This is a genomic window from Aeromonas sp. R9-2 (assembly GCF_040908025.1).
In the GTDB taxonomy this organism is placed as follows: Bacteria; Pseudomonadota; Gammaproteobacteria; order Enterobacterales; family Aeromonadaceae; genus Aeromonas; species Aeromonas veronii.
Genome location: NZ_JBFOCX010000023.1, coordinates 1 through 95,121, shown reverse-complemented (window position 1 = coordinate 95,121; position 95,121 = coordinate 1). Strand labels below are relative to the sequence as shown.

At 59.3% G+C, this 95,121-nt stretch carries 88 protein-coding genes and 3 tRNA genes; 53 read left to right on the top strand and 38 right to left on the bottom strand.

Annotated features, from left to right (window positions below; all coding sequences use genetic code 11):
* The coding region (locus tag AB5Y71_RS09135; RefSeq protein ID WP_368170954.1) for an IS5 family transposase at positions 1 to 628 on the top strand (628 nt) is incomplete at its 5' end.
* A 20-nt stretch (positions 629 to 648) separates the two neighbouring features.
* Here the strand turns inward: AB5Y71_RS09135 and AB5Y71_RS09130 are convergent.
* The gene (locus AB5Y71_RS09130) at positions 649 to 1,833 is read right to left on the bottom strand and encodes a retropepsin-like aspartic protease (RefSeq protein WP_368171435.1); all 1,185 of its coding nucleotides are present in this window, start codon (positions 1,831 to 1,833) and stop codon (positions 649 to 651) included.
* Between the two features lie 483 nt (positions 1,834 to 2,316).
* Here AB5Y71_RS09130 and AB5Y71_RS09125 point away from each other — a divergent pair, with 483 nt between their 5' ends.
* The 3 genes from AB5Y71_RS09125 (at position 2,317) to AB5Y71_RS09115 (ending at position 4,827) form a co-directional block, all read left to right on the top strand.
* Complete coding sequence (locus AB5Y71_RS09125; RefSeq protein ID WP_108612123.1) at positions 2,317 to 2,745, top strand: VOC family protein; 429 nt, start codon at positions 2,317 to 2,319, stop codon at positions 2,743 to 2,745.
* A 295-nt stretch (positions 2,746 to 3,040) separates the two neighbouring features.
* Positions 3,041 to 4,114, top strand: a complete 1,074-nt coding sequence (locus AB5Y71_RS09120) for a DUF6602 domain-containing protein (protein ID WP_158112817.1) — start codon at positions 3,041 to 3,043, stop codon at positions 4,112 to 4,114.
* A gap of 227 nt (positions 4,115 to 4,341) precedes the next feature.
* The gene (locus AB5Y71_RS09115) at positions 4,342 to 4,827 is read left to right on the top strand and encodes a GNAT family N-acetyltransferase (RefSeq protein ID WP_368171434.1); all 486 of its coding nucleotides are present in this window, start codon (positions 4,342 to 4,344) and stop codon (positions 4,825 to 4,827) included.
* 112 nt (positions 4,828 to 4,939) lie between these two features.
* On the opposite strand, the gene eno is transcribed toward AB5Y71_RS09115, so the two are convergent.
* The 5 genes from eno to rlmD all read right to left on the bottom strand — a co-directional run bounded on the left by eno (position 4,940) and on the right by rlmD (position 12,748).
* Positions 4,940 to 6,241, bottom strand: coding sequence for a phosphopyruvate hydratase (gene eno / locus AB5Y71_RS09110; protein ID WP_005335583.1), 1,302 nt, complete (start codon positions 6,239 to 6,241; stop codon positions 4,940 to 4,942).
* A gap of 89 nt (positions 6,242 to 6,330) precedes the next feature.
* Complete coding sequence (gene pyrG, locus AB5Y71_RS09105) at positions 6,331 to 7,968, bottom strand: glutamine hydrolyzing CTP synthase (RefSeq protein ID WP_368171433.1); 1,638 nt, start codon at positions 7,966 to 7,968, stop codon at positions 6,331 to 6,333.
* 141 nt (positions 7,969 to 8,109) lie between these two features.
* Positions 8,110 to 8,907, bottom strand: coding sequence for a nucleoside triphosphate pyrophosphohydrolase (mazG, locus tag AB5Y71_RS09100; protein WP_202005806.1), 798 nt, complete (start codon positions 8,905 to 8,907; stop codon positions 8,110 to 8,112).
* 73 nt (positions 8,908 to 8,980) lie between these two features.
* A complete protein-coding gene (relA, locus tag AB5Y71_RS09095) occupies positions 8,981 to 11,194 on the bottom strand; it encodes a GTP diphosphokinase (protein WP_005335588.1) in 2,214 nt (737 codons plus the stop codon).
* 231 nt (positions 11,195 to 11,425) lie between these two features.
* On the bottom strand, positions 11,426 to 12,748 hold the full coding sequence (rlmD, locus tag AB5Y71_RS09090) for a 23S rRNA (uracil(1939)-C(5))-methyltransferase RlmD (RefSeq protein ID WP_368171432.1): 1,323 nt from the start codon (positions 12,746 to 12,748) through the stop codon (positions 11,426 to 11,428).
* Between the two features lie 153 nt (positions 12,749 to 12,901).
* On the opposite strand from rlmD, the gene barA reads away from it, so the two are divergent.
* From barA to galE, 7 genes are all read left to right on the top strand, one after another.
* Positions 12,902 to 15,619, top strand: a complete 2,718-nt coding sequence (barA, locus tag AB5Y71_RS09085) for a two-component sensor histidine kinase BarA (RefSeq protein ID WP_368171431.1) — start codon at positions 12,902 to 12,904, stop codon at positions 15,617 to 15,619.
* A gap of 89 nt (positions 15,620 to 15,708) precedes the next feature.
* Complete coding sequence (locus AB5Y71_RS09080; RefSeq protein WP_005343323.1) at positions 15,709 to 16,188, top strand: DUF1456 family protein; 480 nt, start codon at positions 15,709 to 15,711, stop codon at positions 16,186 to 16,188.
* 34 nt (positions 16,189 to 16,222) lie between these two features.
* The gene (locus tag AB5Y71_RS09075; protein ID WP_368171430.1) at positions 16,223 to 17,110 is read left to right on the top strand and encodes an N-acetylmuramoyl-L-alanine amidase; all 888 of its coding nucleotides are present in this window, start codon (positions 16,223 to 16,225) and stop codon (positions 17,108 to 17,110) included.
* A gap of 155 nt (positions 17,111 to 17,265) precedes the next feature.
* On the top strand, positions 17,266 to 17,733 hold the full coding sequence (locus tag AB5Y71_RS09070) for a Dps family protein (RefSeq protein ID WP_005343312.1): 468 nt from the start codon (positions 17,266 to 17,268) through the stop codon (positions 17,731 to 17,733).
* 289 nt (positions 17,734 to 18,022) lie between these two features.
* Positions 18,023 to 19,672 (top strand): hydroxylamine reductase, encoded by a 1,650-nt coding sequence (gene hcp, locus AB5Y71_RS09065; RefSeq protein WP_368171437.1) that lies wholly within the window; start codon positions 18,023 to 18,025, stop codon positions 19,670 to 19,672.
* A gap of 111 nt (positions 19,673 to 19,783) precedes the next feature.
* Positions 19,784 to 20,770, top strand: a complete 987-nt coding sequence (locus AB5Y71_RS09060) for an FAD-binding oxidoreductase (RefSeq protein WP_368171429.1) — start codon at positions 19,784 to 19,786, stop codon at positions 20,768 to 20,770.
* A gap of 94 nt (positions 20,771 to 20,864) precedes the next feature.
* A complete protein-coding gene (gene galE, locus AB5Y71_RS09055) occupies positions 20,865 to 21,878 on the top strand; it encodes a UDP-glucose 4-epimerase GalE (protein WP_236303169.1) in 1,014 nt (337 codons plus the stop codon).
* A 69-nt stretch (positions 21,879 to 21,947) separates the two neighbouring features.
* Here the strand turns inward: galE and AB5Y71_RS09050 are convergent, their stop codons facing one another.
* A complete protein-coding gene (locus AB5Y71_RS09050) occupies positions 21,948 to 22,649 on the bottom strand; it encodes a phosphatase PAP2 family protein (RefSeq protein WP_274160862.1) in 702 nt (233 codons plus the stop codon).
* Between the two features lie 258 nt (positions 22,650 to 22,907).
* On the opposite strand from AB5Y71_RS09050, the gene mpl reads away from it, so the two are divergent.
* Both mpl and AB5Y71_RS09040 read left to right on the top strand, forming a co-directional pair.
* Positions 22,908 to 24,278 carry a UDP-N-acetylmuramate:L-alanyl-gamma-D-glutamyl-meso-diaminopimelate ligase gene (gene mpl, locus AB5Y71_RS09045; protein ID WP_231719834.1) on the top strand — a complete coding sequence of 457 codons (1,371 nt, stop codon included), beginning with the start codon at positions 22,908 to 22,910 and terminating at the stop codon, positions 24,276 to 24,278.
* On the top strand, positions 24,275 to 24,886 hold the full coding sequence (locus AB5Y71_RS09040) for a flavin prenyltransferase UbiX (RefSeq protein ID WP_231719835.1): 612 nt from the start codon (positions 24,275 to 24,277) through the stop codon (positions 24,884 to 24,886). Before mpl ends, AB5Y71_RS09040 begins: the two co-directional genes overlap by 4 nt.
* A 72-nt stretch (positions 24,887 to 24,958) precedes the next feature.
* Here AB5Y71_RS09040 and AB5Y71_RS09035 read toward each other — a convergent pair whose 3' ends face one another.
* Positions 24,959 to 25,573 (bottom strand): TetR/AcrR family transcriptional regulator, encoded by a 615-nt coding sequence (locus AB5Y71_RS09035; protein WP_042079938.1) that lies wholly within the window; start codon positions 25,571 to 25,573, stop codon positions 24,959 to 24,961.
* Between the two features lie 201 nt (positions 25,574 to 25,774).
* Here AB5Y71_RS09035 and hpt point away from each other — a divergent pair, with 201 nt between their 5' ends.
* From hpt to AB5Y71_RS08995, 8 genes are all read left to right on the top strand, one after another.
* Positions 25,775 to 26,305 (top strand): hypoxanthine phosphoribosyltransferase, encoded by a 531-nt coding sequence (gene hpt / locus AB5Y71_RS09030; protein ID WP_005335618.1) that lies wholly within the window; start codon positions 25,775 to 25,777, stop codon positions 26,303 to 26,305.
* 111 nt (positions 26,306 to 26,416) lie between these two features.
* The gene (locus AB5Y71_RS09025; RefSeq protein ID WP_368171428.1) at positions 26,417 to 27,334 is read left to right on the top strand and encodes an ABC transporter ATP-binding protein; all 918 of its coding nucleotides are present in this window, start codon (positions 26,417 to 26,419) and stop codon (positions 27,332 to 27,334) included.
* Complete coding sequence (locus tag AB5Y71_RS09020; protein WP_005335622.1) at positions 27,331 to 28,104, top strand: ABC transporter permease; 774 nt, start codon at positions 27,331 to 27,333, stop codon at positions 28,102 to 28,104. The genes AB5Y71_RS09025 and AB5Y71_RS09020 overlap by 4 nt, the downstream gene beginning before the upstream one ends.
* Before the next feature lie 218 nt (positions 28,105 to 28,322).
* The gene (locus AB5Y71_RS09015) at positions 28,323 to 29,474 is read left to right on the top strand and encodes a double-cubane-cluster-containing anaerobic reductase (protein WP_368171427.1); all 1,152 of its coding nucleotides are present in this window, start codon (positions 28,323 to 28,325) and stop codon (positions 29,472 to 29,474) included.
* A 9-nt stretch (positions 29,475 to 29,483) separates the two neighbouring features.
* The gene (locus tag AB5Y71_RS09010; protein ID WP_139495597.1) at positions 29,484 to 30,266 is read left to right on the top strand and encodes an acyl-CoA dehydratase activase; all 783 of its coding nucleotides are present in this window, start codon (positions 29,484 to 29,486) and stop codon (positions 30,264 to 30,266) included.
* The gene (locus AB5Y71_RS09005; protein WP_368171426.1) at positions 30,263 to 30,571 is read left to right on the top strand and encodes a DUF3343 domain-containing protein; all 309 of its coding nucleotides are present in this window, start codon (positions 30,263 to 30,265) and stop codon (positions 30,569 to 30,571) included. Before AB5Y71_RS09010 ends, AB5Y71_RS09005 begins: the two co-directional genes overlap by 4 nt.
* Positions 30,572 to 30,585: 14 nt before the next feature.
* Positions 30,586 to 31,005 carry a MauE/DoxX family redox-associated membrane protein gene (locus tag AB5Y71_RS09000; RefSeq protein ID WP_368171425.1) on the top strand — a complete coding sequence of 140 codons (420 nt, stop codon included), beginning with the start codon at positions 30,586 to 30,588 and terminating at the stop codon, positions 31,003 to 31,005.
* A gap of 4 nt (positions 31,006 to 31,009) precedes the next feature.
* On the top strand, positions 31,010 to 31,537 hold the full coding sequence (locus tag AB5Y71_RS08995; RefSeq protein WP_042063117.1) for a rhodanese-like domain-containing protein: 528 nt from the start codon (positions 31,010 to 31,012) through the stop codon (positions 31,535 to 31,537).
* 83 nt (positions 31,538 to 31,620) lie between these two features.
* Here AB5Y71_RS08995 and AB5Y71_RS08990 read toward each other — a convergent pair whose 3' ends face one another.
* The 10 genes from AB5Y71_RS08990 to thpR form a co-directional block, all read right to left on the bottom strand.
* The gene (locus AB5Y71_RS08990; protein WP_368171436.1) at positions 31,621 to 32,985 is read right to left on the bottom strand and encodes a cation:dicarboxylase symporter family transporter; all 1,365 of its coding nucleotides are present in this window, start codon (positions 32,983 to 32,985) and stop codon (positions 31,621 to 31,623) included.
* A 152-nt stretch (positions 32,986 to 33,137) separates the two neighbouring features.
* The gene (locus tag AB5Y71_RS08985; protein ID WP_047437807.1) at positions 33,138 to 33,488 is read right to left on the bottom strand and encodes a putative quinol monooxygenase; all 351 of its coding nucleotides are present in this window, start codon (positions 33,486 to 33,488) and stop codon (positions 33,138 to 33,140) included.
* A 24-nt stretch (positions 33,489 to 33,512) separates the two neighbouring features.
* Positions 33,513 to 34,370: a pantoate--beta-alanine ligase gene (panC, locus tag AB5Y71_RS08980; RefSeq protein ID WP_368171424.1), complete on the bottom strand. Its 858-nt coding sequence runs from the start codon at positions 34,368 to 34,370 to the stop codon at positions 33,513 to 33,515.
* Between the two features lie 201 nt (positions 34,371 to 34,571).
* Positions 34,572 to 35,366: a 3-methyl-2-oxobutanoate hydroxymethyltransferase gene (gene panB, locus AB5Y71_RS08975; RefSeq protein ID WP_368171423.1), complete on the bottom strand. Its 795-nt coding sequence runs from the start codon at positions 35,364 to 35,366 to the stop codon at positions 34,572 to 34,574.
* A complete protein-coding gene (gene folK / locus AB5Y71_RS08970; RefSeq protein ID WP_005354659.1) occupies positions 35,363 to 35,872 on the bottom strand; it encodes a 2-amino-4-hydroxy-6-hydroxymethyldihydropteridine diphosphokinase in 510 nt (169 codons plus the stop codon). Before folK ends, panB begins: the two co-directional genes overlap by 4 nt.
* An 11-nt stretch (positions 35,873 to 35,883) precedes the next feature.
* Positions 35,884 to 37,350, bottom strand: a complete 1,467-nt coding sequence (gene pcnB, locus AB5Y71_RS08965) for a polynucleotide adenylyltransferase PcnB (protein ID WP_139440709.1) — start codon at positions 37,348 to 37,350, stop codon at positions 35,884 to 35,886.
* Positions 37,351 to 37,516: 166 nt separating this feature from the next.
* Positions 37,517 to 38,425, bottom strand: coding sequence for a tRNA glutamyl-Q(34) synthetase GluQRS (gluQRS, locus tag AB5Y71_RS08960; protein WP_368171422.1), 909 nt, complete (start codon positions 38,423 to 38,425; stop codon positions 37,517 to 37,519).
* 111 nt (positions 38,426 to 38,536) lie between these two features.
* A complete protein-coding gene (dksA, locus tag AB5Y71_RS08955; protein ID WP_005335644.1) occupies positions 38,537 to 38,986 on the bottom strand; it encodes an RNA polymerase-binding protein DksA in 450 nt (149 codons plus the stop codon).
* Positions 38,987 to 39,105: 119 nt separating this feature from the next.
* On the bottom strand, positions 39,106 to 39,849 hold the full coding sequence (gene sfsA / locus AB5Y71_RS08950; protein ID WP_368171421.1) for a DNA/RNA nuclease SfsA: 744 nt from the start codon (positions 39,847 to 39,849) through the stop codon (positions 39,106 to 39,108).
* Positions 39,846 to 40,388, bottom strand: a complete 543-nt coding sequence (gene thpR, locus AB5Y71_RS08945; protein ID WP_368171420.1) for an RNA 2',3'-cyclic phosphodiesterase — start codon at positions 40,386 to 40,388, stop codon at positions 39,846 to 39,848. Before thpR ends, sfsA begins: the two co-directional genes overlap by 4 nt.
* A 178-nt stretch (positions 40,389 to 40,566) precedes the next feature.
* Here thpR and hrpB point away from each other — a divergent pair, with 178 nt between their 5' ends.
* From hrpB to AB5Y71_RS08930, 3 genes are all read left to right on the top strand, one after another.
* Positions 40,567 to 43,014 carry an ATP-dependent helicase HrpB gene (gene hrpB, locus AB5Y71_RS08940; RefSeq protein ID WP_368171419.1) on the top strand — a complete coding sequence of 816 codons (2,448 nt, stop codon included), beginning with the start codon at positions 40,567 to 40,569 and terminating at the stop codon, positions 43,012 to 43,014.
* 73 nt (positions 43,015 to 43,087) lie between these two features.
* Complete coding sequence (gene mrcB, locus AB5Y71_RS08935) at positions 43,088 to 45,406, top strand: penicillin-binding protein 1B (protein WP_042052390.1); 2,319 nt, start codon at positions 43,088 to 43,090, stop codon at positions 45,404 to 45,406.
* 58 nt (positions 45,407 to 45,464) lie between these two features.
* Positions 45,465 to 45,866, top strand: coding sequence for a VOC family protein (locus tag AB5Y71_RS08930; protein ID WP_236294726.1), 402 nt, complete (start codon positions 45,465 to 45,467; stop codon positions 45,864 to 45,866).
* Between the two features lie 78 nt (positions 45,867 to 45,944).
* On the opposite strand, the gene AB5Y71_RS08925 is transcribed toward AB5Y71_RS08930, so the two are convergent.
* Both AB5Y71_RS08925 and AB5Y71_RS08920 read right to left on the bottom strand, forming a co-directional pair.
* On the bottom strand, positions 45,945 to 46,265 hold the full coding sequence (locus tag AB5Y71_RS08925; RefSeq protein WP_005335659.1) for an SMR family transporter: 321 nt from the start codon (positions 46,263 to 46,265) through the stop codon (positions 45,945 to 45,947).
* The gene (locus AB5Y71_RS08920; protein ID WP_005335660.1) at positions 46,262 to 46,648 is read right to left on the bottom strand and encodes a multidrug efflux SMR transporter; all 387 of its coding nucleotides are present in this window, start codon (positions 46,646 to 46,648) and stop codon (positions 46,262 to 46,264) included. Before AB5Y71_RS08920 ends, AB5Y71_RS08925 begins: the two co-directional genes overlap by 4 nt.
* A 158-nt stretch (positions 46,649 to 46,806) precedes the next feature.
* Between AB5Y71_RS08920 and AB5Y71_RS08915 the strand changes: the two genes are divergently transcribed.
* From AB5Y71_RS08915 to ppa, 3 genes are all read left to right on the top strand, one after another.
* On the top strand, positions 46,807 to 47,688 hold the full coding sequence (locus AB5Y71_RS08915) for a LysR family transcriptional regulator (RefSeq protein ID WP_100645134.1): 882 nt from the start codon (positions 46,807 to 46,809) through the stop codon (positions 47,686 to 47,688).
* A gap of 109 nt (positions 47,689 to 47,797) precedes the next feature.
* On the top strand, positions 47,798 to 49,378 hold the full coding sequence (locus AB5Y71_RS08910; RefSeq protein ID WP_101529634.1) for a DUF3369 domain-containing protein: 1,581 nt from the start codon (positions 47,798 to 47,800) through the stop codon (positions 49,376 to 49,378).
* 216 nt (positions 49,379 to 49,594) lie between these two features.
* Entirely contained in the window at positions 49,595 to 50,125 is a 531-nt protein-coding gene (gene ppa, locus AB5Y71_RS08905; RefSeq protein ID WP_005335667.1) for an inorganic diphosphatase, read from the top strand.
* A gap of 28 nt (positions 50,126 to 50,153) precedes the next feature.
* On the opposite strand, the gene AB5Y71_RS08900 is transcribed toward ppa, so the two are convergent.
* Positions 50,154 to 50,501, bottom strand: coding sequence for a hypothetical protein (locus AB5Y71_RS08900; RefSeq protein WP_005335669.1), 348 nt, complete (start codon positions 50,499 to 50,501; stop codon positions 50,154 to 50,156).
* 139 nt (positions 50,502 to 50,640) lie between these two features.
* Between AB5Y71_RS08900 and AB5Y71_RS08895 the strand changes: the two genes are divergently transcribed.
* The 12 genes from AB5Y71_RS08895 (at position 50,641) to AB5Y71_RS08840 (ending at position 61,311) form a co-directional block, all read left to right on the top strand.
* Positions 50,641 to 51,531, top strand: a complete 891-nt coding sequence (locus AB5Y71_RS08895; RefSeq protein WP_005335678.1) for a hypothetical protein — start codon at positions 50,641 to 50,643, stop codon at positions 51,529 to 51,531.
* A gap of 220 nt (positions 51,532 to 51,751) precedes the next feature.
* Positions 51,752 to 52,294 carry a YtfJ family protein gene (locus AB5Y71_RS08890; protein ID WP_005335681.1) on the top strand — a complete coding sequence of 181 codons (543 nt, stop codon included), beginning with the start codon at positions 51,752 to 51,754 and terminating at the stop codon, positions 52,292 to 52,294.
* 44 nt (positions 52,295 to 52,338) lie between these two features.
* On the top strand, positions 52,339 to 52,638 hold the full coding sequence (locus AB5Y71_RS08885) for a hypothetical protein (protein ID WP_257701034.1): 300 nt from the start codon (positions 52,339 to 52,341) through the stop codon (positions 52,636 to 52,638).
* Positions 52,639 to 52,669: 31 nt separating this feature from the next.
* On the top strand, positions 52,670 to 53,296 hold the full coding sequence (locus AB5Y71_RS08880) for a DUF2796 domain-containing protein (RefSeq protein ID WP_368171418.1): 627 nt from the start codon (positions 52,670 to 52,672) through the stop codon (positions 53,294 to 53,296).
* 4 nt (positions 53,297 to 53,300) lie between these two features.
* Positions 53,301 to 53,990: an ABC transporter ATP-binding protein gene (locus AB5Y71_RS08875; RefSeq protein ID WP_368171417.1), complete on the top strand. Its 690-nt coding sequence runs from the start codon at positions 53,301 to 53,303 to the stop codon at positions 53,988 to 53,990.
* Positions 53,984 to 55,231 (top strand): ABC transporter permease, encoded by a 1,248-nt coding sequence (locus tag AB5Y71_RS08870; protein ID WP_368171416.1) that lies wholly within the window; start codon positions 53,984 to 53,986, stop codon positions 55,229 to 55,231. Before AB5Y71_RS08875 ends, AB5Y71_RS08870 begins: the two co-directional genes overlap by 7 nt.
* A 32-nt stretch (positions 55,232 to 55,263) precedes the next feature.
* Positions 55,264 to 55,737: a DUF3299 domain-containing protein gene (locus AB5Y71_RS08865; RefSeq protein WP_368171415.1), complete on the top strand. Its 474-nt coding sequence runs from the start codon at positions 55,264 to 55,266 to the stop codon at positions 55,735 to 55,737.
* Positions 55,738 to 55,841: 104 nt separating this feature from the next.
* The gene (locus tag AB5Y71_RS08860; RefSeq protein WP_019444767.1) at positions 55,842 to 56,702 is read left to right on the top strand and encodes a TIGR03899 family protein; all 861 of its coding nucleotides are present in this window, start codon (positions 55,842 to 55,844) and stop codon (positions 56,700 to 56,702) included.
* Between the two features lie 276 nt (positions 56,703 to 56,978).
* On the top strand, positions 56,979 to 58,607 hold the full coding sequence (locus AB5Y71_RS08855; protein WP_368171414.1) for a PAS domain-containing methyl-accepting chemotaxis protein: 1,629 nt from the start codon (positions 56,979 to 56,981) through the stop codon (positions 58,605 to 58,607).
* 413 nt (positions 58,608 to 59,020) lie between these two features.
* Positions 59,021 to 59,380 carry a hypothetical protein gene (locus AB5Y71_RS08850; RefSeq protein ID WP_201944902.1) on the top strand — a complete coding sequence of 120 codons (360 nt, stop codon included), beginning with the start codon at positions 59,021 to 59,023 and terminating at the stop codon, positions 59,378 to 59,380.
* Between the two features lie 216 nt (positions 59,381 to 59,596).
* On the top strand, positions 59,597 to 60,559 hold the full coding sequence (locus tag AB5Y71_RS08845) for a hypothetical protein (protein ID WP_141108773.1): 963 nt from the start codon (positions 59,597 to 59,599) through the stop codon (positions 60,557 to 60,559).
* Between the two features lie 119 nt (positions 60,560 to 60,678).
* Complete coding sequence (locus AB5Y71_RS08840; RefSeq protein ID WP_201944904.1) at positions 60,679 to 61,311, top strand: hypothetical protein; 633 nt, start codon at positions 60,679 to 60,681, stop codon at positions 61,309 to 61,311.
* Positions 61,312 to 61,576: 265 nt separating this feature from the next.
* Here AB5Y71_RS08840 and cysC read toward each other — a convergent pair whose 3' ends face one another.
* The 5 genes from cysC to cysG form a co-directional block, all read right to left on the bottom strand.
* Positions 61,577 to 62,167: an adenylyl-sulfate kinase gene (gene cysC, locus AB5Y71_RS08835; RefSeq protein WP_368171413.1), complete on the bottom strand. Its 591-nt coding sequence runs from the start codon at positions 62,165 to 62,167 to the stop codon at positions 61,577 to 61,579.
* A 248-nt stretch (positions 62,168 to 62,415) separates the two neighbouring features.
* Positions 62,416 to 64,140, bottom strand: a complete 1,725-nt coding sequence (locus AB5Y71_RS08830; protein ID WP_335811953.1) for an SLC13 family permease — start codon at positions 64,138 to 64,140, stop codon at positions 62,416 to 62,418.
* Positions 64,141 to 64,144: 4 nt separating this feature from the next.
* On the bottom strand, positions 64,145 to 65,572 hold the full coding sequence (gene cysN, locus AB5Y71_RS08825; RefSeq protein WP_368171412.1) for a sulfate adenylyltransferase subunit CysN: 1,428 nt from the start codon (positions 65,570 to 65,572) through the stop codon (positions 64,145 to 64,147).
* Between the two features lie 12 nt (positions 65,573 to 65,584).
* Entirely contained in the window at positions 65,585 to 66,517 is a 933-nt protein-coding gene (gene cysD / locus AB5Y71_RS08820; protein WP_323911122.1) for a sulfate adenylyltransferase subunit CysD, read from the bottom strand.
* 72 nt (positions 66,518 to 66,589) lie between these two features.
* Positions 66,590 to 68,038, bottom strand: a complete 1,449-nt coding sequence (gene cysG / locus AB5Y71_RS08815; RefSeq protein ID WP_201942889.1) for a siroheme synthase CysG — start codon at positions 68,036 to 68,038, stop codon at positions 66,590 to 66,592.
* A 197-nt stretch (positions 68,039 to 68,235) separates the two neighbouring features.
* Here cysG and AB5Y71_RS08810 point away from each other — a divergent pair, with 197 nt between their 5' ends.
* Complete coding sequence (locus tag AB5Y71_RS08810; protein WP_005335703.1) at positions 68,236 to 69,159, top strand: SPFH domain-containing protein; 924 nt, start codon at positions 68,236 to 68,238, stop codon at positions 69,157 to 69,159.
* Complete coding sequence (locus AB5Y71_RS08805) at positions 69,156 to 69,611, top strand: NfeD family protein (protein WP_005354718.1); 456 nt, start codon at positions 69,156 to 69,158, stop codon at positions 69,609 to 69,611. Before AB5Y71_RS08810 ends, AB5Y71_RS08805 begins: the two co-directional genes overlap by 4 nt.
* 69 nt (positions 69,612 to 69,680) lie before the next feature.
* Here AB5Y71_RS08805 and AB5Y71_RS08800 read toward each other — a convergent pair whose 3' ends face one another.
* On the bottom strand, positions 69,681 to 71,786 hold the full coding sequence (locus AB5Y71_RS08800; protein WP_368171411.1) for a methyl-accepting chemotaxis protein: 2,106 nt from the start codon (positions 71,784 to 71,786) through the stop codon (positions 69,681 to 69,683).
* Positions 71,787 to 71,926: 140 nt separating this feature from the next.
* Here AB5Y71_RS08800 and nadA point away from each other — a divergent pair, with 140 nt between their 5' ends.
* Complete coding sequence (gene nadA / locus AB5Y71_RS08795; RefSeq protein WP_368171410.1) at positions 71,927 to 73,000, top strand: quinolinate synthase NadA; 1,074 nt, start codon at positions 71,927 to 71,929, stop codon at positions 72,998 to 73,000.
* A gap of 70 nt (positions 73,001 to 73,070) precedes the next feature.
* Here the strand turns inward: nadA and AB5Y71_RS08790 are convergent, their stop codons facing one another.
* Complete coding sequence (locus AB5Y71_RS08790) at positions 73,071 to 73,937, bottom strand: D-hexose-6-phosphate mutarotase (protein ID WP_201942895.1); 867 nt, start codon at positions 73,935 to 73,937, stop codon at positions 73,071 to 73,073.
* An 86-nt stretch (positions 73,938 to 74,023) separates the two neighbouring features.
* Positions 74,024 to 75,019: a type I glyceraldehyde-3-phosphate dehydrogenase gene (gene gap, locus AB5Y71_RS08785; RefSeq protein ID WP_005335708.1), complete on the bottom strand. Its 996-nt coding sequence runs from the start codon at positions 75,017 to 75,019 to the stop codon at positions 74,024 to 74,026.
* A 347-nt stretch (positions 75,020 to 75,366) separates the two neighbouring features.
* Between gap and malQ the strand changes: the two genes are divergently transcribed.
* The 4 genes from malQ to msrB all read left to right on the top strand — a co-directional run bounded on the left by malQ (position 75,367) and on the right by msrB (position 82,427).
* Positions 75,367 to 77,556, top strand: coding sequence for a 4-alpha-glucanotransferase (gene malQ / locus AB5Y71_RS08780; protein ID WP_185900021.1), 2,190 nt, complete (start codon positions 75,367 to 75,369; stop codon positions 77,554 to 77,556).
* Between the two features lie 82 nt (positions 77,557 to 77,638).
* Positions 77,639 to 79,816 carry a 1,4-alpha-glucan branching protein GlgB gene (glgB, locus tag AB5Y71_RS08775; protein WP_368171409.1) on the top strand — a complete coding sequence of 726 codons (2,178 nt, stop codon included), beginning with the start codon at positions 77,639 to 77,641 and terminating at the stop codon, positions 79,814 to 79,816.
* On the top strand, positions 79,816 to 81,972 hold the full coding sequence (glgX, locus tag AB5Y71_RS08770) for a glycogen debranching protein GlgX (protein WP_368171408.1): 2,157 nt from the start codon (positions 79,816 to 79,818) through the stop codon (positions 81,970 to 81,972). Before glgB ends, glgX begins: the two co-directional genes overlap by 1 nt.
* Positions 81,973 to 82,040: 68 nt before the next feature.
* Positions 82,041 to 82,427, top strand: coding sequence for a peptide-methionine (R)-S-oxide reductase MsrB (msrB, locus tag AB5Y71_RS08765; protein ID WP_368171407.1), 387 nt, complete (start codon positions 82,041 to 82,043; stop codon positions 82,425 to 82,427).
* Between the two features lie 74 nt (positions 82,428 to 82,501).
* Here msrB and chrA read toward each other — a convergent pair whose 3' ends face one another.
* Both chrA and AB5Y71_RS08755 read right to left on the bottom strand, forming a co-directional pair.
* Entirely contained in the window at positions 82,502 to 83,668 is a 1,167-nt protein-coding gene (gene chrA / locus AB5Y71_RS08760) for a chromate efflux transporter (RefSeq protein ID WP_368171406.1), read from the bottom strand.
* 67 nt (positions 83,669 to 83,735) lie between these two features.
* Positions 83,736 to 84,182: an NUDIX hydrolase gene (locus AB5Y71_RS08755; RefSeq protein ID WP_368171405.1), complete on the bottom strand. Its 447-nt coding sequence runs from the start codon at positions 84,180 to 84,182 to the stop codon at positions 83,736 to 83,738.
* Between the two features lie 206 nt (positions 84,183 to 84,388).
* On the opposite strand from AB5Y71_RS08755, the gene AB5Y71_RS08750 reads away from it, so the two are divergent.
* Together AB5Y71_RS08750 and AB5Y71_RS08745 are read left to right on the top strand one after the other, a co-directional pair.
* Entirely contained in the window at positions 84,389 to 84,616 is a 228-nt protein-coding gene (locus AB5Y71_RS08750; protein WP_005335715.1) for a hypothetical protein, read from the top strand.
* A gap of 145 nt (positions 84,617 to 84,761) precedes the next feature.
* Entirely contained in the window at positions 84,762 to 85,079 is a 318-nt protein-coding gene (locus tag AB5Y71_RS08745; RefSeq protein ID WP_005343224.1) for a hypothetical protein, read from the top strand.
* Between the two features lie 131 nt (positions 85,080 to 85,210).
* Here the strand turns inward: AB5Y71_RS08745 and AB5Y71_RS08740 are convergent, their stop codons facing one another.
* A complete protein-coding gene (locus AB5Y71_RS08740) occupies positions 85,211 to 85,687 on the bottom strand; it encodes an Lrp/AsnC family transcriptional regulator (RefSeq protein ID WP_005304871.1) in 477 nt (158 codons plus the stop codon).
* Between the two features lie 311 nt (positions 85,688 to 85,998).
* Positions 85,999 to 86,622, bottom strand: a complete 624-nt coding sequence (locus AB5Y71_RS08735) for a helix-turn-helix transcriptional regulator (RefSeq protein ID WP_368171404.1) — start codon at positions 86,620 to 86,622, stop codon at positions 85,999 to 86,001.
* A gap of 106 nt (positions 86,623 to 86,728) precedes the next feature.
* Here AB5Y71_RS08735 and AB5Y71_RS08730 point away from each other — a divergent pair, with 106 nt between their 5' ends.
* Together AB5Y71_RS08730 and AB5Y71_RS08725 are read left to right on the top strand one after the other, a co-directional pair.
* The gene (locus AB5Y71_RS08730) at positions 86,729 to 87,958 is read left to right on the top strand and encodes an MFS transporter (RefSeq protein WP_236294915.1); all 1,230 of its coding nucleotides are present in this window, start codon (positions 86,729 to 86,731) and stop codon (positions 87,956 to 87,958) included.
* A gap of 110 nt (positions 87,959 to 88,068) precedes the next feature.
* A complete protein-coding gene (locus AB5Y71_RS08725) occupies positions 88,069 to 88,887 on the top strand; it encodes a Cof-type HAD-IIB family hydrolase (protein ID WP_216979487.1) in 819 nt (272 codons plus the stop codon).
* Positions 88,888 to 88,938: 51 nt separating this feature from the next.
* Here AB5Y71_RS08725 and AB5Y71_RS08720 read toward each other — a convergent pair whose 3' ends face one another.
* Positions 88,939 to 89,502 carry a DUF2799 domain-containing protein gene (locus AB5Y71_RS08720; protein ID WP_058056590.1) on the bottom strand — a complete coding sequence of 188 codons (564 nt, stop codon included), beginning with the start codon at positions 89,500 to 89,502 and terminating at the stop codon, positions 88,939 to 88,941.
* 207 nt (positions 89,503 to 89,709) lie between these two features.
* On the opposite strand from AB5Y71_RS08720, the gene AB5Y71_RS08715 reads away from it, so the two are divergent.
* Both AB5Y71_RS08715 and AB5Y71_RS08710 read left to right on the top strand, forming a co-directional pair.
* On the top strand, positions 89,710 to 90,549 hold the full coding sequence (locus AB5Y71_RS08715; protein ID WP_058056589.1) for an isopenicillin N synthase family oxygenase: 840 nt from the start codon (positions 89,710 to 89,712) through the stop codon (positions 90,547 to 90,549).
* A gap of 212 nt (positions 90,550 to 90,761) precedes the next feature.
* Positions 90,762 to 92,075 carry a sodium-dependent transporter gene (locus tag AB5Y71_RS08710; RefSeq protein ID WP_368171403.1) on the top strand — a complete coding sequence of 438 codons (1,314 nt, stop codon included), beginning with the start codon at positions 90,762 to 90,764 and terminating at the stop codon, positions 92,073 to 92,075.
* A gap of 3 nt (positions 92,076 to 92,078) precedes the next feature.
* Here AB5Y71_RS08710 and AB5Y71_RS08705 read toward each other — a convergent pair whose 3' ends face one another.
* Positions 92,079 to 92,798, bottom strand: coding sequence for an ABC transporter substrate-binding protein (locus AB5Y71_RS08705; protein WP_111900216.1), 720 nt, complete (start codon positions 92,796 to 92,798; stop codon positions 92,079 to 92,081).
* Positions 92,799 to 93,230: 432 nt separating this feature from the next.
* Here AB5Y71_RS08705 and AB5Y71_RS08700 point away from each other — a divergent pair, with 432 nt between their 5' ends.
* Positions 93,231 to 94,544, top strand: a complete 1,314-nt coding sequence (locus tag AB5Y71_RS08700; protein ID WP_005354754.1) for a sodium-dependent transporter — start codon at positions 93,231 to 93,233, stop codon at positions 94,542 to 94,544.
* 304 nt (positions 94,545 to 94,848) lie between these two features.
* On the opposite strand, the gene AB5Y71_RS08695 is transcribed toward AB5Y71_RS08700, so the two are convergent.
* The 3 genes from AB5Y71_RS08695 to AB5Y71_RS08685 form a co-directional block, all read right to left on the bottom strand.
* A tRNA-Val gene (locus tag AB5Y71_RS08695) sits at positions 94,849 to 94,924 on the bottom strand.
* Between the two features lie 16 nt (positions 94,925 to 94,940).
* A tRNA-Lys gene (locus AB5Y71_RS08690) sits at positions 94,941 to 95,016 on the bottom strand.
* 24 nt (positions 95,017 to 95,040) lie between these two features.
* Positions 95,041 to 95,116, bottom strand: a tRNA-Val gene (locus AB5Y71_RS08685).
* Positions 95,117 to 95,121 lie beyond the last annotated feature (5 nt).

Sequence of the window (95,121 nt, the reverse complement as noted above, 5' to 3'; positions counted from 1 at the left end):
CAAGCGCGCTCGCACGGTGAAAGTGGCCTATCGACAACCCGCCAAGGGGCGTATCACCGACCTGGTTATCGATTCGACCGGCCTGAAGGTATTTGGTGAAGGCGAGTGGAAGGTCAGAAAACACGGCGCCGAGAAGCGGCGTGTGTGGCGCAAGCTGCATCTGGCGGTAGACCCAGTGACCCACGATATCGTGGCGGCGGAAGTGTCGTTGGAAAATGTCCATGATGCCGAGGTGCTACCAACTCTGCTCAAGCCACTACGGCGTAAGCTGGGACGTGTTTATGCGGATGGCGCCTATGACAGCAAAGCCAGCCATCAGCTTATCTCGCGCAAAGGGGCGACAGCCTGTATCCCGCCTCGCAAGAGCGCGGGGTTATGGAAAAAGGGGCATCCAAGAAATGAGGCTGTGCTGGTGATGCGCAAGGAAGGGCTGGCGCACTGGAAGAAGATATCGGGGTATCACCGTCGCTCGCTGGCAGAGACAGCGATGTATCGGTTCAAGCAGTTGCTGGCGGGGAAAATCAGTCTGCGTAACTACAACGGCCAAGTGGGAGAAGTGATGGCGTATGTAAGCGCCATAAACAAGCTGAATATCCTTGGTCTACCTGTCAGAAAGCCCCGAGTGTAGCGGTACTTGGGCAGGGGAAGTCATGACTTGCTCGTTGATTTGGGCAACAACGCCCCTTCCCGCACAATCCGCAACTTGAGCGACCCCGGCTTGCTGGTGCTGAGCAGTTCACGCACCTTGTCGATCTCGAGGGGGCGATAAGCCACCCCGTTGATCTGCTCCAGAATGTCGCCGTTGGCCAGACCATAGGGGGCAAGATCCCGTTCATCGCTGTAGTAGACCTGCAGATGCTCGCCATCAAAACGCACCCCGATATTGCGCAGGACTGGGGGCACTTTGCGCGCCAGGCTATCGGCGTCGTAGCAGAGCATCATCCGCCCGGGCATGATCGCAAAGCGATTGAAGCGGTTAACAAAATCCAGCCCCAGACCATACTGCTCATTGCTGTTTTCCGACACGCGCAGTTCACCGAGCTGGCGCTCATCAAAGTGCAGGCCGGTGAGGATATGGTCACGCCCCTCCACCATACCGCTGGCGTCCACCCCTTTGCGTGGCGTGGCATCTTCGCCAGAGATCGCCTTCTGACTGGCCATAAAGTCGATAAAGGCATGGTCGGCATAGCTCTGATCGGCCCCGGTATCCAGATACATGCGCACGCTGTTCTCGCCGTGGGTCAGATACACGGCCGGGGAGCGGTTGTAGCTGTCTTCATAGCCGATGCAACGCTCGAAGGTGGCTGCCGACGGTGCCGTCAGCGAAGCTGTGAGCTGATGCCTGTCGCGATCAAACACCCAGTTGAAACGGCGGATGGTGTCGATCCCGAGGATGCCATCGATACGGCTGCCAAGAGACTGGGAGAAAAGATCGAAATCAATAGTTGCCCACAGATCGCTGTCATCAATGGTGACCGACCCCACCGAGAAGGGCTGCGGCTCAACAAAGCCAAGCTGCTCGCTGCCCAGTTGGCTCGAAACGCTGCTCACAGTGGCAAAATCAGCCTGATAGGCCCTGGGCAATTCGCTTAAGGTCAGCGCCTTGAAGCGGCTGGCCAGACGACGATCGATAAAGGTGATACTGGCCCCGGTATCCAGCAAAAATTGGTACTGCTCACCGGCTATGGTGACGGGGATCAGGGGGGCGCTTTCGTAATGCACTGTCAGCACCGGGCCGGGTGCATTGCGCTTGGTGGATGAATCCGGGGCTGTGCAGCCTTGGACGACGAACAGGGCCAACATGGCCAGCGCCACTTTGAACTGCGACTTCATAACTCTCCTTCCCGATAGCAGATGCCCCCGCGACGCCACCACATAATGCTATCTTGTTGATTTATAGATAAATAAGCTATTTCGGCGGGGGGAGGTGGACAATAACAAAGAGTTTTATGCTGGTTCAAGCCAGATATGACCATGAATATTCTATGGGGATTGATAAAGAATGGCTGTTCACGCTATCTCGGCGCGTCATCAATCGTGGGTGACATTTGATTAATTTATTGATCTTGCACAGAAAATCTCAATATTGAGCTTTCTCTCCACAGCGCCATGGTTAATATTGCCATTTGGCAACACTTGCCTCGTCGGAGTCTCCCATGAGCCATGCCAACCCCATCCCCTTGGTGAACCGCAGCAGACTGGAGGCTGGAATTCAGGGGCGGTAGCCATGCCATATCTCGCCCGGTCCCTTTTTGATCCAAACGAACTGACCGGCAAGCCGCTAACTCATCCACAACATGCAAATCAAGGTGGTGTATGGAAACACAAACCCTGCATCGTGGTCGCTTGATCGACCATATCCAACTGGTGGTCAAAGATTTGGTCGCCAGCCAGCGCTTTTATACGGCCATTCTCACCACCCTCGATATTCCGCTGGGCGGCACAGGTGAGGGCTACTTCTGGGCAGACGAACTGTTTGTCACCTCTGTCGACAGCCCCGCCGCACTGGGAGTGTTGACCGGTCGCCACCACCTCGCCTTCCAGGCAAAAGATCGCGCCATGGTGGATCGTTTTTATCAGGCAGCACTGGCCAATGGCGGCAAAGATAACGGCGCCCCCGGTGAGCGAAATTATCACCCCGGCTACTACGCCGCCTTTGTCCTTGATCCGGACGGCAATAATATCGAAGCGGTTTATCACGGTGAGGCAAAGCGTAGTGTGGAGTCGGTGGAAATTCGGTTTTAGCAAGAGGGTAGAGCACGAATGAGTGGGGCTACCATGGCGTAGCGATCTGATCAAAACAGTGAGCGTCCTAATATTTATTTACTATACCGTCGTAATGGTTTGTAAAAAGAAGAGGTCAAGCGAAGACGTTCATTTTCATAAGAGCGGAGACAATAATATCATTTTAAAAATAAATAACCGTAGCCTGTATCAGGCTTAAGTGGAGTTAGATAGAAGTCGGTATTAATATGCTGTCACCGCCTTCCTTCTAATCACTGCTAGCTGTAAAAAACAAATATCTACATTGGTGAAGTGAATGGGCATCATATCTGAAAAGTTCAGCGCAAAAATATCAGCATTAAAGGCTGAATTTGAAAGTAATAAAGAGGTTGTTCATCAAGGGATAAAGGGGGGGTTAAATGAAAGCGAACTTTCCGATATAATAAGGGAAGTTATTCCAAGTAGATATAAACTTACAAAAGGAATTATTGAAAACCCAAGGGGAGATCAGTCAAATGAAACTGATATTCTCATCTATGATGATGAAATTCTTCCTGCATATATGAAAAATGAACTAGCCTTTGTCCCTGTTGAAGCCGTAAAGTATAACTTTGAAGTTAAAAGTGGTTTGAATGCAAATGAACTAAAAACTACCATAGCTAAATTCGAAAGGTTTAAATCTATTGGTGGAACTTCACCTACCGTACTTTTCTCATTCTCTAGCGATATTGATGGAAGTGAGCTTAAGAGGTTGAAAAAATACGACAAGAATTTCTTTACCAATCCTGCTATTACCGTTTTGTGTACCTCCGCTAAAAGTTATTACTTTAAAAGTGTTAGCAAACACTTTCTTAAAGACTACATTAGCAACTCTGATTTTTTAAAATCATTTCAAGAAGCCTCAAAACTTGACTTTTATGGTGCAATTGAGGCCATGCGAGAATTGATGTCAAATGATGTTGCATTATCTCAAATGAGCCGTTCGCAATTTGCACTATGCATTCAGGGTATGATTCAAATGAATAACCACTCGGCAGGCATTGATGGAAAAGATCTAACAATAAATGAGCTAAAGTATAGTGAGATTACGTTTAACATTCATAAGTGGGTGGGGGTTGAGATGGATAGTAACGAAGTCGAACTGTCTCTCCTTTCCGGCATTTCAAATACATTGTCAAAAGGAAGTTTTGGCCAGTACTTATTGCATTCAGGGACTCATGAACCCAAAGTATTCGCAGTATGTTACGAAGATATGTGGGGTAATTTAAGTTGTCAGGATTTCGATGAAAATGGATTAAGCTACGATAGCGATAGGGTTAAAATCAGTTTTAAAACAAGTAAAGAATCGAGCAAAGTATTATTCAATATTTCAGATAGAGAAAACAGCTAGCAAATCATTGCACCGGACAAACCGATGAATGCGGCGTTAAGTTTCAAAATAGATTATCACCATGAGCGACGAGAAAAAATTAGCCCATAGGTTCGATTAGCGAAGCGTAATCGGACGTTCGCGGTCACAATATTTCGTGATAGCACCAATTGCCTTCAAAGACCGACTTTCACGCAGTCTCGTTTTTCACCTTAGCTTTGCTGGCATAACCCCCACCAAGGAGATAAATGAAGCCTGACTTAACCGGTACACGGATTGTACTGCGCACCATTGGCCCGCAAGATGCTGCCGATCTGTTCGAGATTTATGGCAATCCTCTGACCATGGAGTTTGCCTCTGATCCCTGCTTCACCTCTCCCACCATGATGGCGCAGATGATGGCGAGCGTGGTACGGCTGGAGCAAACGGGGGAGTCACTGGAGTGGGCGATTGTCGAGCGGGAGGGCAACAAGGTGATCGGCACCTGCGGCCTGCACAGTTTCAGCGAGGCGGGCCATTGCTGCGAGGTGGGTTGCCTGCTCAATGCGGCCTATTGGCGCAGAGGGTTTATGTCGGAAGCGCTGGGATTGCTGTTCGCCCATGCCAGCACACTGGGAGTCACTCGCCTCACCGCAGATATCGATGCAGATAACGTCCGCTCTATCGCCCTGTTTGAAAAGCTGGGCTTCAAGGCGCATGCAGGGCGCTATCAACGCATGCTCCCCTTTATCTGACCCGAGAGCCCCCTCACCTCTCAGGCCATTGTGGAAAGGCTCAGGCATAAAAAAACCGGAACCCAAGGGTTCCGGTTTTTTTCATTCCAGCCGAGGCTGGCAAACCAGCAAATTAAGCCTGGTTTTTAACTTCTTTCAGACCGCGGAAAGGAGCTTTGGCACCCAGAGCTTCTTCGATACGGATCAGCTGGTTGTACTTGGCAACACGGTCAGAACGGCTCATGGAACCGGTCTTGATCTGGCCAGCAGCGGTACCAACAGCCAGGTCGGCGATGGTCGCGTCTTCGGTCTCACCGGAGCGGTGGGAGATGACGGCAGTGTAGCCAGCGTCTTTGGCCATCTTGATGGCAGCCAGAGTTTCGGTCAGGGAACCGATCTGGTTGAACTTGATCAGGATAGAGTTGGCGATGCCGTTGTCGATACCGCGCTTCAGGATCTTGGTGTTGGTTACGAACAGGTCGTCACCAACGATCTGGATTTTCTTGCCCAGTTCAGCAGTCTGGTAGGCGAAACCTTCCCAGTCAGATTCGTCCAGGCCATCTTCGATGGAGACGATCGGGAACTTGGTGGTCAGGTCAGCCAGGAAGTCGGAGAAACCGTTGGAGGTGAAGACACGACCTTCGCCTTTCAGGTTGTACTCTTTCTTCTCTGCGTCGTAGAACTCGGAAGCAGCGCAGTCCATAGCCAGGGTGATGTCGGTGCCCAGTTTGTAACCGGCAGCGGCAACGGCTTCAGCGATAACTTCCAGCGCTTCGGCGTTGGATTTCAGGTTCGGAGCGAAACCACCTTCGTCACCAACTGCAGTGTTGTAGCCCTTGGACTTCAGCACTTTGGCCAGGTTGTGGAACACTTCTGCGCCCATGCGAACGGCTTCTTTCAGGGTCTTGGCGCCAACCGGCTGGATCATGAACTCCTGGATGTCGACGTTGTTGTCGGCGTGCTCACCACCGTTGATGATGTTCATCATCGGCAGCGGCATGGAGTAAACACCCGGGGTGCCGTTCAGCTCGGCGATGTGGGCGTACAGCGGCATGCCTTTGGCAGCAGCGGCAGCTTTGGCGTTAGCCAGGGAAACAGCCAGGATGGCGTTGGCGCCGAACTTGGATTTGTTCTCGGTACCGTCGAGGTCGATCATGATCTGGTCAACGGTGGCCTGGTCCTTGGCATCTTTACCCAGCAGAGCTTGAGCGATCGGGCCGTTTACGGCTTCGATGGCTTTCAGCACGCCTTTACCCAGGAAACGGCTCTTGTCGCCGTCACGCAGTTCCAGCGCTTCGCGGGAACCGGTGGACGCGCCAGACGGAGCGGCTGCCATACCAACAAAACCACCTTCCAGGTGAACTTCGGCCTCAACGGTCGGGTTACCACGGGAGTCGATGATTTCACGACCGATCACTTTAACGATCTTGGACATGTGTATTTCCTCAGGTTTCGTAAAAAAACAACAAAAATATGCCAAAAAAAGCGGCTGTGGCACAGTGCCCCAACCGCATTTATTTTCAATTACTTCAAATTACGCTTCTGATACTCGCCTGCCGCCTTCACAAAACCGGCGAACAGAGCGTGGCCATCACGAGGAGTAGAGGTGAACTCCGGGTGGAACTGCGCAGCCACGAACCAGGGGTGATCCGGGATCTCGATGATTTCCACCAACTTCTTGTCGGCGGAGAGACCGGTCACTTTCAGACCTGCCGCTTCAATCTGCGGCAGCAGCTTGTTGTTTACTTCGTAACGGTGACGGTGACGCTCGTAAATGCTCGGGCTGCCGTACATCTGACGCACCTTGGAATCTTCGACCAGGTGGCAGAGCTGGGAACCCAGACGCATGGTACCGCCCAGATCGGACTTCTCGGTACGGGTCTCGATATTGCCCTCTTCATCCACCCACTCGGTGATGAGGCCGACGACCGGGTACGCGCAATCTTTCTTGAATTCGGAGGAGTGAGCCCCTTCCATGCCCGCCACGTTGCGAGCGAATTCGATCATGGCAACCTGCATGCCGAGGCAGATACCCAGGTAGGGGATCTTGTTCTCGCGGGCATACTGGGCAGCCAGAATTTTGCCTTCCACGCCGCGCTCACCGAAACCACCCGGCACCAGGATTGCGTCCAGACCTTCCAGCAGCTCGGAGCCACGGGTCTCGATATCCTGAGAGTCGATGTACTTGATGTTGACGGAGTGACGGGTCTTGAGACCACCGTGCTTGAGCGCCTCGTTGACGGACTTGTAAGCGTCCGGCAGGGAGACGTACTTGCCGACCATACCGATGGTCACTTCACCAGTCGGGTTGGCCTCTTCGTAGATAACCTGTTCCCACTCGGACAAGTCAGCCTCTTTGCACTCCAGACCGAAACGCTCGGTGAAGTAGGAGTCCAGATTCTGGGATTTCAGCAGTGCCGGGATCTTGTAGATGGAGTCGACGTCTTTCATGGAGATGACGGCGCGCTCGGGCACGTTGCAGAACAGGGCGATCTTGGCGCGCTCGTTGGCCGGAATGGCACGGTCAGAGCGGCAGATCAGCACATCCGGCTGGATACCGATGGAGAGCAGCTCTTTAACGGAGTGCTGGGTCGGCTTGGTCTTCACTTCACCGGCAGCAGCCAGGTAAGGAACCAGCGTCAGGTGCATGAACATGGCATTGTTGCGGCCCACTTCGGCAGCCAGCTGACGAATGGCTTCGAGGAACGGCAGGGACTCGATATCACCTACGGTACCGCCCACTTCGACGATGGCAACCTGATGGCCTTCGGCACCGGCAATCACCCGCTCTTTGATGGCATTGGTGATGTGCGGGATAACCTGAATGGTGGCGCCCAGATAGTCACCACGACGCTCTTTACGCAGTACGTCGGCGTAGATACGGCCGGTGGTAAAGTTGTTGCGACGGGTCATCTTGGTGCGGATGAAACGCTCGTAGTGGCCCAAATCCAGATCGGTTTCGGCCCCGTCCTCGGTTACGAACACTTCACCATGCTGGGTCGGGCTCATGGTGCCCGGATCCACGTTGATGTACGGGTCCAGTTTCATGATGGTCACATCCAGACCACGGGCTTCCAGAATGGCTGCCAGAGAAGCTGCGGCAATGCCTTTGCCGAGGGATGAAACAACGCCACCAGTAACAAAAATATATTTGGTCGTCATGCTGAACCTGAAAGAAGTTTAGGGAATTTTAAGGGGTGCTTCGGGGATGAAGCAGGACGGGGAAACAGTATACCAAAAACCCCTCTCCCAAACAATGAGCAAAAATCTATCAGGCTCACCGTCCCCCCATCTTGCGCCAAATCAACTTTGCTCGGTTTCCTTCGCCTTATCCCAGGCGGCATCGAGCTTTTCGAGGGTGCAATCGGTCATTTTCAAGCCTTCTGCGGCGATTATCTGCTCAACCTGACGAAAACGACGTTCGAACTTGGCGTTGGCACCTCGCAGTACCTGCTCCGGATCCTTGCCCAGATGACGCACCAGATTGACGGTGGCAAACAGCAGGTCGCCGAGCTCGTCGCTCACCCGCGCCTCGTCCACATCGGCCATCAATGCCTCTTCCATCACCTCGTCGATCTCCTCGTGGATCTTGTCCACCACAGGCCCCAACGTCTTCCAGTCAAAACCGACAGTGGCGCAGCGTTTCTGAATTTTGGCGGCGCGAGTCAGAGCAGGCAGCGCCTGCGGGATATCGTCCAGCACGCTCTCTTTGTCGAGGGCCGCTCGTTCTTTGGCTTTTTCCGCCTCCCAGTTCGCTTTTACCGCCTGCTCGTTGGAGAGATCTGCATCGGAAAAAACGTGGGGGTGACGGCGAATGAGCTTTTCGCTCACCGTGTCGACGATATCGGCAAAGTCGAACAAGCCCCGCTCTTTACCCAGCTGGGCGTAAAACACCACCTGAAACAGCAGATCCCCCAACTCCCCTTTCAGCCCCTGCCAATCCTCGGTCTCGATGGCATCGGCCACCTCGTAGGCCTCTTCCAGGGTGTGCGGCACTATGGTCTGGAAGTCCTGTTTCAGATCCCAGGGGCAGCCGTTTTGCGGATCGCGCAGGCGAGCCATGATGTCGAGCAATTGAGAGAGGTCATAACGTTGGGACATGGGATATTCGCTTTCGATTCGTTCAAAAAGGGTCGTAAATGCAGACCGGCCACTGGGGCCGGTCGGTTCGCTATCAAAGCCGCTTGGCGCTGATCACATCGTTTAGCTGGCTGAGCTTGGCCAACGCCCGGTTGAAGGCGTTGATGTTGTAAATCTCCAACTCCATGTCGATCTCGGCGGTCTGCTCGCGCACGTTGGAGCGTGAGCGCACCCCCATCACATTGATCTTCTCGTTGGCCAGCACGGTAGTGATATCGCGCAGCAGGCCGGAGCGATCGTTGGAGATAATCCGGATGGTGAGGCCGTAGCCGCCGGAGTAGTTCTCCCCCCACACCGCATCGATCAGCCGCTCCGGATTGCGCCGTGACAACTCCTTGAGCTGCTCACAATCTTCCCGGTGGATCGAAACGCCGCGCCCCATGGTGATAAAGCCCTGAATGGAGTCCCCCGGAATGGGCTGGCAGCAGCGGGCGATATGGGTCATCAGGTTGCCGACCCCTTCCACCACTATGTGGTCTTTGGGCTTGTGGCGCATCGGCGCGTTGGCCTTCTGCTCCAGCTTCTCCAGCAGGCGGCGATCTTCCTCTTCCGCCGTCGGCTTGTTGTAGCAGGTGTCTAGATAGTTGAGCACCTGGTTGATGCGGATATCGCCGCTGCCGATACCAGCCAGCAGATCGTCGGTGCTCTCCAGATTGAAGCGGCGCAGCATGTTGCCCTTGTCGATCTTGGACATGCTGAGGTTGTGGCGATCCAGCTCCTTCTCGAACAGCTCGCGACCGGCCACGATATTCTTGTCCCGATCCAGTTTTCTGAACCAGGTCGCCACCTTGGCCCGCGCCCGGCTGGAGCGCAGGAAACCGGCGTTGGGGTTCATCCAGTCGCGGCTCGGGTTCGGCTCTTTCTGGGTGATCACCTCCACCTGATCACCGGTCTGCAGCGCGTAGGTGAACGGCACGATGCGGCCGTCAATCTTGGCGCCGATGCAGCGGTGGCCGATCATGCTGTGGACGTGATAGGCAAAATCAAGCGGGGTAGCGCCAGCCGGCAGGTCGATCACATCCCCTTTCGGGGTGAAGACGTAGACCCGGTCCTCGAACACCTGACTGCGCAGGTCTTCGAGCAGGGAGCCGCTCTCGGAGAGATCTTCCTGCCAGGCGAGCAGCTTGCGCAGCCACTCGATCTTGTCTTCGAAGGTGTTGGCCTTGCCGCCAGCCTGTGCCCCTTCCTTGTAGCGCCAGTGCGCCGCGACGCCGAGCTCGGCATCCTGATGCATCTGGTCGGTACGGATCTGGATCTCGACGGTCTTGCCTTCAGGCCCCACCACTACGGTGTGGATCGACTGATAGCCGTTGGGTTTGGGGTTGGCGACATAGTCGTCAAACTCGCGAGGAATGTGGTGGAACTGGGTATGGACGATGCCGAGCGCCGCATAGCAATCCTGCAGCCGCTTGGTCACTACCCGCACTGCGCGCACGTCGAACAACTCGTTGAATTCGAGGTGCTTCTTCTGCATCTTGCGCCAGATGCTGTAGATATGTTTCGGCCGACCGTACACCTCGGCGTCAACTCCCGCCTCTTTCAACCCATTACGCAGGGATTGCACAAACTCGCGGATATAGCGCTCGCGGTCGAGCCGCTTCTCGTCGAGCTGCTTGGCGATCTGCTTGTAGGTATCCGGGTGCAGGTAACGGAAGGCGAGATCTTCCAGCTCCCACTTGAGCTGGCCGATACCCAGACGGTTGGCGAGCGGCGCATAGATGTTGGTGATCTCCTGGGCCATCAGCACCCGGGTCTCTTCATCTGCCGTCTTCGCTTCCCGCAGGCAGGCGATCCGCTCCGCCAGCTTGATCACCACGGCGCGCACATCCTCGACCATGGCGAGCAGCATGCGACGCACGTTGTCGACCTGCTCCGGCGAGGTTTCGCTGCGATGGAGGGTCTGCAGGGAGCGGATGGCCTCCATCTCCAGCACCCCTTCCACCAGCTTGGCGATCTTGGAGCCAAAGTCCTCGTCCATCCGCTCCTGGCTGATGAGACCGGCTTCGACGAAGGGGTAGATGATGGCCGCTTTGAGAGTACCGATATCCATGCTGAGCATCTGCAGGATGCCCACCATTTCGATGCCGCGCACCAGCAGCTTGCTGGTCAGCGCCTCGTCACCGAGCGTCAGACAATACTGATAGACGGTTCGCAGCTGATCCTTTTCACTGTCACTCAAGGAGAGCGAGCTGACCCACTCTTCCAAGGTGAAGTTGTCTTTCAAATGAATATCGCGAACCGCAACCATGGTATCAATCCTTTAAATTATCGGGCCGAAAGCTGTCACTTTCTCCCCTCATGAGATTGCCTCAAATGGGGATCTCCAGCGCACTTTTCAAGGCATATTGTCCAGAAAGACAATAGAGCGCGCCAACAGGCCCTGCCGAACGATGAGGGTCTAGATTACCCCAATCACATCAGCTCAAACAGCCGCAGACATGCCAGATTACATATCCGCATCGCCGAACTGATGAGTCATTTACTCCCGTTCAAACAGCGCCATGGACTCCAGATGACCGGTGTGAGGGAACATGTCGAGCATGCCGAGGCGCACCAGACGGTAACCCCCTTTCACCAGCACCTGACTGTCCCGCGCCAGGGTGACCGGGTTACAGGAGACGTAGACCACCCGCTTGGGTGAAAGTTTCACGACGTGTCCCATCACTTCCAGCGCGCCGGGACGAGCCGGATCCAGCAGTACCAGATCAAACCCTTCCCGCGCCCAGGACATGCCGACGATGTCATCGCTCAGGTCGGCCTTGTAGAAACGGGCATTGGTGATGCCGTTGCGACGGGCGTTCTCTTCGGCCCGCTGCACCATGGCCAGTTCACCTTCGACACCCACCACTTCGCGAGCCTGACGGGCCAGCGGCAGGGTGAAGTTGCCGATACCGCAGAAGAGATCGAGCACCTTGTCATCCTTGCTCGCCCCGAGCCATGTCAGCGCCTGCTCAACCATGCTCTGGTTGATGGGGCCGTTGACCTGAATGAAATCACCGGGAGCAAATGCAAGAGACGGGCCATCCAGCGAGTAGGATGGGGAAAAATGTTGCTGCAGCGCTTCGATGCGATCATCGGCCGCCTGCAGATAGAGGTCGATCCCCTGCGCTTTTGCAAACTCCACCAGAAGGGCACGATCCGCCTCATTGGGGCGGCCGGTGTGACGCAGCAGCATCATGATCCCCTGCTCGGCCTGGATAAGCTCGGCATGGCCCAGCTCGCGCTGGCTCTTGAGGCGATTGAGGCACTCACGCAGCGGGGCAATCAGCGCAGAGATCGGTTCGGCCAGCACAGGGCAACCGTCAATCTCCACCAGATCGTTGCTGTTGCGGCGACGGAAACCGACCCGGGTGCAGCGACCATTCTTGTCAAATTTGATGGCCAGACGACAGACCCGACGGTAGGCGCGATCTTCACCGGTCAGTACCGGCTCCAGCGCCGGTGCCTTGATGTTGCCCAACCGTTCGAACAGGCTGACCAGTCCAGCCGCCTTGGCCGCTTGCTGATCGGCAACCGACATGTGCTGGGCACTGCAACCGCCGCACTCGCGATAGTGGCTGCAAAAGGGGGCGATACGATTGGCCGCCGGGGTCACCACCTGTTGCAAGGCGGCGTGACCGTACTGTTTTTTCTCTTCGGTGATGCGTGCCTTGACGGTCTCGCCGGGCAGTGCCCCTTCGACGAAGATCGCCTTGCCCTGATGGCGACCGATACCGACGCAGTGGTGATCGAGGGTGTCTATCGTAAATTCAATGCGTTGGAGCTGGGTGGACTTCTTTTGGGGCTTGAAAAACTGGGCCATAAAACTTGGTGCCTATAGGTGGCTATGTCATGATTGTGGAATCTGCTGCCGGGTATTGTCCCACAAGAATAATAGTATGACCAAATACGGCCACAGAGCCCGTGTATTGCCATCAACCCTATCGCCAACCCTGTTCACTGGTGGCCTGTTCGTATGACCAAATATGGCCTGAGAGCACGCGTTCTCGCCTTCACCATCCTGCCAACCCTGATCATCGGTGGCCTGATGGCCGGTTACTTCACCTTCCACCGCTACCAGCAGCTGGAAAACAACCTCATTGATCAGGGGATCAACATCATCGAACCGCTGGCGATCGCCAGTGAATACGGGATGACCCAGCACAGTCGCGAATCCCTCAAGCGGCTGATTGGCCTGACCCATCGCAAGAACTCCCCCTTCATCAAGTCCATCGCTGTTTTCACCCAGGACAACCAGCTGTTCGTCACCTCGAACTATCACCGGGATTTCACCCGGCTCAGGCTGCCCGATGGCGAGCCCATTCCGGATCTGACCAGCGTGACGTTTCAGGGGGACGACATCATTTTGCGCACCCCGATCCAGGCTGAAACCAGTCTGGATGGCTTCCCGCTGCCCAGCGATGTAGAGCCGCCGATGATCGGCTACATCTCGATGCAGATGGCGACCGATCGGGCCATGCTGCTGCAGTACCGCGACACCTTCTTTGCGGTGATCATGGTGCTCATCGGGGTCGCCTTCAGCACCCTGTTTGGCTTCCGGCTGGTCAAGAGCGTGACCCAGCCCATCACCAACATGGTGCAGGCGGTGCACAAGATCAGGGAGGGGCGGCTCGATACCCGGGTCAGCGGCCAGCTCACCGGCGAGCTGGATATGCTGAAAAACGGCATCAACGCCATGGCCAAAGCGCTCTCCGAATATCACGAAGAGATGCAGCAGAATATCGATCAGGCCACCTCTGACCTGCGCGAAACCCTGGAGCAGATCGAGATCCAGAACGTCGAGCTCGACATGGCCAAGAAGCGGGCGCAGGAGGCGGCGAGGGTCAAGTCGGAGTTTCTGGCCAACATGTCCCACGAATTGCGTACCCCGCTCAACGGGGTCATCGGTTTTACCCGCCAGCTGCTGAAAACCAGCCTGACCCCGAGCCAGACCGACTACATGCAGACCATCGAGAAGTCGGCGCGCAACCTGCTTGGCATCATCAACGACATCCTCGACTTCTCGAAGCTGGAAGCGGGCAAGCTGCAGCTGGAGCATATCCCGTTCAGCCTGCGCGACACCCTCAACGAGACCATGCACCTGCTCGGCCCCAGCGCCCACGACAAGCAGCTGGAGCTCTCCCTGCGGGTGGATGCCGATGTGCCGGACTACCTCACCGGCGACCCCATGCGTCTGCAACAGGTGCTGACCAACCTCACCGGCAACGCCATCAAGTTCACCGAACAGGGCAACGTCGATGTCCATATCGAGCAGACCGGCAGTGGCAACCACAAGGTGAGGCTCAACGTCCAGATCCGTGATACCGGCATCGGCATCTCCCAAGAGCAGCAACATCAGCTGTTCCAGGCCTTCAATCAGGCCGACTCATCCATCTCCCGCCGTTATGGCGGCACGGGCCTGGGCCTCGTTATCACCCAGAAGCTGGTGCAGCAGATGGGCGGCCAGATCCGCTTCGAATCGGAGCTCGGCAAGGGCTCCATCTTCTCGTTCAGTCTGGATGTGGAGGTCTCCCCCCTGCCCCAGACCGATCAACTGCCGCTGGATCGGATCCGTGGCAAACGGCTCTGGCTGCTGGAACCGGATCCCTTCGCGCAAGCCTCTCTGCTCGCCCTGCTAGCGGAGTGGCACCTAGACGTGCACCCACTGACCAGCGATGATCCCTGGCCCGAGATGAGCGAGCAGGAGATGGTGATCATCGGCAGCAGCACCCTGCATACGCCGCAGCAGGTGATCGGCCGCCTCGACAGACTGAGCGGCCAGCAGCAGAACACCATAGTGCTGCTCAGCAGCCACGAGCCAGCGCTCTATGAAGCGATGCTGGCCCATGGCGCTCAGCACTGTCTCTCCAAACCGGTCAACCACCGCAAGCTGCTGCACGCCCTGCTCTCGCCGGAATCGAGCCGCCAGAAGCTGCCCGCCCAGCCTGCGCCGCGCCAGTTGCAGCCAATCAAGGTGCTGGCGGTGGATGACAACGCCGCCAACCTCAAGCTGATCGCCGCCATGCTCAAGGAGATGGTGAGTCAGGTGGTGGTGTGCAAAAACGGCAAGGAAGCGGTCAAGCAGGCCCAGAGCCAGCCGTTCGACATCATCTTCATGGATATCCAGATGCCGATCATGGATGGCATCAGCGCCACCCAGGCGATCCGCAACCAGTCCCTCAACACCACCACCCCGATCGTGGCGGTGACTGCCCACGCCATCCCCGGCGAACGGGAGCGGCTGATCCGCCAGGGAATGGACGACTATCTGGCCAAGCCCATCGACGAGAGCATGCTGGCCCAGCTCATCACCGACTTTGCCCATCGCCGCCACCAGAATGATGGCGCCCAACAGATCGACTGGGCACTGGCGGTGCGGCAAGCGGCGGGGAAAGAGCATCTCGCCAGAGAGATGCTGACCATGCTGCTGGCCAGTTTCGACGAAGTGGAACCTGTGCTGGATAGCGCGCTGGCGGGCGAAATTGAAGATAGCGAAGTGCTGGCCCAGCTCCATCGCCTCAACGGCGGCTGTGCCTATTCCGGGGTGCCGGGGCTGCAACGGCTGCTCTCCCAGCTGGAGCAACAGCTGCGTGACGGTGTGCCGGTCAGCGAGCTGGAACCCGAGTTGCTGGAGCTGCAAGATGCGCTGGAACTGGTGCGCCAGGAGGCGCCCCGCTATCTCGGCAAGGCTTGATGAGCTTGACCTGAACTGTATCGGCCCCCGCTTTTTCTGACGCGAGGGCCGCCAGATGGTAAAGTTGCGCCGTTTACACAGGAGTCAGCATGACCAACAACGATATTCTGCGCCGTCTGCGCTACGCCCTCACCATCAGCAACGACCAGATGGTCGAGATGTTTGCCAAGGGCAACCTGACGGTCACTCACGCCCAGCTGCACAGCTGGTTGATGAAAGAGGCGGCGGAAGGTGAAGAGCAAGAGGCAGGCTATGTCGCCTGTCCCGACTCGGCTCTGAGCCAGTTCCTCGACGGTTTCATCATCGCCCGCCGCGGCGTGCGCGAAGATGCACCGCCCCAGGTGATCCCGAACCGGATCAACAACAACATGATCCTGCGCAAGCTGCGCATCGGTCTCAACTTCAAGGAAGAGGATATGCTCGGCACCCTCAAACTCGCCGACTTCAACCTCTCCAAGTCCGAGCTCAGTGCCCTGTTCCGCTCCAAGGATCACAAGCACTATCAGGATTGCGGGGATCAGATCCTGCGCAACTTCCTGATCGGTCTCACGGCCAAATACCGCGGCTAACCAGCCGCGCGACTGACCAGACCTGGCCTTCGACATGTGCCAGCGACTCACTCCTCCCACGCTCAGCAGACTGACCGTGGCAGGGGGATGGCGCTGGCGCTGTCTTCCTCCCCTCTTCTTTCTGCCACTGGTTCTGCTGCTGGGTGGTTGTACTCCGTCCGAATACCAGCTCTCTACCCGCTATCAGAGCGCCAACCAGAACGAGCGGGTCGCCTTTCTGATCCTCCACTACACCGACGAAGACGATGCCAACTCCCTGCGCCTGCTAACCGAGCCGGAGCACAAGGTGAGCGCCCACTACCTGATCCCCCGCGACAGCCACGAAACACCGCTCACCGTCTATCAGCTGGTGCCGGACAACGCGCGCGCCTGGCATGCGGGACGCAGCCGTTGGCACCAATATGCCGGGCTCAATGCAAGCTCCCTTGGCATCGAGATCGTCAACCTCGGCTATCCAGTGGAAGATGAGCCGCTGGCACCCCATGCCCGCCGCTGGCAACCCTATACCCCGCAGCAGATAGCTGCCGTCGGCGCCCTCAGCCGGGAGCTGGTCGCCCGCTACCAGATTCCACCGACCCAGGTGCTGGGCCACAGCGATGTCGCCCCCGAGCGCAAGCAGGATCCCGGCCCCCACTTCCCCTGGCGCCAGCTCTATCTGACGTACGGAGTCGGCGCCTGGCCAGATGAAGGTCGGGTAGCCGAGTTACTGGCCAGCCCCTTGCCCGATTGGGATGCGGCCATGTGGCAGCAGCAGCTGGCCCGCTATGGCTACGGCCTGTCCCAAACCGGCCAGTGGGATGAGCAGAGCCGCGCCGTCATGGGCGCCTTTCAGCTCCACTTTCGCGCCAGCAAGGTCGATAGCAAACCGGACCGCGAGTGTCAGGCCATCCTGATGGCGCTGCTCGAAAAATACTTCCCCTAATCCTCATCCATTGCCCCCGTTGCTGCGTACTGTTTGATAGCCGTTAGCTATCAAACAGTTAGGCACAAGCAATTGTCCCTGCATTTTGCAAGGCGTTATTCTGACTGCGTTCCGAAAGAGAATTTAAAACCGATTTCCAAATCTGGAGGTGAATGATGAAAAGCCCGATTGGTCTTGATACTGCTCAATCACAAGCCCTGGCAGCCGAGTTGAACAAATTGCTGGCCAGCTACCAGATCCTCTACATGAACGTGCGCGGCTTCCACTGGAATATCCGTGGCAACCAGTTCTTCGAACTGCACCTGAAATTTGAAGAGATTTACAACGACCTGCTGCTGAAAGTCGATGCACTGGCCGAGCGGATCCTGACCCTGGATGGCGTGCCAATGCACAGCTTCAGTGAATACCTGAAAGTCTCTGCCATCCCAGAGCAAAAAGGGCTGCACGATGGCCGCGCCTGTGTCGAATCCTTGCTGGATAGCTTCCGCGAACTGCTGGTCGCCCAGCGCCGTATTCTGGGTCAGGCCGCCGAAGCCGGTGATGAAGGCACTGCCTCCATCCTCTCCGACTATGTGCAGCAGCAGGAAAAACTGGTCTGGATGCTGCGCGCTTATCTGGCCTGATAGTGAACCAAGCCGACTACAGCGTACGTATGCCGGCTTGAGTAAGTACCGGGCCGAAAGCTCCTGACCAGACCACGGCCCAATCCGTCTGATTGTTATGTTCTGTTGCAAACCTGAGTTGTCTCTCCTTTTATCCACCCGCTTGCCGCCCTGTTTGGGCGGCTTTTTTTGTTTTTGATCTGCATCAAGGGAATCTTAATTGGCAAATTGAATGCCTATTAAGTTTTTCGCGAGAGGAATAGAATCGCCACAAAACAGACAACTGAAATGTCCAATTAGGAGAGGCATGATGTTTTGTGTGCAATGTGAACAGACAATTCGTACCCCGGCAGGCAACGGCTGTGCCTACGCACAAGGTATGTGCGGCAAGACGGCGGAAACCTCGGATCTGCAGGATGTGCTGATCTACACCCTGCAGGGGCTCAGCGCCTGGGCGCTGGCCGCCCGCGAGCAGGGCATCATAGATCGCGAGATCGATGCCTTCGTGCCCAAGGCCTTCTTCGCCACCCTCACCAACGTCAACTTCGACTCGAATCGCATCGTGGCCTACGTCAATCAGGCCCTAGCCTATCGCCAGCAGTTGGCCGAGCAACTGGCCGGGATGGCGGTGCAGGTCAACGACTTGCCACACTCCGCTTACTTCGAACCCGGTGCCGAACTGCTGGAACAACTTGCCCATGCCGCGCCAGCCGCCCCCAATCGGGGCAAGAGCGAGGTGAACGAAGACATCATGGGGCTGCGCCTGCTCTGCCTCTACGGCCTCAAGGGCGCGGCCGCCTATATGGAGCACGCCCGGGTGCTGGATCAGCAGAGTGACGAGGTGGCCGCCGAATTCCACCGCATCATGAGCTGGCTCAGCACAGATCCGAGCGAAATGGGTCGGCTGTTCAGCTGTGCCATGGAGATCGGTCAGCTCAACTTCAAAATCATGGAGATGCTGGATCTGGGTGAAACCAGCACCTTCGGGCATCCGGAACCCACCCAGGTCAGAGTCACCCCCATCCCCGGCAAGTGCATTCTGGTCTCCGGCCACGACATGATGGATCTCAAGCTCATTCTGGAGCAGACCAGGGGGACCGGCATCCATGTCTACACCCATGGCGAGATGCTGCCCGCGCTGGCCTACCCCTTCTTCAAGCAGTACCCCCATCTGGTGGGCAACTACGGCTCCGCCTGGCAAAACCAGCAGAAGGAGTTTGCCAACTTCCCGGGCGCGGTGGTGATGACCTCCAACTGCATCATCGACCCGAATGTGGGCAACTACTCGGATCGCATCTTCACCCGCTCCATCGTCGGCTGGCCGGGCGTCACTCATCTGGAGGGGGATGATTTCTCCGCCGTGATCGCCAAGGCGCAAGCGCTGGAAGGCTTCAAGCACACCGAGCTCGAGCACTTCATCACCATCGGCTTTGCCCGCAACGCCCTGATGCAGGCTGCGCCCGCAGTGATTGAGAAGGTCAAAGCCGGAGAGATCAGCCACTTCTTCCTGGTAGGTGGCTGTGACGGTGACAAGGCCGAGCGCGCCTACTTCACCGAGTTTGCCAAGGCGGCGCCGCGCGACAGCCTGCTGCTCACCCTGGGCTGCGGCAAGTACAAGTTCAACAAGCTCGACTTTGGCGACATCGGCGGCATTCCGCGTCTGCTGGACGTGGGCCAGTGCAACGATGCCTACTCCGCCATCCAGCTGGCGCTGGCACTCTCCGAGGCGTTCGAGTGTGGGGTCAACGATCTGCCGCTGACGCTGGTGCTCTCCTGGTTCGAGCAAAAAGCCATCGTCATTCTGCTCACCCTGCTCTCCCTCGGGGTGAAGGACATTCGTACCGGGCCGACCGCCCCCGCCTTCCTCACCCCGGCTCTGCTCAAGGTGCTGGAGGAGCAGTTTGGCCTGAAAGGGACCACCACGGCCGAGGCTGACTTGGCCGAGATCCTGGCGGCCTGATCGGCACTTCATGTTGTAAGCGTTTGGCGAGCCGCCCGGCTCGCCTTTTTTCTGGATCCGGCTTTTTCACCAGACGTTTTTCGAACCGTTTCAAACCTAAGGAGCCTTGTGATGACCTCTCTCACGCTCACCTGCATTGGCCGCCAACAGAACACCCACGACGTAGTGAGCTGGCAGCTGGTGCCGTTTTCCGGCAGCCTCCCTCCCGTGCTAGCAGGCCAGTGCATCACCCTGCACACCGAGATCGACGGCCAGCCGGAGTGCCGCGCCTATACCCTCTCCTCCAGCCCGCAGGATTCTTGCTGGCAGGTCACCATCAAGGATGTGGGACGGGTCTCTCGCCATCTTCATCAGACCTTGCAGGTGGGAGACAAGATCCGGGCCGATGGTCCGTTCGGCGATTTCAACCTGACAGCCTTGCCTTGCGAACGGCCACTACTGCTCAGTGCCGGTTCCGGCATTACCCCCATGTGGTCCATGTTACGGGACGAGCTGGCCAAACGGCCGGATGCCGATATCCGCTTTATCCATAGCGCCCGCTCGCCAGCAGATGTGATCTTCGCAGATAACTTGGCTGCACTGGCTGAGGCCCATGCCGGTGTACGCCATGCCCTGATTCTGGAAGATGCCCCAGCAGATCACCCCTGGATTGGCCGACTCACCCCCGCCATGCTGGCCGAACTGGCCCCGGATCTGCTCGAACGCCATGTCTATCTCTGCGGCCCGGCCCCCTATATGGCGGCGGTCAGAACCATGCTGACGGAGCTGGGATTGCCGCCGGAGCAACTGCATCAGGAGTCCTTTGGTCTTCCTCCCGCAGAGCCCGCCACCACCAGCGACCACTTCTGGCTGACCCTGAAAAAGAGCGGCAAAAAGGTGAAGATCCTGCCGGGTCAGACCCTGCTGGCGGCGCTGGAAGCGGCGGGCGAAACCATGATGGCGGCTTGTCGCGCCGGGGTATGTGGCAGCTGTCGTTGCACCACCACAGGTGACATCGAGCGCCAGAGCGTGATGACCCTGAGTGCTCAGGATCTGGAGAGCGGCGTTGCTCTGGCCTGCTCCTGCACCGCGAAAGGGGATATAAGTCTCGATTATTGAGATACGCAAAGGGCTTCATTGGTATCTCAACCTTTTCCCGAGCGGGCAGGACGGGTAGACTCTGCCCCAGTTTCACCAGAACACGGGATAAAAAATGACAATACTGGTCACAGGGGGCGCCGGCTATATCGGCTCCCACACCCTGGTTGAGCTGCTCGGCGCGGGGCAGCAGGTCGTGGTACTCGACAACCTCTCCAACTCCTCACCGGAGTCACTCAAGCGGGTCGAGCAGATCACCGGCAAGCCGGTCACCTTCATCGAAGGGGATGTGCTGGACAGAGCCTGCCTGCAGCAGCTGTTTGCCAACCACCAGATCGAATCGGTGATCCACTTCGCCGGCCTCAAGGCGGTCGGAGAGTCGAGCCAGATCCCGCTCACCTACTACCAGAACAACATCAGCGGCACTCTGGTGCTGTGCGAAGAGATGGCCAAGGCTGGCGTTTTCCGGCTGGTATTCAGCTCCTCGGCCACCGTCTATGGCGATCCCGCCTCGGTACCGCTGCGGGAAGATTTCCCCACCAGCGCCACCAACCCCTACGGCCGCTCCAAGCTGATGGTGGAGGAGATCCTGCGCGATCTCGCCAAATCCGATCCCCGCTGGGCTATCGTACTGCTGCGTTACTTCAACCCGGTCGGCGCCCACGAGAGCGGCCTGATTGGTGAAGATCCCAACGGCATCCCCAACAACCTGCTGCCCTATATCAGCCAGGTGGGTGTCGGCAAGCTCAAGGAGCTGGGGGTATTTGGCAACGACTACCCGACCCCGGATGGCACCGGCGTGCGCGACTACATCCATGTGGTGGATCTCGCCATCGGTCACCTGAAAGCACTGGCACGCATCAAGAGTGACACCGGCGTCTTCACCTACAACCTGGGCACAGGTCAGGGCTACTCGGTACTGGAGATGGTCAAGGCGTTTGAAGCGGCCAGCGGCCGACCCATTCCCTACCAGATCAAACCCCGTCGCCCGGGCGACATCGCCGAGTGCTGGGCAGAGCCGACGCTGGCCCGTGCCGAGCTGGGCTGGCAAGCAGAGCGCGGTCTGGAGCAGATGATGGTCGATACCTGGCGCTGGCAAAGCAACAACCCGAACGGCTATCAAGGCTGATCTCTCGCGGGTTGATAATAAAACGCCCCGACATTTTCATGTCGGGGCGTTTTATTTTGCGACGTTCAATCAGTGGGTCTGACTGCGCAGCAGCGGCACACGGGCCAATCGGGGGGCAATGCGGTCTATCAGCCGATCCGCCAGCGGGGTCAACAGCAGCCAGGGCAGACAGAGGGTCGCCAGCCCCAGCGCGCCGACGTAGACATCGGTAAACCAGTGGGCGCCAGCCAGAATGCGCGGCGCGGAAAAGATCGGCACCATCAGCAATGCGGTGACTCCCACCCAGCGCGGCAGATATCGCAGGGCAAAACCGGCGAAGATCATCAGGAACAGGGCGTGATCGCCGGGGAAGCTGTCACCGGAAGAGTCCTTGGTCGGAATAGCGCTGATCTGGGTCACCCGCAGCGCATCGGCCACCATCAGGGTCGGGCTGGGTCGCTCCACTGGCAATCGGTGACCAAGCTGGTTGATCACCAGTGCACTTAGCAGCATCACTATGCCCATCGCCACCAGCTGGCGACGACCCGCCAAATCCCGGGCGAAGAAGCAGCGGGCCAGGATCAGCCCCATACAGGCCAGCACCGCCAGATCGAACAGCCGGTTATTGGTGATGGCCACCAGATCGGCCCACAGAGCCGACTGGCCGAGCCAGCCGTTGACGGTATGAAAAATCGCGAGGTCCCACTGATCCCAGGGACCGTGAGCGGGCAGCGCAGCCCAACTGATGGCCACCAGACCACCGACCAGATAGCAAAGCAGGAACTTGCCCATGGGGACTCTCCTTTGGAAAAGGGCGATATCGTAAAACTGTAGAGTGCGTCACAAAACCGAAGAATTGTAAGAAAGTGCGACACAATATCAAGTCTCAAATAAAGCCTGCCAGCCCATTCCAATCTCGCATATCCCAACAGCGCCAAGATTTCTGCCTCCAGTGCTGCATCTGTGGGCCTCTCACCATGAGTGCGGCTTGTGCCACCACCGCAACACCCCCTAGAATGCGCACTTCCCTTTACTGCGAAAGGAAGCGGTATGCATATTCACATTCTCGGGATCTGCGGCACCTTTATGGGTGGTCTGGCGGTGTTGGCAAAACAGCTTGGTTACCGGGTAACCGGTTCGGATGCCAATGTCTATCCCCCCATGAGTACCCAGCTCGAGCAACAGGGCATTGAACTGACCGAAGGCTATGACCCCTCCCAACTCGATCCGGCGCCGGATCTGGTGGTGATTGGCAACGCCATGAGCCGCGGCAACCCCTGTGTTGAATATGTGCTGGACCGCAATCTGCCCTACATCTCCGGCCCCCAGTGGCTGCTGGAGCACGTGCTGCAGGATCGCTGGGTGCTGGCCGTTGCCGGCACCCACGGCAAGACCACCACCGCCAGCATGCTGGCCTGGGTGCTGGAGTACGCCAAACTGGAGCCCGGTTTCCTTATTGGCGGCGTGCCGGGCAACTTCCCGGTCTCCGCCCGTCTCGGCTCCGCCCCCTTCTTTGTCATTGAAGCGGACGAGTATGACTGCGCCTTCTTCGACAAGCGTTCCAAGTTCGTTCACTACCACCCGCGCACCCTGGTGATGAACAATCTGGAGTTTGACCACGCGGATATCTTCCCGGATCTCGCCGCCATCCAGCGCCAGTTCCACCACCTGATGCGCACCGTACCGAGCAACGGTCGGGTGCTGTTCCCGCAAGCCGATGACAACCTCACCGCCGTGCGCAAGATGGGCTGCTGGAGCGAAGTGGAGCTGGTGGGTCAGAACGACGCCAAGTGGAAGGCGGTCAAGCTGGCCGATGACGGCTCCGCCTTCGAGGTGTGGCTGGATGGCACAAAACAGGGCGAGGTGCACTGGGAGTGCATTGGCGAACACAACGTCAACAACGGTCTGATGGCCATCGCTGCCGCACGTCATGCTGGCGTGATGGTGGAGCATGGCATCGCCGCCCTCTGCCAGTTCAAATCCCCCAAACGGCGGATGGAGCTCAAGGGCGAAGTGGCGGGCATCAGCGTCTATGACGACTTTGCCCACCACCCCACCGCCATCGAGACCACCCTCGGCGGCCTGCGCGCCAAGGTAGGCAGCTCACGTATTCTGGCGGTGCTGGAGCCTCGCTCCAACACCATGAAGCTGGGGGTTCACAAGGAGGAGCTGGCTGGCTGCTTCGATGGCGCCGATGAAGTGTTCTTCTTCCAGCCGCCCAACATCGGCTGGGATCTCGGCGAGGTGACCGCCCATATGACCCGACCGGCCAAGGTATTCAATGATCTGGAGACCCTGATCAACCGGCTGGTGGCCGAGAGCCGCGATGGCGACCATATTCTGATCATGAGCAACGGCGGCTTCGGTGGCATTCATGACAAGCTGATCGCCCGCCTCAAGGATTACCACGGCGAACTATGAACAAAGCGATCACCCTGGCGTTGACCGGCGCCTCCGGCGCCCCCTACGCCCTGCGCCTGCTCCAGTGTCTGGTGCAGGCGGACTATCGGGTCTACCTGCTCGCCTCATCGGCGGCTCGTGTGGTACTCAAGACCGAGCAGCAGCAGGATTGGCCGAGCTCGCCGAAAGAGCTCTCTGCTTATCTCTGTCGCCAATATGGCGCCAAGGAGGGGCAGATTGTCGCCTGCGGCAAGGAGGAGTGGTTCTCGCCAGTCGCCTCCGGTTCGGCCGCCCCCAAACAGATGGTGGTCTGCCCCTGCTCCATGGGCACCGTCTCGGCCATTGCCAACGGCACCTCGGACAACCTGCTGGAGCGGGCAGCGGATGTGGTGATCAAGGAGCGCGGCCAGCTGATCCTGGTGCCCCGCGAAACCCCCTTCTCGGCGATCCATCTGGAGAACATGCTGAAACTGGCACGGCTCGGGGTGACCATCATGCCCGCTGCGCCCGGTTTCTATCATGAGCCGAAAAGCATCGCCGATCTGGTGGACTTTATGGTCGCCCGCATCCTAGATCATCTGGGTGTCGAGCATGAGTTGACCCACCGCTGGGGCTATGGCCACCACTGAGCGGACCGCCATATCCGGCCATAAAAAAACGGCGCCACTCAATGAGTGACGCCGTTTTTTCGTTAAGCCGTGTTAGCGAGCCTGAATTGGCGCCGTCACGTACTTGAACAGGAAATCAGTCACCTCTTGGCGCGCCGGGCGCTGAGGTTGATTGATCATCTGCATCATCACATAGCCAAAACCGGTCAAAGAGCGGGCCAGATCCTGTGCTGACAGCACGCTGGTGATCTCCCCTGCATCCATGGCGGTTTGCAGCTCGCTGGCGATCAGCTCAAGGCAGTGATCGAGCAGCCGGGTATAGCGGGGCCATACCTCTTCCCGAACCGATGAACTCCACTCCAGCCAGATACCGGCATAATCCGGTTGATCGTAGGCGGCATCGACAGAGAGGCGTACATGACGCTGGATCTTGTCGAAAATGGAGCCCTGGTCACCGTATGCCTGCGACAGCATTTGGTTCACAAAGCGTTCGATCTCGGCCAGCACCTCATCTACCAACTCCTCGCGGGTGTTGAAATAGTTGAAGACGGTAGCCACAGAGACCTTGGCCTGTTCGGCTATCTCGGCGTGACCTGCACGGCCAATGCCGCGACGGGAGAACACCTCGATGGCACATTCCATCAATTGGGAGCGACGAGCTTCCGGCGACAGCCGGGTACGACGTCTTATTTCTGCGCGTGGTTCCATAGTTTTTATCATCTAATAGTTATTGATTATGGTGTTTATAGTATTTTAACTAATCATGCCTGAGTGCCTGCTAACTCTATCAATTAAAATAAGCCGATAAAAGCACCACGTATCTCTAGCACCCTTCAACATGAGTGGTAGAATCATCGGTTTTGATATTCATGAACGGCCAAATCCCCTTTGGCCTTATGGGAGTAAGTGATGAAACACACCGTCGAGGTGATGATCTCCGAGGCTGAAGTAGCCGCCCGGATCGCCAAATTGGGTGAAGAGATCACCGCCCGCTATCAGGGTTCTGACGAAGTCGTGATGATTGCGCTGCTGCGCGGTTCCTGCATCTTCCTGGCCGATCTCTGCCGCCAGTGCCAGCTGCCCATCACCCTGGACTTCATGACCGCCTCCAGCTACGGCTCCGGCATGCACAGCACCCGTGACGTCCGCATCCTCAAAGACCTGGACGACGACATCAAGGGCAAGGATGTGGTGATCGTGGAAGACATCATCGACACCGGTTACACCCTCAACAAGGTGCGCGAGATCCTCTCCCTGCGCGAGCCAAAATCCCTGGCCATCTGCACTCTGCTGGACAAACCCTCCCGCCGCGAAGTGCAGGTGCCGGTCGACTGGATTGGCTTCGCCATTCCGGACGAATTCGTGGTCGGCTGTGGCATCGACTACGCCCAGAAGTACCGCAACCTGCCGTTTATCGGCAAAGTGGTACCCCAGGAGTAAGCCAGGTTCAGGAATATCACGGGTGAAGCGGCCTTGCGCCCTTTACTCTGTGCAGGCGGCCTTGGCCGCCTTTTCTGTATCGAGCCGGATTCAACCATCACAGAGGTTGCAATGAACGCACTGGAAATCAGCGGCCTGAAAAAGACCTATCAGGGGGGCGTCGAAGCCCTTAAAGGCATCGATCTTACCGTCAGGCAGGGGGATTTCTTCGCCCTGCTCGGCCCGAACGGCGCGGGCAAGTCCACCACCATCGGCGTCATCAGCTCGCTGGTGAACAAGAGCGCCGGCAAGGTGAAGGTGTTTGGCTACGACATCGACAGCGATCTGGAACAGGCCAAGGCTCAGCTCGGGCTGGTGCCGCAAGAGTTCAACTTCAGCCAGTTCGAGAAGGTGATCCAGATTGTCACCCATCAGGCCGGTTTCTACGGCGTACCCAAGGCGGAAGCCAAGATCCGCGCCGAGAAGTACCTGCGCCAGCTCGATCTGTGGGAGAAGCGCGACGTGCCAGCCCGCACTCTCTCCGGCGGCATGAAGCGCCGTCTGATGATCGCCCGCGCCCTGATGCACGAGCCCAAGCTGCTGATCCTCGATGAACCGACCGCCGGGGTCGATATCGAGATCCGCCGCTCCATGTGGACCTTCCTCAAGGATCTCAACGAGCAGGGCGTCACCATCATCCTTACTACCCACTATCTGGAAGAGGCCGAGATGCTCTGCCGCAACATCGGCATCATCGACAAAGGTCGTCTGATCGAGAATACCAGCATGAAGAATCTGCTGGGCAAGCTGGGTCGCGAGACCTTCCTGCTCGACCTTGCGCCAGGTTCTGCCGTACCCGAGGTGCCAGAGTTCAACGGCCGCATGCAGGATGAACGTACCCTTGAGGTGGAGCTCGACAAGAGCCAGTCACTCAACAGCCTGTTCGAGCAGCTGTCACACCAGCAGGTGCAGGTCGTGAGCATGCGCAACAAGGCCAATCGGCTGGAAGAGCTGTTCGTCAATCTGGTCGAAGAGGGGAGAAAAGCATGAATCTGGCCATCTACTACATCGCCTTCAAGAGCATTCTGGCCAAGGAGGTGAGCCGCTTCACCCGGATCTGGATCCAGACCCTGGTGCCACCGGCCATCACCATGAGCCTCTACTTCGTCATCTTCGGCAACCTGATCGGTTCGCGCATCGGTGACATGGGCGGTTTCACCTACATGGAGTTCATCGTGCCCGGCCTCATCATGATGTCGGTGATCACCAACTCCTACTCCAACGTTGCCTCCTCCTTCTTCAGCGCCAAGTTCCAGCGCAATATCGAGGAGATGCTGGTGGCACCGGTGCCCAACTACGTCATCATAGCCGGTTATGTGGGCGGAGGCGTGGCACGCGGCCTCTGTGTCGGCCTTATTGTCACCCTGGTGTCGCTGTTCTTCGTGCCGCTGCAGATCCACCACCTGTTCAGCGTCTGCTTCACCGTGCTGCTCACCGCGATCCTCTTTTCGCTGGGTGGCCTTATCAACGCGGTGTTTGCCAAGACCTTCGACGACATCAGCATCATCCCCACCTTCGTGCTGACACCGCTCACCTATCTGGGCGGGGTGTTCTACTCCATCAGCCTGCTGCCCCCCTTCTGGCAGAGTGTCTCCCAGGTGAACCCCATCATCTACATGGTGAACGCGTTCCGTTACGGCTTCCTCGGTATCTCCGACGTGCCGCTCGGCACCGCCTACCTCATCATCATCGGCTTTATCGTGGCCCTCTACGGCATCGCCTGGTGGCTTATCTCCCGCGGCACCGGGCTGCGTCACTGATGACATGAAACGGGCACCTCGCGGTGCCCGTTGTTTATTCTCATCCCCCTCTCTTCATCACACATCAGATAACCTCCCTGTTATTAAGGCTTTATCCGGCACCTTGTGATCCACCGCAATTTTCGAATTACCCCCAAAGGTATAATTCTCGCGGTTGGATGTGCCGTCACGGATGGCTCGTCCGTCTCTTCATTTCTCTCATCAGGGCAGGATCGCCTATGTCACTTATCACCGAGTTGCCAGCCATATTCGATAGCTTTTCAGATGCCCGTCGTCAGGGCTTTCTGGCTGTAATGGCACTCAAGGAGCGACAGATCCCCCTGGTCGGCACCTACTGTACCTTTATGCCGCAGGAGGTGGCGATGGCCGCCGGCGCCGTGGTGGTATCGCTCTGCTCCACCAGCGACGAGACCATCGAGGAGGCCGAGAAAGACTTGCCCCGCAACCTCTGCCCGCTCATCAAGAGCAGCTACGGGTTCGGCAAGACCGACAAGTGCCCCTACTTCTACTTCTCCGATCTGGTGGTGGGGGAAACCACCTGCGACGGCAAGAAGAAGATGTACGAGTACATGGCCGAGTTCAAACCGGTGCATGTGATGCAGTTGCCCAATCGCGCCGATGACGAAGCCTCCCGCACCCTGTGGCGCAGCGAAATCGTCCGCTTCAAGGAGTTGCTGGAGCAGCAGTTCGGCAAGCCCATCAGCGAGCAGGCGCTGCGCGACGCCATCGTGCTGAAGAACCGCGAGCGCCGCGCACTGGCTGACTTCTACCGGCTGGGTCAGGTCAACCCGCCGGCTTTGAGCGGCACCGACCTGCTCAAGGTGGTCTATGGCGCCACCTTCCGCTTCGACAAGGAGCAGCTCATCAGCGAGCTGCAGGAGATGACCCGCCGCATCAAGGCCGAGTATGCCGAGGGCAAGCGGCTCGATGCCCGTCCGCGCATCCTCATCACCGGCTGCCCCATCGGCGGCGCGGCCGACAAGGTGGTGCACCTTATCGAGGAGCATGGCGGCTGGGTAGTGGGTTACGAGAACTGCACCGGCGCCAAGGCGACCGAGCAGTGCGTTAGCGAGGAGGGTGACCTGTTCGATGCGCTGACCGACAAGTATCTGGCCATCGGCTGCTCCTGCATCTCCCACAACCACCAGCGCATGAAGCTGCTTAGCCAGATGGTGGAGGAGTATCAGGCAGACGGGGTGATCGATGTGATCCTGCAGGCCTGCCACACCTATGCGGTGGAGTCGCTCGCCATCAAGCGTCACGTGCGCGATCGCCACGGCATTCCCTACATGGCGGTAGAGACCGACTACTCCAGTGCCGACAAGGGACAGCTGGCCACCCGGCTGGCCGCCTTTATCGAAATGCTGTGAGGAGGCGCAGTGTCACTCTCCATCGGGATTGACTCGGGCTCCACCGCGACCAAGGGGATCCTGTTTGACCACAGGGATGGCGGGCGTATCGTCCGCCGTTTTCTGGTGCCGACTCCCTTTCGTCCGCTGGCCGCGATCGAGCAAGGCTGGGAGGAGCTCTCGGCCGATTTGCCAGAGCGCCCCCACCTGACCCTGACCGGCTATGGCCGGGATCTGGCATCGTTCGCCGATCGCCGGGTTACCGAGATCTCCTGCCACGGGCTGGGGGCGCGCCTGCTCTGCCCATCGGTGCACACCGTCATCGACATCGGCGGGCAGGATAGCAAGGTGATCCAGCTCGATAGCGAGGGCAACCTCACCGACTTTCTGATGAACGACAAGTGCGCCGCCGGTACCGGCCGCTTTCTCGAGGTGATCACCCGCACTCTGGGAACTCGGGTCGAACAGCTCGACGAGCTGTTGGAGGGCGCAGAGCCCCACGACATCAGCAGCATGTGCACCGTGTTTGCCGAATCGGAGGCGATCAGCCTGCGCTCCGCGGGCATTCCGGCCGAGTCGATCCTGGCCGGCATCGTCCGCGCCATGGCCCGGCGCAGTGCCAACTTTATCGGCCGCCTCGGCGCCAGACCGAGCGTGCTCTTTACCGGCGGCGTCAGCCACTGTGCCACCTTCCGTCACTATCTGGCCGAAGGGTTGGGCTGCGAAGTGGCCACCCACCCGGATGCCCAGTTTGCCGGTGCGCTGGGGGCCGCCCTGTTCGGTGCGCGCGCCAGCACGGGAGGCAAATCATGAATCAGGAGTTTCTCTACCTGTTCCACTCCACCCTCGGCACAGTCAGACTGCGCAAGCGGCTGGAGCAGCACGGTCAGTCGTTTCGGGTCTGCGATGTGCCGCGCCTGCTCAGCGCTGGCTGTGGCCTCGCCATTCGCCTCCACTGCCCGCCAGACGAGTGGCAGCAGTGGTGCCAGAGTGGCGAAACCGCCGCCGTCTTTCGCTGCGAAGCGGACGGCGACTATCAGGAGCTGGCCTGCTATCCGGCCGATAGCTCGGACATGGCGAAGCAAACGCCAGTGGTTGGCAGTCGGAGTCATGGATGATAAAGAGCTATCCCATGGCTGTTTATCTGCGCATGCTGGCCAATCTGGCGCTGGGGGGATTCTTCCTCGCCTCGGCCGGGTTCAAGCTGGTATCCCCCGCCCTGTTTGTCGAACAGATCGCGGCCTTCGGGCTGATTTGGCCGTCACTGATCCCGCCGGTGGCCTGGGGGCTGATCGCGCTGGAGCTCTGTGCCGGGCTCGCGGTCATCGCCAACCGGCGCTGGGGATTGTGGCTGGTGATCGGGCTGCTCGCCCTGTTTATTCCGGTGTTGGGCTATGGCATTGCCATCGGGCTCGACATCTCTTGCGGCTGTCTTGGCAGGGCTGATCTCAGCTCGCTGCCGGAGGCCATTGTGCGGGATCTGCTGCTACTGACGCTTGCGGGCGCCCTGCTGCGAACTTCCCGCCCCGTTTTTCCCGTTCTAAAGGAGTAGTGACATGATGACATTGCGATCCCGCACCCTGCTGGCCTCGCTGATCGCCGCCAGTTTTGCCCTCGGTGGCTGTGGCGACAACCAGTTCGAGCAGGAGGTGAAGCTGGAGCAGTCGGCGGTGCAACTGGCGCAAGAGACACAGCAAGGGGGCTATCAGCTGCTGACCGTGGCCGAGCTGAAGACCCGGATGGACAAGGGTGAGGAGCTGGTGATCATCGACACCATGCCCTATGAGGACTCCTACAAGAAAGAGCACATCCCGGGCGCCAAGAACTTTGTCTTCGTGAAGGAGGCCAAGTCAGGCGACAACTGGAGCGAGATTGTCGAGGGGAGCGGCACGGCGGAGCAGTTCCAGGCGCTGCTGGGTGAAGACAAGTCCCGCCCGGTGGTGATCTACTGCGGCTTCGTCAAGTGCGGCCGCAGCCACAACGCCGCCGCCTGGGCGGTGACTCAGGGCTATCAGCAAGTCTATCGGGTGCCGGGCGGCATCTTCGCCTGGAAAGGGGCCGGTTACCCCGTCTCTGCCGAGTAAGCGCGTCTGCTCATAAGGTAATACAGTCGACATAAAAGAAGCCCGCAACTGCGGGCTTCTTTCATATTGGGCAACACTCGGAGTTAACTGGCGGCCTGCGTCTGCACCGTCTCCACGTTGGCCAGCTGCTGCTTGCCCAGCAACCGTTTGGTGATCATGGCCGCCATGATGGAGCCGTTGACGTTGAGAGCTGTGCGGCCCATGTCCACCAGCGGCTCGATGGCGATCATCACCCCCACAAGCGCGATGGGGAAGTTGAGGGTGGAGAGCACGATCAGCGCAGCGAAGGTGCCGCCACCGCCGACGCCAGCCACCCCGATGGAGCCCAGCGCAATGACCGGCAGCAGAGTCAGCAGGAACAGGGGATCAAAGGGGTTGATGCCGAGCATGGGAGCAATCATCGCCACCATCATGGCCGGATAGATGCCGGCGCAGCCGTTCTGGCCGAGGTTGGCACCGAACGAGGCGGCAAAGTTGGCGATGCTGGAGGGCACACCAAAACGCTGCTGGGTCTCGATGCTGAGCGGAATGGAAGCCGCGCTGCTGCGGGAGATAAAGGCGAAGGTGAGCACGCCCCACTCTTCCCGAAGATAGTGCAGCGGGTTCTGACCGATCAGCAGCAGGATCAGCATGTGCACCGCAAACATCGCCAGAATGGCGACGTAGCAGACCAGAATAAAGCCGAGCAGACTGAGGATCTCGCTCAGTGGATAGTGGGCCACCACCCGGGCGATCAGCGCCATCACGCCATAGGGGGTGAGCGCAATCACCACCCGCACCATCTTCATCACCCACAGTTGCAGGGTGTCGATGGCCACGGCGGCGCGGGCACCGGCCTCTGGATGCTCCGCCTTCAACTGCAGCAGGGCAACCCCCGCCAGCACGGTAAAGATCACCACCCCGATCACCGAGAGGCTGCGGCTACCCGCCATATCGGCGGCAAAGTTGGTGGGCACCAGCGAGAGCAGCAGGGCCGGCAGGGTCTGGGCACCGTCGATGGTGCTCATACTCTGTTGCAGGGCGGCGCTGTCGCTAGCGTGGCTCAGCAGCCCTGCGGCGGTGAGACCGCTTAGGTGGGTGATGGTCATCCCCACCACACCGGCAATCATCACCAGGGTCAGCATGGAGCCGATCAGCACGGCGCTGATCTTGCCGAGGGACTGGGCCTGCTCCAGCTTGTTGATGGCGGAGAGGATGGAGGTGAACACCAGTGGCATCATCACCACCTTGAGCAAACTGACATAGCCGCCGCCGACGATATTGACCCACTCCAGGGTCTGCTGAACGTCGGCATCATCGGCGCCCCAACCCAGTTGCAGCGCCAGCCCGAACAGGGCGCCAAGCAGCAGACCCGCAAGTACCTTGCGCGAGAGCGGCAAACCGGTAGGCAACCGGGTGAGAGCAAAACAGAGCAGACAGAAAACAAGCGATGCAATCAGGACAAACATCATGAATACCTGTAGCGGCCATCAGGCCGAAAGTGGATTGAAACGAAGGGAAATGCGGGCTGGGCCGCAGAACAAAACGCCGGAATGCAGGAGAGTGCAGGCGTCAAAAAGCAGCGGACGCCCAAGAGGGCGTCCGCTGGCAATCGGGGGTATTACTTCTTTACTGGGGCGTCGTACTGTTCGGGTTCGTCGCTATAGACGCAGACATTCCACTTCGCGGCCAAACCATCTTCCGCCAGGCAGTAACGCTCGAAGAACGCGGTGATCTCGGCGCGCTGGCAGTGCGCCTCGAAAGCCGCCATATCTTGCCAAATCTCGTTGAACACGATGGGGAAGCTCTCCCCCTCGGCAAACGGACTCGCGATGTGGCGGGTCACCCGATATTGCAGGCAGCCATCCTCACGCAGGGTATTGGGCTCGAGCGCCTGCAGCACCTGAAACAGGGCCTGCTCCTGACCGGGTTTGGGCAGGAATTGGGCAATGCAGTAAACCTTCTTGGACATGGGGTCCTCCTGGTTGTGGCGGGCTCAGGCTTGCTGCAGCGTGACCACTTGATTGTCGATAAGGCGGGCCTTGCCGAGATAAGCGGCCATCAGGATCACCAGCTGTGCGCTCTCGTCAGTGGCGGATTCGAGGGTGGCGGCATCGACGATGTCGATGGCATCGGTACGAAAACCGGCGTTGTCGAGACGCTGGCTGGCCTGCGCCACCAGCGACGGCAGGTGGTGATCACCCGCTTCAATCTGCTCGGCGATCCAGTTCATGGTGCGCGCCAGCTCGGGGGCGATGGCCCGCTCGGCAGCCGTCAGATAGCCGTTGCGGGAAGAGAGTGCCAGCCCGTCTTCGGCCCGCACGGTAGGCACGCCGACGATCTCGATGGGCATCGCCATATCGGCCACCATCTTGCGAATAAGCGCCAGCTGCTGGTAATCCTTCTGGCCAAAGCAGGCCACATCCGGCTGTACCAGATTGAACAGCTTGGTGACGACGGTACTGACACCACGGAAGTGACCCGGGCGCAGCGCTCCCTCCAGCAGATTGGAGAGACCCGGCACCTCGACGAAGGTCTGGCTCGCCAGCCCCTGCGGATACATGATCTCCGGGGTCGGGGTGAACACCATATCGACACCGGCCGCTTCCAGCGCAGCGCAATCCTGCTCCAGAGTGCGCGGATAGTTGGCGAGATCCTCAGCCTTGTCGAACTGCATCGGGTTGACGAAGATGCTGACCACCACCTTCTCGGCGTGGCTGTGCGCCTCTTTCACCAGCCTCAGGTGGCCCTGATGCAGGTTACCCATGGTGGGCACGAATGCAATGGCACGCCCTTCACGGCGCCATTGGCTGATCTGCTCACGCAGAACGACGGGATTATTTACGACCAACATCAGCAGTTCACCTTCCGATAAATCAAAAAGAGAGACGGGTTGCATCCACAAATAGCGCTCGGGCGGGATGGGGCACGAACATGGCTATCAGCAGTTCACCTTTAGATGAATCAATAAGATACGGATTAGCTATACAGATTAACTGTGCGAGGCTGACAAGCAGAGACGGGGGCCGCAGCCCCCATCATGCAACCGCCAGGATCAGTTGAAGCAGTGCTCCGGGCCGGGGAAGCTCCCCTCGCTCACCTGCTGGACATAGAGGCGGATGGCGGCACGCACATCGCCGGTCTCGGCCAGGAAGTTCTTGGTGAACTTGGGGACATAGCCGGAGGTGACGCCAAAGGCATCGTGCATCACCAAAATCTGACCATCGGTCGCGGGGCCGGCACCAATGCCGATCACCGGGATGCGAAGCGCCTTGGTGATGCGCTCGGCCAGCGCAGTGGGCACACACTCGAGCACCAGCAGCTGGATACCGGCCGCTTGCAGTTCGAGGGCCTGACGGTAGATCTCCTGCGCCTGAAACTCATCGCGCCCCTGCACCTTGAAGCCGCCAAAGACATGAACGGATTGCGGAGTGAGACCGAGGTGACCACACACCGGCACCCCGTTGCGGGTGAGGTGGCGGATGGAGTCACACAGCCAGTCGCCCCCTTCCATCTTGACCATGCGGGCACCGGCCGCCATCAGGCGGGCGGCGTTCTGGTAAGTCTGCTCGGGGGTGGCGTAGCTCATGAACGGCATGTCGGCGACCACCAGTGCCTTGCTGGCACCGCGCGCCACACAGTGGGTGTGATAGACCATCTCATCCATGTTGACCGCCAGGGTATCCTGACCCCCTTGCAGCACCATGCCCAGCGAATCGCCGATGAGCAGCACGTGGGCCCCCTCGTCGTCGAACAGCTTGGCAAAGGTGGCATCATAGGCGGTGATGGCGGTGAACTTTTGACCGTCCTGCTTCATCTTCAGCAGGCTGGCGGTGGTGATCTTGCTCATAGAGGCTCCTGTACGTCTGCACGCGGGGCAATGATGGCCAAATCATTGTGCGGGCAGCGGGCAACCAGTCGGGCGAGCGGGGTGCCGCAGGGCAGCACCAGAGCAGGCGCAATTTCGGCAAGGGGCAGCAGCACGAACTCCCGCTCCTTCATGCCGTAGTGGGGTACGATCAGGCGCTCATGGTTGATCACCTGATCCCCATAGAGCAGCAGATCGAGATCCAGAGTTCTCGGCCCCCAACGCTCATCTTTGCGCACACGTCCCTGTTCCAGCTCGATTTTTTGTAATTGATCCAGCAGCGCAAGGGGCGCGAGCCGGGTATTGAGCCGGGCCACGGCATTGACGTAGTCCGGTTGGTCAGCAGGCCCCATGGGGCGGCTGCTGTAAAACGACGAGGCCTCCACCAGCACAGATTCCGGCAACCTTGCCAAGGCGGCAACGGCGCGACGAGCCTGACCCAGCGGATCAGACAGGTTGGAACCAATGGCGATGAAGACCTCGGTCATCACGTCTGTTGTCACTCGGCCACTTTCGGTTTGCGGCGACGGGGACGACGACGGTTGCGGCTGTTGCTGCTGCGCTTCTCGCCATCGTGGCTACGGACCTCACCGCGCTCACCGCTTGCCGGGCGACGGGTCGCTTCCCGTTGCAGTTGCGGGCGCACATCCGGATTGGAGGCAACATAGCGCTCCCACCAGCTGGCCAGCTCGCCGAGACCGCGCTCGACCCGGTTGCGCAGCAACAGGAAGTCGAACGCCGCGCGGAACTTGGGATGCTCCATGGCGCGCTCGGGGTGCTTGCCCTGACGACGGGTCAGCCGCTGTTGCAGTGCCCAGATGTCGCGGACATCTGTGGTGAAACGGCGGGGAACGGCGATGATCCGCACCTGATTGTCCAGCACCTCGTTGATCGCCAGCATGAAGGCGTCATACCAGGGCAGGCCGCTCTCGTTCTCCAGCACCCGACCACGGGCCTCGACGCAGCCCCACAGCAGGGTGGCGTAGAGGAAGGCGGGGGTGACGCGCTTATCTTCGCGGACGCGGGTGTCGGTATCGATCAGCGCCTGCTCGATAAACTGCTCGTAGGGCGAGTTGCCGTGCGGGGTAAACAGCGCAGCCACTTGCGGGAAGAGCTGCTGGAACAGGCCATACTCGCGCAGCAGTTTGTAGGTCGCCAGACCGTCGCCAGCCAGGAACAGCTTGAGGGTCTCCTCAAACAGGCGGGCTGCAGGGATGTCTTGCAGCAGTGGCGCCAGCTCCTTGATGGGGGCAGCGGTACGCGGACTGATGGTCATATCCAGCTTGGCGGCGAAGCGCACGGCGCGCAGCATCCGCACCGGATCTTCACGATAACGGGTCTCGGGATCGCCGATCAGCTCAAGCTTGCGCTCGGCCAGATCTTCCAGACCCCCTTCGAAATCGTGCAGGGTGAAATCTTTGGCGCTGTAGTAGAGGGCGTTGACGGTAAAGTCGCGGCGCTCGGCATCCTCTTCGATGGTGCCGTAGACGTTGTCGCGCAGCAGCATGCCTTCATCAGACTGGGCCGACACATGTTTGCTGGTATTGACCTGATGGTGGTGACCCCGGAAGGTGGCCACTTCGATCACGTCACGACCAAAGACAATGTGGGCCAGGCGGAAACGACGGCCAATCAGGCGGCAGTTGCTGAACAGCGCCTTGATCTGCTCCGGCGTCGCATCGGTTGCGATGTCGAAATCCTTGGGCGTCTTCCCGAGCAGCAGATCCCGGACTCCGCCGCCGACCAGGTAGGCCTCATAGCCCCCTTTGTTCAGGCGATAGAGCACCTTGAGTGCATTCTCGCTGATCTCTTTGCGCGAAATAGGGTGCTGATCACGGCTTAAGGTACGACGTTGACCGGCGACACGGGCTGGAATGGGGGATTCCACCGACTGCTCGCCGTCTTCCTTGCCGAGCACCTTGCGGCAAAAGTTTGCGATCTGGGAAAAAATGGTACACCTCTTCATGACTTCTAAATTGACGGGAGGCCAAAAAATAGCGGCCTATCATAGCTCACGCCTAACCAAATGAAAAACCGTGCTGACAATTGATCCCGCATGAAACCGTCCGCCAGCGAAAATAGCGGTCAATCTGCACATAGCTCAGGCCTTATTACACGAAAACCGGCTCTTTTTACTCAAGGTCCAGCGGGATTTTCTCGCTGGCGGGCACCCGTTCTAGCTGCCAGTTGGCGATGCCCCATTCGATGATCTCGTCGATCCGGCTTGCCATCAGCTCGGGCGGCGGGCACTGGCCGAGGAAGTGCAGCGCCTGCCACAGGGCCGGTCGCACCTCATCGAGCGCCAGGGCCGGCGCATGGTTCTGCTTGGAGAGCTTGTTGCCATCAGCCAGTACCGCCAGCGGCAGGTGCACCCAGTAGGGCACCGGCGCCCCCAGGGTCTGGTAGAGGGCAATCTGGCGCACCGTGGGTTCGAGCAGATCGGCGCCGCGCACTATCTCGGTGATGCCGCTGTCCATATCATCCACCACTACTGCCAAGTTGTAGGCGTAGAGCCCGTCGCGGCGGCGGATAATGAAATCCTCCTCGGCGAGCGCCGCCGGTACCGCGATATGGCCCTGCAAACGATCGTCGAAGTGGTAGACCGGATGGTGCTGGCGCAGCCGGGCGGCGCAACCTTCGGCCGCAAGCCCCAGCGTGCGGCAGTGGCCGCTGTAAAGACCGCCCGCGGCCATGATTTCGCGCCGGGTGCAGCGGCACCAGTAGAGGTCCCCCGCCCGATAGAGCTGGTCGATGATCTCGTCATAACGGCCGTGGCGCGCGCTCTGGAACATCACCTCCCCATCCCACTCAAGGCCATATGCCTCAAGAGTCTTGAGGATCAGGTTCGCTGCCCCTGCCATTTCCCGCGGCGGGTCGATATCCTCGATGCGCACCAGCCAGCGCCCCTGCTGCGCTCTGGCCTGCAAAAAGCTGCCGAGGGCCGCAATCAGCGAACCGAAGTGGAGCGGGCCTGAGGGTGAAGGTGCAAAGCGGCCGACATAGGGACGTGCAAGGGGTGAGGACGGGGGATTCACTGGCATGACTGTTCGGGTAAGCGATTCATTGAGGCTGCATTCTGGGGCGCGACCGCCAAAAGCTCAATAAAAAAGGGAGCCCGCGAGCTCCCTTTTTCATATACCAGAGGGTCGGGATCAACCGGCCATCTGTTTTTCCTTGATCTCGGCCAGCGTCTTGCAATCGACACAGAGGTCGGCAGTCGGACGGGCTTCCAGACGACGGATACCGATCTCGATACCGCAATGTTCGCAGTAACCGAAATCATCGTCTTCAAGCAGCTGCAAGGTCTTCTCGATCTTCTTGATCAGCTTGCGTTCACGGTCGCGGGTACGCAGTTCAAGAGCGAACTCTTCTTCTTGCGCGGCACGATCCACGGGATCCGGGAAGTTGGCAGCCTCGTCTTTCATATGGTCGACGGTACGATCAACTTCCTGCATCAGTTGGTTGCGCCAGGCACCCAGGATCTTGCGAAAATGCGCCTTTTGTTGGTCATTCATGTACTCCTCACCCGGCTTTTCCTGGTAAGGCGCGACACCCGCAATGGCCAGGGGGCCCAGAGATTTCCTGTTTTCGCCTGTTGGCATGCCCTGTCTCCTAATTCAGCACGCTACCCGTGCCATCCATAAATTGAGGGCGACATCTATAGCAGAAGGGTAACGGGTAAGCAAACAAGCCGTACCAATAATGTTACCCACTCCAATATTTATGCACTCCCCTCGGGTAACAGGTGACCAGATTCAAACGGGATAAACCCTTGAGCCACCATGCCTTGCACCCCAACATGGGGCCGATAGCATAAAATTTCAACCCCCGCCGCGATTGCCTGCTCAATTAGCAGACTATAGTGCGGATCTATATGGGTTGCAGGGCGCATCCGGCTTATTCCGGAGTGCAACACCATAAAGAGCAGCACGGCCCTGTGGCCCGCCGCTTTCATGGCCATCAACTCGCGCAAATGCTTGGCACCACGGGCGGTGACCGCATCCGGGAAGTAGCCCATGCCAGCCTCCTCCCGCTCGTCGAGCAGGGTGACCGATTTTACCTCGATGTAACAATTGCCCTTTTCGTCATCTTCCAGCAACAGATCGATGCGACTGTTCTCTTCGCCATACTTCACCTCGGTGCGCAACCGGCTGTACCCCGCCAGCGGAGCGATAGCCTCCTGCTCGATCAACTCCCGGGCGATCTGATTGGCGCGCGCCGTGTTGACGCAGATAAAGTGGCCCGCCGGGCTCTCGGCGACCTCCCAGCTGTTGGGCAGCTTGCGCTTGGGGTTATCGGAAGTGGAGTACCAGACCCGGGTGCCTGGATCGGCACAACCGGTCATGGCACCGGTGTTGGCGCAGTGGATAGTGATGACCTCGCCGTTATCGAGTTGCACATCGGTCAGAAAGCGCTTGTAGCGGGCCAGCAGCTGGCCCGATTGCAGGGGGGGGTCAAAAATCACGGGTTAGCCCTCCGCACGTCTTCTTTTACCCGGGCGCGCAGCGGCCAGCAGGCAAGCGGCTCGTAGCGCACCCCGTCCGGAGTCGAGACGGATTGATAGAGGCAGAACTCATCTGCCTGCAGCAGAAAATTTGGGGCTGGCAGGATGGCAGGCGCCTCGCCCGCCTTGCGCGACAGGGTGACGTGGGGGCGATAACCCTGCTCGCCATTGCCAAGACGCAACTTCTCACCGTGGCGGCGCAGCGCCTTCGCCAGCACGGTCAGCTCGTTGGGCCACTCCTTCGGGCCAATCCAGGCGGCCTTGGCCCGGCTGAACCAGCCGGTCTCATCCAGCCTGATGGAGAGCGGCGGACAGTGCTGACGCTCCACGGCGGCGATCAGGCGGCGGGTGGTCAACTCGTCCGCCTCACCCAGAAAAGCCAGGGTCAGGTGGAGGTTGGCTTGCGGCACCGGCTGACCGGGCCAGGGCAGCAGATCGCGCCAGGCGATGAGCTCGGGGGCGAGCTCCTTGACGGGCAGGGCAAAGAAGAGTTTGGCCATGTGGTGATAATGCCTTTTTCACGCTCATTGGATGGGCTCATTCTATGGCAGCTATCCGGCCATGTCTCGCCAGCCTCCCGCCCGAGTGGCCATATCCGCACATCCACTCACGGTGGCGCGGGTGGCTGTGGCAGAATAGGCGCCGTTTTACCGGTTGCCACAGAAGGTGCTCATCGCTTTGTCCCAGCTCCCCATCGTTTCGGTATTGCCCGAACTCTTTGCCGCCCTCGACAGCCACACCATCGTGATCCTGCAGGCGCCACCCGGCGCGGGCAAATCGACTCTGCTGCCGCTGGAGCTGGTGCGTCAGAACCGGCTGCCCGGCCGCATCATCATGCTGGAACCAAGGCGCCTGGCTGCGCGCAATATCGCCACTTTTCTGGCTCGTCAGCTGGGGGAGAAGGTGGGCGAGCGCATCGGCCTGCGGGTGCGTGGCGAGAGCCGCACCAGCTCAGCGACCCGGCTCGAGATCGTCACCGAAGGGGTGCTGACCCGGATGTTGCAGCAGGATCCCGAGCTTACTGGCGTTTCGCTGGTGATCTTCGATGAGTTCCACGAACGCAGTCTGCACGCCGATACCGCGCTGGCCTTCGCTATCGAGAGCCAGCAGGGATTGCGCGATGACCTCAAGCTCCTGGTGATGTCCGCCACTCTGGATGGCATGGCACTCGAGACCTTGCTGCCGGATGCCCCTGTGGTTCGCTCCGAGGGGCGTGGTTTCCCTATCGATTACCACTACCGCCCCGCCAATCGCCAGCAATGGCTGGAGCCGCAGGTCGGCGCCGTGGTACTCGAAGCGCTGGCCGAGCAAGATGGCAGCCTGCTGGTCTTTCTGCCGGGACAGGGTGAGATCGAGCGACTGGCGCAATGGTTGGCAGACAAACTGCCGGACGACATGACCCTCGCCCCCCTCTACGGTCGCCTCGATATGGCGGCGCAGCAGGCAGCCATCGAACCGGCGCCTGCCGGCCGCCGTAAGCTGGTGCTCACCACCAATGTGGCGGAGACCTCCCTCACTATTGAGGGGATTTCGGTGGTGATCGATAGCGGGCTGGAACGACGGGCTTCCTTTGATCTGAAAAGCGGCGTCACCCGACTGGAGACACGCCAGATAGCCAAATCCTCCGCCACCCAGCGGGCAGGCCGCGCCGGTCGCCTCGGCCCCGGTATCTGCTACCGGCTCTGGAGCAGCGAGGTGCAGGAGCGACTCGCCGAGCAGAGCCCGCCAGATATCCTCACTCAGGAGCTGACCGGCCTGCTGCTGGACGCCGCCCAGTGGGGGGCAAAGGTGGAAGATCTGCCGCTGCTGGACATGCCCCCCGCCGCCGCGGTGGCCTGCGCCCAGCGGCTGCTGGTTGCCCTTGGCGCCATGAAGCCGGAGGGTGAGCAACAACTCACTCCCGCTGGCCGTGCCATGGCGGCCTTCGGTACCCACCCTCGTCTCGCCCGCATGCTGCTGCGCGCCCGCGAGCTGGAAGCTGAAGGTCTGACAGGGATTGTCGCCGATGCCGCTTATCTGGTGGCGTTGCAGGAAGAAGATCTGCGAGGATCGGAGCGCCTCTCTGTGCTGTTCCACCGCCGTCAAAGTGCCCTGCGCCAGAGCGCGGCCCGCTGGTTTGAACGGCTTGGCGCCCGCCCTGCCAGTGCGCAGGGTCAGTGGCTGGGGCTGCTCTGCGCCCTCGCCTGGCCGGATCGCATCGGCAAACTGCGTAGCGGCAGTCGCTATCAACTCAGTGGTGGGGTGAGCTGCGATCTGGTAGAAGGTCATCCCTGTCAGGGACAAGCCGCCCTTATCGCCATCGAGATGGGGCAGAACGATCGCGGCAGCCGCATCTTTATCGCCGAACCGATAGAGCTGGATGAGCTGGCGCGTCTGCTGCCGGAGCTGGTGAGCGAGCGCCAGTGGTTCGACTGGGACGAGCGCGAGGAGCGGGTGCGCGCCGAACGCCAGCAGGTGATCGGCGAGCTGGTGCTGAGCCAGCGACCGCTGACCGAACTCTCTGACGAGCAGAAAGGGCGCTGCCTGCTGCAAGGCATTCGCCGCAAGGGGCTGCATGTGCTGCCCTGGGACGAGAGCAGCGAAGGGCTGCTGGCCCGCCTGCGCTGCGCCCGCGACTGGCTGCCCGATGAGGGGTGGCCCGCGATGGATGACGAGAGCCTGCTGGCCACGCTGGAACTGTGGCTGCTGCCAGCGGTGAGCGGTATGACCCGGCTGGAGCAGCTGAAAAAGCTCAACCTCGGCGACATCCTGCGCCAATCCCTGCCCTGGCCGTTGCCCAAACGGCTGGACGAGGCACTGCCGAGCCACTTTGCGGCGCCCACTGGCAGCCGGGTGCGGATCCGCTATCAACCGGGGCAGGCACCGGTGATCCCGGTACGCATTCAGGAGATGTTCGGCCAAGGTTCGACCCCCTGCGTGGCCGATGGCCGGGTACCGCTGGTGGTGGAGCTGCTCTCCCCCGCCCAGCGACCGCTGCAGATCACCGCCGATCTGGCCGCCTTTTGGGCTGGCTCCTACGAACAGGTGAAGAAAGAGATGAAGGGGCGCTATCCCCGCCACTACTGGCCGGATAATCCGCTGGAAGCGATGCCGACCAAAGTCACCAAAAAGAAGATGGGCATCTAGGTTCGGCGGGTTAATCCCGCTCGAACGTTCGCGAATGCGACATAACAAGTAGAAAGGAAAGCAAAGAGGATTTATGGCAACCCAACGACGCAAGCGTGCCCCCAAGAAGGCAGCGCCCAAACGCACCATCTGGCGCAAGCTGTTCTGGCTTGGCTTCAAGCTCTCCCTGGTGGTGGCGGCCTTTATGGTGGTGTTTGGCATCTACCTCGATACCAAGGTGCGCGAGCGCTTCGATGGCGAGAAGTGGCAGTTGCCGGTGATGGTCTACAGCCGCCCGCTGGAGCTCTACCCCAGCCAGCGCCTGTCGCGGGACCAGATGCTGCGCGAGCTCAACATGCTGAGCTACAAGCAGGTGCGCCAGCCTCACACGCCGGGTGAATACACCATCAACGGCAACCGCATCGAGCTGATTCGCCGCCCGTTCGAGTTCTATGATGGCGCCGATGGAGCCCGCGGCCTGCGCCTCACCTTCAACGGCCCGCGCCTCGAGGGGATCCAGTCGCTGGAGAACCAGCGCCAGCTCGGTTACGCCCAGATGGACCCGGTGCTGCTCGATCGCCTCAATACCGAAGATCGGGAAGATCGCCTGCTGGTGCGTATCGCCGAAGTGCCCGACAGCCTGCTGGTGACCCTGCTCACCACCGAAGATCGCGACTTCTACCAGCATGGCGGCGTCTCGCCGGTGGCCATCATGCGCGCCATGTTCGCCAACCTGATCGCGGGTCGCACCGTGCAGGGGGGCAGTACCCTGACCCAGCAGCTGGCCAAGAACTTCTTCCTGACCCGTGAGCGCAGCCTGTGGCGAAAACTGCAGGAAGCCTATATGGCGGTGCTGATCGACTATCGCTACAGCAAGGACGAGATCCTGGAGTCCTACCTCAACGAGGTCTATCTGGGGCAAAACTTCTCGCAAGGGGTCTACGGTTTCGGCCTCGCCTCCTACTTCTACTTCGGCATTCCGGTCAACGAGCTGGATATCGATCAGGTCGCCCTGCTGGTCGGTCTGGTGAAAGGCCCCTCCTATTACGATCCCTGGCGCTTCCCGGAGCGGGCCAAGACCCGCCGTGATCTGGTGCTGAAGCTGCTGATGGATCACGGCAGCCTGACCCAGGCCGAATATGAGCTGGCCAGCCGCCAGCCCCTCGGCATCATCGCTCGCGGCCAGATGAGCTATGGTCGCACCCCGGCCTTTATGGGGCTGCTCAAGCGGGAGATCCAGAGCCGCTTCGGCGCCGATCTGCTCAAGCAGTCTGGCCTCAAGATCTTCACCAGCCTCGACCCCATCGCCCAGCACGCGGCCGAGCGGGCGGTCGAATCAGGCCTCGCCGATATCGAAAAACTGCGCGGCAAAAAGAAGCTGGAGGCGGCCATGGTGGTCTCCGACTGGCACAAGGGCGAAGTAGTCGCACTGGTGGGTGGCCGCGATCCCCGCTACGCAGGGTTCAACCGGGCGCTGGATGCCCGCCGCCAGATCGGCTCGCTAGTGAAACCGGCGGTCTACCTCACCGGTCTCTCCAACGGCCTGACGCTCGCGACCCCACTCAAAGATCAGCCGATCCGTATTCGCGGTCAGGATGGCCAGGTCTGGACACCGCAAAACTACGATCGCAAGTTCCGCCAGAGCGTGCCGCTGATGGATGCGCTGGCCAGCTCACTCAACGTGCCGACCGTCAATCTGGGTCTGCAAGTGGGGCTGGAAAAAGTGGTCGATACCCTGCACAAGCTGGGAGTCCAGCAGGAGATCCAGCCCTATCCGTCGCTGGTGCTGGGGGCGGTCGCCCTCTCCCCTCTGGAGGTGAACCAGATGTATCTGCCCATCGCCAATCAGGGGCTGACCCAGCCGCTGTCGGCCATTCGCGCCGTAGTCAACGGGGATGGCAGCCTGCTCTATCAGCATGATCAGACCGCCAAGCGGGTCACCGACCAGCAAGCAAGCTGGCTGACCCTATTCGCCATGACCAAGACGGTGAGTCAGGGCACGGCCCGCGCCCTCAGTGCCAAGTTCCCGGGCGCCACCATGGCGGCCAAGACAGGCACCACCAACGAGCTGCGCGACTCCTGGTTTGCCGGGATGGACAACAACGAACTGGTCAGTATCTGGGTCGGTCGCGACGACAACACCCCGGCGGGCTTGACCGGTGCCAGCGGTGCCCTGCAGCTCTTTAGCGGCTACATGAGCCAGCGCGGCGTCAACAGTCTGGGACTGAAGATGCCGGAAGGGGTCACCTGGGCAAACTTCTCCCGCGCCAGCGGCACCCGCGTCACCAGCGACTGCCCGGGCAGCCTGCAGGTGCCGGCCAAAGCCTCCACCATGGGCTCCCCGGCCGGTTGCGCCAGCAGTGCGACGCCACGCAGTGCGCTGGATGACTGGTTCGGCGGTTTCTTCAACTAGATCAACGATACGGGCAGCGCAGGCTGTCCGTTCACTATGCTGCTGACAAGGAAACACCATGACCTTTCCGCTGTTTGACGCCATCCACCATGTGGCCATCATCGCCAGCGATTACCCACGCTCGCGCCACTTCTACCACGAGGTGCTGGGGCTGCCCATCATCGCCGAGACCCTGCGCGAAGCGCGCCAGTCGTGGAAACTGGATCTGGCCCTGCCGGACGGCAGCCAGCTGGAGCTGTTCAGCTTCCCCTCGCCTCCCGAGCGCCCCTCCCGCCCCGAGGCGTGCGGCCTGCGCCATCTCGCCTTTCGGGTCAGCGATCTTGACCGGGTCATCGCCCATCTGCTGGCCCATCGGGTCGAGGTAGAGCCGGTACGGGTGGACGAGCTGACCGGCAAGCGCTTTACCTTCTTCGCCGACCCCGACGGCCTGCCGCTGGAACTCTACGAAGCGCCGTGCTGAGCCTGAGTCGGTCAAACAGTCTGCCAAACAAAAAGCCGCCCGGCGAAACCGGGCGGCTTTTCTTATTGCTTCAGGTTATCAGGCGGTAGTCAGCATAACGACAGCCAGCGCCATCACCATCATGCCAGCCCAGCCAATGGGCTTGAGCCGCTCACCGAAGAAGAGCAAACCGCCCAGCGCCGTACCGACGATGCCGATAGCCCCCCAGGTGGCGTAGGCAACAGCCAGGTCAATCTGGCCGCCACTTACCGCTTCCGAGAGCAGGGTAAAGGCGCCGAGTACCAGCATGATCCCCAGGAATCCCCACCCCTTGTAACGAAAACCCTTGGAGCGGTTGATGGCCATGTTGGCACCGATATCGATCAGTGCGGCACCCAGTACAATCACAAACGGACTCATGCTGTGGCCTCCGCTTCTACTGACTTGTCTGCGGGCTCATCATGGGTCTCCCCCATGGTCACCATAACAATCCCCACTATCGCGAGAGCCAGGCCAATCAGCTCCTGAACGGTCACATCGTAACCAAGGAACATGACCGACACTATGGTGATCAAGGTGATCCCGAGCCCCTCCCAGAGCGCAAACGCAATACCAATGGAGATTGTTTTGGCGGCTTTCGCCAGCAACCAGTACGAGAAACCGATCAACAGCCACATCGGGATGTAATTCATCCAGCCAGCCCCCTGCTCGGGGATCATGGCCATGCTGGAGGTACCGGCGACCTCGGTCACGATGGCGCCGGTCAAAAACAGCCGGGCCAGAAACATACGACTTAATAACATATAAGATGCCTTTGTTGCTTCGACGGGAGAGATGGTAAACGGGGAGAAGCAACTCGCGACAATCGCTCAGCGTCGATTATTCCGACGCCACAGGTTTGCCTTGCCTTGGTTCGGCACGCTAAGGTGATGGTGAAAAACTCCGCCACAACCTGTAAAACATGAAGCTATATCAGATAGAACTCTTTGTAGAGTCAGCCAATAGCGGCTCTATTGCCAACACCGCCCGTCGCCTCGGCAAAAGCCGCAGCGCCGTCAGCACCTCCATCGCGGCGCTGGAAGTTGAGCTTGGCGTCGAACTTTTTGAACGAGGCGCCAATCAGAGTCGGCTGACCGAAATAGGCGAGCTGGTGCTTGATGATTGCACTCGCCTGCTGCAGGCAGCCAACAGCCTGCAGCAGAAGTGCAAACATTACGCCTCTGGGGCCGAAGTAGCGCTACGGGTCGCCCGCGATGACGCGATTCCCGAACCGGTATGGCGCGAGATGCTGACCGCCTTGCACAGCCAGTTTCCCGGCACCAGTATCTCGCTGGTGCTCGCCTCCCCACCCGAACTGCCGGCGCTGGTGGAAGAGGGATTCGTCGATGCCGCTTTTGGCCTTATTACCGAAGATCAGGAGCGCAGCGGCCTCAATATCGACGTGCTCAACCCGATCCGCACCCTGATGGTGGTGGCCCCCAGCCATCCGCTGGCCGGACTGAAGCGGGTCAAACAGCAGGATCTGACCGATCACACCCAGGTTACCCTCTCGTATGTAGATGAATTTTCTGTAAAAAGCCTGCTACCTGTGGGAGGGCAGCATATCGGTCTCTCCAGCTTCGAGTTGATGCGCAATGCGGTGCTGGACGGACTGGGCTGGGCGGTGCTCCCCTCGCCGCTGATCCAGAGCCAACTGCGACAAGGCTCCCTGCTGACCCTGAAACACAAGTTCAGCCTGCAGTGGCGGGATTACGGGGTCTATCTGGCGGAAAACGCCTATCACGGCAAGGTGTTGGCCTGGTTGAAGAAGTCGATCCAGGGGTATCTGGAACCTTTCGAGTAGCGATAAAGAGGCGGAGCCAGCTCACGATATCTACTTATCCTGATGATCCGAGCGGATGTGATCGTGCATACTGTTCACATACTCATTGAGCGCCGGAGGCGTAACCGATATGAGCAGTGCCCAAGACAAGGACGATATCTTGCTGGACGACGACATCATCGAACTCGATGATGAGGAGGTCGTGGTCCCCAAGGCACTCAACCCATGGCAAGTGCTGATCGTGGATGATGAGCCGGATATCCATCATGCCACCCGCCTGGCCCTCTCCAACATTCACTACAAATCCCGTCCACTGGAGCTGCTCAATGCCTACAGCGGCGCCGAAGCTGGCCGCATGCTGGAGGCCAATCCCAGGATTGCGCTGATCCTGCTCGATGTGGTGATGGAGACCGAAGACGCAGGTCTGCGGCTGGTGCACCGGATCCGCAACGAAATGCACAACTCGCTGGTGCGGATCGTGCTGCGTACCGGCCAACCCGGCCAAGCCCCCGAGCAGCGGGTGATCCTCGATTACGACATCAATGACTACAAGACCAAGACCGAGCTGACGGTACAAAAGCTCTACACCACTGTCATCGCATCCCTGCGTTCATACGAAACTCTCAGCGCCATCGACAAGAGTCGGCAGGGGCTCGGCAAAATTCTCGAAGGGGCGGGCGATCTCTACCATCTTCATTCACTCAAGGAGTTTGCCTCCGGCGTGCTGAAACAGATCAGCGCCATTCTCGATGTGGGCACCGAAGGGGCTATCTGCGCCGAGCGCCGTCCCGGCGAACAGGGGCTGGAGATCCTCGCCGCTACCGGCGACTACGAGACTCTGCTGGATGATGGCAAGATCACCGACTTTCCCACCCTCAATGACTCGGTCATGAAGGCACTGGCGGCGCGCTGCAACCGCTTTGAACACCCGCAGGACTCCCTCTATATCGCCGCCCAGAATGGTCGCGAGTTCGTGTTGAGTTTTACCCCGACCCAGCCCCTCGATCCCCTCGAGTGCGATCTGCTGGATGTCTTCTGTCAGCGCATCTCGGCGGCCTACGACAATCTCTATCTCTACAATCAGCTGCTGCGCGCCCAGGAGGCCACCGTGGTGGCGCTGGCGGCGCTGGCAGAGTTTCGCGACTCCGATACTGGCGAGCATGTCTTGCGGGTGCAGAAACTCTCGGATGCCATCGTGGCCGAATTGAAGCAGATGGCAGCCTATCCCGAGCAGCTGACCCCGGAGTTTGTCGAGATGATCGGCATGGCCTCCATCCTGCACGATGTGGGCAAGGTGGGCACCCCGGATCATATCCTGCACAAGCCCGGACGTTTCGACCCTGAAGAGCGGGCCATCATGGAGCAGCATGCCGGCATCGGCGCCAATATCCTGCACAAGGCGGGCGAAATGGTGGAGGGAACCAGCTACCTCTCTCTCGGCGCCGAAATCGCCCGAGGCCACCACGAGCACTTCGATGGCAAGGGCTATCCGCAGCAGCTGGCTGGTCAGCAGATCCCCCTGTCGGCGCGGATTGTGGCGGTAGTCGATGTATTCGATGCCCTGCTCAGCAAGCGCCCCTACAAAGAACCCTGGACGCTGGCGCAGACCATGGAGTATATCCAGTCCCGCTCCGGTACCCAGTTTGACCCTCATGTCGTAACAGCCCTGTCGCGACTGGTCAACGAGTCGAGACTCCCCTACTCGCTCTGACCCCCTTTGCTCGCAACTCCACATGCCCTGCCGGTGACCAAGGTCAGCGACAGGGCATCAAAACAGCTGTTTTGTTGCATCCCGCACACATCAAAGCGCCGCAAACCGGAAACATCCTCCTTCTTTGTTAGCGATATCCGCTGAAATATGGTCATTTAACATCACATCGCTATAATATCGGCCTGCAAACCTGATACTAACAACGAAGGAATTATCATGAGCCTGAACCTGGTACCGGCCGGCAAGAGCCTGCCCGACGATATCTATGTCATCATCGAAATCCCGCAGAATGCCGACCCGATCAAATACGAAGTCGACAAGGACAGCGGTGCTATTTTCGTCGATCGCTTCATGTCTACCCCGATGTTCTATCCGTGCAACTACGGCTACGTGAACGCGACCCTCTCTCTGGATGGTGACCCCGTCGACGTACTGGTTCCGACCCCCTACCCGCTGCTGGCCGGTTCCGTCATTCGCTGCCGCCCGGTTGGCGTGCTGAAGATGACCGACGAATCTGGCGAAGATGCCAAGATCGTTGCTGTACCGCACTCCAAGCTGACCAAGCAGTACGACCACATCCAGGATGTGAACGATCTGCCGGAACTGCTGAAAGCCCAGATCCAGCACTTCTTCGAGCGCTACAAAGAGCTGGAAGCGGGCAAATGGGTCAAGGTGGAAGGTTGGGGCGACAAGGCCGCTGCCGAAGCCGAGATCAAAACCTCTGCCGAGCGTTACGCTGCCAAGTAAGCATCACTCGGTTTGTAAAAAAGGCGCCTTATGGCGCCTTTTTTGTCGGTGTTTGCGGCAGCTGACCGGCCGCATCTTCGGCAGGATTGCCCTGAATGTATATTTCACGGCCATCTTTCTGGTAGGGACGATAGTAATCACCGCCACAGCGATAGCCGCCGCCCGGCTGGCTCATCAGCTCGCAGTTGACCGGCAACACCTCCAGCCACTTGATGGCCTGCTGGTAGCGCAGCCACTCCTGCCATTCGTGCTCGCGTGCCAGCTGATCACGCAGGGCAAAGGTATCCGCAATGGACATCCCCTTGTTGACGATCACCTGACCCGCCATGGCTGGCAGGCTGAGCAGCCCAAACAGCACTATGATCCAAGGCTTCATAACCCCTCCAGAGTGACTTAATTTCACAATTAAATTAAAAGTCACATCAATCTGTTATCCAGATCACAAAACGAAACATCACCAAAGTGGTGCCGGCTCACCTAGTTGTTAATTATCGTCCACGGCAGGAAGCACCACCATGAAGCTGACCCCCGCGCTGTTGCTCAGCCTCACTCTCTGCACCACTCTTGGTGCTACAAGCAACGCCAGCGAAATCAACATGAGCTGGCAGTGGCAATCCACCGATGGCCAGCGCAAGCACTTCCAGCTGACCACCGACGATCAGGTGATGGCCGCCAGTCGCCACGAGATGAGCCTGCTGAAAGCTTCCCTCACCAATCCGCTGGAGACGCTCTACGCCTATATCAGCCCGCGGCTCTACAACAGCATCAACCTGATCAATCAGAGCAGCCCCGAGACCGCTACCAAATTTCGCAATCTGGAGCAGGCCTTCACCCTGCGGGACGACAGCATGGAGTCGCTGCTGTTCTGGCAAGCCTACCAGCAGTATCAGGAGGATGCCTTCTACCAGATGAGGGTGATCCCCTGCGTCCATCCTGCCAATCGCAAACTGCCATGCGTGCGACCCGATTACTCCCAGCTCTTCTACCACTTCAAAGGGCACCTCAAGCCACTGGCGCAGCAGTTTGCGGCCAAGGATCTCGCCACCAGCGTCAGCCTGCTGCAGGAGTGGCTGAACGCCATTCCCACCCAGCCGGAGCAGCTGGATCACTTCGCACCGCCGCTGCAGGCACTGCAAGATAACAAGGCCGACAGCGATGAGAAGGCGCTGCTGATGGCCAGTCTGCTGGCGGAGCTGGCCCCGCAATATGTGCTCAGCATCATCTACCCGGATATCAGCATCGGCAGCGTCTCCCCTGCCTGGCTGGCCATTACGGCAGACAGTGGCGTACCCGGTGATGTGGTGGTGATCAACAATCAGCGCCATGTGCTGCTGACCGGCTCGTCCCTGCTGGCCCAGCAGATGACCATGGCCAAGATCCCCCTCATCAGCGAGTCGCTCTACTGACGCAGACAGCTCAGACCAGCAGCCAATTCATTGATTTTTATCGATGTCATGCCATCCTAGCCGCCCTTGCCAGCCAACAACCTGACTGGCGGGGCGCCGACGCTTCTGAATTGCGATCTTATTTAACACTTTTTAAACAGATCCGATCAGTTTAGGATGAAGCTCGCCCATTCCCTCAATCCGAAACTCGTTATAACATAACAAATGGAGTGTCATCAGGATGAAACATCTCGTACTTACTTTGGCGCTGCTGCCATCTCTGGTCTTTGCTCACAACTTCAAGGATGGCAACCCGGTGCCGCTGGTCAATGTCAGTGACAAGGGCGAGCTGGTACTGAATGGCAAGGAGATCGGCTACCAGCCGTGGCAAAGCACCTCGCTCACCGGCAAGGTGTTCTTGATCCAGCATATTGCAGGTCGCTCCAGTGCCAAGGAGCTGAACGCCCCGATGATCGAGGCAATCAAGGCCGCCAAGCTGCCGCAAGACAAGTACCAGACCGTTACCGTCATCAACAGCAATGACGCCATCTGGGGCACCTCCGGCTTCGTGAAGAGCAGTGCCGAGGACAGCAAGAAAGAGTTCCCCTGGTCCGCCATGGTGCTGGATGCCAAGGGCATGGCGCGCAACGCCTGGGATCTGACGCCGGAAAGCTCGGCGATCATCCTGCTGGATAAAGAGGGCAAGGTGCTGTTTGCCAAAGATGGCCAGCTCGATGCCAACAACATTGCTACCGTGATGGGGCTCATCAAGTCCCATCTCTAAGTCAGAGAGAAAGGGCGCTGATGGCGCCCTTTCCATAAGGGTCTATGGGTCGTATCAAACTGAAAATCTGGATCTTGCTGCTGGGCTGGTTATGGCTGCAGCCTGCCCTTGCCCGGCACCAGTTTGAATCCGCCCTGCCCGGCCACGACGACCATCACTGCCTGGTTTGCGCCCTCCATCTGGATGGCAAGCAGGTCATCACCGCCACCCCCTATTGCTTCCCCGGTTCGACCTCTGTTCTGCCCGTCGTTGCAACCATGCAACACTCGGCGGATACAGCCACGCTTCACAGCTATGCCATCCGTGCGCCGCCCGCCTCTGCTTTTCTCTATCCCTTTGTTTAATTTCGCTATTTGTTTTGAAAAAGGATTAAAGATGAAAGCAGTTACTCTGTTGCTGGCCGCAGCGACCTTTGGCGCACACGCAAATCACGACGAACACGAGAGCCACAGCCACGGCGCCCACGAGCATGGCCATGGCCACCTCAATCTGGTGGTCGATGGCGACCAATTGATGATCGAGCTGCAGGCCCCTGCCGCCGATCTGGTGGGCTTCGAGCACGCGGCCAAGAGCGATGAAGAGAAGGCGCAATACGCCAAGGCGGTCGCCCGCCTCCAGCAACCTGATGCCCTGTTCCGCTTCGACCCGGCCGCTGGCTGCAAGCTGACCCAGCAGGAGCTGCAAGCCGCCAAAAAAGAGCATGATCACGACCATGACCATGACCATGACCATGACCATGACCATGACCATGACCATGACCATGACCATGACAAGGCTGCCAGCGACAAACATGAAGACCACCATGATCATGACGAAGCGGGTCACGCCGATATGGGCGCCATGTACACCTACACCTGCGCCACGCCGACCAAACTGACCGGCCTTGAGGCGACCCTGTTCAGCGTCTATCCGAGCCTTGAGAAGCTGAGCGTGCAGGGCATTCTGCCTACCGGCCAGACCGCTGGCGAGCTGACCCCGTCCGCCAACAAGCTGAGCTGGTAACGCCATGAAAAAAGCCGTGGTTGAGATCCGCGATCTGGCCTTTGCCTGGCCAGATGGCGACGCTGTACTCGATCTGCCCGCCCTCACCATCCGCGAGAGTGAGCGGGTCTTTATCAAGGGCCCGTCGGGTTCTGGCAAGTCGACCCTGCTCGGGTTGCTGGCCGGGATCCAGACCGCCAACCACGGCACCCTGGAGGTGCTGGGCCAACCGTTGGCCCGGCTCTCTGGCCGTGCCCGTGACCACTTCCGGGCGGCCAATCTGGGTTATATCTTCCAGCAGTTCAATCTGCTGCCCTTTCTCTCGGTGCAGGACAACGTGACCGCTGCCCTCACCTTTTCGCCCGCCAAACGGGCCCGCCTGCAAGGGAGTCCGGAGCAGGAGGCGCGCCGTCTGCTGGCGGAGCTGCAACTGCCGGACGAGGCGCTGCATCGCCCCGTCCATGCTCTCAGCATTGGCCAGCAGCAACGGGTTGCCGCCGCACGGGCGCTGATCGGCTCGCCGCCACTGGTGATCGCCGACGAGCCCACCTCGGCCCTCGACACCGACAACCGGGCCGCCTTTATCAAGCTGTTGTTCGAGGAGTGCGACAAACAGGGCTCGACCCTGATCTTCGTCAGCCACGACCCTTATCTCGAACCCCTGTTCCCGCGGGTCGAAAACCTGCAACAGCTCAACCGGAGGGCATCATGCTAAAACTCGCCCTGCAAAGTCTCTGGGCCCGCCGCCTCACCGCCGGGCTCACCCTGCTGGCCGTCGCCATCAGCGTCACCCTGCTGCTCGGGGTGGAGCGGGTGCGCATCCAGGCCCGCGAAAGCTTCTCCAACACCGTCTCGGGAACCGATCTCATCGTTGGCGCCCGCTCCGGCCAGGTGAACCTGCTGCTCTACTCGGTGTTTCGCATCGGCAACCCCACCAACAACGTGGGGTGGGACTCCTATCAGGCCATCAAGCAGAAACCCGGCGTCGCCTGGACCATCCCGCTCTCCCTCGGTGACTCCCACAAGGGATTTCGGGTGCTCGGCACCAATGGCGACTACTTCACCCACCTGAAGTACGGTCAGCAGCAGTCGCTGCAATTGCGGGAAGGGCGGCCATTCGACACGCCGTTTGAAGCGGTACTCGGCGCCCAGGTGGCCGAGAAGCTCGGCTATCACCTCGACCAATCCATCGTCATCGCCCACGGCGCTGGCAACACCTCGTTCAGCCAGCACGACAATCTGCCATTCAAGGTGGTGGGTATTCTGGCGCCGACCGGTACGCCCATTGATCGCACCATCCATGTGCCGCTGGCGGGGATCGAGGCGATCCATCTCGGTTGGGATACCGGCCGCCACAGCAAGAACGTGACGCCGGAGCAGGCGCTGGCGCAGGATCTCACCCCGAAAACCATCACCGCCTTTATGGTGGGCTTGAGCAACCGGATCCTGGCGTTCCAGCTGCAGCGCAGCGTCAACACCTATCCCAAGGAGCCGCTGATGGCGATCCTGCCGGGCGCCGCCCTGCAGGAGCTGTGGAGCCTGATGAGCGTGGCGGAAACCGCCCTCTCGGTCATCGCCGGTTTCGTGGTGGTGGCGGGCCTTATCGGTATGCTGACTACCCTGCTGGCAGGGCTTAACGAGCGACGCCGGGAGCTCGCCATTTTGCGATCCCTCGGCGCGGGCCCTGCCCATCTGTTCCTGCTACTGGCGCTGGAGGCCATGGCGCTGACCACGGTCGGCATCGCTCTCGGGGTCGCCGCGCTCTATCTGGGGCAGGGGCTTGCCTCGCCCTGGCTGCTCAGCCACTATGGCCTGCAACTGAGTCTGGGGCTGCCGAGCGCCTATGAGTGGCAATTGCTGGAGGTAGTGTGGCTGGCAGGCATGGTGATCGGCCTGCTCCCTGCCGCCCGCGCTTACCGCTACAGCCTGAGCGATGGCATGAGCATTCGCGTCTAGCGAGACGCCCAAAAATAGAAACAGAAGGACAGATGATGAAGTGGAAAATTGTGGCGCTGCTCGCCAGCCTGCTGGTGCTGCCCGCCCTGGCCGCCGATTACAAGACCATCGACTGGGATGTACTCATCCCGGAAGGGGAGAAACTGCTGCCACCACCCCAGGTCAATCACGAAGATCCCATGTCGGTTCCGCAACCGGTGGGCGGGGTAAACAAGAAGCTGGACAACCAGGATGTGCGCATTCCGGGCTTCGTGGTGCCGCTGGAAGGGGATGCCAAGAAGATCACCGCCTTCCTGCTGGTGCCCTACTTCGGCGCCTGCATCCATGTGCCGCCGCCCCCCACCAATCAGGTGATCTATGTGAGCTACCCCAAGGGGGCGCCGGTGGATGATCTGTGGGATGCCATCTGGGTGAAGGGCAAGATGCGCACTGTCAGCTCCAGCCATGAGATGGCCACCGCCTCCTATTCGATAGAAGCGGTCGAGGTGAGCGTCTACGAGGAGTAATTCTCCCGTTGCAAAAAAAGCGGCCTCCACGGAGGCCGCTTTGTTATCTTGGCATCCAGGTTGGAGTAACATTCAGCTCCAGAACCTGTGCGAATGGAGTCAGCATGGCAGACCTCCCCCCCCCGAAGAAAGAGAGTTCGATCCTGAGCAGCCAGGAGCAGACCCTGCGTCTGGCCCGCAGTCGCGGCATCGACGGCATGCTCACCCGCAACAGCGACAGCACCTTCGAACAGCGAGCCACCTTTCGTCATCTGGCGGATCAGGCCGCCCGCCAGCGCAATCTGGAAGCCATAATGGTGATGGCCTCCCGCCACTGCGAAGAGACCGCGGCTGGCGGCGAGATGGACAGCGACTGGCTGACCCGCTTTCTGCAACTGGCGGAAGATATCAGCATGGTGCCGATGCAGCAGCTGTGGGGGCGGATCTTCGCGCTGGAAGTCGCCACCCCGGGCCGCTTCTCCATTCGGGCGCTCGCCACCCTCAAAGAGATGACCCAGCGCGAGGCCCAGCTGTTTCAGCGCATCTGTTCACTGACTTGCCACTACACCGGCAGCGACGAGCAGCGACTGCTGCTGGGGCTGCACAAGGGGGCCACCCTGCTGAGTCGCGCCAAAGCAACGCGCCTTGGCCTTGGCAAATACCGACTGCCCTACAACGCCCTGCTGCAACTGTTTGAGCTCGGGCTGCTGCATCGCGCGGAGCTGGAATCCGGCCCGCTGCCCGCCGATGGGGTCGAGCTGGAGTTTGGCAACCAGCGCTGGCGGCTGCAGTGCAAGCAGAACAACATCACCCTGCTCTACTACCGCCTCACCCCGGTGGGCAACGAGCTCGCCCAGCTGCTGCAAGAGTCGCCGCTGGAGGAGTACCTGCAGGATCTGAAAACCGTGCTGGTGCAGGGGATCCAGATTGAAGTGATGCAACTCGTCAGCGCCCCCTCCTCACCCGCTCCCGACCCTCTTCCCTGATCTCTGGCGGGGCAGCGGATGCCCCGTCGGTTCATGGCTCCTTCGCATCCAGCTTCTGACTCCCAGCTTATGGGCTTGACCAGAATAGGTTGCAAATTGCAGATGCCGCAGAGGCACACCCCGTCTGCTCCGTTGCATATTGCAAACAGCAACGGTCTTTTCCTGCCAAAACGGCACTAATAACATATCAATCATTAGCTTTTGCCAGCTGGCCCACCCCTTGCAGATGTCTTGATGCAGATCAAAATCTAACCATCACAGCTCGGGAGTAAGGCCATGAGAATCAATCAACCGGTTACCCAAAGAGAACGTCTCTATCCAGACCACCAGAGCCTGATCTCCACCACGGATCTGGAGAGCCGCATCACCTACGCCAACGATGAGTTCTGCGAGATAGCAGGCTTCCAGCTCGACGAGCTGGTGGGGGAACACCACAATCTGGTACGTCATCCTGACATGCCGAAACAGGCCTTTGCCGATCTGTGGAACCATATCCGCGAAGGCAAGAGCTGGATGGGACCGGTGAAGAACCGCTGCAAGAGTGGCGATCACTACTGGGTCAGCGCCTTTGTCACCCCCATCAAGGATGCCAGCGGCCGGGTGGTGGAGTATCAGTCGGTGCGCACCGCCCCGAGCGAGGAGATCAAACAGCGGGCCGAGAAGGTCTATGCCGACCTGCGCAATAACAAGCTGCCGCTGGCACTCAAGTTGCCCACCTTCTCCCATACCCTGACCATCAACTTCTGTCTGCTGCTGAGCCTGCTCGCCATGTTTGCGCTGGGCTACAACCACGACATGAACTGGCAACTGGCGCTGGTCGCTCTGCCGCTGGCGATAGCGGCCATCACCCTGAATGCCCTCTCCCGCCGCCTCGGCAAGCTCAACAAGATGGCCCGCAGCCGCTTTGACAACCCGCTGATGCAGCTGCTCTACACCAACAAGGTGGACAATATCGCCGCCATCGAACTCTCGATGGTGATGAATCAGGCCGAGTTCAACGCCGTGCTGGCCCGCACCCAACAGACTTGCAGCAAGATCCTGCAGGCCGCCGAGGGGGATCTGCGCAACGCCGAATCCATCACTGACAACCTGCAACAGCAGCAGGCCGAGACCAATCAGGTAGCGACCGCCGTGACCGAGATGTCGGAATCCATTCGCGAGGTTTCACAGAGCTCCAGCGAATCCTCCAGCCTGCTGGACGAGACCGCCGACCTGTTCAAGAGCGGCAACCACAGCGTGGCCGAAACCGTGGCTGCCGTGGCGGGTATGAACAGCGAGCTGACCACCTCCAAGAGCGTGATCAGTGCGCTGGTCGGCCACTGCCGCGATATCGATGGCATCCTCGATGTGATCAACAACATCGCCAACCAGACCAACCTGCTGGCCCTCAACGCTGCCATCGAAGCGGCACGGGCTGGCGAAGCGGGCCGCGGCTTCTCGGTGGTCGCCGACGAGATCCGCTCGCTCGCCATCAAGACCCAATCCTCGACCAGCGAAATCCAGAAGATGATCACCGAGCTGCAAACCAGCGCCGGGGATGCAGAGCAGGCGATGGAGAAGGGCTGCCAGCTCTCCGAGAGCTGCCAGCAAAAAGCCTCGGCAACCGGCACCATTCTCCAGCAGATCAACGATATGCTGCAGCAGGTCGCCTCCGGCAGCGGCCAGATTGCCCAGGCGGTGCAGGAGCAGTTCCACGTCACCGCCGAGATCAACCGCAACGTGCTCAGCATCAAGACCCTGGCCGATGACTCCAGCGTCGGCAGCCAGCACGCCGTGCACGGCATCACCCAGCTGGTCAATCAGTTGAGCGATCTCGACCGGCTGGTACGCCAGTTCCAGAAGGGCGCTCCGGCAACCCAGAGCCGCTACGAAGTGGCCACCACCCGCGCCGTGCCGGTTCGCTAAGCCAGATAACCACTACCCAAACAATCACCGCAGCAAAACCCTATGGGCCTTTGGGCTCATAGGGTTTTTTAATGCCCGCCAGCAAGAGGGCAGTACTCTCGCTCCACAGTCCGATTTTCCCCAGCTCTGATGGACGCATCTGTTGAAAATTCATATCGCCCCCGTAACTGAGTAGTTTGTTGATCTTGCTCAGGAAATTTTCCACATCTACTTTCTTCCGCAGCCCCATTCGGTAACATAGCCGCTTGGCAACCTCTCGCAGGAGTCAGCCATGAGCCAAGCCATTGCCAAAACGCAGGTAACAAGCAGCAGACTGGAGGCTGGAATTCAGGGGCGGTAGCGTGGTTTTTGTAAGTTGGCACAGCGCGTAGCGAAGACCAACAGACAAGTTCTTCAGCGTTAAAGGGAAAAATATGGATGTCATTAAGGCTTTAGAAATCATCTCAGCATTGTCAGAAGGTGTTAATCCTGAAACCGGTGAAGAGTTATCTGAAGAAAGCTGCTTCAATCAGCCGAAAGTCATTCGAGCTTTATTTATCGCAAAACAGAGCCTCGAAGCATCAATCATTTCTGAAAAGCGTAAATCTGATTTACCAGAAAATGCTGGGAAGCCGTGGAAGCCAGACGAAGATGAGCTATTGGCAAATAACTTTGATTCAGGCTTAGGTGTTGATGAATTATCAAGAATCCATAAAAGAACAAAAGGTTCCATTTCCTCCAGGTTAGTTCGTCTAGGTAAAATAAATGAGCGTTCCGATATTTATACTCGGTAGCCTCGTTTTTGTAGGTTGGCGCTGAGCGTAGCGAAGCCCAACAAGCGAGCATGTTCACCTCAACCAGAGCGGAATAAACACGGGTTGGATCGATATAACAAATGTGCTGATACGTTTCGCGGTAAACGTTGGGCTTCACTTCGTTCAGCACCAACCTACGATTTTTAACCCAACATACGAGATGACCCAATCTACACACTAGAAGAGATATATTAATTGAAAGAACTCATTTTTATCTACGATGATCCAGTAGAGCTGGATAATTCTACATTAGAGCAAAACATTCAGTTGTCTGGCTCTAACAAGGCGATTGTTAGTGGTTTATTTGGTGCAGCATCTAGTTTTCTAACACCATTAGCCACTTCTACGGCAGCAAGAAGTATAGGGCTGGCAACGTTGGGTGCAAATCCTATTTCATTAGTTTTAGCATTAGCGGTTACATCGGGACCTTTGATATATACTATTTATAAGTCTAAAGGCAAGGAGCTTTCCCCTTCTGAAACTAAGATGCTGGAATTAGAAATCAACAATTTAAAAATAACAAGTAACAAAGCTAGAGAGCTTAATTATAGCTTTCCTCCTGGGCACCCTAAGTCCGGCATCCTTTATCAAAGACATCCACTAGCTAACTTCGTGTCTACTAAGCAACGATGTTACATACCAGAACAGCAATATGAATCAATTTTAACTGAGGAGCGACAATCTGAGTTAATCAGGTTATTGACTGAACTTGGAGCAACAAAAATTGAGATATTGGAATCTTACAAAAATGATAACGACGTCAATTTAAATGCGTCAGTTTCCACTAATGTACATCATTTGGAGTTAGATGCGTCCAAGAAAAATGATAGCAATTACAATGTCAGCACTCACGTAACAAAAAGTTTTAAACTGCTTGGGAAAAAATGGGTGTCAGGGCGGGAGTTCAACAAAAGTACATTCAACTGGTTTGACTTTGAACCCCAATGGCAATCCCTAGTTTACACAAGAACTTTCGGTGGATGTATTGAAGCAACAATAGAGATGCGTGAAGAAAAATCTTTAATATCAGGCTCAGAACTTGCTGTGGCACTTAAAAGTGATTTATCCGCAGCACTTGAGGGGGAAAGAAGATCTGGCTTTCATTCAAGACATCAGAAATTTTATGTAATTAAAATAGAATTTAGAACCCCAGAATAAACAAAGCAAGTTACCCATTTCAGCTAATAGAAAATCGTTATACGCATACAACCACATGCTAACGCCGCTACCCAAACAACACTGAAATGTAGAACGCCCACTATAAATAGAGAATCAACATGTTCAAACTCATAGCCATTACATTATCATTTATATTACCTGCATCTTGTCTATCTGCGGACATTGCAGAAAAAGATATACTTACATGGTTAACTGATAAGTCTACAGAAACTAACATAGTTAATGCTGAACCGATTAGACTAGAAAATGGAGAGCTTGCATTTCTTGCTTCCGCTGAATATCCAAAACAAGGTAATAACTTTTGGAGAGGGTATATTTTGGCTAGGCCGAGTTTAAAAATATCTCAAAAACTAGATGGGTATGGTGGGCAATACAATAATATAACGATATTCGGAGACCCGAGAGACTCTACACCATCAATCATTATAATTGGCTCAGCTGGTACTGGTCAGGGTTATTTTTCAACCAGCCAGAGTGTGATATCCATTAGAGACTTTCAAGTGATTGAGCATTATAAAGTAGATGACGAAAGCAATATCGGTGCTTGCGGAATAGAATATGAAATGGGTCCTTGTAATATGAATGAGACCTTTCTAAACTTTTCTGAAAACTTAAGTGATACAAACAATGTTACGTTGATACAAACATCAATTAAGCAACGTGGTAAGTCACCAAAGATGCTTCAATCAGAAATTTCCACTAAAGTTATTAAAATCCCAACTATTCAATAGCCCGTTGGCTAGAGTTGCGCAGTATATTCTGACAATCGCGAATAACCCCGTCGCGATATAAGCAAGAATCGGAAGATCCTTTTGCGGGGTTGCTATCGGCTGCCTTGGAGTGGCTCAAGGCTCGTCGGTGCCACTATAAGCTGGATTTATGGGTTTTCCGATAATGACCCAACTTTTGCTTATAGTGGCTGCAGCCAGCCCATCAGCGCCTGTGGTGGCCAACTGACCGGCCGCCGGGCGCTTGTTATAGGTTCTTCCGATCCAGCTACAGGCAGTTCCCCTGCCGCAGGGCTGTCAGCAGCTCATCCACCAGCGCAGCGACCGGCTTGCCGGCGTTGAGCAGATGGATTTCCGGCTGCTCCGGTGCCTCGTAGGCGGAGTCGATACCGGTAAAATTCGTAATTTCCCCTGCCCGCGCCTTTTTGTAGAGCCCCTTGGGGTCGCGCTCTTCACAGATGGCGAGCGGCGCATCGACAAAGACCTCGACAAACTCCCCTTCCCCCAAGAGATTGCGCACCAGCTCGCGCTCGGCACGAAATGGCGAGATAAAGGCGGTGAGCACGATCAGGCCCGCATCCAGCATCAGTTTCGCCACCTCGCCGACCCGGCGGATATTCTCCTGACGGGCCGTATCATCGAAACCGAGATCGCCACAGAGGCCGTGGCGCACATTGTCCCCATCCAGCAGATAGGTGTGCTTGCCTTGTGCCGCCAGCGCCTGCTCCAGCGCCCCCGCCAGGGTCGATTTGCCCGCCCCCGATAGCCCGGTAAACCAGATCACCAGCGGTTTTTGCCCTTTAAGCTCGGCCCGGCTCTGTTTGTCGACGGCATGCTTGTGCCACACGATATTGCTCATCCAACACTCCTTGATTGGCGCTCACGCCTCAAAACTTAAACGGTCCGGCACCACAGGGAGCCGCCTCGGACTATCCGCCGACAACTTGCTGATGCCATGGCATTGCTCATCCCACACTCCTTGCTTGGCGCTCACGCCTCAAAACTAAAACTGTCCGGCACCACGGGGAGCCGCCTCGGACCATCAGCCGACAACGTGCTGGTGCCATGGTATTGCTCACCCAACACCCCTTGATTGGCACTTACGCCTTAAAACGGAAACAGCAGGGGCACCATCACAATCACCCCTAGGCTATAGGCCAGCGAGACCGGCAGGGCCAGCTTGAGGTAGTCCGGCATCTTGTAGTTGCCCGCGGCATAGACCATCAGGTTGGTCTGGTAGCCATAGGGCAGGATAAAGCTGGAGCTGGCCCCGAACAGCACCGCCAGAATAAACGGCATGGTCGAGACATCCATGCTGAGCGCCAGCTGGTAACCCATGGGGAAGGCCAGCGCAGCGGCAGCGTTATTGCTCATCAGTTCGGTCAGCACCAGCGTAAACAGATAGATACCGATAAAGGCGATGATGGGGCTGGCACCGTTGAACTCCCCCATCAGCCAGTCGGCGATAAGCTTGGCCAGCCCGCTCTTTTCCAGCTGATCGGCGATGGCGAGCGCCCCGCCCACCACCAGCCAGATATCCAGCGGGAAGCGGCGGCGGATCTCGTCCAGAGTCAGAATGCGGGTGAGCAGCAGCGCCACCAGCATCAGCAGCAACCCCTTGAACAGCGGCACCAGATCAAACACCGAGAGCGCCAGCACCCCGAGAAACCCCAACACCACGGCGGCGCTGCGCTTGCCATCGAGGCGGGTGGAGGCTTCCAGCCCGCTCACCACCACAAACTCCCGCCCCAGCGATTTGTTGCGGGCAAACTGGGGGCCGGGGGCCAGCAGCAGGGTATCACCGGCATGCAGCTCAATCTGGCCAAGGCCACCGGTGAGCTGGGTTTCGCCGCGGCGTACCGCCAGCACCACCGCATCGAAGTGGGTGCGAAACTCGGCATCCTTGATGGTCTGACCCACCAGCCGCGAGCTGTGGCTGACGATCACCTCCACCAGATGCTGGCCGTTGAGGCGGTGCTGACCGTAGAGATCCAGCCCTTTCATCTCCTGCAATACGCCGACGCTCTCCACATCGCCGCAAAACAGCAGCACATCCCCTTCGTGCAGCTCGTGTTCCGGCTGCACCGGGCAGATCACCTGATCGCCGCGAATAATTTCCGCCAGATAGAGGCTTTTCAGGCTGCGCAGGCCGTTCTCCTTGACGCTGCGCCCCGCCAGCGGTGAACCGGCGCCCACCTTGGCCTCGAGAAAGTAGCCGGATTCGCTGCTCATCTCGGTATCCTGCTCCGGCAGGTGACGAGCAAACAGCAGCACGGCCACCAGACCGGTCAGCAGGGTACCCGCCCCCACCATAAAGAAGTCGAACATGCCGAGCGGCGGCGCCCCCATCTTGATGAGGAAGCTGTTGACGATCAGGTTGGTGGAGGTGCCGATCAGGGTCAGCACCCCACCAAAGGTGGCCGCGAAGCACATGGGCAGCAGCAGCCGGGAGGGCGCATGGTTGGGGTTGCGTTTGACCGCTCCCAGCATGGAGGCCACCACGGCGGTGTTGTTGACGAAGGCCGACAGGAAGGCGGTGGAGAACCACACCTTCACCAGCACCTTGTTGAATGAACCCGTGCCCACCAGATTGGCGAACCAGCTCATGATGCGGGTCTTCTCCACCGCCAGCGACACCAGCAGCAACAGCACCAGCGTCAGCAGGGCACTGTTGGTGTAGCCCGCCACCACGGCGTTGATATCCGCCAGCCCGCTCAGGTAGGTGATGAGCACGGCGCCCGAGAAAAGCAGCGCCGGGCGGAGTTTGCCCTGGATCAGCAGGGCCACGAGAGCAGCCAGCAGACCCAGCACCAGGAATTGTTGCCAGGTCATGGGCTTACTCCTTGCCTGTGTCGTTACCGATGGCAAGGGCTTGCCAGTGCGGGAAGTGCTTGCGCACCAGCGCATTGAGCTCGATTTCGAACTCGCTGTAGTGCCCTTTTACCGCTTTCGCGGCCAAGCCTTCCACTATCATGCCGGCGCCGACGGTGACGTTGGTCAGCCGGTCGATCAGGATAAAGCTGCCGGTATCGCGGATCTCCTGATACGGGTCGAACGCCACCGGGTCGGTGAGGCTCAGCTCGCACAGGCCGATCTCGTTGAGCTTGAGCTCGCTGGCGGGCAACTCGTCCAGCTTGTTGATCTCGATGCGGTGGCGAATGGCATCCACCTGACCGCGACTCTTCTTGGTGGCCAGCTTGACGTCGTAGACCCGATCCGGTTGCAGGGACTCCTCCCCCATCCAGACGATATGGGCCAGCACATTCTGGGTCACTTGCGGCTGCTTGGCGGCATCCACCAGCAGGTCGCCGCGGCTGATGTCGATCTCATCGGCAAAGGTGACCGTGATGGCCTGACCCGGCAGGGCGTACTCCAGATCCCCGTCGAAGGTGACGATGCGGGTCACGGTGCTCTCCTTGCCCGACGGCAGCACCGCAAGCCGGTCGCCCACCCGCAGAATGCCGGAGGCGAGCGTGCCCGCAAAGCCGCGAAAATCGAGGTTGGGGCGGTTCACATACTGCACCGGCAGGCGCACCGGATGGCGCTCCAGCTCGCGCTCAACCTCGGCAGACTCCAGCAGAGCAAGCAGGGTTTCGCCCTGATACCAAGCCAGCTTGTCGCTCTGGTTGACCACGTTGTCACCGTCCAGTGCCGAGACCGGCACGATATGGATGGTGTCGACGCTGAGCTTTTTGGCGAACTCGCGATATTCGGCGCTGATGCGCTCGAACACCTCTTGGCTGAACTCCACCAGATCCATCTTGTTGACCGCCACCACGAACTGCTTGATGCCCAAGAGGCTCGCAATAAAGCTGTGGCGGCGGGTCTGATCCAGCACGCCTTTGCGGGCGTCGATCAGGATGATGGCCAGATCGCAGGTGGAGGCGCCGGTGGCCATGTTGCGAGTGTACTGCTCATGGCCCGGGGTATCCGAGATGATAAATTTGCGCTTGGCGGTGGAGAAATAGCGGTAGGCCACGTCGATGGTGATGCCCTGCTCGCGCTCTGCTTGCAGGCCATCCACCAGCAGCGCCAGGTCCAGCTTCTCGCCGGTGGTGCCGAGCTTCTGGCTGTCGGACTCCAGCGCTTTGAGCTGATCTTCATAAATCTGCTGGGAGTCGTGCAGCAGGCGACCGATAAGGGTGCTCTTGCCGTCATCCACGCTGCCGCAGGTGAGAAAACGCAGCAGACTCTTGTGTTGCTGGGCGTGCAGGTAGGCTTCGATGCCCTGTTCGGTGATGGCGGTCTGAATATGGCTGTTCATGCTGACGACTCCTTAGAAATATCCCTGACGCTTCTTCTGCTCCATGGAGCCGGCCTGATCGTGGTCAATCAGCCGCCCTTGCCGCTCGCTCGAGGTGGTGAGCAGCATCTCTTCAATAATTTCCGGCAAGGTGGTGGCATCGGATTCGATGGCCCCGGTCAGCGGGTAGCAGCCGAGGGTGCGGAAGCGCACCAGCTCCTGCTTCACCTCATCCTCGGCGGTCAGCGGCATGCGCTCGTCATCCACCATGATCTTGATGCCGTTGCGCTCCACCACCGGACGGTAAGCGGCGAAGTAGAGCGGCACTATGTCGATCTTTTCCAGATAGATGTATTGCCAGATATCCAGCTCGGTCCAGTTGGAGAGCGGGAACACCCGGATGCTCTCCCCCTTGTTGACCTGGCTGTTGTAGACCCGCCACAGCTCCGGACGCTGGTTCTTCGGATCCCAGCGGTGAGACTTGTCACGGAAGGAGTAGACCCGCTCCTTGGCGCGGGACTTCTCCTCGTCGCGACGGGCGCCACCGAAGGCGGCGTCGAAGCCGTATTTGTTGAGCGCCTGCTTGAGCCCCTCGGTCTTCATGATGTCGGTGTGCTTGCCGCTGCCGTGCACGAAGGGGTTGATGCCCATGGCGAGGCCATCCGGGTTCTTGTGGACGATCAGATCCAGCCCGTACTTTTTGGCGGTCTCGTCGCGGAACTTGATCATCTCCTTGAACTTCCAGTCGGTATCGACGTGGAGCAAGGGGAACGGGATCTTGCCCGGATAGAAGGCCTTGCGGGCCAGATGCAGCATGACGGAGGAGTCCTTGCCGATGGAGTACATCATCACCGGGTTTTCAAATTCGGCAGCCACCTCGCGGATGATATGGATGCTCTCGGCTTCCAGCTGCTGCAAGTGCGTCAATCTTTCACGGTCCATGTTGGTCCTCGGGTCATTGCTTATGCGCCTGCTCGGGGCGCTGGGTGGTTCAGTGCACGGCCGCACCAGCAGCCGCATCAAATATCTCTTTCTCGGTCAGGCCAGCTGCACCAGCTTGAGGTCGCAGCCATCGAGATCCGGGTTAGCGCGCTGCTGCTCGCCGCTTTTTTCTCCGCTCTTTTCTCCAAACCAGGCGAGCCGCTCACGCAGGGCAACCACTTCGCCGATGACGATAAGCGACGGGCTCACCGCCTGTTTGGCCAGCTCGGCCAAGTCGGCCAGCGTGCCGGTCAGCACCCGCTGACGGGATGTGGTGCCGCGCTCGATGATGGCGATGGGGGTGGCTTGGCTTCGGCCGTGTTCCACCAGCTGCTGCTGGATATGCTCGGAGCGCATCAGCCCCATGTAGATGACCAGGGTCTGACTGGTGGCGGCGAGCTGCTGCCAGTCGGGCTCCTTGCCCTCTTTCTGGCAATGACCAGTGATAAAGACGGCGCTCTGGGCGTAATCACGGTGAGTGAGCGGAATACCGGCATAGGCGGTAGCACCGGCAGCAGCCGTGATGCCGGGCACCACCGAGAAGGGGATGCCTTCATCGGCCAGCACTTCCAGCTCCTCGCCACCACGGCCAAACATGAAGGGATCGCCCCCTTTAAGTCGCACCACCCGGTTGCCCGCCTTGGCGTAGTCCACCAGCAGGCGATTGGTCTCCTCCTGCGGCACGCTGTGGGCGCCCGCCTTCTTGCCGACCGACACCAGAGTGGCATCGCGGCGCACCAGATCGAGGATCTCAGGCGAGACCAGCTGGTCGTAGAGCACCACTTCAGCCTGTTGAATCTGTTGCAGCGCCTTGAGGGTCAAGAGGCCCGGGTCACCGGGGCCCGCGCCGACCAATACCACCTCGCCCACTTCGCTTTTCGCTTGGTCGAGGCCATCGCTCAGCCACTGCTCGGCACCTTGCCAATCCTCTTTTTCAATCAGGCTGGCGAGGGTGTTGGAGGCAAAGGCGCGCTCCCAGAAGCGGCGGCGATCGGAAATCGAGGAGAGCACACGCTTGGCCTTGTCACGGACCCGGCCGGAGAGCTCGGTCAGCCCGCCGAGATGGCGCGGCAGCAGGCTCTCCAACCGCTCGCGCAACAGGCGCACCAGCACCGGCGCCTTGCCACCGCTGGAGACCGCCACCATCAGCGGCGAACGATCGATGATCGAGGGAAAGATAAAGCTGGAGCGCTTGGGGTCATCCACCACGTTGACGAACAGACCCAGTTGGTTGGCGCTCTGATAAACGAGGGCGTTGACTTCGAGATTGTCTGTAGCGGCAACGACCAGGATCTGACCAGCCAGATGGGCCGGGGTGAAGCGCTCGGCCAGATGGGTGAAACGACCGGTGAATTCCGCAAATTCCGGTTCAAGCTCCGGGGAGACCAGGGTCAGCCGGGCACCGGCCGCCAGCAGCAGGCGCGCCTTGCGCAGGGCAACCTCGCCCCCCCCCACCAGCAGTACCGGGCGGCCTTCCAACTTGGCAAACATAGGTAAATAATCCATTTCGGCCCATCCCTCGGAACACGACTAATATGGGGCGACTATAGGCAGGGCATCTTATCCCTCAAAATAATAAAAAATGCTTTTTAATGCGTTTTGGTAATTAGCAAAGCCAATTCATGACAAAGGCGTACAAAGTCACTTGTGGTACCTGACGCCAGACCATAGGCTAGGGACTGTGTTTCATAAGGAGCTAAATGATGAATGAATCATTGATTGTGCTAGGGATTTTCGTGTTCCTGGTGCTCGCCACCCTGAGCGCGGGCATCAAGATAGTGCCCCAGGGCTACAACTGGACGGTGGAGCGCTTCGGCCGCTACACCCGCACCCTGACCCCGGGTCTTAACCTGTTGATCCCCTACGTGGATCGGGTCGGCCACAAGATCATCATGATGGAGCAGGTGCTGGATATCCCGGCACAAGAGGTCATCTCCCGCGACAACGCCAACGTCACCATCGACGCCATCAGCTTTGTGCAGGTGGTGGATGCCCGCAAAGCGGGTTATGAGGTCAACGATCTCACCAGCGCCATCCGCAATCTCACCATGACCAATATGCGCACCGTGCTCGGTGCCATGGAGCTGGACGAGATGCTCTCCCAGCGCGACACCATCAACGAGAAGCTGCTGCGCACCATGGATGCCGCCACCGCCCCCTGGGGTATCAAGGTGACCCGCATCGAGATTAAAGATGTGCGCCCGCCGCTGGCACTGGTCGAGGCGATGAACGCCCAGATGAAGGCCGAGCGCCAGAAACGGGCCGAGGTACTGGAAGCCGAAGGGGTGCGCCAGTCCAAGATCCTGAAAGCGGAAGGCGAGAAGCAGTCCCAGATCCTCAAAGCCGAAGGCGAGCGTCAGGCCGCCTTCCTCGCCGCCGAAGCGCGAGAGCGGGCTGCCGAGGCGGAAGCCAAGGCGACTCATATGGTTTCCCAGGCGATTGCGGAAGGGGACCTGCAGGCCATCAACTACTTCGTGGCTCAGAAATATACCGAGGCACTAGCCCGCATCGGTGAAGGCCCCAACAGCAAGATCATCATGATGCCGCTGGAAGCGGGCAGCCTGATTGGCTCTGTGGCTGGCATGGCCGAGCTGTTCAACAAAGATGGCAAGGGCAGCAAGTCATGACAGCCCTGTTAGAGGGGCTGACCCACTGGCACTGGTTGGGGCTCGGCTTCATTCTGCTGGCCATCGAGGTGCTCGGCTCGGTGGGATTTTTGCTCTGGACCGGCATCGCCGCGCTGGAAGTGGGGCTACTGCTGCTGATCTGGCCCTTTGGCTGGCAGGCGCAGTTGCTGCTGTTTGCGGTGCAATCCCTGCTCACCACCTGGGCCTGGTGGCGCTGGCAGCACCAGCGTGACAACTCGGGTCAGGATGCCGCCAGCACCATCAACGAGCGGATGCAGAGCTATATGGGCCGCGAGCTGACCCTGCTGGATGATGTCGCCCAAGGCACCAGTCGGGTACATCTGGACGACACGGTCTGGACGGTGCGCTGCGACGAGTCGCTGCCTGCGGGCAGCAAGGTCAGGGTAGTGGGGGCCGACTCCCACATCCTGCTGGTTGAACCCCGCAACTGACACAACTCTGCCATCGAGTCATAAAAAAGCCCGCGATCGCTCGCGGGCTTTTGTCTCTCTGGCTGCCACTCAGGTACGCAGCCGATCGAGCTGACTGGCCAGCGCCGTGGCCGCTTGCTCCAGCGCTTCGCTCAGTTGATGGCTGGAGCTGGCCTCCTGCCCGATCACGTTGGCGGTATCACCAATCCGCATCAAATTCTTGTTGATATCGTCACTGACGGCGCTCTGCTGCTCGGCGGCGGTAGCCACCTGACTGATGTGGTCGTGGATCTGCTGGATCTGGGCCACTACCCGATTGAGCGCCTCGAACGCCTGCTCGGTACCCTGCACCGTGGTGGTGGAGCGCTCGATGCCGGTATTCATCAGACGCTGACTGCTGCTTACTTCGGTCTGCAGGCTACCGATCAGCTGGCCGATCTCGTCGGTCGATTCACGAGTCTTGTTGGCCAGCGCCCGCACCTCGTCTGCCACCACCGCGAAGCCACGGCCCATATCACCCGCTCGTGCCGCTTCGATGGCGGCGTTGAGGGCCAGCAGGTTGGTCTGCTCGGCAATGGCGCGGATCACATCGAGGATCCGGCTGATATTGGTGCTGCGCTGGGCCACCAGCGCCACCGCTTTATCCGCCTCATGCATATCGCCGACCAGAGTATGGATCTCGTTGCGGGCATTGCTGAGGGTCTGCTGGGCGGTATTGATGTGGTGGGTCGCCGCTTCCGACTCCTGCGCCGCCTGCTCGGCATAACCCGCCACGCTGACTGCCGTGGTGCTCATCTGGTGCATGGCGCTCACCACGCTCTCCAGCTCCAGATTCTGCTCGTCCAGACTGCTGCGCATGGTGTCGGCGGTATGTTTCATCTCCCGCGCCTGCTGGTAGACCTGCTGACCGATCCCCTTGCTCATTTGCACCATGCCCCGCAGCTTGCCGAGGAAGGCATTGAGCTGGGCCCCCAGATCGATCAGCTCCTGATGGGTGTCAATCTCCATCTGCTGGGTCAGGTCCCCCTCGTTGCTGGAGAGATGGCCCACATGACGGCTGATAAGAGAAAGTGGCGCTGTGATGGTCTGAATAAACCAGACCAGCAACCCCAACACCAACAGGGTAATCCCGCCCATGGCGATGATCTGCTGCCGCTGGGCATCCACCAGCAGGGCACCCAGTTCATTGCTGATGGCGTGCGCCTTGCCGAGCGCCAGCGCCTTGGGCACCTTGATCATCAACCACCACTGGGTATTGGCTGCCTCAACCCGGATGGGCTGATGAAGAATAAAGTCACTGTCGCTGCTGACCGGCTGACCGTCAGGCAGGGTCAGGCCTACCTCCTTGAGTGGACGGCCCAGCTTGTCGGCATAGCGGTTGCTGCCCACAATCAGCCCCATCTTGCTGACCAGAGTCACATCCGCCTTGTTGTCATAGAGGCTCTTGCCAAGGTTTTCAGCCAGTTGCTGGAAGATGGGCAGGTTCATATCCACCCCGGCCAGCCCGACAAATTTGCCGTCACGCAGCACGGGCACCGTCAGACTAGTCATCAGCATCTTGTTGCCCGGGCTGATTTCGTAGAGGTAGGGCTCCATCAGGCAGGGCTGGCGGGTATCGCGGCCACAGAGATACCACTCGCTGTTGCGAATGCCGAACTCGTTGAGAGAGGTATCAAACTTGGCCTCGCTGGCAGCGGCGTCCACCGCTTGCTGAGCGACGGCCCCTCCCTGATCCTTGGTGAAATAGACCTCCAGACTCCCCTTTCCTGCCACCGAGTGGCTGGCCCCGCCCAGCCAGTTGCCGTCTTCGCCATCATAGCCATCCGGTTCAAACTGGGCATAAATGGAGCTGATCCCGCTCGCCTGCTGCAGGCTGCTGCCGAGCAGAGATTCCACTTGGGGGCGCGACAACCGCAGTTCCGGTTTGGCCATCCCGGCTTCAATCTGGGCGGTCACGGTCAGGGGGATCTGATAGGAGTTCTGCATCAGCGAGGCAATCTGAATGGCATAGCGTTCTGCCTGATACTGCAGGCTGCGGGAGACCTCCTCTTCCAGTGCATCGCTGGTCTGGGTCATCACCATGTTGCGAAGGGCGCTGAAAGAGGCCGATTGCAACAGGGTCATGGCCAGCCCGGTCAGCAGAAATAGCCCCATGGTAAGGCACAACAACTTGAACTTGAGGGAACGTTGCTTCATGCGACAACTCCTTATGGCAGAATAACAACGAATTACTTGAGTATATTCGCCCACTTGCGCTTCACCCGATTTGTTGATGGGTTTGTGGCAGGCTTCTGGTTATAATTTTTGCCTTCCCGAGCGTTGATGGAACAGTCGCAATGAGCAATGCACTGAGCAGTGTCCCGCCGGTAGTCGCGATGGACTACCCCTTTCCGGCCAAACCTCTTCCCCTGAGTGCCGAGCAGAGAACGACCTTGACCACAGAAATCAAGGCGCTGCTCAAGGAGCGCAAGGCGGTACTGGTCGCCCATTACTACACGGATCCCGAGATCCAGGCGCTGGCCGAAGCCACCGGCGGTTTCGTCGGTGACTCGCTGGAGATGGCCCGCTTTGGCCGCGATCATGAGGCACAAACCCTGATCGTCGCCGGGGTACGTTTCATGGGGGAAACCTCCAAGATCCTGAGCCCCCACAAGCGGGTGCTGATGCCGACTCTGGAGGCCGAATGCTCCCTCGATCTGGGCTGTCCCATCGAACAGTTCTCCGCCTTCTGCGATGCCAATCCCGACCATACCGTGGTGGTCTATGCCAATACCTCGGCCGCCGTCAAAGCACGGGCTGACTGGGTGGTGACCTCCAGCATTGCGCTGGAGATCGTCGAACACCTCGACAGTCTGGGTCACAAGATCATCTGGGGCCCGGATCGCCATCTGGGCGCCTATATCGAGAAGAAGACCGGGGCGCAGATGCTGCGCTGGCAGGGCCACTGCATCGTCCACGACGAGTTCAAGGCCCGTGCCCTGCGCGAGCTGAAAGAGCAGAATCCGGATGCCGCCGTGCTGGTTCATCCGGAATCCCCCGCCTCGGTGATCGAGCTGGCCGATGCGGTGGGCTCCACCAGTCAGCTGATCAAGGCCGCCAAGGAGCTGCCCCAGCAGAAGCTGATCGTGGCGACCGATCGGGGCATCTTCTACAAGATGCAGCAGGCCTGTCCGGAGAAAGAGATGGTGGAAGCACCGACCGGTGGCGATGGCGCCACCTGCCGCAGCTGCGCCCACTGCCCCTGGATGGCGATGAACGGTCTGGTGGCGATCAAGGAGGCCCTCACCGACGGTGCCGAGCGCCACGAGATCCATGTCGATGAAGATCTGCGGGTCAGAGCCTTGATCCCCCTCGATCGCATGCTCAATTTCGCCGCCGAACTCAAGCTCAAGACCCAGGGCAACGCCTGATTGCCGCCATCACGAGATGCAAAGAGGGCTCCCGCGGGAGCCCTCTTTATTTATCTGAACCTCATCCTGCTCAGATGATCACGGTGGAGAGACTGTGCTCTTCATCCGGCGCAACGGTCACTCCCGTATCACCGGCGATGGCCGCTTCAACGCAGAGCATGGTGCGATAGCCATCGTCGCTCATGTCGGCCATGGCGGTAGCCCCTTCCAGCCAGGGGGTCCAGACCACCACGCTGTCGTGGTTGCCACTCACTACCCGAGTCTCGCGCTCACCATCCTGCACGCTCACCAGCGCCTCTGGCTGCCAGTAAACCCGATCCAGCGGCCCGCTCAGGGTCAATGTACCCTGCTGCTTGGCATCCTGTCCGGTCAGCTTGTCGGCATAGGGCTCACCCAGACCGCTCACGCTCACCGCCTCCGGTGCGCTGATCTGCAAATAGGTGTGCAGCGCACCGCTATAAGTCAGCGGCTGGCTACCGGTGTTGCGAGTGGTCAGCACCAGCGAAAGCTCTTTGCCCACCAGCACGTCCAGTTCCAGCTCGAAGGGGTGATCCCACAGGGCGCGGGTCGCATCGCTGTCGCGCAGGGAGAGATGAACGAGCGTGCCATCGGCGTGATCGGAGACCCCGTCCAGCATCCAGAGGGTGGTGCGGGCAAAACCGTGGGAGGGCTTGCCGCTACCGACGCGGGCGGGCGCCGGGCCAAACCAGGGCCAGCAGATCGGGATACCACCGCGAACAGGCTTGCTGCCATCCAGCACCGCCTTGTCACTCAACCAAATGGAGGCTGGCTCGCCATGACGCTGATAGCTCAGCACATGGGCGCCAAACAGGCTGATTTCTGCCTTGGCATAGTCGTTGTTGATGGTGAGAACCGGCAGACCGGCCGCATTGTTGGCAAGCTTGCAATTGGCTGTCAGGGGACGAATGGATTGCATGTGGACTCCTGTCATCAGGGGAAACCGAAAAACAAAAAGGCGGCCAATGGCCGCCTTTTTCAAGCTACGCGATTGCGCATCCCAAATTACTTGGAGATGTGAGCGATCAGGTCCAGAACTTTGCTGGAGTAGCCCATTTCGTTGTCGTACCAAGATACAACTTTAACGAATTTGTCGTTCAGCTGGATACCAGCCTTGGCGTCGAATACGGAGGTCTGACGCTCACCCAGGAAGTCGGTAGATACAACTTCGTCTTCGGTGTAGCCCAGAACGCCTTTCATAGCGCCTTCGGAAGCAGCTTTCATCGCTTCGCAGATTTCTGCGTAGGTGGCAGCTTTCTTCAGGTTAACGGTCAGGTCAACAACAGACACGTCCGGAGTCGGAACACGGAAAGCCATACCGGTCAGCAGGCCTTTCAGTTCCGGGATAACTACGCCAACAGCTTTGGCTGCACCGGTAGAGGACGGGATGATGTTCTGAGCCGCACCGCGGCCACCGCGCCAGTCTTTGGCAGACGGACCATCAACGGTCTTCTGGGTAGCAGTGGTAGCGTGAACGGTGGTCATCAGGCCAGACTCGATACCGAAGGTATCGTTCAGAACCTTGGCGATCGGAGCCAGGCAGTTGGTGGTGCAGGAAGCGTTGGAAACGATGTCCTGGCCAGCGTAGGTAGAGTCGTTAACACCCATTACGAACATCGGGGTGGCGTCTTTGGACGGGCCAGTCAGAACAACTTTCTTGGCACCAGCAGCGATGTGCTTACGAGCAGTCTCGTCGGTCAGGAACAGACCGGTAGCTTCAGCAACAACGTCAACACCGATTTCGCCCCACTTCAGGTTGGCCGGGTCACGCTCAGCGGTAACACGTACGGTTTTGCCGTTTACAACCAGGTTGCCGTCTTTAACTTCAACGGTACCGTTGAAACGACCGTGAGTTGAATCGTACTTCAGCATGTAAGCCATGTAGTCAACATCGATCAGGTCGTTGATACCAACAACTTCGATGTCTGCACGCTCGCAAGCCAGACGGAATACGAAACGACCGATACGGCCAAAACCGTTAATACCTACTTTGATAGTCATATTTAGTTACCTAACTGTTCAGTAGTCAAAGAAAATTCCGCTTGTAAATTTACTAGAACTCTCCGGTGAGTCAACCAACATTCTGTCTGAAATTGCGCTATATCATGAAAAACTGTGAAATTAATTTTCTGTTTATGTAACTGATTACCACGTTTTGACGAAAAAAGTGCCAGATCGTGACATCGCGCAGATATCAACAATAGTGCCTACTCGGTCACACAACCATTCACAGAGATATGTAAAAATGTGCGCGGTTTAGCATGGCCAAAGAGCCACTGTTCAAGTACCACCCCATAAAAATCAAACAAAATAGTATAGATAGAATCCACAGCGGGAATTCTCAAACTATGACCACCCTGATTGAACAGCTGGCTGCCGCAAAAGGTATCGCCAGCGAGTATGTCGATGCCTGGGGCCACCCGGCCCAGGTATCAGAAGAGAGCAAGGCCGCCATGCTGGGCGCCATGGGCTACCGCGTCGATGACGAGGCCGCACTGGTGCAGCAGCTGGAAGAGGAGCATCGCCAGCACTGGCTGCGGGCGCTGGATCCTGTGATGGTGGTTCGCACCGGCGACGCCGTTACCCTTGAGGTTCGCCTCCCCATCGAATTCGTCAACGACGCCCTCACCTGGCAGCTCCAGCAGGAGCAGGGTGCTGTGTTGTCCGGTCAATTCACCCCCATCGAGGGTGAGCTGGTCGGCGTGGCCGAATTTGAAGAGATGGAGTGCCAGGCCTATCGCGTCACGCTGGATATGGCCCCTGAGCTGGGTTATCACCAGCTGGTGCTGCTGGAAGAGGGCAATGACGAGCCGCTGGCCACCATGCGCCTCATCGTCGCCCCCAAGGCCTGCTACAAGCAGGCGCCAATTGCCGATGGCCGCAAGGTATGGGGCCCGAGCGTGCAGCTCTACTGCCTGCGCAGCCGCCACAACTGGGGTATCGGTGACTTCAGCGATCTGGGCCAACTGGTTGAGAAAGCCGCCGCCTGGGGTGCCCACTTCGTCGGCCTCAACCCTATCCACGCCCTCTATCCGGCCAATCCGGAGAGCGCCAGTCCCTATAGCCCCTCTTCCCGTCGCTGGCTCAACGTAGCCTATATCAATGTGGAAGCGGTGCCCGAATTCCAGCAGAGCGATCGCCTGAAAGCGGAAGTGGCAAGCCCAGCCTTCCAGCAACATCTGGCCGACCTGCGTGCCAAAGAGAATGTCGATTACACCGGCGTGATCCAGACCAAACTCGGCATGCTGCGTCAGGTGTTCGATGAAGCCACCCTGAGCACCGAGCGTCAGGCCGCCTTTGATGCCTTCGTGGCCGCCGGTGGCGACAGCCTGCAACAGCAGGCAGCATTTGATGCCCTGCAGGCCCACTTCTATGCCAAAGGCGAAAATGCCTGGGGCTGGCCGGTATGGCCGCAGGAGCTGCGCGATTACCACAATCCTGCCGTTGCCGCCTGGATGGCCGAGCACCCGCAAGATGTCAACTTCTACCTCTATCTGCAGTTCCTGGCTGACGAGCAGCTGGCGCAAGCCGATGCCCGTGCCAAGGCTGCCGGCATGGTGATGGGTATCTACCGGGATCTGGCAGTGGGCGTCTCCGAAGGCTCCACCGAGATCTGGGCCAACCAGGATCTCTACTGCCCGAAAGCCTCGGTCGGTGCGCCGCCCGATATCCTTGGCCCGCTCGGTCAGAACTGGGGCCTGCCCCCGATGAACCCGAACAAGCTGTTTGAAGCGGCCTACCAGCCGATGGTGGACTTGTTCCGTGCCAACATGCGCTCCTGCGGCGCACTGCGCATCGACCACGTGATGGCCTTGCTGCGCCTGTGGTGGGTACCGCCCGGAGCGTCCGCCGCCAAGGGCGCCTACATATATTATCCGGTCAACGATCTGCTGGGCATTCTGGCCCTCGAATCCCACCGCAATCAGTGCCTGCTGATCGGCGAGGATCTGGGTACCGTGCCGGAGGGGATCGACGTGACCCTGAAAGAGAACGGCGTCCACTCCTACAAGGTGTTCTTCTTCGAGCGCTCCAAGGAAGATGGCGGCTTTATCTCTCCGGCGCACTACACCGAGCAGGCGATGTCAGCCCTGACCACCCACGACATGCCGACCCTCAAGGGCTTCTGGCACTGTGATGATCTGGCGCTCGGCCGTCAACTGGGTCTGTATCCGGATGAAGATGTATTGAAGACTCTGTATGCTGATCGCCACCAGGCCAAACAACGGATCCTCGACAGCTTGCATGCCCACAAGGTCATCTCTGACAACATCAGTCATGACGTAAACTGGGTCGGCATGAACACCGAACTCAACCACGGTCTGCAGATCCATATGTCCCGCGGCAGCTGCGCCCTGTTCAGTACCCAGCTGGAAGACTGGCTGGAGATGGACAAGCCGGTCAACGTACCGGGCACCAGTTACGAATACCCCAACTGGCGCCGCAAGCTCTCCGCTGATCTGGAAGATATTTTTGCCAATGAGGCACTCAAGGCACTGGCTGGCAAGATGAGCCAAGCCCGTGATGAGGCCAGTCGTTGAGACGCTGTCTCCCACAGCGCTCTCACCTAAATCCACTCCGGCTTCGGCCGGAGTGGATGCTCTGTCATGAAAGGAAATCTCGATGCTCGTTGAACGTTTGGTTGCTGCCCGCTGTTCCGATCCCTTCTCTCACTTAGGCCTGCAGGCCAATCCGGATGGGCCCGGCCTCAAACTGACCGCCTGGTTGCCTGATGCCCTCGAAGTTCGCGTCAAGGATCTCAAGTCGGGCAAAGTCGTTGCCACCCTGGCGCCCACCGATGAATCGGGTCTTTTTGAAACTGTTTTCACCCGCCGCAAAAACTCCTTCCCCTATCAGCTGATCGCCAGCTACCAAGATGCCACCACCGAGGTCATCGACCCCTATCAGTTTCAGGATGCCGCTTGGGCAGGCCTGGCCGAACTGACCGCCCAGCCGGAAAACCTCTACCACACCCTTGGCGCCCAGCTGCGCACCGTGGAGCATCTTGGCCAGCAGGTGGAAGGGGTGCGTTTTGCGGTCTATGCGCCGAGCGCCACCGCCGTGAGCCTCATCGGCGATTTCAACTTCTGGGATGGCCGCCGCCATCCGATGCAGCGCAGCCTCTGCGGTCACTGGGTGCTGTTTGTGCCGGGCCTCAAAGCCGGGGATCGCTACAAGTTCGAGCTCAAGGACCCCATGGGCAACCGGCTGCCCCACAAGAGCGATCCGGTCGGCTTTTACTGCGAGCAGTATCCGTCGTTCGCCTCCGTGGTCTATGACCACGCCCAGTACCAGTGGCAGGATGCCGAGTGGATTGCCAGCCAGCACAACGACAAACGCGAGCAGCCGCTCTCCATCTATGAGCTGCACGTCGGCTCCTGGAAGCGCCACCCCAACGGCGACAGCCTGAGCTGGCGCGAGCTGGCAGTGGAGCTGGTCGCCTACGTCAAGGAGATGGAGTACACCCACATCGAGCTGCTGCCTGTCTCCGAGCACCCCTTCAGCGGCTCCTGGGGCTACCAGCCGGTGGGCATGTTCTCCCCCACCAGCCGCTACGGCACCGCCGATGATTTCAAATACTTCGTCGACCAGTGCCACCAGGCCGGGATCGGCATCATTCTGGACTGGGTACCCGCCCACTTCCCGTCCGATGCCCACGGCCTAGCCCGCTTCGATGGCACCCCGCTCTACGAGTACGAGGATCCGCGCCGTGGCTGGCACCCGGACTGGAACTCCTACATCTACGACTTTGGCCGCGACACAGTGCGCCAGTTCCTGGTGGCGAGCGCCCTGTTCTGGCTCGACAAGTTCCACATCGACGGCCTGCGGGTGGATGCGGTCGCCTCCATGCTCTATCTGGATTACTCCCGCAACGCCGGTGAGTGGGTACCGAACGTCGATGGCGGCAACCACAACTACGAGGCGATCAGCCTCTTGAAGTGGACCAACGAGGAGGTCTATGGCAAGTATCCCCACGCCATGACCATAGCCGAAGAGTCCACCGCCTTTGCCGGTGTCTCCCGCCCCACCTTCCTCGGCGGCCTCGGCTTTGGCTTCAAGTGGAGCATGGGCTGGATGCACGACACCCTCACCTATATGCAGAAAGAGCCGATCCACCGTCGCTACCACCACAACGACATGACCTTCTCCATGGTTTACCACTATGACGAGAACTTCATCCTGTCGCTCTCCCACGACGAGGTGGTGCACGGCAAGCACTCCATGCTCTACAAGATGCCGGGGGACGAGTGGCAGCAAGCAGCCAACCTGCGGGCCTACATGGGCTTCATGTACGCCCACCCGGGCAAGAAGCTCAACTTCATGGGCACCGAAATAGCCCAGAGCAACGAGTGGAACCACGATGCCCAGCTGCCATGGCATCTGCTGCAATATCCCAAGCATGCCGGTCAGCAGCGGCTGATCCACGATCTCAACCACCTCTACCGTCATGAGCCTGCCTTGTATCAGGCCGATTATGAGCAGACCGGCTTCCGCTGGCTGGATCACAACGATGCAGACAACAGTATCTTTGCCTGGCTGCGGGCGGACAAAGAGGGCAAGCAGGCTATTGTGGTGGCTTGCAACTTCACCCCGGTGCCCCGTATCGAATATCGGATCGGCGTCCCAGCTGCGGGCCACTATCGGGTGGTGCTCAACACCGACAGCGAGTATTACTGGGGCAGTAACTATGATGTAGGTCTGGTGTTCGCTGCCGAGCCGACCCCCTGGCAGGGGATGGCACACAGCATAGTGCTGGATCTGCCGCCGCTGGCGACCTTGTTTATCAAACAGGAGTCTTGATGCTTGTAATGGAAAAAGGGGTGGGCCACCCGCTGGGGGCCCGCCTTGACGAGAACGGTTGCCACTTCTGCGTCTGGGCCCCCCAGTCGGACAAGGTGGAGATCTGCCTGTACGACGAGCAGGAGCAGGAGCTGATGCGGCTGGAGTTGCCCGGCCGCCGTGGCCAGTATCGCTTTGGCTACGTGCGCGGTGTAAAGGCCGGTCAGCGCTACGGCTATCGGGTCTATGGCACCCCGCAGGAGGGGATGCTGTTCGATCCGCAAAAACTGCTGATTGACCCCTATGCCAGGGCGCTCAGCCGTCCCACCTACTGGGATGAAGCCCTCTATCAGGGGGACAGTGCCGGGATGATTGCCAAGTCGGTGGTGGTGGATGACAGTTTTGACTGGCAAGGGGTTGGCAAACCCGGGATCAGTCCAGCCCGCACCATTATCTACGAGACCCACGTCAAGGGTTTTACCAAGCAGCACCCGGGGATCCCAAAAGCGCTGCAGGGCACCTACCTTGGCATCTGTCACCCGCTGGTTATCGAGCATATGAAGAGCCTCGGCATCACCTCGGTGCAGCTGATGCCGGTGGCCGCCTTCATGTCGGAACCGCGACTGGAGCAGCTGGGACTGACCAACTACTGGGGCTACAACCCCATCGCCTTCTTCGCCCCGGAGCCGCGTTACAGCACCCGAGCCGACGAGGCGGTGACCGAGTTCAAGACCATGGTGCGCGAGCTGCACCGGGCCGGGCTCGAGGTGATTCTGGATGTGGTCTACAACCACACTGCCGCCTCTGGCTTCGACGGCCCCACCCTCTCGTTCAAGGGCTTTGACAACGCCGGTTACTACGCCTTCGAAGCGGGCCCCCACGGCCCCGACTACACCCGTCACGCCAACGTGACCGGTTGTGGCAACAGCGTCAATCTGGATCACCCCAACACCCTGCGGCTGGTGCTCGATGCCTTGCGCTACTGGGTCACCGAGATGCAGGTGGATGGCTTCCGTTTCGATCTGGCGGTGACGCTGGCGCGGGAAGCGGGGGAGTTCGAGCCCATGGGCGCCTTCTTCAAAGCCGTGATGGCCGATCCTGTGCTGTCACAGGTCAAGCTCATCGCCGAACCCTGGGATATCGGCCCCTTCGGCTACCGGCTGGGTCAGTTCCCGAGCCAGTGGCAGGAGATCAATGACCGCTATCGCGACACGGTGCGCGCTTTCTGGCGCGGTGATGCGGGCAAGATGGGGGACTTTGCCACCCGTCTGGTCGGCTCGCGGGATATCTTCCCGAAGAACTGGCGCTCCCCCCACACCAGCGTCAACTACCTCTGCTATCACGACGGTTTCACCCTGGAGGATCTGGTCTCCTACAACCAGCGCCACAATCAGGCCAATGGTGAAGACAATCGGGACGGTCACGGCAACAACCTCTCCTATAACCACGGGGTAGAGGGGCCGACTCTGGATCCGCGGGTCAACAGCCTGCGCCAGCAGCAGAAGCGCAATCTGATTGCCACCCTGCTGCTGTCGCAAGGGACCCCGCACTTCCTTGCCGGGGACGAGATGGGCCGCAGCCAGCTTGGCAACAACAACGCCTACTGCCAGGACAACCAGATCAGCTGGGTCAACTGGCAGTGGCGGCCGGAGGATGAGCGGCTGTTCGCCTTCACCCAGCAGATGATGGCGCTGCGGGCGGAGTCCTGCGTCTTCTCCAACCTGCAGCTGAGCGACGACAGCTGGAATGGCACCCCGTCCAGCTGCCATCAGGTCAACTGGTATCACCCGGACGGCCACCAGCTCACCGATCAGGATTGGCACGCCCCCATGGGGCAGGCGTTCGCCATGGATATCGGCATGATCAACTGTGTCGGCGAGCGCTGGTACGTGCTGTTCAACGCCAGCGACTACGATATCCAGTTCCGTCTGCCGCCGCCGGGGGAAGGGCTGGAGTGGATCCAGACCATCGACACCGCCACCAACGATGGCCTCCCCTTCCTGCCCGATGACATCAAACGGCAGGTGGCAGTCGGCCGGGCCCACTCCCTCAAACTGCTGGAGCGGGTGGCGCTGGCCAGCACCTCGGAGGATGCCCAGCCACCGCAGCAGGAAATTCTCCCTGCATCCGGTGAGGAGATGGTTGCCACCTCGATCACAGATACAGGCAAAGCATAAGAGGCATGCTGGAGTCAGCTTTACGGAGCCGCTATGCTGGGCTCCGGTATGGATGGCAAGGAGTCGGTATGAGCAGTAACAATCCGGAACAGTGGCGCAGTAAACTGACCGCCGAGCAGTTTCACGTCTGCTGGGAGAAGGGCACCGAGCGCCCCTACAGCGGCGCCCTGCTCCACAATCGCAAGAGCGGCGACTACCTCTGTGTCTGCTGCAAGAGCGTGCTGTTCCACTCGGATGCGAAGTTTGACTCCGGCTGCGGCTGGCCCTCGTTCGACAAGGCCATCGAGGGGACGGTGGAGTACACCGAGGACAACAGCCACGGCATGAAGCGGGTGGAGATCACCTGCCGCCAGTGCGGCTCTCACCTCGGTCACGTCTTCCCCGATGGACCGACCGAGACCGGCCAGCGCTACTGCGTCAACAGCCTGAGTCTGGATTTCGAACCCGAGGTCTGAACGGTTTACCCATTGCAATAAAAACGGCGCCTCCGTTATGGAGGCGCCGTTTTTTTATCGGGATTTCACCGGCTTCACGCCAGCAGGATAGCAGCCATCACCAACAGGGCCGCGATGGCCGGCACCGGCAACTTCAACACCCGCAGCAGATAAAAGCCGATGGCCGCCAGCGCAAGATCGGTCGGCGCCAGCACCGCACTCTGCCACACCGGCTGATAGAGGGCCGCCAACAACAAGCCCACCACGGCGGCGTTGATTCCGGTGACGGCCCCCGCCAGACGGGGCCGGGCCAGCCACTGTTGCCAGCAGGGGCCCACCGCCCAGAGCAGCAGAAAACCGGGCACAAAGAGCGCCAGGGTCGCCAACAGGGCCCCGATCAGCGGCATTTCGGGCTGCAGCTGGGCACCAAGATAGGTGGCAAGGGTAAACATGGGACCCGGCACCAACTGGGCCAGGCTGTAACCGGTCAGAAACTGCTGCTCGTTGAGAGTGTGTCCCACGCTCTCTTGCAGTAGCGGCAACACCACATGGCCACCGCCAAACACCAGACTACCGGCGCGATAGAAGTCGGCAACCAGCTGGCCAAGCGGGCTACCGAGCAGCGGCAGAGCGATAAAAAGGATGCCAAACAGCAGCAGGGTCGGCCAATGAGGTTGACTGCTGGCGGCAGAAGGCAGCTCGGCGGAGGCTGGGCGACTACCCGCCCCGCGCTGGCTGCGGGCGCAGATCAGCGCCGCTCCCGCCAGCATCAACAGTTGAGTCAGCAGACCGGGCTGCCACCAGAGTGCAGCAGCGGTCACCACCATGATCCCCTGGGTCATTCCCGTGGCACAGAACTGACGACTCATGGTGAGCACCGCATCGGCCACCACGATAAGCGCCAGCAGTTTAAGGCCATGCAAGGCAGCATCGAGCCACAGATTGCTGCCCAGCTGACCGATACCGATCGCAGCCGCCAGTAGCAGAAGAAATGAGGGCAGCGTGAAGCCAACAAAAGCAGATAGCGCCCCGCCCAGACCGGCGCGATGACGACCGATGGCGAAACCCAGCTGGCTGGAGGCGGGCCCCGGCAGCAGCTGGCACAGCGCTAGCAGGCGGGCAAACTCGGCCTGTGTCAACCAACCGAGCCGCTGGACGAAGGCGCGCTGGAAATAACCGATATGAGCGGCCGGACCACCAAAACTGATGCATCCCAGCCATAAAAACTGAATAAATACCTGTCCCACGCTCTCCTCCCTCATCCCTCTTCTCCCGATGGAGAGGGGATATTATGACAGCGCGATGATCGTTTTATGACAATCAGACTGATTAGGCCGACACCATTGGCGCATCACTCGGCAGATAGCAGCGTCCCGCCAGCCAGCAGGCGATGGATTGGCGGCTGGCATCGAAGTGGGGCTCGGGCAACGCGCGCGGATCGCACCAGAACCAGCCTTCGCACTTCTCCGGTTCCAGCAGTTGCGGCTCGCCATCGGCCCGGGCGTACAGTGTCACCGAGATATAGTGCAACCCGCTCTCGCGCCAGGTCTCCAGATTGTTGGTCACCGCCACCACCTCGGGCCCGTGAATTCCAAGTCCGGTCTCCTCGGCCACCTCGCGGATCGCCGCCGACTCGAAGCTCTCCCCCAATTCCAGATGACCACCCGGGATCGACCAGTAGGGGGCATGGCTCCCTTTGCGTTTGCCAAGCAGCACCTGGCCTTGGGCGTTGGTCAGGATGACGCCGACCCCGACGCGGGGATAGAGAGTGGACATGAAAACGCTCCTTCAATAAGGCAGTAAAACGGCCCCACCTTAGGCCCAAGAAGGGCACAGGGCAAGCCCCGGCTGCACGGTACCTGCACCTGTCGGTGGCCCCTCCCCTTGCCCCTTAACCGGTTATCACTGATGCTGGGGAGTGAAGCCCGGATGGAGAGGTCATCCCAATCCTCTCGGTCCCCCATCACCCCGAGGAGTCCGCCATGAAAAAATTGCTCCCCCTGTGCGCTCTGCTGCTCACGGCTTGCCAAACCACGCCGCCCCCCAACTCGCTCGCCATCGATGATGCCGACGCCTGGCAGGCCATTTGCAAAGATGGCACCCGGGTTCGCGCCGTGGTGGCAGAGGGGATCTGTGGGGATCATCGCGGGGTAGCCATGTGGACGAATAAGCCAAGAGCTGAACGGATGGCAGAAGAAGCCGCCAAATAGTGTGATCCAGACACCATAAAATGACTCTACTGGCCAATTGGCCGGATTTTTTCGCGATCTCGCCAGCACTTTGCCACCTTGTTCATGGTGCGCTCAGTTTTCTGTTCCCATACTGGCCCTACAGTTCCAAAAGAGGAGAGACAAGATGCAAACATCCATCGTCGGGCTCTCCATTCTGTGGGGGCTAGCCAGTTTTGGTGTTCAGGGGGATTTCATCGAGAGCCGTGATTCCGTTGCGCCATCCTGGCAAGCCGAGTCCAGAGTGGAGATGGAAGGTTATCTGATTGAATCGCTTGGCGAAGATCGCTGGCTATTCGACAACGGCAGCGAGAGCCTGCTGGTCTCCCTGCCCGAGGGGCAGTGGGTGCCGACCGGCGAGCGGCTGCGAGTTAGCGGCGAACCGCAGCAGGAGCAGAGCGGCTGGCTGCTGCAGGTGGAAGATATCAGCCAGGTCAGCGTCTGACCACGGCAGTCGCCCCGTCACCGCGACAGCTAATCCAGACCCGATAACCACGACCGAATAACCAAGAGCGAATAGCAAAAGAGGAGGCCACTGGCCCCCTCTTTCTGTTTCTATAAACGGTTTGCGCGGGCTCAACCCAGATGGTTGAGCGGCAGCGCCGTCTTGTGCTTGATGCGGCGCAGCACGAAGCTGGAGCGCACACCGGTCACCCCCGGAATATGGGTCAGCTTGTCCAGCAGGAAGTGCTGATAGTGCTCCATGTCGCGCACCACCACCTTGAGCTGGTAATCGGCATCATTGCCGGTGATGAGGTCACACTCCAGCACTTCGGGCAGTTCGCTGATGGCGCGATCGAAATTTTCGAACCGCTCGGGCGTGTGTCTGTCCATGGAAATGTGAATGTAGGCGGTGAGGGTGAGGCCAAGCTGGCGGGCGTTGAGCAGAGTAACGTGGGTGTCGATGAGACCGGCATCCTCCAGCGCCTTGACCCGGCGGGAGCAGGGGGACGGCGAGAGCCCGACCAGCTCGGCCAGTTCCAGATTGCTGATGCGGCCATTCTCCTGCATCAGCTCGAGAATATGTCTGTCTATGCGATCAAGTTTCAGCATTTACCCTTCCTCGTTGCAATGACTAATCCACTTTTCCTAGATTAAGGGTGAACTATTGCAAAAACAACCGAAATAAGTGGTTACTTTGCAACCACTCACCGGCATGGGAGGGATACTATGGTTACATCTTCCGGTGGCAAAGCAGATACCTGACCGGGTCTCTGCGGTGAAGGACCTTACCGGGTCAAGAGCCCCATCAGCCGTCTTACCTTATCGGGAAACGACGGGCTGGAACGAGAGAACCCCCTCCCCGAAGGCAACAAAGCAGGCATCCCGGCGCCTGCTTTGTTGTTTTTGGGCGTTTGACGAAATCAGAGCGCGGGCGACGTGATGCGATAGAGGCAGCGATGCGCCCCCTCCAGCAGATATTGCTCCCGCTCCACCGTCGCCGGCGCCAGCAGCTGGCGAAACAGCGCCAGTTCGCTGCGACAAAAACCGCGGCAGGTGCGCGCCGCCGCACAGATGGGACAGTGGCTCTCCCACAGCAGCCAGCTGCCATCCTCCTCATAGCGGATCTCCGCCATGTAGCCCTCGCGAGTACGCAGCTCCTTGAGCGCCGCCAGCCGGCCAGAGAGGCCATAGGACCCCAGCGCCTCCTGATAGCGAGCAAGCATCTGCTGCTCCCGCTGCTGGAGCAGCCGTTCCATCCCCTCCTCGCCAAACAGCTCGCGCACGTTGTCGATCAGCTGCACGGTCAGGTCGCTATGGTTATCGGGGAAGCGCTGCCAGGCCTGCTCGGTGAGCTGCCACAGTCGCACGGGACGACCGCGCCCGCGCGCCTCGTCGCTGAATGTGACCCACCCCTCCTGCTCCAGTGCGAGCAGGTGCTGGCGGGCGCCCATGGAGGTCATCTGCAACTGCTCCCCCAGCGCGGCGGCGCTCTGCGGGCCATGGCTCTTGAGCAGAAACAGGATCTTGTCGGTGCTAGCGTTCATGATCTCATTATGGGGAGCGCCCTTTATTAAATCAATAATTCACTTTACTTAATCCCGTCTATGAACCAGCATAAATAAACTAATAACTTTACTTAATGGGTGCAGCATGGAGAAACACGAGCACAAAAATCCCCTCTGGGTGCTGGTCATGACGGTCACGCTGGCAGTTGCAGGCTTCAGTCTTCCCTCCCCGGTGTTGGCACCTTTGCTGCTGGATCCGGCGCAGGGGATGCTGACGCCGGAAGCCTCCGACTGGAGCCGCAAGGTGTGGCTGGGAGTCATCATGGGGCTCTACCCGCTGTTCCAGCTGGTGGGCAGTCCCTGGCTCGGTCGCCTCTCCGACCGCTATGGCCGCAAGCCACTGCTGTTGCTCTCGCTGGCGGGGGTACTGGCAGGCTATGCCCTGATGGCACTCGGTATCGCCTGGCGCTCCCTCCCCCTGTTGCTGCTCAGCCGGATTGTGGAGGGGCTGTGCAACGGCAACATCGCCATCGTGCAGGCGATGGCGGCGGATCTCGCCGGCAAGGAGCACAAGGCACGCAGCTTCGCCTGGATCAACATCGGCATGAATCTGGGCTGGGTCGTGGGGCCGATGATCGGGGGCTACGCCGCGGTGATCTCGGGGGATTACAGTCTGGCCGCCTGGCTGGCGGTAGGAATGACCCTGCTCAACCTGCTGCTGGTGCTCTGGCTGATCCCCTATCGTCCGCCGGTGGCGGCCACCCGTCAGGCAGCGACCATCTCCAGCCGCCAGCTGTTGTTGCAACCGGCCCTGCTGCCCTACTTCGCGCTCACCCTGATCAGCTATGGCGCCGTGCAGCTCTATTTCACCTACTTCAATATCTGGCTGGTGGAGCGGCTGGCCTGGGATCCGGCCCAGCTGGCGCAAGCGGCGGTGCTGGTGAGTTTGCCTATGATGGCGGGCTCCTGGCTCGGCTCCCGCATCGCCCGTCACTGGCGCGGCAGCTCCCTCGGCATCGTCGGCCATCTGGTGATGGCGAGCGGCATGCTGCTCTTTATCCTGCCCGTGCACTGGTGGGGGCTGGCACTCACCTTCGTTCCGGCTGGCATAGGCATGAGTCTGGGGGAGCTGGCCACCTCGGTGGCGATCTCCAACCGCAGTCACCCGGAGCAACAGGGGCAGGCGATGGGGCTCTACCGCGCCCTCGCCGTGGGCAGCGAGATCCTGGCGGTGCTGCTCGGCAGTCTGGTGCTGCTGGCCGGTACCGAGTGGCCCTTCTATCTCGCCACCCTCTGCTCCCTTGCCAGTGCCGCCGGTTTCTATCTGCTACGCCGCCGTGCCGACCGTCGTCAACAGCTGGCCAGCTGCACCTGAGCCACGAAGGGATCACAGTTCGGCGCTTCGGCTGCGGGCAAGACTTGCATCGGGGCGCCGGGTCTGGGACGGTAAGGCTCTTTGCGGATTTGTTCGATGCTGGAGGAGCTATGAGTGAGTACAAGGCCATCGCGCTCGATATGGATGGCACCCTGCTGACCCGGGATCACAAGATCTCGTCGGCCACCCGGGCAGCCCTGGCGCAAGCCCGCGCCCACGGCATCAAGGTGCTGCTGGTCACGGGGCGCCACTACATGACGGCGCGTCCCTTCCACCACGAGCTGGCCCTCGACACCCCCCTCATCTGCAGCAACGGCGCCTATCTCTATGATCCGGTGCAGAACCGGATCATCAGCGGCGACCCGCTGGCGGCTGCCCCGCTTACCGAGCTGCTGGCCGCGGTCGAGGCACAGCAGATGGGCGCCCTGTTCCATCTGAGCGAGGGGATCGGCTACATCGGCTGTGAAGAGCATGTCACCCGCATCCGCCACTGGTCGGCCAATCAGCCGGATCACCTCAAGATCGCCATCCATCCGGTTGAGGAGCTGGCAGGCTGGCTCGACAACCCGGTCTGGAAACTGGAGCTGTTCAATCAGGATCCGGCGCGCCTGCACACCTTTATGGGCGAGGTGGTCGAGCAGATGCCCTTTACCCGCGACTGGGCGGCCCCCTATGCGGTGGAGCTGGTACAGCCCGGTTGCAGCAAGGGCAACCGGCTTGCCCAGTGGGCCGCCAGCGAAGGGATTGAGATGGATCAGGTGGTGGCGTTTGGTGACAACAACAACGACATCAGCATGTTCGAGCAGGTGGGGCTGGCGGTGGCCATGGGCAATGCGGCCCCGCAGATCCAGAGTCATGCCCATCGGGTCACGGCCGATCACAACGAAGATGGTATCGCACTGGCGCTGCAGCGCTGGGTTCTGCCCTGAGCTGACAAGATGCAACATGGCCAGCACGCGGGCTGGCCATGAAGAGAGGGATTAACCGCCGAAGGAGAACTGGATCACCCGATCCGGATAACGCAGACGGTTGTACTCCCGGCGCAGGGATTCGTAGTGGCGAATGGCCCGATCGCGCTTGGCGCGGTAGTAGTCGCGCTGTTCCGTGTTGGTTTCGTTGCGGATGCTGCGTTCAAGCGTATCGATATCCCGCTCGGTACGCTCCAGCTCATCGCTGATCTCCCGCATGCGGGCAGCCAGTTTGTACTCTTCATAGCCACGCTGATACTGCTTGAGGAAGCTGGCGTCATTGGGGCATACCCCCAGATAGGCCTGCCCCTCCTTGCCCTTGCTGTAAGCCAGCTCGGGAATGCAGTAGAGCTCCAGCCCCTTGTCGTAGCCCCGTTTCCACTCGGCCTCATCCACTTTGAGGCCATATTCGCTGCAAGACGAAACGTAGTCGCGGGTCGCCTGACGGGTTTTGCCTTCCGATCCATCCTGATAACCCAGGTTGTACCAGCTCATGGTGCGGCACTCATCTTCTGACAGGGCACTGCATCCCGCCAGCAATACCGGCAGGGTCAGCAACAGGATTTTGAGGGACATGAACAGACTCCGGAAAAGATAGTGAGCGGCATTCTAGAGAGGATAAAAGGCCATAACAAGGGATGCGCTCCCGTGCGGTCTGGCGCGGTTTATTTGATGTTTTTGTCACTATTCAACGCCGTGCCGGACGGGGCGGCCAACCCGCTTTCCTTGTTATCAGGCGCAAGGTAAACTGCGCCATCTTTTAACTGGCGCGCAACAAAAACAATGAAAGTCCTGACCGTCGATTACCGCTCACCCGATGCGGCCCAACGCTTCACCGAATCCCTGCGAACCACCGGCTTTGGCGTGTTGACCAATCACCCCATCCCGAAAGAGCTGGTGCAGTCCATCTACGACAACTGGTATCGCTTCTTCATGAGCGAGCAGAAGCAGGATTTCCTGTTCAACCGCGAGACTCAAGATGGCTACTTCCCGCCCTCGGTCTCCGAGGTGGCCAAGGGCCATAGCCAGAAAGACATCAAGGAGTACTTCCACATCTACCCCTGGGGCCAGATGCCGGAAGAGCTGAAAGAGCAGGCGATGGAGTACTATCGTCTAGCCAACGGTCTGGCCGCAGAGCTGCTGGGCTGGGTCGAGCAGTACACCCCGGCCGATATTGCCGCCAACTACAGCTGCCCCCTCTCCTCGATGATCGAAGAGAGCCAGAAGACCCTGCTGCGGGTGCTGCACTATCCGCCGTTCGATGGTACCGAGGAGCCGGGCGCCATCCGCGCCGCCGCCCACGAGGATATCAACCTGCTTACCATTCTGCCCGCCGCCAACGAACCGGGGCTGCAGGTGAAGGGTTCCGATGGCGAGTGGATGGACGTGCCGTGCGACTTTGGCACCCTCATCATCAATATCGGTGACATGCTGCAGGAGGCCTCTCGCGGCTACTACCCCTCCACCACTCACCGCGTCATCAACCCGACCGGTGGCAGTGCCAGCAAGTCACGTATCTCGCTGCCGCTGTTCCTCCATCCGCGGCCCGAGGTGGTGCTCTCCGAGCGCCATACTGCCCACAGCTACCTGATGGAGCGGCTGCGGGAGCTGGGGGTGATCTAGTCCGCAGACGAGCTGTTGTCAGAGACCAAACCGGAGCAATCTCGCTCCGGTTTTTATTTGGTGGCAGGATTGGGCAAAAAACAGAATTAAATTAGCCAATTATGCTAATAAATCGCATTTACACCTGATAACCGTCGTAGTGATTGCGCCGTGACCTCCGTAACATGAGCGCCATTCTGCCCCTGCCCAAGGGGCGCTCGATTGGAGTTCTTATGAAGCAGTCCCAATGGTCATCCCGACTCGGCTACATCCTCGCCGCAGCGGGTTCCGCGGTCGGTATCGGCGCAATCTGGAAATTCCCCTATGTCACCGCCGTCAACGGCGGCGGCGCCTTCCTGCTGGTCTTTCTGCTCTTCAGCTTCACCCTGGGGGTTGCGGTACTGATGGGGGAAACCCTGCTCGGCAGCATGAGTCGCCGCGGGGTAGTCGGAGCCTTCTCCGATCTGCTCGGCAAACAGTGGCGCTGGGTTGGGGTAATGGGAGTGATCTCTACCCTTCTCATCTACTGCTTCTACAGCGTGGTGGGCGGCTGGACCCTGGGTTATACCGGCATGGCCCTCTCCGGTCAGCTCAACCATGGGGATGCGGCTGCTCTCACCGCCCGCTTCAATGACTATGTCAGCGGCGACGTCTGGCCAATCCTCACTCACCTGCTGTTTGCCGCCCTCACTTGGATGGTGGTGCAAGGGGGCATTCAGAAAGGGGTGGAGCGCACCCTGCGCTGGATGATGCCGGCCCTGTTCCTGATGATCCTGATGCTGGTCGCCTTTGGCCTCACCCTGCCCAATGCGATGGCGGGGGTACGTCACTTCCTGATGCCCGACTTCAGCAAGCTGGGGATGTCTGGCGTGCTCGATGCCATGGGGCTGGCCTTCTTCTCCCTCTCCATAGGTCTTGGCATCCACACCACCTACGGCGCCTATCTGCCGACCAGCGAAGGGGTTGGTCGCTCCAGCCTCTGGGTGGTGCTGCTGGCCAGCATGGTGGCGGTACTGGCGGGCTTGATGATCTTCCCGGTGCTGGCCTCGACCGGTATCGACCCGGCCTCCGGCCCCGGCCTCACCTTTATGACCATGCCGGCGGTGTTTCAGCTGCTGCCCTTCGGTCAGGTGCTTGAGGTGATCTTCTTCGCCCTGCTGGTCTTTGCGGCGCTCTCCTCGGCCATCTCCCTGCTGGAACATTTGCAGTGCTTCCTGTGCGAGACCTGGGGCTGGTCACGCCGCACGGCCTGCAGCGCCATCACTGGATTCGTCATGGTTAGCGGTGTTCCGGTCAGCCTGTCGTTTGGTTCGCTGCAACACGCCACCCTGTTTGGCAAAACCATTTTCGAGCTGCTGGACTTTGTCACCTCCAACCTGATGATGCCGCTGTTCGGCCTGATGCTTACGCTGCTGCTGGGCTGGAAGCTGGGACGCAAGGCGCTGCCGCAAGGGATTGCCAGCCACTGGCATCACCTGCTGATGAACTGCTGGCGCTGGATTGCCCCCTTGCTGATCGGCGGGATCTTGATTCGCGGTCTGGTGTAACGGTTACTCTTCGCGGGTGGGCCCATCGGCCCGCCCCTGTGCGGCTCTGACGGCCTCCAGGGCATGCTGCCAGCGGGTGATCTCGGCATCATCCGTTCCCTTGGAGAAGACGATATAGAGACCGGCCTGATGGAGCAGCACCCCACTGCTGACGATGCTGCGCCGGGATAACCCCATCTTGTCGAGGGTGGCCTCCATCACCAGCTCCGCCATCGGCAAGGCATCGATCTTGCCCAGCATCAGCCGCTCTATCGCCTCCCCGACTGTCTTGTAGCGCACAAGATTGGTGTAGCCCTCATGGGTCAACCGCACATCATCGGCATTGCCCAGCACTACACCCACTCTGGGCAGATCCCGCAGCTGTGCCAGCGAGGTCAGCGGGTGGCGACTATCCGGCGCCTGATAGATAAAGACCCGATTGATAAAGAGCGGGCCAACCCATTTGAAATGGGACTCCCGCTCCGGGAGCCGCTGTACCACGAACAGTCCATAGCCGGGCTCGACCCGTGCCAGCGCCAGCGCCCGCTTGAGCGGGTAAATCCGCACCGGATAGCGGGTGCCAAGCTCCTCCTGCACCTCATCAATCAGGCGAATGGCAAATCCGTCGAGCTTGCCGTCACGGTATTCGGTAAAGGGGGGTAAGTCGTGACTCAGCAGGGTTAATCCGGACTGCGCCGACACACTCAGGCTGATCAGTAACCAGGGCAGCACCATCCATCTCATACGACATCCTGTCTCATCGTTGTTCCCGTCAGCGCCATGTAGCGGTCACTAGTTCCAGAAGAAGCTACGTCGATTATCGCCCAGTAAATAGCCACAAGGTAGAAAAGATGCTGCCCTGCGAGGTTCTACCCCATTGAGTTGTACGTACAGTCCGAGTGGTGACAGCGGCACACATAAAAAATTTTTGATTTTATGTGTCAATTATTCTTTCCATGGTTTAGGCTGTTTCCTCATTCATTGGTCAGGTTGTCACCTCATGTCTGCCATCCTCGTGCTGTTTGGTCGATTTTTTAGCTCGCAAGAGAGGTGACCTTGCACACACAGTTTTTCTGAATGTTCATTGCAAAGGTCGCCTCAGGCGGCCTTTTTTATGGTCTGTCGTTTATTGCTACAGAGGAGTATTGCTTCGATGTCGTGTTACCCGGAGGTTGTATGAGCCAGGTTCAGTGGTCTTCCCGTCTCGGTCATGTGCTGGCCGCAGCAGGCACAGCGATTGGCCTTGGTGCCATCTGGAAGTTTCCCTATGTGACCGCCACCAATGGCGGTGGCGCTTTTCTGCTGGTTTTTCTGCTGTTCAGCTTCACCCTGGGGGTAGCGGTACAGGTCGGCGAAACTCTGCTCGGCAGCCATAGCCAGCGCGGGGTGCTCGGCGCTTTTCGCAAACTGGTGGGGCCGAACTGGCGCTGGATGGGGTATATGGGGATCGCCTGCGGCTTCTTTATCTACAGCTTCTACAGCGTGGTGGGCGGCTGGACCGTGGGTTACGCCGCGCTGGCGATGGCTGGCAAGCTCAATCTGAGCGAAGGAAGCGCCCTCACCGCCCTGTTCAACGGCTATGTCAGCAACCCCTGGTGGCCGGTGCTGACCCATCTGATCTTCGCAGGCCTGACCTGGTGGTTCGTGCAGGGAGGTATTCAGAAAGGGGTGGAGCGGGCACTGCGCTGGATGATGCCCGCACTCTTCATCATGATGTTGTTGCTGGTGGGGGTTGGCCTCTCCATGCCGGGCTCCATGGCGGGTGTGCGCCAGCTGCTGCTGCCGGACTTCTCCATGCTGACCGGCCAGAGCGTTCTGGACGCGCTGGGACTGGCCTTCTTCTCCCTCTCCATCGGGCTCGGGGTACACACGACCTATGGCGCCTACCTGCCCAATAGCGAAGGGGTGCTGCGCTCCGGGGTCTGGGTAGTCACTCTGGCAAGCCTTATCTCGGTGCTGGCGGGCTTGATGATCTTCCCGGCGCTGGCCTCCACCGGCATCGACCCCACCGCAGGGCCGGGTCTCACCTTTATGACCATGCCTGCCGTGTTCAGTCATCTGCCGCTCGGTCAGGGGCTGGGGGTGGTCTTCTTCCTGCTGCTGCTGGTCGCCGCCCTCTCCTCCTCCATCTCCATGCTGGAGCATCTGGTGCGCTTCACCACCGAGGAGTGGGGTTGGTCGCGCCGTGGCGCCTGCCGGGTGTTGACCCTGCTCATCATGGCCTCCGGCATTCCGGTGAGCCTGTCGTTCGGCCCATGGAGCGATCTGACCCTGTTTGGCAAGACCATCTTCGAGCTGCTCGACTATCTGACCTCCAACCTGATGATGCCGCTGTTTGGTCTGGTACTGACCCTGCTGCTGGGCTGGCGCCTGGGTGATGCCATTCTCCCTGTAGGCCTGTCACCCGCCCTGCGTCTGGCGCTGCTCTGGTGCTGGCGCGTGGTGGCGCCGCTGCTGATCAGCGGGATCCTGATCCGCGGGATCATGTAGCACCTTGCGCATCTTTGCGGGCAGGCCTTGGCCTGCCCTTTTTATTGCTGGCGTTTACTTTATTACAGGCGTTCATATAAGCAGCATCACGATGGACAGGAGTCAGTCGGGCAATCTCGGCAGAGCAGAGTAGAGGATGTGCGAAATGACAGAGTGGCAGAGTGGCACTATAAGAGGTGGTGCTTGGCTCGCCACAACGGCAACAGAAGAAGCTGGAGTACTGAATTGCGGGCAAAAAAAATCCCCATCTGAGTGGGGACTTTCTCTGCAACCGCAGCTGATATCTCAGCATCGCTTGCGAATATGGTGGTCGTTACTGGGATCGAACCAGTGACCCCCTCCTTGTAAGGGAGGTGCTCTCCCAGCTGAGCTAAACGACCTGGGATTCTGAAATGATGGTGGGTCGTGCTGGATTCGAACCAGCGACCAATTGATTAAAAGTCAACTGCTCTACCGACTGAGCTAACGACCCATCTAAATCATTTTTTCTACAAACTGGTGGTCGTTACTGGGATCGAACCAGTGACCCCCTCCTTGTAAGGGAGGTGCTCTCCCAGCTGAGCTAAACGACCTGGGA

Coding starts and splice junctions, on each gene's coding strand:
- AB5Y71_RS09130 (WP_368171435.1), bottom strand. CDS start 1,833: ATGAAGTCGCAGTTCAAAGTGGCGCTGGCCATGTTGGCCCTGTTCGTC.
- AB5Y71_RS09125 (WP_108612123.1), top strand. CDS start 2,317: ATGGAAACACAAACCCTGCATCGTGGTCGCTTGATCGACCATATCCAA.
- AB5Y71_RS09120 (WP_158112817.1), top strand. CDS start 3,041: ATGGGCATCATATCTGAAAAGTTCAGCGCAAAAATATCAGCATTAAAG.
- AB5Y71_RS09115 (WP_368171434.1), top strand. CDS start 4,342: ATGAAGCCTGACTTAACCGGTACACGGATTGTACTGCGCACCATTGGC.
- eno (WP_005335583.1), bottom strand. CDS start 6,241: ATGTCCAAGATCGTTAAAGTGATCGGTCGTGAAATCATCGACTCCCGT.
- pyrG (WP_368171433.1), bottom strand. CDS start 7,968: ATGACGACCAAATATATTTTTGTTACTGGTGGCGTTGTTTCATCCCTC.
- mazG (WP_202005806.1), bottom strand. CDS start 8,907: ATGTCCCAACGTTATGACCTCTCTCAATTGCTCGACATCATGGCTCGC.
- relA (WP_005335588.1), bottom strand. CDS start 11,194: ATGGTTGCGGTTCGCGATATTCATTTGAAAGACAACTTCACCTTGGAA.
- rlmD (WP_368171432.1), bottom strand. CDS start 12,748: ATGGCCCAGTTTTTCAAGCCCCAAAAGAAGTCCACCCAGCTCCAACGC.
- barA (WP_368171431.1), top strand. CDS start 12,902: ATGACCAAATATGGCCTGAGAGCACGCGTTCTCGCCTTCACCATCCTG.
- AB5Y71_RS09080 (WP_005343323.1), top strand. CDS start 15,709: ATGACCAACAACGATATTCTGCGCCGTCTGCGCTACGCCCTCACCATC.
- AB5Y71_RS09075 (WP_368171430.1), top strand. CDS start 16,223: ATGTGCCAGCGACTCACTCCTCCCACGCTCAGCAGACTGACCGTGGCA.
- AB5Y71_RS09070 (WP_005343312.1), top strand. CDS start 17,266: ATGAAAAGCCCGATTGGTCTTGATACTGCTCAATCACAAGCCCTGGCA.
- hcp (WP_368171437.1), top strand. CDS start 18,023: ATGTTTTGTGTGCAATGTGAACAGACAATTCGTACCCCGGCAGGCAAC.
- AB5Y71_RS09060 (WP_368171429.1), top strand. CDS start 19,784: ATGACCTCTCTCACGCTCACCTGCATTGGCCGCCAACAGAACACCCAC.
- galE (WP_236303169.1), top strand. CDS start 20,865: ATGACAATACTGGTCACAGGGGGCGCCGGCTATATCGGCTCCCACACC.
- AB5Y71_RS09050 (WP_274160862.1), bottom strand. CDS start 22,649: ATGGGCAAGTTCCTGCTTTGCTATCTGGTCGGTGGTCTGGTGGCCATC.
- mpl (WP_231719834.1), top strand. CDS start 22,908: ATGCATATTCACATTCTCGGGATCTGCGGCACCTTTATGGGTGGTCTG.
- AB5Y71_RS09040 (WP_231719835.1), top strand. CDS start 24,275: ATGAACAAAGCGATCACCCTGGCGTTGACCGGCGCCTCCGGCGCCCCC.
- AB5Y71_RS09035 (WP_042079938.1), bottom strand. CDS start 25,573: ATGGAACCACGCGCAGAAATAAGACGTCGTACCCGGCTGTCGCCGGAA.
- hpt (WP_005335618.1), top strand. CDS start 25,775: ATGAAACACACCGTCGAGGTGATGATCTCCGAGGCTGAAGTAGCCGCC.
- AB5Y71_RS09025 (WP_368171428.1), top strand. CDS start 26,417: ATGAACGCACTGGAAATCAGCGGCCTGAAAAAGACCTATCAGGGGGGC.
- AB5Y71_RS09020 (WP_005335622.1), top strand. CDS start 27,331: ATGAATCTGGCCATCTACTACATCGCCTTCAAGAGCATTCTGGCCAAG.
- AB5Y71_RS09015 (WP_368171427.1), top strand. CDS start 28,323: ATGTCACTTATCACCGAGTTGCCAGCCATATTCGATAGCTTTTCAGAT.
- AB5Y71_RS09005 (WP_368171426.1), top strand. CDS start 30,263: ATGAATCAGGAGTTTCTCTACCTGTTCCACTCCACCCTCGGCACAGTC.
- AB5Y71_RS09000 (WP_368171425.1), top strand. CDS start 30,586: ATGGCTGTTTATCTGCGCATGCTGGCCAATCTGGCGCTGGGGGGATTC.
- AB5Y71_RS08995 (WP_042063117.1), top strand. CDS start 31,010: ATGATGACATTGCGATCCCGCACCCTGCTGGCCTCGCTGATCGCCGCC.
- AB5Y71_RS08990 (WP_368171436.1), bottom strand. CDS start 32,985: ATGTTTGTCCTGATTGCATCGCTTGTTTTCTGTCTGCTCTGTTTTGCT.
- AB5Y71_RS08985 (WP_047437807.1), bottom strand. CDS start 33,488: ATGTCCAAGAAGGTTTACTGCATTGCCCAATTCCTGCCCAAACCCGGT.
- panC (WP_368171424.1), bottom strand. CDS start 34,370: ATGTTGGTCGTAAATAATCCCGTCGTTCTGCGTGAGCAGATCAGCCAA.
- panB (WP_368171423.1), bottom strand. CDS start 35,366: ATGAGCAAGATCACCACCGCCAGCCTGCTGAAGATGAAGCAGGACGGT.
- folK (WP_005354659.1), bottom strand. CDS start 35,872: ATGACCGAGGTCTTCATCGCCATTGGTTCCAACCTGTCTGATCCGCTG.
- pcnB (WP_139440709.1), bottom strand. CDS start 37,350: ATGAAGAGGTGTACCATTTTTTCCCAGATCGCAAACTTTTGCCGCAAG.
- gluQRS (WP_368171422.1), bottom strand. CDS start 38,425: ATGCCAGTGAATCCCCCGTCCTCACCCCTTGCACGTCCCTATGTCGGC.
- dksA (WP_005335644.1), bottom strand. CDS start 38,986: ATGCCAACAGGCGAAAACAGGAAATCTCTGGGCCCCCTGGCCATTGCG.
- thpR (WP_368171420.1), bottom strand. CDS start 40,388: ATGGCCAAACTCTTCTTTGCCCTGCCCGTCAAGGAGCTCGCCCCCGAG.
- mrcB (WP_042052390.1), top strand. CDS start 43,088: ATGGCAACCCAACGACGCAAGCGTGCCCCCAAGAAGGCAGCGCCCAAA.
- AB5Y71_RS08930 (WP_236294726.1), top strand. CDS start 45,465: ATGACCTTTCCGCTGTTTGACGCCATCCACCATGTGGCCATCATCGCC.
- AB5Y71_RS08925 (WP_005335659.1), bottom strand. CDS start 46,265: ATGAGTCCGTTTGTGATTGTACTGGGTGCCGCACTGATCGATATCGGT.
- AB5Y71_RS08920 (WP_005335660.1), bottom strand. CDS start 46,648: ATGTTATTAAGTCGTATGTTTCTGGCCCGGCTGTTTTTGACCGGCGCC.
- AB5Y71_RS08915 (WP_100645134.1), top strand. CDS start 46,807: ATGAAGCTATATCAGATAGAACTCTTTGTAGAGTCAGCCAATAGCGGC.
- AB5Y71_RS08910 (WP_101529634.1), top strand. CDS start 47,798: ATGAGCAGTGCCCAAGACAAGGACGATATCTTGCTGGACGACGACATC.
- ppa (WP_005335667.1), top strand. CDS start 49,595: ATGAGCCTGAACCTGGTACCGGCCGGCAAGAGCCTGCCCGACGATATC.
- AB5Y71_RS08900 (WP_005335669.1), bottom strand. CDS start 50,501: ATGAAGCCTTGGATCATAGTGCTGTTTGGGCTGCTCAGCCTGCCAGCC.
- AB5Y71_RS08895 (WP_005335678.1), top strand. CDS start 50,641: ATGAAGCTGACCCCCGCGCTGTTGCTCAGCCTCACTCTCTGCACCACT.
- AB5Y71_RS08890 (WP_005335681.1), top strand. CDS start 51,752: ATGAAACATCTCGTACTTACTTTGGCGCTGCTGCCATCTCTGGTCTTT.
- AB5Y71_RS08885 (WP_257701034.1), top strand. CDS start 52,339: ATGGGTCGTATCAAACTGAAAATCTGGATCTTGCTGCTGGGCTGGTTA.
- AB5Y71_RS08880 (WP_368171418.1), top strand. CDS start 52,670: ATGAAAGCAGTTACTCTGTTGCTGGCCGCAGCGACCTTTGGCGCACAC.
- AB5Y71_RS08875 (WP_368171417.1), top strand. CDS start 53,301: ATGAAAAAAGCCGTGGTTGAGATCCGCGATCTGGCCTTTGCCTGGCCA.
- AB5Y71_RS08870 (WP_368171416.1), top strand. CDS start 53,984: ATGCTAAAACTCGCCCTGCAAAGTCTCTGGGCCCGCCGCCTCACCGCC.
- AB5Y71_RS08865 (WP_368171415.1), top strand. CDS start 55,264: ATGATGAAGTGGAAAATTGTGGCGCTGCTCGCCAGCCTGCTGGTGCTG.
- AB5Y71_RS08860 (WP_019444767.1), top strand. CDS start 55,842: ATGGCAGACCTCCCCCCCCCGAAGAAAGAGAGTTCGATCCTGAGCAGC.
- AB5Y71_RS08855 (WP_368171414.1), top strand. CDS start 56,979: ATGAGAATCAATCAACCGGTTACCCAAAGAGAACGTCTCTATCCAGAC.
- AB5Y71_RS08850 (WP_201944902.1), top strand. CDS start 59,021: ATGGATGTCATTAAGGCTTTAGAAATCATCTCAGCATTGTCAGAAGGT.
- AB5Y71_RS08840 (WP_201944904.1), top strand. CDS start 60,679: ATGTTCAAACTCATAGCCATTACATTATCATTTATATTACCTGCATCT.
- cysC (WP_368171413.1), bottom strand. CDS start 62,167: ATGAGCAATATCGTGTGGCACAAGCATGCCGTCGACAAACAGAGCCGG.
- AB5Y71_RS08830 (WP_335811953.1), bottom strand. CDS start 64,140: ATGACCTGGCAACAATTCCTGGTGCTGGGTCTGCTGGCTGCTCTCGTG.
- cysN (WP_368171412.1), bottom strand. CDS start 65,572: ATGAACAGCCATATTCAGACCGCCATCACCGAACAGGGCATCGAAGCC.
- cysG (WP_201942889.1), bottom strand. CDS start 68,038: ATGGATTATTTACCTATGTTTGCCAAGTTGGAAGGCCGCCCGGTACTG.
- AB5Y71_RS08810 (WP_005335703.1), top strand. CDS start 68,236: ATGAATGAATCATTGATTGTGCTAGGGATTTTCGTGTTCCTGGTGCTC.
- AB5Y71_RS08805 (WP_005354718.1), top strand. CDS start 69,156: ATGACAGCCCTGTTAGAGGGGCTGACCCACTGGCACTGGTTGGGGCTC.
- AB5Y71_RS08800 (WP_368171411.1), bottom strand. CDS start 71,786: ATGAAGCAACGTTCCCTCAAGTTCAAGTTGTTGTGCCTTACCATGGGG.
- nadA (WP_368171410.1), top strand. CDS start 71,927: ATGAGCAATGCACTGAGCAGTGTCCCGCCGGTAGTCGCGATGGACTAC.
- AB5Y71_RS08790 (WP_201942895.1), bottom strand. CDS start 73,937: ATGCAATCCATTCGTCCCCTGACAGCCAATTGCAAGCTTGCCAACAAT.
- gap (WP_005335708.1), bottom strand. CDS start 75,019: ATGACTATCAAAGTAGGTATTAACGGTTTTGGCCGTATCGGTCGTTTC.
- malQ (WP_185900021.1), top strand. CDS start 75,367: ATGACCACCCTGATTGAACAGCTGGCTGCCGCAAAAGGTATCGCCAGC.
- glgB (WP_368171409.1), top strand. CDS start 77,639: ATGCTCGTTGAACGTTTGGTTGCTGCCCGCTGTTCCGATCCCTTCTCT.
- glgX (WP_368171408.1), top strand. CDS start 79,816: ATGCTTGTAATGGAAAAAGGGGTGGGCCACCCGCTGGGGGCCCGCCTT.
- msrB (WP_368171407.1), top strand. CDS start 82,041: ATGAGCAGTAACAATCCGGAACAGTGGCGCAGTAAACTGACCGCCGAG.
- chrA (WP_368171406.1), bottom strand. CDS start 83,668: ATGAGGGAGGAGAGCGTGGGACAGGTATTTATTCAGTTTTTATGGCTG.
- AB5Y71_RS08755 (WP_368171405.1), bottom strand. CDS start 84,182: ATGTCCACTCTCTATCCCCGCGTCGGGGTCGGCGTCATCCTGACCAAC.
- AB5Y71_RS08750 (WP_005335715.1), top strand. CDS start 84,389: ATGAAAAAATTGCTCCCCCTGTGCGCTCTGCTGCTCACGGCTTGCCAA.
- AB5Y71_RS08745 (WP_005343224.1), top strand. CDS start 84,762: ATGCAAACATCCATCGTCGGGCTCTCCATTCTGTGGGGGCTAGCCAGT.
- AB5Y71_RS08740 (WP_005304871.1), bottom strand. CDS start 85,687: ATGCTGAAACTTGATCGCATAGACAGACATATTCTCGAGCTGATGCAG.
- AB5Y71_RS08735 (WP_368171404.1), bottom strand. CDS start 86,622: ATGAACGCTAGCACCGACAAGATCCTGTTTCTGCTCAAGAGCCATGGC.
- AB5Y71_RS08730 (WP_236294915.1), top strand. CDS start 86,729: ATGGAGAAACACGAGCACAAAAATCCCCTCTGGGTGCTGGTCATGACG.
- AB5Y71_RS08725 (WP_216979487.1), top strand. CDS start 88,069: ATGAGTGAGTACAAGGCCATCGCGCTCGATATGGATGGCACCCTGCTG.
- AB5Y71_RS08720 (WP_058056590.1), bottom strand. CDS start 89,502: ATGTCCCTCAAAATCCTGTTGCTGACCCTGCCGGTATTGCTGGCGGGA.
- AB5Y71_RS08715 (WP_058056589.1), top strand. CDS start 89,710: ATGAAAGTCCTGACCGTCGATTACCGCTCACCCGATGCGGCCCAACGC.
- AB5Y71_RS08710 (WP_368171403.1), top strand. CDS start 90,762: ATGAAGCAGTCCCAATGGTCATCCCGACTCGGCTACATCCTCGCCGCA.
- AB5Y71_RS08705 (WP_111900216.1), bottom strand. CDS start 92,798: ATGAGATGGATGGTGCTGCCCTGGTTACTGATCAGCCTGAGTGTGTCG.
- AB5Y71_RS08700 (WP_005354754.1), top strand. CDS start 93,231: ATGAGCCAGGTTCAGTGGTCTTCCCGTCTCGGTCATGTGCTGGCCGCA.